This is a genomic window from Streptomyces sp. NPDC051822, assembly GCF_044452745.1.
In the GTDB taxonomy this organism is placed as follows: Bacteria; Actinomycetota; Actinomycetes; order Streptomycetales; family Streptomycetaceae; genus Streptomyces.
Genome location: NZ_JBITBZ010000010.1, coordinates 1 through 113,190, shown reverse-complemented (window position 1 = coordinate 113,190; position 113,190 = coordinate 1). Strand labels below are relative to the sequence as shown.

The following is a 113,190-nucleotide window of genomic DNA, read 5'->3' as shown; positions in this document are numbered from 1 at the left end:
ACAACGTCGAGGGCCTGAAGCGCCTGAGGCACAAACTCCAGGGCATGCTGGGCCACCTGGGCATGCACGAGCACCACCTGCTGTCCCACAGCATCTATCTGCACAAGGGCATGCCGATCGGGGCGACGGCACACCAGGCGGGGACCGTGCGCTTCGGCACCGATCCCGCCGACTCGGCGCTGGACGTGAACTGCAAGGCCCACGATCTCGACAACCTGTACGTCGTCGACACGAGCTTCTTCCCCAGCATCGGCGCGGTCAACCCGTCCCTGACGGCCATCGCCAACGCGCTCCGGGTCGGCGACCACCTCCTGGCCCGGCTGGGCTGAGGCCGGGGCCTGGGCCGAGGTCACTGGTCCGTCCGGGCGAAATGCCGGACACAACGGCCCAACAGCGATCCGGAGGGGATGCCGGGCGTCTCGTGTGGTGATTGCGTGACGCTGCCCGGCCGGGCGCCGGGCCGGCACCGGGGTCGGCGCGACCGCGCCGCGAGGAGGGCGGAACGACATGGATTCCACGGTGGGAGCACCGCAGGGTGTGATCCCGGCGAGCTTGCTGCACGGTCAGAAGGCGCTGGTGACCGGTGCCAACTCGGGCATCGGCAAGGCCACGGCGATCGCCTTGGGCCGGGCCGGCGCCGACGTGGTCGTGAACTACGTGGCGGATCGCGAGGCCGCCGAGGAGGTGGCCGCGGAGATCGCCTCCTTCGGGGTGCGCTCGGCGGCGTACGAGGCGGACGTGTCCCAGGAGGACCAGGTCGTCGCCATGACGGACCGTATGGTGAAGGAGTTCGGCACCGTCGACATCCTCGTGGCCAACGCGGGACTGCAGCGTGACTCCTCGTTCACGGAGATGACGCTCGCCCAGTGGCAGAAGGTCATCGACGTCAATCTGACCGGGCAGTTCCTCTGCGCGCGGGAGGCGACCAAGGAGTTCCGGCGCCGGGGCGTGGTCCCCGGGTGTCCCGCTCCGCGGGGAAGATCATCTGCATGAGTTCGGTGCACCAGGTCATCCCCTGGGCGGGTCACGTGAACTACGCGTCGTCCAAGGGCGGCGTGCAGATGATGATGCAGACCCTGGCCCAGGAGCTCGCGCCGGAGAAGATCCGCGTGAACGCGGTCGCCCCGGGGGCGATCAAGACGCCGATCAACCGCTCGGCCTGGGAGACGCCCGAGGCGCAGAAGGACCTTCTGCGGCTCATCCCGTACGACCGGGTCGGGGAACCCGACGACATCGCCCACGCCGTCGTCGCGCTCGCGTCCGACCTCATGGACTACGTGGTGGGAACCACCCTGTACGTCGACGGCGGCATGACCCTCTTTCCCGGCTTCGCCACGGGCGGATGACGCCTTTCCGGCCCTTCACCCACCCGCACGACGAAGGCGCGCATGTCCACCTCGTTCCACCTGCTGGCGGATGCGCCGGCCCAGCTCCTGCCCGCTCGGGAGCTCATGGCCTTCACGCTGGCCTCCCACATCATCCTGGTGCCCCTCGGTGTGGCGTTCCCCTTCGTCACCCTGGTGATGCACTACCGCGGGCTGCGCCTGAAGGACGCCACGGCACTGCTCCTGGCCCGGCGCTGGTCCGCCGTCATGGCGGTCCAGTTCGCCCTCGGAATCGTCACCGGCACGGTGCTGTCGTTCGAGTTCGGACTGCTGTGGCCCGGCCTGATGGGACGGTGGGGTGACGTCTTCGGCATCGGGTTCGGCGTCGAGGCCTGGGCGTTCTTCCTGGAGGCCGTGCTCATCGCCATCTACCTGTACGGGTGGCGGAGGCTGAAGCCGCGGACGCACTTCCTCCTCGGGCTGCCCCTGCCGTTCGCCGCCCTGCTGGGAGCGTTCGGCATCCTGGCCGCCAACTCGTGGATGAACACCCCTCAGGGCTTCTCCCTCGACTCCGAGGGCAACCCGGTCGACGTGGACGTCTGGAAGGCGATCTTCACGCCGATGTTCGGGCCGCAGTACTGGCACTTCGTCGTGGCGATGGTCATCACCGCGGGCTTCATGGTGGCCGGTGTCTACGCCACCGGCTGGCTGCGCGGCCGTCGGGACCGCTACCACCGGCTGGGCTTCACCGTGCCGTTCACCATCGCCGCCGTCGCCACACCGGTGCAGCTCGTCCTCGGCGATGCCATGGCCCGGTCGGTGTTCCACGAGCAGCCGGTGAAGTTCGCCGCGATGGAGATCGTCTGGAAGACCGACACCCGCGTACCGGAGTACCTCTTCGGAAGGCTGAACGAGGACGGCACCGTCTCGGGCGGCATCAAGATCCCGCTGCTCGACTCGGTCCTGGCCGGCTTCAGCCCGGACACCGAGGTGGTGGGTCTGACCTCCGTCCCGGCGGACCGGCGCCCCACGGCGACGCAGGCGACGATCGCCCACTGGGCCTTCGACATCATGGTCCTCATCGGGTCGGCGCTGGTCCTGCTCGCCCTCTGGTACGGATTCGTCTGGCTGCGGCACCGCCGCCTGCCCGTCTCGCCGTGGTTCTACCGATCCGCCGCCTGCGCCGGTGTGGGTTCCGTCGTGGCCGTCGAGTGCGGCTGGATCGCCACCGAGGTCGGCCGCCAGCCCTGGATCGTCTACCAGAACATGCGGGTCGCCGAGGCCGTGACCTCGACCCGTTCCACCACCCTGTGGATCATGCTCGGGGTGGTGATGGTGGTGTACGTGTTCCTCTTCGGCTCGTTCCTCGTCGTCCTGCTGAAGATGCGCACGCGCTGGCGGCTCGCCGACGAGCAGCAGGCCACGACGGCAGGTGGCCACGCCCCCGAGACCGAAATCCCCTACGGGCCCCGGACCTCGCTGACCGCTGGCGACGTGCCCGTCGCAGGACCCGGCTCCGGCCGGCCCGGGGGTGACGGCCCGTGACCGCCGCGGACCTCATCGCCGTGGTGCTGCTCCTGGCCGTGACGGCGTACGCCTGCGCGGGCGGCACGGACTACGGCGCCGGCTTCTGGGACCTGACGGCCGGAGGGACCGAGCGCGGCCGGAGGCCCCGGTGGCTCGTCGACCACGCCATGGGTCCCGTCTGGGAGGTCAACAACGTCTGGCTGGTCTTCGTCCTCGTCATCATGTGGACCGGCTTCCCCGTCCTGTTCCAGACCGTGTTCACCGCGATGTGGCTCCCTCTCGCCCTGGCCGCGGTGGGCATGGTCCTGCGGGGCGCGGGCTTCGCGCTGCGCAGACCCACCCGGCAGCTCGCAGGCCGGCGCCTGTACGGTGCCGTGTTCGCCTCGGCCTCGGTCGTCACACCGTTCCTCCTCGGCGCCTCCGTCGGCGCAGTCGCCTCGGAACGCGTGGCTCCCGGCACGGAGGCGTCGGCGGACGTCTGGACCAGCCCCACCTCCCTCGTCTTCGGACTGGTCGCCGTCGCGACCACGGCTTTTCTCGGAGCGGTGTTCCTCACCGGGGACGCCCGCAGGTTCGACGCGCCGGATCTGGTCGGCCACTTCAGACGGCGGGCGCTGGGCAGTCTCGGCGCCCTGACCGTCCTTGCGGTGGTCACCGGGTTCGTCACCCACGAGGACTCCCCCTACGTGTGGCGCGGGCTCACCCAGGGGCCGGGGCTGTTCTTCGTCGTCGTGGCCGGAGCGTCCGCCCTCGCGACCGCCTGGCTGCTCCTTCGGACGCCCGGGGCGTGGGTGCGCGTCACCGCGGTCGGAGTCGTCGCGTCCGCCGTCATCGCCTGGGGCATGGCGCAACGCCCCTACCTGCTCCCCACCTCGCTGACCGTGGCCGACGCCGCGGGCGCGTCTTCCACGCTGACGTGGCTGGCGATCGTGACCCTGGTGGCCCTGGTGGTCGTCGTACCGGCCGTCGTCCTCCTCTACTGGCTGGACGCCCACGGCGAGTTGGAGGAGCTCACCGACGCGGAGCTGCGGAGGGCAAGCGGCACCGCGGGTGAGGGATCGTTGCGCGACGACTGACCGTCCCCTCCTGTCCGCCCGACATCCATGCCCGCTGACCCCGGCACCCGACGGAGGAAGCCGCTGTGACCGACGACGAGATCCTTCTCGGCCTCGCCCTGACGGTGGTGCTCGCCACCGGCTCGCAGATCCTGGCGGCCAAACTGCGGGTGCCGGCGCTGATCATCCTGCTGCCGGTGGGGTTCGCCGCCGGCGCGGCGACGGACGTCATCCACCCGGACAAGCTGCTGGGGCCGGACTTCTCGGCCCTGGTGTCGCTGTCCGTCGCGGTGATCCTGTACGACGCAGGACTGGGACTCGACCTGCGCAAGCTCGCGCGTCACACCCGGGGAGTCGTGGGCAGGCTGCTCGTGTACGGAGTGGTGCTGACGTTCCTCGTCACCGGAGCGGTGGCACCGGTGATGTTCGACATGCCGCTGCGCGTGGCCGCGATGCTCGGCATGATCCTCGTCGTCTCGGGGCCCACGGTCGTGGGGCCGATCCTCGACTTCGTGCGGCCGAGCGACAAGGTGCGGCGGATCCTCATCTGGGAGGGGACGCTGGTCGACCCGATCGGCGCGATCCTCGGCGCGCTCACCTTCCACGCGGTGGCGTCCTCGCACCAGGTCGACATCGGCAGGGGGTACCAGCTGGGGCAGTTCGCCCTCAGCCTCGCCTTCGGTCTGGTGGGAGGGGCCGTGGCAACCGCGCTGCTGTGGTTCGCCCTGCGCACGCTGCGACTCGGCGAGACCCTGGGAACACTGGCGCAACTCGCCGTCGTGATCGGCGTGTCGGCGGGCTGCGACATCGTGCGGGACGACACGGGGCTCATCGCCGCGATCGTGGCGGGTCTGGCCGTCTCCAACATCCGCGGCTTCGACATGCCCGCGCGCCGGCCGTTCCTGGAGACCCTGGTCCAGCTGATCATCGGACTGCTGTTCATCTCCATCTCGTCCACCGTCACCCCGGCGTCATTGGTTCCGGTGCTCCTTCCCGCGCTCGGCCTGATCGCCATCCTCGTCCTGGTGGTCCGACCGGTCGTGGCCTTCGCCGCCGCGGCGCGCACGGACCTCTCACGCGGGGAACGCGCCTTTCTCGGGTGGATGGATCCCCGTGGCATCGTCGCGGCCGCGACGGCCTCGGCCTTCTCGGCCGGCCTGGTGGACCGGGGGGTGCCGGGGGCGGCGAAGGTCCTTCCCGTCACCTTCCTGGTGATCGTGGGAACCGTCCTGCTGTACGCGCTGACGGCGGCGCCGGTGGCCAGACGGCTGGGCGTCGTCAAGGCGGAGGGCACCCGCGTCCTGCTGGTGGGGGGCGAGCCGTGGGTGGTCGACCTGGGAAGGGCCCTGCGGTCCGCCGGCCTCGACGTGCTGATGTGGGCGGGAGGCGACGACCAGCGGGAGGAGATCCGGCGGGCGGGCCTGGAACTGGCCCAGGGCGATCTGCTGGCCACGGCGATCAACCCTGGCGCCCGCCTGGAGGGCGTGACGGCCGTCTTCCTGGCGACCGACGACGACTTCAACGCGCTCGCCTCGATCGTGATGGAGGACAACGTCGAGGGGCCGGTCTACCGGGTGGGGCCGCCGCACGACAGCCACGGTGTGGTCGCTCCGTACACCGGCGGCGACATCCTCTTCGGCCGGTCGCTCGTCCGTCACGCCCTGGCGGACCGCTACGAGCGCGGGGCCCGGTTCCTTGTCCGGCCGGCCGGTGCCCCCCTGCCGCCGGAGCACGACACCCTCTTCGTGGTGCGGGCCGACCACCGGCTGGACCCCGTGACGGAACGGCGCGGGGCCGTGCCCGCGGACGGCGACACCGTCGTCCTCCTCGGGCCCGTCCCGACCGCCGCGCCGCGCTGAGGACGACCGCGCGGGCTACACCTTGCCCCTCCACCCGTCCTGGAGCATCGAGTCCAGGGTGATCGCCGCGTCGATCAGGGCCAGGTGGGTGAACGCCTGCGGGAAGTTGCCCAGCTGGCGGCCGGTCAGGTCGATCTCCTCGGAGTACAGGCCCAGATGGTTGGCGTACGTGAGCATCTTCTCCAGCACGAGCCTGGCCGTGTCGACGCGTCCGGCCCTGGCCAGGGCGTCGACGTACATGAACGTGCACAGGGAGAAGGTCCCCTCCGAGCCGCGCAGCCCGTCGGGGGACGCCTCGGGGTTGTAGCGGTAGACGAGGCTGTCGCTGACCAGCTCGTCCTCCATCGCGTCGAGGGTGGACCGCCACATCGGGTCGTCCGGTGTGATGAAGCCGACCGTCGGCATGCGCAGCAGCGACGAGTCGAGCACGTCGTCACCGTAGTGCTGCACGAAGGCCTGCTTCTTGGCGTCCCAGCCCCGGTCGAGCACCTGCGCGTAGATCTTGTCCCGTGCGTCCGTCCAGCGTCCGCCGGCCGCCGGGCGGCCGTCGTCGTAGGCGATCCGCAGGGCCCTGTCGAAGGCCACCCAGGACATCACGCGGCCGTAGGTGAAGTCCTTGCGGCCTCCACGGGTCTCCCAGAGCCCTTCGCCGGGCTGGTCCCAGTGGTCGACCAGCCAGTCGAGCAGCGTGTGCAGGGCCTTCCAGCCGCCGTGGTCGAGATGCATGCCGTGCTCGTGCGCGAAGTAGATGCTGTCGAGCGCCTCGCCGTAGATGTCCAGCTGGAGCTGGCTCGCCGCCCCGTTGCCGATACGGACCGGCGCGGAGCCCCGGTACCCCTCCCAGTGGTCGAGGGTCTCCTCGACCAGGTCGGCGGAGCCGTCGACCCGGTACATGATGTTCAGCGGTCCGGAGCCGTCGTCCTGGCCGGCCTCCTGCTTCACCCGGTCGTGCAGCCAGCTGATGAACGCGGCCGCCTCCTCCTTGAACCCCATGCCGAGGAGCGCGTAGACGGAGAACGACGCGTCACGGATCCAGGTGAACCGGTAGTCCCAGTTTCGTTCTCCGCCCAGTTGCTCGGGAAGCCCCGCCGTGGGGGCGGCGACCAGGGCTCCGGTCGGCGCGTACGTCATGAGCTTCAGCGTCACGGCCGAACGCTCCACCGCCTCCCGCCAGCGGCCGGAGTAGGTGGACTGTCCGAGCCAGGAACGCCAGAAGTGGACCGTCTGGTCGAAGAGCCGCTCGAACTCCTCGACGCGGACCTCGTGCGGAGGCCCTCCGGGGGACGACTCCATGACCAGGCCGCGCTGCTCGCCCGCCCGCAGGCGCAGTGAGAAACGCAGGTCGTCGCTGTCGACCGAGAGGATGCTCAGCAGGCGCTCGTCATGCGGCTCACGGACGAGGTGGACGGCGAGATCCAGGTCCTCCGAGGCGAACACTGCCCCGTGCTCGGTGAGGCGCAGCTCGTGCGGCTTGCGGCCGTAGTCGAATCGCGGTGCGATCTCCCCCTCGAACGTCATGCTGCCGCGGACACAGCGCAGCATGCGGACGATACGGTGCCGGTCCGTCGCGCTCGTCCCGGTCACCGGCATGAAGTCGACGACCTCGCCCGCTCCGGACTCCGTCATGAAGCGCGTGACCAGAACGGCGGTGTCCGGGTGATAGAGCTGTTTGGTCGTGTACGAGTCCGCGGCCGGCCGTACGGTGAAGTGGCCGCCCTTGGTCCGGTCCAGCAACGCGCCGAAGACGCTGGGCGAGTCGAACCGGGGACAGCAGAACCAGTCGATCGTCGCATCGGTCGTCACCAGGGCCGCGGTCTGCAGGTCACCGATCAGCCCGTGGTCCTCGATCAGGGGGTAGTCGTCCATCGTGGCCCCTTTCAGCCCCGGTCGACCACACGGCGCCCCCGTCGCACGGCGGACCGGCGGCCCGATCAGCTTAGGCCGACGGGTCCTTTCCGTCCTGTCGGGACCGTCGCGGGACGGTCGCACGAGAGAGCCCCCCGGTTAGCCGCCGCTGCGCGGGTCCCGCGGCCCCCCTACCGTGGGATGACGGCCGTTCCGAGCCGTTCCGAGCCGTTCCGTGTGCCCGCAGAGCACCCGGCTCCTCCAGGCGAAGGGGGCCTGACATGGGTGTCCCGACGTCGTGGGCGGCCCGGTTCAAGCTGCGGCAGTACGTCAAGGCGAGCCTGTGGATCGTGCCGATGCTCGGTCTCGTCCTGGGGGCTCTTCTCGCCGAGCTGGCCCTGGCCGCCGACCGCGCGGACCGGCCGCCGAGCGGCTGGCACTACTCCGCGACGACGGCGAGCGACGTCCTCACCGCCATCGTGGGGGCGATGGTCGCCCTGCTCGGCTTCGTCGTCACCATCGGCGTCCTGGTCGTGCAGCAGGCCACGGGAACGCTCTCCCCCCGCTACATGCGCCTGTGGTACCGGGACCGGCTGCAGAAGGCGGTTCTGGCGACCTTCACCGGCACCTTCGCGTTCGCCTTCTCACTGCTGCGCAGCATCGAGTCCGACTCCGTGCCCGACCTCGGGGTCACCCTGGCCGGGATGGCGGTGGCCGTGAGCCTCGTGCTCCTGCTCATCTACCTCAACCGCTTCACCCACAGCCTCCGCCCCGTGGCCATCGCCGAGCTGGTCACACGCATGGGAGAGGGCGTCTTCACCTCCGGGGTTGAGATGATCCGGGGCGCCGCCCCCCGTGGCGACCGAGCCGTGCCGTCCGACGGTCCGGTGATGCGCATCCGTACCGAACATGGCGGGGCCGTCCAGGCCTTCGACGTGCCGGGTCTCCTCGCGGAGGCGGCCCGCCACGACTGCGTCCTCGTCCTGACCCGGCTGGTCGGTGACTTCCTGCCGCCCGGCGCGGTGCTGGTGGAGGTCCACGGGGGCACGTCGAGACCCGACCCGGAACGGGTGACCGGTCTCGTCGCCCTGGGGGCGGAGCGCACCATCGAGCAGGACCCCGCCTTCGCGCTGAGAGTCCTCGTGGACATCGCCATCAGGGCCCTGTCCCCCGCGGTGAACGACCCCACCACCGCGGTGCAGGTGATCAACTACATCGAACGGTTCTTGCACCTGGTCGGCAGCGTCCGCCTTCCCGGTCGCTACGTCCTGGCGGATCGGAGCGGGACCGCCCGGCTCGTACTTCCGGGGCGGGACTGGGACAACTACCTCCAGCTCGCCGTCTGCGAGATCCGCGACTACGGCAGTTCGTCCGTGCAGATCTGCCGAAGGCTCCACGCGATGCTGGACGGGCTGCTGGAGGCCCTGCCGGCCGGACAGCACCCGTCCGTACGTACGCAGCTGGCCCTGCTGCGGGAGTCGGTCGAGCGGGCGTTCCCCGACCCGGCCCGCCGAGGCATCGCGCAACAGGCCGACCACCAGGGCATCGGCGGGCAGTACACCCCCTAGGGGGTGTACTGCCCCACTCCGCCGAAGGAGGGACCGGGGCGTCGCTCCGGTCGCGGGAGCGGGGAGGAGCGCCTTAGCTGGACTGACGGCGGGTGCTCCGCCGCTCGACGTCACCCGAAGCGCCCCGCAGGAGACCCCTATGGCACGCGAGCCCGGCCGGCCGGAGGAACCGCTGCCCTCATGAGCGACACGCCACCGGAGGGTGGGACGCGGTGGCGGCGACGCCACCGGCGCCGTCTGCGTTTCCTCCTTCCGCTCCTGCGCTCCGCCGCCGTGGTGGCGGCGACCACCGCCCTGTACTTCCTGCTCCCCCTCGACCGTGATCTCGACCAGCACACCGCCTGGGTGCTCGCCCTGGGCCTGCTGGGGATCGGCGTGCTCCTCGCGCTGCAGACGGTCGCCGTCGTCGCTTCGCCCTACCCGCGGCTGCGGGCCGTCGAAGCGCTGACCACGGCCGTCCCGCTCTTTCTGCTGCTGTTCTCGGCGACGTACTTCCTGTACGCCCACGAGCAGGGGCCCCACACCTTCTCCGAACCGCTCAGCCGCGTCGATGCCCTGTACTTCTCGGTGACCGTGTTCGCGACCGTCGGTTTCGGCGACATCGTGCCCGTCTCGCAGACGGCGCGGGTGCTGACCACCGTTCAGATGGTGTTCGACCTCCTTCTCGTGGGCCTGATCGCCAAGGTCATGGTCGGAGCGGTACGGCTCGGGCTGTCACGACGCGGGTCGGCCGCGTCGCCCGAGCGGCCCGAACCGTGACGGAGCCCCCGGCGGGGGGAGCGGCCTCCGATCGATCCGGGCTCGCGTCGCTTCCGTGTCAGCGGGCGGCGAAGGAGTGCACGGTCGTCGAGCGGTAGGTCTGGCCGGGGCGGAGCACCGTCGACGGGAAGTTCGGCTGGTTGGGCGAGTCGGGGAAGTGCTGGGTCTCCAGGCAGAAGCCGTCACCCTGGCGGTAGACCTTCCCGGAGGTGCCCGCCAGCGTGGCGTCGAGGAAGTTGCCGCTGTAGAACTGCACGCCGGGTTCGGTGGTCGCGATCTTCATCACTCGGCCGTGGACGGGTTCCGTCACGGTCGCGACATGCTGCGGAACCTCGGTGAGTCCCTTGTCGAGCGCGAAGTTGTGGTCGTAGCCACGGCCGAAGAGGACCTGCGGGTGCGCGTCGCGGATGTCCCGGCCGATGGGCTTGCCGCTGCGGAAGTCGAAGGGGGTGTGGGCGACCTTGGCGAGTTCGCCGGTCGGGATGAGGGTGGCGTCGACGGGGGTGTAGCGCGACGCGGCGATCCTCAGGGTGTGGTCGAGGATGCTGCCGCCGCCCTCTCCCGCGAGGTTGAAGTACGTGTGGTTGGTGAGGTTCACGACGGTGGCTCTGTCGGTCGTGGCCTCGTAGTCGATGCGGAAGTCGCCGCGGGGCGTGAGGACGTAGTCGACCCGGATGCGCAGGGTGCCGGGGTAGCCCATCTCGCCGTCCGCGCTGACGTAGCGCAGGGTGAGGCCGGTGTCCGGTCCTTGCGCGTACGGCGTGACGTCCCACACCCGCTTGTCGAAGCCCTTGTCCCCGCCGTGGAGGCTGTTCGGGTCGTCGTTGACGGGGAGCTGGTACGTACTGCCGTCCAGGGTGAAGGCGCCGCGCGCGATGCGGTTGCCGTAGCGGCCGATGATCGCTCCGAAGTACGGGCTGTCCGCCACGTAGTCCTCGAGGTTGTCGAAGCCGAGCGACACGTTCGCGTACCGCCCGCGCCGGTCGGGGATTTCGAGGGTCTGGACGATGCCTCCGTACGACAGCACGCTCAGCCGGGTGCCTCCCGCGGCCACCGTCCAGCGGTGGACGCGTGTGCCGTCGGGCAGGGTTCCGAACAGTTCCTTCGCCGGCCTTCCGGCCGGTCGCTCCGTGCCGCCCGCGGCGAACGCCGGGGCCGTTCCCGCGGCCGCTGCCGCCACTCCGGCGGCGCCCGCCGCCATCACCGTACGCCTGTCGATGGTCATGTCGATGGGGCTCCTTGACGTAGAACGTTCGATATTTCGTCACACGTTCGAAATCGTGGCGTGACCGTAATGACGTCGCGAGGCGTGTGTCAACGGTCTGCGCAGTACGCCCTCCCCTCATCTCCCGTGCGCGCAGCGGGTGTTGACGGCAATGCGCTGAGGGCATGACGAGGGCGGGCTCGGCCTTTCGCCGAGCCCGCCCGCCGGCTCCCCTCCGGAGCCGGCCCGTTTCAGGTCGTCAGCGCTGCGACGTCAGCAGACCCGGCCTGTAGGGCCAGTGACCGTACTCGCCGCCGGAGTTGGGGTCGCGTCCCTGATAGAGGAACTGCAGGTTGCAGGGATCGACGGTGAAGGTCTGATCGGCGCTGGTGCGGATCAGTTCACCGTGGCTGATGTCGTTGGTCCAGGTGGCGCCGCTGTTGGCCTTGCCCGCGAAGGGGTTGCTCTCGGTGGCGGCCTGGGGCGTCCACGAGCCGTTCAGGCTGGTGGACGTGAACGAGCGGAAGTACCGGCCCTGCGACCCGATCGCCTCGACGATCATGAGGTAGCGGTCCTGGCCCTGGAGCTTGTAGACCTGCGGGGCTTCGAACAGGTTGTTCGTCGTGTCGCTCATGATCGTCGTGTAGGTCGAGCCGAAACTGCCGGGGAAGTTCCCGATCGGCATACTGGCCCGGTAGATCTTGCCGTTGTCACCGGCGAAGAACAGGTACATGTTCGTGCCGTCGGCGATGAGCGTCTGGTCGATGGGGCCCGTCGTGGAGCCGGTGATGCTTCCGGAGAAGAGCACCTGCTGTGCCGACCAGCCGTTGGGGTTGGTGGGGTCGCTCGACGTCCGGTAGGAGAAGGCGCTCCCGCCGCCCCACTGGTAGGCGAGCACCCAGATGTTCTTCGGCGCGAAGTAGAAGAGCGTGGGCGCGACGACGGAGTTCGACATGGTGTTCTGGCCGGCCGAGGCCATCTCCGACCAGTTGCCGAACAGGCTGAAGTTCATCGAGCCCCAGCCCGCTCCCGTTCCCGCGGCGCCGTGGGTCGTCGCGTAGACGAGGTGCTTGCCGTTGTACGGGGCGACGGTGAAGTCCTTGAGGGAGGCCCAGCCCGCCTTGGGCTGCGCCAGCGCCCCCGTGGAGGTCCAGCGGTACGTCGACGGGAGGGCGCACGTGCCGGGGGTGCCGGCGCCGACCTTGACGAGCTGCCACTGCTGGTTGGTGCCGCCCCAGTCGTCGTACTGGACGATGTTCGCGTTGTCGGCGGTGGAGCCGCCCTGGACTTCGAGGGCCTTGCCGCTGTGGCGCGCGATGAGCCTCACGTGACCGTCGGGGCTGTCGGCGAGGCGCCACTGCTGGTTGGTGCCGTTCGCGTCGGCCCACTGGACGATCGCGGCGCCGTTGGCGGTCGACCCGCCCTGAACGTCCAGCACCTTGCCGGAGTGGCGGGACTTGAGGCGGTAGTAGCCGCCGCCGGAGTCGACGAACTGCCACTGCTGCTGGTTCTGGTCGTTCCTGGACCACTGGGTGATGCGGGCGCCGTCGCCGGTCGCGAGGTTGTAGACGTCCAGGGCCTTGCCGCTGTTGCGGTTGACCAGGACGTACGAGGCGTTGGTGTCGATGACGGGCGCCGCGCCCGCGGGCTGGGCGGTGAAGAAGGTGGCCAGGAGCAGTAAGGGGGCGAGGACGGCGATCAGGCCTCTGAGGTGGTTCGAGAACGGATGGCGTGACGACATCAGAAGAGCTCCTTCGGGGGGTGGGGGTGGGGTGACCCCGGCGGGCCGGCTAGCGGACGCGCCGGCGGGTCGGGGAGGGGATAGGTGTGCAGGCGGCCGCACATGCCGAAGACCTGGTGCTCCGGACGTGCCAGGCGTGCCACTTCGCCGTGGTCGAGGTGCGAGAGGTCTCCGGCTTTCAGCCGTTCCAGTTGACGGCCGGTCGCGACGGCCGCGGCCAGCGGGCCGTCACGCCAGCGGATCCGCCAGGCGTCCAGGAGCTCGCTCTTCAGGCGGGCGGCCGCGGTGTGGAACTCCCGCAGCCCGCCTTCGCGCAGGGCGAGGAAACCTTTCAGCGCCAGGTCGCGGCGGCGGCGCGCCGCCGCGGAGTGGTCGCCGGTCAGGGCGGCCGCCTTCCGGTAGGCGGGCGGATCGGCGAGGACGGGGGCGGGGAAGGTGAAGACGGCGTCGCCCGCCTCGGGGAGTCCGCTGTTCTGCATGAGCACCACGAGACGCAGACCACCGGCGTTGACGAGGCGGTGGATGGTGCCGGGGGTGAACCAGACGACGTCGCCCGGGTGCAGCGGGGTGTCGGCGAAACCGGAGGTGGTGAGGGTCTGGACGCTCCCGGCGCCGCCGATGACGACGTAGGCCTCGGAGCAGACGAGGTGCATGTGGGGTGTGCCGCCACACAGTCCGTCGGCGGCCTCCCAGTCGTACACGGTCAGCCCGGAGATCCCGACGCCGCCGGGGAACGGGGTCACCACGGGTGCTCCGCGACGTGGCGGGACAGGCGCCCGGGGGTCCACGCGCCGTCGGCCACGACGATCCGGTAGCGGCGCGACAGGGTGTCGCCCGGTGCCAGCGGCAGTTCGGTGTCGAACGCCAGAGAGGGGTTGACGGCGGGGATGGGCTCGCTGCGGACGAACCAGTGGCAGGGGGCGTCCGGATCGTCCAGGAACAGGAGCGTGGAGGATCGGTCGACCTCGTCGTGCCTGCCGACGAACGCCAGCCAGTCGCCCTTCTCCCCCATCGCGGGGCCGATCACCTCGCCGCCGGTGAAGTCGCGCGGGCCGCGCCAGAACAGACCGGAGTATCCGGCGAGCTCTCTGCCCTGTGTCCCCGGGCTGCCGAACACGAGGCCGATGTCGCGGACGTTGGTCAGCGCGGTGGTGACCTCAAGGGTCCAGGAGTCGGTTTCGACGTCGCACGCGGTCAGCGTGCGGCGCTCGTCGATCCAGTGCTCCCCCGCCATCGTGTGCCAGGCCAGCTCCTCGGTGATCACGGCGCGGCCGTGGCCCGTCCCGGCGGACAGGGTGAGGCTGCGCATCGTGCCGAGGTTCGGCAGGTCGACGTAGCCCCGGCCGCGCAGGTAGGTGCCGCCGCCCCAGAAGTTCTGCCCCGACAGCCACGACGCCGTGATCTGGACGCCCTTGTGCCAGCGGTGGTCGTGCGGCCGGTATCCGGTGACGACGTCGCCGGCGAGCGTGCGCACCGGATGCAGGTAGGGCTTCGGCGCCTCGAAGGGGTCCATGACCGGCCGGTGGACGTACCGGAAGAGGTCGACGCCGCGGGTCCGGACGGTCAGCGCGTCCTCGTTGTCGAGGAGTTCGAACGTCATCGGAACACCTCCGGGCGTCCCCCGTTGAGTGAGCCGTAGAACGGGTCGGCCGCGTCGATCTCCCCGCGCCTGACCGGCAGGCCGGTGATCGCGGCCTTGTACAGGGCGGTGACCAGTTCCATGGTGGACCTGCCGAGGTCGGGCCGGATCCCCGCCTCGTAGCCGTCCAGGAAGTCCGCGAGCTGGGCGGTGTGCGAGCTGGGCAGGTCGTCCGGCGGCTCCCACGTCACGCCGGGCGACCTGGCTGTGACCGTCCAGTCCGCGTTGGAGTAGCCGTACAGGTGCCGCAGCTCGACCGTGGCGTCGGTGAGGTCGAACCGCAGGTAGCTCTCCTCGCGTGGGGAGAGGACGCTGTTGACGACCGTCGCGATGGCTCCGTTCTCGAACCGGACCAGAGCCGCGGACACGTCCTCGGTCCGGACGTCGCGCTCGAGGCGGCCGGCCATCGCGCGCACCTCGGCCCATTCGCCGAGCACGGCGAGCATCAGGTCCATCTGGTGGATGCCGTGACCCAGCGTCGGGCCGCCGCCCTCGCTCTCCCAGGTGCCGCGCCACGGCACGTCGTAGTAGGCGTCGTCGCGGTACCACGCGGTGACGCACTGCGCGACCAGTGGTCGGCCCAGCGTGCCGGCCGCGACCAGGCCGCGCAGGTACCGGGCCCCCGAGCCGTACCTGTGCTGGAACACCGCGCCCGCGACGGCGTGCCCCTCGGCGGCATGGATCCGGTCGAGTTCGGCCAGCGACAGGGCCACCGGCTTCTCGCACCACACCCACGCCCCCGACTCCAGGCAGGCGACGGCCTGTTCGGCGTGCAGGAACGGCGGTGTGCACAGGTGTACGAGGTCGGGCCTCTGCTCGTAGAGCATGGTGTGCAGGTCGGTGTAGACGGCGGGGACGCCGTGTTCGGTCGCGAAAGACTCGGCGCGCGCCGCGTCCACGTCGACGGCTGCCACGATCACGGCGCGGTGCGCCTGCGCCCGGAGAGCGGGAACGTGGCAGATGCCGGCGATCCCGCCCGTCCCTACGATCGCCGTGCGTATCATCCGCCCAGCACCTTCCTGATCGAGTGGTAGGCGGGCTTGGGCAGCAGGTTCTCGTCGAAGGGCAGCGCCGCGCCCTCACCGGGGAAGACGGAGGGGATCCACGAGTACTTGTCCGTGTAGTCCCAGATGGTGACGCCGACGCACTTCTCGACCGCCAGGCAGGCCTTGACGTAGTCGGCGTACCAGGTGGCCTGGGTGGCGAGCTTCTCGGGAGTCGCGGGGAGGTTCATCCGGATGTCGAGTTCGGTGACCGCGACCTCCACCCCGAGGTCGGCGAAGCGCTGCATGTTCTGCTGGACGTCGGCGGGGTAGCCGTACTGGAGTGCCAGATGGCCCTGGATGCCGAAGCCCTCCACCGGGACGCCGTCGGCCCTAAGTTGCTTGATCAGGGTGTAGTACGCGTCGCTCTTGGGACCGATCCAGTCGACGTTGTAGTCGTTGAGGTAGAGCTTGGCGTGCGGGTCCGCCTCGTGGGCCCAGCGCAGGGCGTCGGCGATGTAGCCGGGGCCGAGCGTCTTGTAGAAGAGCGACTCGCGGTAGGTGCCGTCCTCGTTGAAGGCCTCGTTGACGACGTCCCAGTGGATCACCTGGCCCTTGTAGTGCCGGGCCACGGTCTGGATGTGGTTCTTGAGGATGGCGCGCAGCTCGTCGGCGGTCCAGGTGCCCTCGGTGAGCCAGGCGGGGAGCTGGCTGTGCCAGACGAGGGTGTGGCCGCGGACCTTCTGGTGGTGGTCCTTCGCGAAGGCCATGACCTCGTCGGCGGCGGTGAAGTCGAAGACGCCGCGCTCGGGCTCGGTGGCGTACCACTTCATGGCGTTGCCGGGGGTGGTCTGTCCGAACTCGCTGCCGAGCAGCTTCAGGTAGGCGGCGTCGGTGAACTCGGGGTTGTCGGTGGCGGAGCCGAAGTACTTGTGGTGCTTCTTGGCCAGCTCGCCGAGCGTTCTGGGTCGGGGCTCGGCGGCCGCGGGCGCGGCGGCGAGGCCGGCCCCGAGACAGATGGCGGCGGACAGGGCGATCAGGTTCCGGGACAGGAACATGAGGGACTCCTCTGATGGTTGCCGGATGGGCTAGTCGAGGACGATCGTGGTCAGCGCGCGGGGGGCGAGTTCCGCCGTGAGGGTCGAGCCGCGCGTGGAGACGACGTCGGCCGGGGTGATCGAGCGGGTCTCGTCGGTGACGTAGCCGTCGGGGTGCCGGTCGTGACCGCCGCGGAGGGAGAAGTCGGCGGAGCGTTCGTTGGTCGCGGTGTTGAGGATCTGGATCACGCGGCTGCCGTCGGTGTTGCGGAAGGCCGTGATCTTCAGTGCGGGGTCGGCGTTCGTGACCGGTACACGGACGGCTTCGGGACGGATGAACCGGCTGAAGGCGGCCAGTGCCCAGTACCGCTTGGACACGCGGTAGTCGTCTCCGGGGTTGGCGAGCTGGATGAGCCCGCGGGTCGCGCCGAGGGACGCGCCGGTCCAGTAGACGTAGGCGTTGGCGTTGCCGACGGTCAGGGTGTTCTGGATGTCGGCAGCGACGGTGAAGCCGTCGTAGCCGCTGCCGTCGTCCCAGCTCTCGTTCCAGGTGGTGCCGTCCGGTGACCATTCCGACATCCACACGCGCTTGTCGGTCGGCTGCGTGACGTCGGTCGGACCGCTGTAGCGGTGTCCGGTGATGGTCCGGACGGCCCTGCCGGCCACGGGGTCCGCCTCGATGGCCTCGGTGTAGGTGACCTGCCGGTCCCAGCCCGCGGCGTCGCAGCAGACCAGGCCGGTCCTGAGCCCGGATGCGCGCACGGTCGGCGCGAGCACCTTGAGGAAGTCGACGGCCTGCCGCGGGGTGAACCGCATCGAGGCGTAGGTGGCCGTCCAGTCGGGTTCGTTGGTGAATCCCAGGTCGGTGATCCTGATGCCTTCGCGCTGGTAGAACTTCGCGTACTGGACGAGGTAGTTCGCGTAGGCCTGACGCCATGCGGGCAGCAGCTCGCCGCCGTCGTTCTCGCTGCCGTTGGTCTTCATGAAGGCGGGGGCGCTCCAGGCGTCGGCGAAGAATCGTTCGACGCCGTAGGCCTTGGCCTCCTTGGCGAGCCAGACCTGGCCGCCGTCCCAGCCGTCCCAGACGTACTTCGGCGGGGCGTCCGGCCCGCCGGGATCGACCGGCAGGATGGTCGGCATGTGGTCGTAGACCTTGTCGGTCGACGAGCCGATGCCCAGGCGCAGGATCGAGAGGCCCGCTCCCTTGTCCTTGCTGAGCAGCAGGTCGAGCACCTCGCGTCGTTTGGCCGGGCTGAGGCCGCGCGCGCCGTGGAGCAGGTCGGCCCGCTGGAAGGCCATCGAGAAGCCGAATCCGTCGATGGGCTGGAGTTCGGCGTGGAAGTCGATGCCGGATCGGGCGGGAGCGGACACGGCCTGGGCCGGTAATGCGAACATCAGTGCGAGTGTGAGCGCGGTCAGGCGTTTCACAAGGTCTCCTCGGGGGTGGAGTTCGCTCGGAAGGGGTCAGCCCTTGGTGGCGCCGGCGGTGAGGCCGCCGATCAACTGCCGTTCGGCGACGGCGTAGAAGGCGAGGGCGGGGACCATGGCGAGCACGATGTAGGCCAGGACGAGCGCGTAGTCGGTCGAGTACTGGCCCTGGAACTGCTGGACGCCGACCGGGATCGTCTGCCATTTGGGGTCGTTGAACACGAGCAGCGGCAGGAAGAAGTTGTTCCAGCTCGTGACGATCGCCAGGACCGAGACCGTGCCGAGCGCGGGACGCGCCATCGGCAGCAGGATCTTCCAGAAGAAGCGGAATTTGCCGCAGCCGTCCACGATGGCCGCCTCCTCGATCTCCGCCGGGATCGTCCGGAAGAAGCCGCGCAGGATGATGATCGTCATCGGGAGCCCGAAGGCCGCCTGCGGAAGGATCACCCCGAGAGGGTTGTCGAGCAGGTCGAAGTTGCGCAGCATGAGGAACAGCGGCAGGACGGCCACCGCGAACGGGAACATCAACCCGATGGTGAACAGGGTGTAGAACAACTCACGGCCACGGAAGGCGTATCGGGCCAGGACGAACGCCGCCATCGCGGCGACCGCCACCGTGCAGAAGGTCGTGCCGATCGCGATGCCCGCGCTGTTGGCGATCTGCCGCCAGAACATGCCGTCACCGAGGATGCCGGCGTAGTTGCCCGTCTGCCACCGCTTCGGCAGGCCGAACGGGTTGGTCGTCAGCTCGCCGGTGCTCTTGAACCCGGAGATCACCGCGTAGATCAGCGGCACGACGACGAACGCGCCGATCAGCCAGATCACGGCGTGCAGCGACAGGCCGCGCGCGGTCCCCCGGGCGCTCATCGGCCGCCTCCCGTGGTGACGGCCCCGCTCAGATCACGGCGGAGCACGTAACGCTGGTAGAAGAGGGAGAAGACCAGGCTGATCATGAACAGCACCACGCTGATCGCGCTGGCGTAGCCGACCTGGTACCGCTTGAACCCGAACTGGAACATCGAGATCGCCATCGTCTCCGAGGAGTGGTTGGGTCCGCCCGCGGTCATGACCCAGACGAGGTCGAAGAGCTGGATGGACCCGATGACCGAAAGGAAGACGCTGATCCGGATCGTCGGACCGAGCAGCGGCAGCGTCACGTGCCGGAAGCGCTGCCAGGCGCCGGCGCCGTCGATGGAGGCGGCCTCGAGGATCTCGCCCGGGATGCCCTGCAGCCCGGCGAGGAAGAGCATCATGTGGAAGCCGAAGTACTTCCAGACCATGACCACGAACAGGGTCGGCATGACCGTCGAGGGATCGGCGAACCACCTGCCCTGCAGCCCCTCGAGGCCGAGGAGGCCGACAAGATGGTCGGCCATGCCGTCGCCGGGCAGGAAGATCATCGTGAAGAGGACCGCCGTGACGACCTCGGACAGGATGTACGGCGCGAAGAACAGCATCCGGTAGACGGCCCGGCCGCGCAGTCGCTGGTTGAGCAGGACCGCGGTGAACAGCGCGAACGGCAGCTGCACCGTGACCGACAGGACGATCAGGTACAGCCCGCGCCCCAGATCGCCGAGGAAGACCTGGTCGTCGAAGAGCTTGGTGTAGTTCGCGAAGCCGACGAAGTCGTCCATGGGGCCGATCCCGCCCCACTTGAAGAAGCCGGTGTAGACGGCGACGACGATCGGGGCGAGGACGAAGACGAGGAAGAGGACCAGAGCCGGGACCAGGAACCAGGCGACCGACGCCCAGCTTCCCCACCTGCGCAGGAGCGACCGGGCCTGGACGGGCGGGTGCACCGGCACAGGCGCCGCGTCCTCCGTCCGCTCCTCGGTCCTGGTGGACACGGAGCTAGGCACCCTTCGCAGCCTCGGTGATCGACTCGGTGACCTGCTCGGGCGTCTTCTTGCCCGCGATGAGGTCGGCGACACTGTCGTTGACCTCCTGGCCGACGGCCGGCGGATAGGCCTGGTCGAGGAAGAGCTGGAAGCCCGTCGCCCTGACCAGGCTGTCGGCCACCACCTTCCTGTTGGCATCGGTGAGTTGACTCTCCGCGCCCTTGACCACCGGCAGGTAGCCGTTGGAGGCCAGCAGCTTGGACTCGTTCTCCAGGACGAGGAACTTCAGGAAGTCCAGCGCCTCCTTCGGGGCACCCTTGCGCAGGGCGAAGCCACCGCCGCCGCCGAACACCTCGGTGGCCCGGCCGACACCGCCGTCCACCGTCGGGAAGGGGAAGAAGCCCAGGTCCGCTCCGAGGTCGGCGCCCGCGTCCTTCTGCACCGAAGGGCCCCACTGCCCCATCAGCTCCATGGCCGCCTTGCCGTTGCCCATGGTCGCGGCCTGGCCGCCGGGGGTGGCGTAGCCGGCGCCGAGGAAGGCCGTCTGGAACGGCTGGAGGTCGACCAGCTCCTTGAGATGGACGCCCGCCTGGACGAAGCCGGCGCCGGTGAAGTCCTTGGTGGTAGCCGCCTGTTGCAGCGCGGGGAGACCCGCGACGCGCATCGCGAGGTAGGCCCAGTAGTAGTGGGCCGGCCATTTCTCCTTGCCCGCGAGGGCGATCGGGGTGACGCCGGCCGCCTTGAGCTTCCTGACGTCTTCGAGAAGCTCGGCCCAGGTGGCCGGCGGGGCCGTGATCCCGGCCTTGGCGAAGAGCTTCTTGTTGTACCAGAAGCCGACCATGCCGATGTCATACGGCACCCCGTACGTCCGGCCCCCGAACTGATAGGCCTGCAGCGAGACCGGGGTGAGGTCGGACGACCAGTCGAACACGTCGGTGAGGTCCTCGACGAGGCCCGCGTCGACCTGCTGCTGCAGCACGCCGCCGCCCCAGGTCTGGAAGACGTCCGGGAGTTTGCCCGAAGAGGTGGTGGCGGTCAGTTTGGACTTGAACGCCTCGTTCTCCAACGAGGTCGTTTTGATGGCGATGTTCGGGTGGTCGGACATGAACGCGGCCGAGATCTCGGGGAAGAGGGACTTGCCAGGCTCCGTCGTGGCGATGTTCCACCACGCGAACGTCACCTTGCCATCGGCCCCCGGCTTGCCGCCGGAATCGTCAACGCCGCAGGCCGCAGCCATGGAGACGGACAGTGCGGTCAAGCCCGAGAGCGCCAGGAAGCGTCGGCGGCTCGGGGGGTTGCTGGCCATGGGACCTCCGGGTTGGGGAATGCCGGTTCACGCCCGAAAACATTTCGAAATACTCTCGAATTCTGTGCTGCCACAAACTAGGAACGCGGGGCTTCTCGGTCAAGACCTGTCGCCGATTTAACTAAAACCAGCGGCTGTTCGCCGTCTTGACAAGCACTCATGCCGCCCAGAAACTCTTCGAAAGTTTGCGATACCTGTCGCCCGTCGGCGTCCGCACGGAGGAGTGAAGTTGAGCCAGCAGCGTCCGACCCTGGCCGTCATCGCCGCGGAGGCAGGGGTCTCGCAGGCCACCGTGTCCAAGGTGATCAACGGCCGCTCCGATGTCGCACCCTCGACACGCGAACGGATCGAGGGCCTGCTGCGGTCGCACAACTACCTCCAGCCGGGCCGGCAGGGCAGAGCGCGCAGGTCGGGCCTCGTCGATCTGATCATCGGCGGCCTGGACAGCGCGTGGGCGGTGGAGATCCTGCGCGGCGTCGAGGCCGAGTGCGCCCGGCGGAGCGTCGGCACCGTCGTGTCGCTCGTCCCGCCGGGCGAGGCCACACCGTCGAGCTGGGCCGCACTGCCGGTCCTGCACCACAGCGACGGCGTCATCCTCGTCACCACCTCGGTCACCCACGCCCAGCGCGCCCAGGTCGAACGGGCCGGGGTGGCGCTGGTCGTCATCGACCCGATCGACCTGCCGGGCAACGGCGTGCCGAGCATCGGCGCGACCAACTGGGCGGGCGGCCTCGCCGCCACCGAGCACCTGCTGGAGCTGGGGCACCGACGGATCGCCACGATCGGCGGGCGCAAGGAGATGCTCTGCAGTCAGGCCCGCATCGACGGATACCGGGCGGCCCTGGAGCGGGCCGGGATCGAGGTCGACCGGGACCTGATCCGGTACGGCGACTTCCAGCACGAGGGCGGGTTCCAGGGCGCCAGGGAGCTGCTCGCTCTGCCCGACCCGCCGACGGCCATCTTCGCCGGCAGCGACCAGCAGGCGATGGGCGTCTACGAAGCCGCCCGGCAGAAGGGGCTGAGAATCCCGCAGGACCTCAGCGTCGTCGGCTTCGACGACCTGCCGATGTGCGATTGGCTGTCACCGCCGTTGACGACGGTGCGCCAGCCGCTGGAGGAGATGGGCCGGCTGGCCGCCCGCACCCTGTTCCAGCTTCTGGAGGACCAGCCTCTGGTCAGCCCTCGGATGGAGCTCTCGACCGAACTCAAGGTCCGACACTCCACCGCCCCGCCCCGCTCCTAGCAGAAGCACACGCCGAAGAAATACGCGGTTTCGGCGCGCTCTCTTCCGAGCAGGCCCCGTTCGGAGCCAGGCCGTTTCGTCGGCACTGCCATGCGCACCCGACGCGCCTTTCTCTCCGTTTGTCCGCATGCGAATGGGGCCGACACCGAGGGACGTCACGCGCTCACTCCATCGAAAGACTTTCGATGGCTCCCCTGCTCCCTGGAGCTGCTACAGACCTGCCCAGAGGTTTCCGGCATCGAAATTCTTTCGAAACTCTTGACATGTTTCTGCCAGGTTTCCACACTGAGTCCCGAGGCGGCGTAGCCCCCTCTGCCCCGCAGTGCCGGGTGCGGTCCTCCGACCGTAACGACCCGGTAGTACGCGTCCTTTGACCAGGGACGCGGGCGTCGCTCACGCGAATTCATTCCGCCGCGCTCAATTCCTTCCGCGATTTCCGTCCTGGAGGCTCAATCATGCGCTCGAATTCCAGTCCCCCATCCATCGCAGGCCGCAAGATCGGCGGCCTGTTCGCGGCGCTGACCGTCGGCGTCCTCGGTTCGGCCGCCGTGCTGGTGGCGCCGCTGACCTCGCACGCCGCCGAGAGCACGCTCGGCAAGGCGGCGGCGCAGAGCGGCCGTTACTTCGGCACCGCCATCGCCTCGGGCCGGCTCAACGACTCGACGTACACGACGATCGCGAACCGCGAGTTCAACTCGGTCACCGCCGAGAACGAGATGAAGATCGACGCCACCGAACCCCAACAGGGCCAGTTCAACTTCACCGCCGCCGACCGCGTCTACAACTGGGCGGTGCAGAACGGCAAGCAGGTGCGTGGCCACACCCTGGCCTGGCACTCCCAGCAGCCCGGATGGATGCAGAACCTCAGCGGCAGCGCGCTGCGCCAGGCGATGAACAACCACATCACCGGCGTGATGACCCACTACAAGGGCAAGATCGCCCAGTGGGACGTCGTGAACGAGGCCTTCGCCGACGGCTCGTCGGGAGCCCGACGCGACTCCAACCTGCAGCGCAGCGGCAACGACTGGATCGAGGTCGCCTTCCGCACCGCACGCGCCGCCGACCCCGCCGCCAAGCTCTGCTACAACGACTACAACGTCGAGAACTGGACCTGGGCCAAGACCCAGGCCATGTACGCCATGGTCCGGGACTTCAAGCAGCGCGGCGTGCCCATCGACTGCGTCGGCTTCCAGTCGCACTTCAACAACGACAGCCCGTACAACAGCAACTTCCGCACCACCCTGCAGAGCTTCGCGGCCCTCGGCGTCGACGTGGCCATCACCGAACTCGACATCCAGGGCGCCTCGGGCACGACCTACGCCAACGTGACCAACGACTGCCTGGCCGTCCCGCGCTGCCTCGGCATCACGGTGTGGGGCGTGCGTGACACGGACTCCTGGCGAGCGGAGCACACGCCGCTGCTGTTCAACGGCGACGGAAGCAAGAAGCCCGCCTACACCTCCGTCCTCAACGCGCTCAACGCCGGCTCCACGACGCCCACCCCGACCCCGACCCCCACTCCCCCGGCCGGTTCCGGACAGATCAAGGGCGTCGCATCGGGCCGCTGCCTGGACGTGCCCAACTCCAGCACCACCGACGGCACCCAGCTCCAGCTCTGGGACTGCAACAGCCGCACCAACCAGCAGTGGACCTACACCGCCGCAGGTGAGCTCAGGGTCTACGGCGACAAGTGCCTGGACGCCGCCGGCACCGGCAACGGCGCCAAGGTCCAGATCTACAGCTGCTGGGGCGGCGACAACCAGAAGTGGCGCCTCAACTCCGACGGATCCATCGTCGGCGTCCAGTCGGGCCTCTGCCTCGACGCCGCCGCGAACGGCACCGCCAACGGCACCCTGATCCAGCTCTACTCCTGCTGGAACGGCAGCAACCAGCACTGGACCCGCACCTGACCCGCCACCAGCGAAAGGGTGCACCGATGAAGACCTACGCCGCGGCTTCCCTCTCCCCTCGGCAAGGACATCGCTGGTGGTCCCGGATCGCCGTCGTGGTGGCGGCGACTCTCACGATCGGCACGCTCGTCGTGGCGAAGCCGGCACCCGCCGAGGCGGCGACGGTGGACACCAGCGCCTCGTACGTCCTGGTCAACCGCAACAGCGGCAAGGCGCTGGACGTCTACGGCGCGTCCACCGCCGACGGCGCGCGGGTCAGCCAGTGGACGCGCAACGACGGAGCCAACCAGCAGTGGCAGTTCGTGGACTCCGGCGGCGGCTTCTATCGCCTCAAGGCCAGGCATTCGGGCAAGGTCCTCGACGTGGCCGGCGCCTCCACCGCCGACGGTGCCGCGATCGCGCAGTGGACCGACGTCAACGGCGCCCACCAGCAGTTCCGCCTGGCCGACTCCGACGCCGGCCACGTCCGGCTGGTCAACCGCAACAGCGGCAAGGCCGTGGAGACACAGGGCGGCTCCACCGCCGACGGCGGCGATGTCGTCCAGTACACCGACTGGGGCGGCGCCAACCAGCAATGGCAGATGATCAAACTGCCGGCCGGTGGCGGCGCGTGCGGCAGCGCCCCGACTCTGGCGAGTGGCACCCACACGATCCAGAGCGGCGGCAAGAGCCGCAGCTTCATCCTCAGGGTCCCCGCCGACTATGACAACGCCCGTCGCTACCGGCTGATCTTCGCGTTCCACTGGCGGGGCGGAACCGCCGGCGAAGTCGCCTCGGGCGGAACCAGCGGGAACGCACGGTCGTACTACGGCCAACAGGAACAGTCGAACAACAGCGCCATCCTCGTCGCGCCCCAAGGCCTCGGCAACGGCTGGGCCAATGCCGGCGGTGAGGACGTCACCTTCGTCGACGACATGATCCGGCGCATCGAGGGCGGACTCTGTGTCGACACGGCACAGCGTTTCGCCACGGGCTTCAGCTGGGGCGGCGGCATGAGCTACGCACTCGCCTGCAGCAGGGCGAACGTGTTCAGGGCTGTGGCGGTCATCTCCGGTGGCCAGATCAGCGGGTGCAGCGGCGGCACCCAGCCCATCGCCTACTTCGGAATCCACGGCATCGGCGACTCCGTCCTCACCATCGCGCAAGGACGGTCCCTGCGCGACCGATTCGCCGGCAACAACGGCTGCGCGGCCCAGAGCCCGCGCGAGCCCGCGCCGGGCAGCCGGACACACATCACCACCACGTACTCCGGCTGCCGTGCCGGGTACCCGGTCCAATGGGCGGCGTTCGACGGGGGCCACATACCCGGTCCGGTCGACGGCTCCCCCGCCGAGAGCGGCGTCGCCACCTGGACCAAGGGAGAGATCTGGAGGTTCTTCGCACAGTTCCAGTGACACACCCGCAAGCACGGAGTGGAGCCGGGTTGATCCCGGCTCCACTTCGGCGCCTCCTGCCCGGTGACCTCGTGTTCAGTGGTCCGCGCAGCACGGGGTCGGGTCCGGCATCTCGAAGGGCACCAGGACTCCGCCGGCGGCGGGCATGGCGGCGAGGACGAGTTCGCCTTCGACCGTCAGCTGAGGCCGTACGTGCCCGTTCGTCACCAGGCGCGTGCCCGGCGGCGGCGGATCCGGACTTCCGAGTACGGTCACGCGGTCGATCGCCGACCGCGAGAGGACGTCGGTGACCGTGAGCGTGCCCGTGAGGGCGGCCGCGCCGGGGTACAGCACCGCGCGGCCCATCGCGTCGGGGGTGCCAGGCGTCACCTGGTGGCCGCGTGCGGCGAGCCGCTCCCCGACGGTGCCGAGAAGCGGGGCGGAGGGCAGGCCCAGTGACACCACGACCCGCGGCCGCTCCCCGCGCACCAGGTGCGTGCAGCCCAACACGGCTTCTGGCAAGTCGATTTCGGCTGCCAGTGCGTGGAGCGGATGGTCGGCCGCGCGCAGCTCCCGGACTCCCGCGTCCACCGTCAGGACGTACCGTGTCATGACGGCAGCACCCATACCGGGTTCGAGTAGAACCACGGGTCGCGCCACGGGTCGGCGTCGCCGACCACGTCGATGGCCGGGCCCGCCGGGTCGACCGCGGCACCCATCGGACCGACGGCGGTGCGGTTGCCGTCGGTTGCCGCGCAGCCGGACGTAGACCGGGTGGTCGACGCGGCCGAGGGCGTAGGTGAGGCGGACCGTGCCGGACGTCTTGTTCACCTCGTACGACTTCACCCGGCCACGCGGACGTCGATACCGCTGATCAGCTGCCCGTGGTCCACCCGGATGCGGCCCGCACGGATGCCGTCCATGACGGCGGCGTAGCCGAAGCCGTCGGCGCAGACGTGGGTGCGGCTGTAGTAACCGGGCCAGTAGTCGCCCTCCGCAAGATCGGGCTTCCCGCGTAGACCGGGTCCGCGTGCCTGCCGTCGACGGCGAAATCGCCGCCGGGGCCGCGCACGGCGGTGTCCGCGTAGACGTTGTGGGAGTCGGAGTTGGCGGTGATCCACCAGGGCTTGCCCTCCGCGAGGAGGCTGTCCCAGAGGCCGGCGGCCCGCACGGCACCGCCTTCAACGACGCGGACGACCTGCCGGCCACGGTGTCCCCGCGCACGCTGACCCTGCGGGGCGGCTCCCGCCTGGACGCGGTGTCGCTGTCGCACGACGGCGGTACGACCTTGACGCACGGCGGCACGGGCGGCACGGCGACGTCCCTGACTCTCGCCTCCGGTGAGCACCTCACCTCGGTGCGACTGACGCAGGGCCAGAAGGACGGCCGCACGCGGGTCTTCTCCGCGGCCTTCACGACCGACCGGGGGCGCTCCCTCTCCGCCGGTACGGCGACCTCGGACACCCGGACCTTCACCGCACCCGCCGGCCTGCACATCGTCGGCTTCACCGGCAGGTCGGGCGCCGAGATCGACAAACTGGGCGTGCTGTACGCGCCCATCGGCTGAGAAGTCCGCGCGCCGGAAGGCTCGGACCCATACGCGCGCCGGAAGGCTCGGACGTACGCGCCAAGGGTGACGGTGATCGTTCCGGGCCTCCGGGCCGTCCCGGTGCTGCCAGGATCTCGGCAGGCGCAGCCCCGTCGGCATGGGCGGGGGCGGGGGGGCGGGGTGGGCGTGGCCGAGCGTGACGGGGCCGGTCGTGCGGCGGGTGGGTTCGGGTCGGGCGTGGCGGACCACGACGTCCTGCACGGGCGACGGGAGGACGGCGGGGCAGCGCGTGCGGTCCCCCGGCACGTGGCGTGCGTGATGGACGGCAACGGCCGCTGGGCGGAGCGGCGTTCCCTGCCGCGCACGGAGGGCCACAGGGCCGCCGAGACCACGGTCATCGACATCATCGAGGCGGCCCGGTCCGCCGGCGTGGAGTGGCTCAGCCTGTACGCGTTCTCGACCGAGAACTGGAACCGGCCCGGCGTCGAGGTCGACTACCTCATGCGTCTGGTCCGCCGGGTCGTACGGAAGCACGCCCCGCTGCTTCTCGCCCGCGGCATCCGCTGCCGCTTCCTCGGGGCCGCCGACCCCCGCATCCCCCGTGAACTGATCCAGGACTTCGACGACCTGACGACCCTGACCGACGACAACCGGAGGATGACGCTGACCATCGCGTTCGACCACGGCGGGCGCCGAGACATCGTCGAGGCCGCCCGGTCCCTGATCCGCAGCGGAACGTCCGCCGACGAGCTGACCGAGCGGGTGTTCGCCGAGCACCTGCCGTTCCCCGACACCCCCGACGTGGACCTCGTCATCCGCACCTCCGGTGAGCACCGCATCTCCAACTTCATGCTCTGGAAGGTCGCCTATGCCGAATGGGTCTTCCCCGAGGTGCTCTGGCCGGATTTCCGCGCCCCCGACTTCCTTGCCTGTCTGCACGCCTACCAGCGCCGGGACCGCCGTTTCGGCGGCCTGCCCGCGCAGCCGAACGGAGACCCACGATGACGACGGCACCGACCGCACCGAACGACGCGACCGGAGCGAGCGGCGCCCCTCGCCCGGACGCCACGGGACCGGGCGACGGGCACGCCCTGTTCGGGCCGGACACGCAGTTCCGGGCGCTCTTCGACGACCCGCGCTGGGCCCTCGCCATGATCCGCGCGACCGTGCTGGAGGCGGCCCACCCGCAGATCGGTGCCGCTCTCGTCGACAACTCCACCTTCGTCGCGCACCCCTGGCGCCGGCTCCGCAACACCTTCCTCAGCATGCGGCGCATGTTCGACGCCGACCCTGCGGTACGCGAACGGGAGGCGGCCCGGCTCAACCGGCTGCACACCCGGATGAGCGGCTCGGACGCCCGCGGCCGCGCGTACGACGCGAGGGACCGCGCGACCCGCGCCTGGGTGGTCGCCACCCTCTTCGAAAGCGGCGTCACCATGTGCCGGCTGAGCGGCCAGCCGCTCTCGCAGGACACGATGGAGCGCATGTACGCCGAGTACCGGGCGTTCCTGGCGGCCCTCGACGGTGACGCGGGCGCTCTCCCCGAAGAGCTCCACGACTTCTGGCGGTACTTCGACCGGGTCGTCGAGAACGAACTGGAGAACACCGAGGCGGCCCGGGTCATTCTCTTCCGCCTCTTCGACCACCTGCCCGCCCCGGCGCTGTTCGACGGCGCGCCCACACTGTGGGCGGTCGGCCGGGCCGTCGCCGGACCGCTCCTCGGCGCGATCACCGTCGCCTCGCTCCCCGAGCCGTACCGTCGCAGGGCCGGACTGCCGGAGATGCCCGGCACCCGGACGCTCATGCAGGGCGTCTACGTCGCCGCCGGGCTCGGACGCTTCCTGCCCGAGGGCTGGCTCAACGCCGAGAGCGTCATCGAGCTCCTCTCGCTCTCCCCCGGGAGCGACGACCCCCGCGCCCGGACCATGGCCGCCCTGCAGAGCCGTGTCAAGCGCGCGTCAGCCCTGCTGCGCCTCCTCGGCCCGCTGGGCGGCGACCCCGACCCCGGTCCGGTCCCCGCTACGGACGCGGAGCCCTCGGCGGCTGCCGGGCAGGTCCGGCGCTCGGCGGAGGAGTTCTTCCGGCAGGTGCTGGACCAGACCGGCGACGGCCATCTCGACTGGCCGGACCTCGCCGCCATGGCCCGGGAACTCTCCACCCGTCTCGACCTCGACGAACCCGAGGAGACCCGGCTCTACGACGCCTTCGCCGCCTGGTGGCGCGAACTCCAGGCCGCCCTCGACACGGACGGGGACGGCCGCGTCAGCGCCGCCGAGTACGCCGCCGCCGTCCCGTCCCTCGCCGGTCCTGCGCTCATCCGTGTCGCCGAGGTGCTCTTCGACGTGACCGACAAGGACGGCAACGGGACCATCGACGCGGACGAGCACCGGGCCCTCTTCCGCACCGCGTTCCACCGCGACCTCACCACCGTCGACGGAACCTACGGCCGGAGCGCCTTCGTGAGCGACTTCCTGTCCTTCATGTCCGCCCGTCGCACGAGCACCCTGTACGACCCGCTCCTCGCGGACGCCTGAGGCACACCACCGGAACGTCCACCGCGTACACGTCCGCACCCGCCGACGGTCCGCACATCAGCGAGGGGAACATCGTGGAACGCGCGGCGCAGGGTCGGACGAAGACGGGGGCGGGAGCGGGAGCGGGGGCCGTGAAGAACCTGATCGGCGCGCATCTGTTCCTGGAGCGCGACGGCCTCACCCTCCTCGGGCTGAGGCACCCGGACTCGGCGTTCGCGGGCGGTCACTGGCATGCCCTGGCCGGTCACGTGGAACGGGAGAGCGTGCGGTCGTGCCTGGTCAGGGAGGCGTACGAAGAGGCCGGCCTGGTCATCGCCCCGGCCGACCTCACGCTGGTCCACACCGTCCACGTGCTCCACCGCCCGGACGCCGATCCGAGGATCCAGTTGTTCTTCGCGGCGTCCCGCTGGTCGGGAGAACCGCGGATCCGCGAAGTCGACAAGTGCACGGCCTGGGGCTGGTGGCCGCTGGACGGTCTGCCGGAGCCGACGGTCGCGTACACCCGCGCCGCGATCGAGGGAATCGTCGCCGGAACCGCGTACTCGGAACTCGGCTGGGGACCTCCGTCGGCACCGTAGGCCACGGGTGAACCGGCTCGAACTCGGTCCTGCGGTCTTCGGGTTCTTCCCGACTCCGCCGCGGCCGGGCTGAGGCGACCGAGCGTGCCCACGACCGCGGGGTGCCGTCACTCCAGGTAATCGTCGGTGTCGTTCGGTCGACAGGTCGCGGCCCGATGCCTCCAGGGCGCTGTCGGGAGCCCGCATACCGGCGGGGTCATCGGGTACCGGCGCACCGACGACACATCACGACCCGAACCCGCATCGGAGAGGGAGTCACCATGACCAGCGGCACCAACGACACCGAGACCGGTGGCATCACCGGCACGAAGGACAAGGACTACAACCTCATCTGGTACGTCGAGAGCTGCCTGGCCAACGCCCTGCGGCTGGAGACGTACATCCAGGACGCCGAACGCGAGAACGACTCCGAGGTCGCCGAGCTCTTCCGCAAGGCCCAGGCCGACAGCCGCAAGGGCGCGGAACTGGGCAAGCGGCTGCTCGGTTCCCGCATGGGAGGCTGACCCGGGCATGAAAGCGGTTGTGTGGCACGGCATCGGCGACATACGTCTCGACGAGGTGCCGGAGCCGAAGATCCAGGACCGGTACGACGCGATCGTCCGCATCACCACCTCCGCGATATGCGGCACCGACATCCACTTCGTCCGCGGCACGATGCCCGGCCTGCGGGAGGGCCGGATCCTCGGTCACGAGGCGGTGGGGGTCGTCGAGGAGGTGGGGTCCGGCGTACGGAACCTCCAGGCGGGCGACCGCGTGGTCGTCCCGTCGACGGTGGCCTGCGGCACGTGCAGCTACTGCCGCGCCGGCTACTACGCGCAGTGCGACACGGCGAATCCCGGCGGCCCGCACGCCGGCACCGTGTTCTTCGGCGGCCCCGAGGCGGCGGGAGGCCTGGACGGGCTGCAGGCGGAATACGCCCGCGTGCCCTTCGCCCACGTGGGGCTCGTGCCGCTGCCCGACACCGTCGACGACGGCCAGGCCATCCTGCTGTCCGACATCTACCCGACGGCCTGGTTCGGCGCCGAGCTCGCCGAGGTCGGGGACGGGGACACCGTCGCGATCGTCGGCGCGGGACCCGTGGGCCAGGCGGCCGTCGCGTGCGCGCGGCTCCGGGGCGCCGGCCGGATCATCGTCGTCGACGGCGTCGCCGACCGGCTGGGTCTCGCCAGGCGCCAGCACGCGGAGACCGTCGACTTCAACGCCGAGGAGCCGGTCGAAGCGGTACGCGAACTCACCGGCGGCATCGGCGTGGACCGCGTCATCGACGCCGTCGGCGTGGACGCGCAGCGTCCGTCGCAGGGCCCTGCCGCCGAGGCGCTGCGCGACCAGGAACGGCAGTTCGACCACGAACGCGACGAGGCCGCGCCGGAACGGAATCCGGACGGTGACACCTGGGTGGCCGGCGACGCGCCGACCCTCGCGGCCCGCTGGTCGGTCCAGATGGCGGCCAAGGCTGGGACCGTCGGCACGGTCGGAGTCTATCCGCCGCAGGTGCAGCACTACCCGTTCGGCGAGGCGTTCATGAAGAACCTCACGCTGAAGACGGGCAACTGCAACCACCGGCGCTACCTGCCCCGTCTCGTCTCCCTGGTCGGCTCCGGCACGCTCGACCCCACGCCGCTGATCACCCGCTGGTCGGGAGCGGCGGACGCCATCGACGCGTACCGCGCCTTCGACCGCCGGGAGGCCGGCTGGACGAAGGTGGCGCTCGGTCTGGACGACCGCGGAGCCGTCGCCCCCGGCATGGGCGAGGAGGCCGGCACCGGGGCCGCCACCACCGCCGGCGCCCACGAGGTGACCGCGGAGGAACTCCGGAGCGGCTGAGGCCACGTCCGGCGGACACACGGAGAGGCCCGGTACGCCCTGCTGGGGCGTACCGGGCCTCTCCACGTCCGTGTGGCTGGTCCGGCGGCGGCTAGGACTTGCCTCCGTCGCCGAAGACGGCCTTCTGTACGTCATCCGGGCCGTCGTAGCGCTTGGACCCGGACGACTGCAGCTTCTCGACGACGCTGTCCTCGGCGCCGTTGCTCCTGGCCAGCTGGCTGGTGCCCGGGATGCGGTCGCCGATCCGGCCCGATTCCACGGCGTTCAGCCACCTGAGGCGAGTCGGTCCTCCAGCGCCCGGGGCAGCGGGTAGGGACGCTCCGCCGGGATCAGCCGCTGGGCTTTCGCGGCCTGGCCGGCCTGTATCAGGAAGGCGGCCTTGCGGACCTGTGGGGTGAGGTCCGTGAGGCCGACGACCCAGTCGTCGGTGAACGTGCGAACGAGATGGCGGCCGATCCCGACCTGGATGCTGTAGTGGTTGAGGGCCGCCCCGCGCGGCGAGCGTTCCGGGTCCCATTGGACGTGCACGGTCGCCCGGGCCACGGCCGCCGGGTCCGAGGTCGTGAGCTCGGCCTGTGTGAGGGCCTCCTCCCAGCCCTGGCGGGTCATACGCACGGCGAGCACCCGCTCCTGGCCGGCCTTGCGGGCCCAGTTGCTGCGGTGCATCAGCCACATGAACGACGGCTTGATCCACGTCATCCGGTGGAACGAGAACGGCTGGACGAAGCGGCCCGCCCGAAGCGCCGCGTCGGCGATGGCGGGCGCGTACGCCTGGTAGACGACGATCGTGTCGGCGTCGTAGTCGGCGCGGATCTGATAACGGGGTGCCATGCGCGGCACCTTGCCAGTCGTCCCGCCGGCCTCGCGAGCCCATTTCCCACAGGGGCGGCCCCCGTCTTCCTCCCCACCCTGGCCAAGTGCCCCCACGTGGCCTTGACTTGCCGTGACACGGCAGCGGTCATGCGAAGGGACACCGACGTGCGCGCACGGGGCATCAACTACGACACCGGGTTCCTCCCCGGCGATCAGCTCTCCCGCAAGGTCTTCACCTCTGAGACGGTCCGGCACGACATGGCGGTGATCTCCGGGGATCTCCACTGTGACGCCGTCCGCGTCTCCGGGCGGGAGCCCGAACGGCTGAGCACCGCCGCCCGGCACGCCGCGGACGCCGGTCTGGAGGTCTGGTTCGCGCCCTTTCCCGTCGAACTTCCCGCCGACCGGCTGCTCCCGTTCTTCGCCGACTGCGCCCGCCGGGCCGAGGCCGTGCGCGAGACAGGGGCCGATGTGGTGTTCGTCGCCGGCTGCGAGATCAGCGCGTTCTGCGGCGGCTTCCTCCCGGGCGATACGTACGCCGACCGGCTGCGGGCCATGGCCGACGCCGACATGGAGTGGTGGTCCTCGCTCGGTCCGGTGCAGGAGCGCCTGAACGGCTTCCTCGCCCAGGTCGCCGTGGAGGTCCGTACGCACTTCGGCGGGCAGGTCACGTACGCCTCCGCTCCCTGGGAGTCCGTCGACTGGGGCCCGTTCGACCTCGTGGGCGTCGACGCCTACCGGGCCGCCTACAACGCAGACAGCTACCGCGACGAGCTGCGCGGGCACCTCGCCCACGGAAAGCCCGTCGCGGTGACCGAGTTCGGAACCTGCGCCTACCGGGGTGCGGGAGAGCGGGGCGGCATGGCCTGGCAGGTGCCGGACGGTGCCGTACCGGACGAGGAGGAGCAGGTGCGCCACCTCACCGAGCTGCTGGACGTCTTCGAGGAGGAAGGCGTGGACACGGCGTTCTGGTTCACCTTCGCCGGCTACAGCAGACCCGGGGAGCGGGACCTCGGCTCCTACGGTGTCGTCCGGATGCTCGACGAGACCCGCTGGGAACCGAAGAAGGCGTTCCACACGATGGCGGCCAGGTACCGGCGTAGTTGAAGGTCATGGCCCCGTACTCGTGGCTACGGGGCGTGTCGTGCTGGCCCTCGGGGCCTTTGCCGCGCTGCTGTACACCGTCGGCGCTCCGTACGGTGGCGGAGTCTGATCGGACTCCGTCCGGGGTGCGGTAGCGGCGTCCGCCGGTGCCGCACCCCGGCCTCCGGCGAGGGTCAGCCGAGGGAGAGGGACCGCTGGGCGGTCATCGCGCGGGAGTCGCGGGCGGTGGCGAAGGTGTAGAGGCCGGGAACGAGGGTCCAGGTCCCGGAGTTCCAGACGGTCAGGTCGTCGGCCGGGATGGTGAAGGCGACCCTCCGGTTCGCGCCCGGGGCGAGGGTGAGCTTGTGGAAGGCCACGAGGCGGCGGGGTTCCGCGGACGCGGCGCCGGGGAGGGTGGCGTAGACCTGGACGACGTCCGTCCCCTGGCGGTTGCCGCTGTTGGTGACGGTCACGGAGAGGGTCACCGTCCTGGTGGTGGCGTCGTACGCGGCTTCCAGGGAGCCGTGGGCGAACGTGGTGTAGGACAGGCCGTGTCCGAAGGGGAACTGGGGCTGCCGGCCCTTGGCGTCGTAGTAGCGGTAGCCGATGGCGGTCCCCTCGTCGTAGGAGACGGTGCCGTTCTGCCCCGGGTAGGTCGCGGTGGTGGCGCCGGGGCCCTGGGAGGCCGCGGCGGGGAAGGTGACGGGCAGCCGGCCCGAGGGGTCGCTGTCGCCGAAGAGGACGGCGGCCAGTGCGGTGCCCGTGCCGCGGCCTCCGTACCAGGCCTGGATGACGGCCTCGACGTCGCCCAGCCAGGGCATCGCCACGGGGCCGTCGGTGTTCAGGACGACGATGGTGCGCGGGTTGACCGCCGCCACGGCGGTGATGAGCCGGTTCTGGTCCGCGGGGAGGGCGAACTGCTCGTGGTCCATGGCTTCGCCGGCGATGCGGTTGACGAAGACGACGGCGGCGTCGGCGGTACGGGCCGCCTGGACGGCGGCCGGGATGAGGGAGGCGGGCTGCCAGCCGAGGGTGAGGCCGCTGGTGCCCGGGTCGGCGGTGGCGTTGCTGTACGTGAGCTCGACGGTGACGGTCTTTCCCGCGGTGAGCTCGACGGTGCCCTGGACGGGGTAGTCGTAGGTGCCGAGGAAGAAGCGGCGGGTGCCGCGGGATCCTGAGACGACGGTGGCGCCGTCGATCCTCAGGGTCGCGGTGCCGGCGGGCAGGAGGGAGAAGCGGTGCAGTCCCGTGTGGGTCGGGGTCAGGGTGCCCGACCAGGTCGCGGACCAGACGGCGGGGAGGGTGGCGAGCGGGGCTCCGGTGAAGTCGACGACGGTGTCGGTGCGGGTCGCGACGGGGGTGCCGACCGGCTCGGCGGTGGCGTAGTAGCGGCCGGTGAGTCCGGCGGCTCCGCCGGTGGTGCGCAGCACGGTGGCGGGGACGGGTGCCAGCGGTACGTCGCCGGTGGTGCCCTGGGCGTGGGTGACCTTCACGCCGCTGCCGGCGCGGGTCCTGATGGCCTGCAGCGGGGTGGTCCAGGTGCCGGGGTCGACGTACGTGGAGCCGGCGACGCCGGTGAGGGTGTCGGTGCCGGCAGGTCCGATGACGGCGAGCGACGTGAGCGTCGACGGCAGGGGCAGGGCCGAGGAGCGGTTGGCGAGCAGGACGGTGGAGGCGAGGGCGGCTTCGTGGGCGAGGCTCTTGTGTTCGGCGGTGCTGACGTCCTGGGCCGGGGCGGGGACGGGGTTGTCGACGAGGCCGTTGGCGAACATGGTGAGGAGGATGCGGCGGGCGGCGTCGTGGAGGCGGGCCGCCGGGACGGCGCCGCCGGTGAGGGCGCCGGGTACGAGCTTGACGCCGGCGGGGCCGAGTCCTGCGAGGTCCATGCCGGCCCTGGCGGCGGCGACCTGGTCGTCGCCGGCCCAGAAGTCGGGGACGGTGTAGCCCTGGAGGCCGAGTCGGGTCTTGACGTCGTCGAAGAGGGTGGGGTTCTGGGTGGCGAAGGTTCCGTTGATCCTGGGGTAGGCCATCATGACCGAGGTGGTGGGCGCGGCGGCGATCACGCGGCGGAAGGGCGCCTGGTAGATCTCGTGCATCGCGCGGTCGGAGAGCCGGGTGTCGGTGAAGAAGCGGTTCACCTCCTGGGTGTAGGCGGCGAAGTGCTTGACGGTGGCGGTGACCCGGCGGCTCTGCATGCCGGTGGTGAGGGCGGCGCCGAGGCGGCCGGCGAGGAGCGGGTCCTCTCCGAGGCTCTCGGCCTGGCGGCCGAAGTGCCAGGTGCGGGTGAGGTCGATGGTCGGGCCGAGGAGGGTGTTGTAGCCCTTGGCGCGGCCTTCGGCGCCGATGGCGGCGCCTATGCGGCGGGCGAGGTCCTCGTCGAAGGTCGCGGCCTGCGCGAGGGGGACGGGGAAGGCGGTGACGTTCTGTTCGCCGCGCAGTCCTGCGGAGGCGTCGACCATGGTGAGGGCGGGGATGCCGAGGTGGCCGAGGGCGGCGAAGTCGCAGCGGACGAGGGCCTCCTTCTCCGCGGCCGTCATCCGGGCGAGGAGGGCGTCGGCGCGCTCGACGGCTCGGGGGTCGGTCGCGGCGATCGCCCGGCCGGTGCCCGCGGTCGCCCGGCCGGTGGCCGCGGTGGCGGCGGGGGCCATGCTGACGGCGAGGGCGGTGGCGATGGCGGAGGACAGGAAGGTACGTCGGTTCACAGCGGCTCTCCAAACGGTGGGGGCGGCCGGGGCCGCCGAAGTCGCGTGCTGGGGATGGAGCGGCGACTCGGATTCCCTTTCCGGGTCTTCGTCAGTCGCCTTCGGTGGCGGGGAAGGTGTGGGTGCCGGGGCCGAGTCCGACGGGGTCCCGACCCGGCAGCTCGGCGACGGCGGTGCAGTTCGGCGGCACGGTGATGCGGGCCTTCAGGCCGGAGGGCGTGGTCTCCCAGAACAGTGAGGCGGTCCCGTGGGGCGTCTCGTGGCGGGTGCGGGCCCAGGTGATGCCGCCGCCGGGGCGGGGTCGGAAGGTGAGGACGGCGCCTCCGGGGGCCGTGAGCTCGATGCCCCCGACGACTCGGTGGAGCCAGTCGGCGACGGCGCCGAGGGCGTAGTGGTTGAACGAGGTCATGCCGCCGGGGTTGAGGGTCCCGTCGGGGCGGAGGCTGTCCCAGCGCTCCCAGACGGTGGTGGCGCCCATGGTGACGGGGTAGAGCCACGAGGGGCAGTCGGTCTGGAGCAGCAGCCTGTAGGCGGTGTCCAGGTGGCCGGTGTCCGTGAGCGCGTCGCAGACGAGGGGGGTGCCGACGAAGCCGGTGGCGATGCGGGCGTCGTCGAGGAGGACCAGTTCGGCGAGGCGATCGCCCGCGGCCTGCCGCCGGGGGGCGTCCAGGAGGTCGAAGGCGAGGGCGAGGGCGTAGGCGGTGGGGCTGTCGCTGGACATGCGGCCGTCGGCGTGGACGTAGCGGCCCTGGAAGGCCGTGGTGATCTCGTCGGCGAGTGTGTCGTACCGGACGGCGTCGGCCGTGTGGCCCAGCGCGCGGGCGGCGTGGGCGAGGTGCCGGGCGGAGTGGGCGAAGTAGGCGGTGGCGACGAGGTGGCGGTCGGTGCGTCCTGCGGCGGGGTCCTCCGGCGGGGCGGCCGGGTCCAGCCAGTCCCCCAGCTGGAAGCCGGTGTCCCAGAGGCGGTCGGGGCCGGCGAGCCGCTCGACGAGGTCGACCCAGGCCTTGCCCGTGCGGTAGTGGCGCCGCAGGAGTTCGAGGTCGCCGAAGCGCCGGTAGAGGACCCAGGGGGTGAGGGTGGCGACGTCGCCCCAGGCGGCTCCCGGCTGGATGGGGGTCCACATCGGTTCGCCGGGGATGACGGGCACGTACCAGGGGATGGTGCCGTCGGGAAGCTGTTCGAGGCCCACGTCGGTGAGCCAGGAGTCGAGCATGCCGGCGCAGTCGTAGAGGAAGCTCGCGGTGGGGGCGAAGACCTGGATGTCGCCGGTCCAGCCGAGGCGCTCGTCGCGCTGCGGGCAGTCGGTGGGGATGTCGACGAAGTTGCCCCGCATGCTCCACAGGACGTTCTCGTGGAGGCGGTTGACCATGGGGTCGCTGCATTCGAACCAGCCGGTGCGGCGCATGTCCGTGTGGTGGACGCGCGCGGTCACGGCCTCGGGGGTGAGTTCGCCGGGCCAGCCGCTGATCTCGGCGTAGCGGAAGCCGTGGAGGGTGAAGCGGGGTTCCCAGGTGTACGGGCCGGTGCCCGGCAGGACGAGGGTGTCGGTGGAGTGCGCCTCGCGCAGGGGGCGGGTGGCGAGTTCGCCGTCCTGGAGGACTTCCGCGTGCCGGAGCGTGAGGGTGGTGCCGGCCGGTCCGTCGGCGGTGAGGCGCAGCCGGCCGACGAGGTTCTGGCCGAAGTCGAGCAGGTGACGGCCGTCGGCGGTGCGGGTGATGGTGGTCGGGGGGATGTCCTGGGTGCACCGGACCGGGGGTCCTTGGGGCGCGACGAGTGTCCTGGGGTCCCGCTTCCCGGTCCGTACGGGGGTCCAGCCGTCCTGGGGTGCGGACGGGGTGGCCCAGTGCGGGTCGTCGAGGCGGGCGTCGAAGGTCTCGCCCTCGTACAGGCCGCTGGTCAGGATCGGGCCGAAGGCGGCCTGCCAGGTGTGGTCGGTGGCGACCACGGTGGTGGTGCCGTCGGTGTGGGTGATCTCCAGTTGGGCGATGAGGGACTGGTCGGTGCCGTAGATGTTGCGGGTGCCGCCGTCGAAGCCGTACTTGCCGCGGTACCAGCCGTCGGCGAGCCAGGCGCCGATGGTGTTCGCGCCGTCGGTGAGGAGCGGGGTGACGTCGTGGGTGCGGTACCGCAGTCGGTGGGGGTAGACCGTCCAGCCGGGGGCCAGGGTCTCGTCGCCGACCCGGGTGCCGTTGATCTCCGCTTCGTACAGGCCGTGGGCGGTGATGTAGAGCCGGGCGTGGGCGATCGGCTTGCCGTCGGTCCTGAAGTGTCCGCGGACGCGGGCCGGGCGGCGTTCCGCCGCGGGGTCCTCGTCCCAGGCGGCTCCTACGGGTACGGCGGTCCAGTCCTCCGGTGCGAGCAGACCGGCCTCGACGGGGCTCGGCGCGCTCCAGGGCGAGGCTTCGGTGCCGGTGGCGGACCAGGTCCGTACGCGGACTGCGGCACGTTCCCGCGAGACGAGGGGTTCGGCGGGCCAGGGCACGAGGTGGTGGTCGGCGGTGGCGACGGGGCCCGTGCGGTGGGTCCGGCCGCCGCGGCGGATCTCGATCTCGTACGCCTGCTGGTCGCCGGCCTCGGGGGGCGTGGTCCAGGAGAGGCGGGGGGTGCCGGTTCCGACGCCGAGGCCGTCCGGCAGGTGCTCGAAGCGCACCGGGGAGGGCGGGAGGGACTGCAAGGAAGGGACCTTTCGTGTGCTCGGGCGGGCGGGGCGGGGGCGGTTCAGCCCTTGACCGCTCCCGAGGTGAGGCCCTTCATGACCTTCTGGTTGAGGAAGAGGTAGATCACGAGCGTTCCGAGGACGTTGATGCAGATCGCCGCGAACAGCGGGCCGTACTGGGTGGCTCCGAAGTCGCCGGTGAAGTTGAGCAGGCCGACCTGGATGGTGCGCAGGTCCTGGCTGTTGGTGAAGGTCAGGGCGATGAGGAGGTCGTTCCAGATGAAGAAGAACTGGACCAGGCCGACCGTGAGGAGGGCGTTGCGGACCATGGGCACGCTGATGGTCCAGAAGGCGCGCAGGATGCCGGCGCCGTCGAGGGTGGCCGCCTCGAAGAGTTCCCTGGGGACGGTCCTGTAGTAGGTGGCCATCATGAAGACGGTCAGGGGGAGGCCGGTGCCGGTGTAGGTGAGGACGAGCGGCCAGAGGGTGCCGGAGAGGCCGGCCTGGAAGTAGACGGTGAACAGCGGCAGCAGGATCATCTGCGGCGGGACCATCATCCCGGCGAGGAAGACGACGAGCGTCAGGCTGCGGCCCTTCCAGACCATGACCTGCAGGGCGAATCCGGCGGCGGTGCCCAGGAGCAGCACGAGGGCCAGGGCGGGGACGACGGCCAGGAGGCTGTTCTTGACGTAGAGGCCGATGTTCCCGGTGGTCCACGCCTCGACGTAGTTGCCCCATTCCCAGGTGGTGGGCAGGCTCCAGGTGGAGTTGTCGAGGTAGTCGCTGTTGGACTTCAGCGAGGTGAGGAACATCCAGATCAGGGGGTAGACCTCGACGACGAGCAGCAGGGCGACGGCGATCCTGGTCCACAGGCGGCCGCCGGTGCCGCGGAAGGGGCGGCGGGCCCGCTGTCCGGTGCGCCGGTGTGCGGGAGTCGCGGTCTTCAGGGGGGTGTCTACGGCCATGGTTCAGCCCTCCGTGATGTCGCGCCGCGAGACGCGGTAGACCGCCAGGCTCACCAGGAGGCAGACGACGGTGAGGAGCAGCGCGATGGTGCTTCCGTAGCCGTACTCGCTGTAGGTGAACGACGTCTGGAACATGTACAGGGTCAGCGGGGTGGTGTCGCTGCCCGGTCCGCCGTTGGTGAGGGCGACGACGGAGTCGAAGACCTTCAGGGTGCCGTTGATGCTGAAGATCAACGAGGACATGAGGACGGGCAGGGACAGCGGCAGGACGATGTGGCGGACGAGGCGGAGGCCGGAGGCTCCGTCGAGCCGGGCCGATTCGAGGACCTCGTCGGGGATGTCGACGAGTCCGGCGAACAGGAGGACGGCGTAGAAGCCCATGGAGCGCCAGATGTCCATGACGACCAGGACCCAGAAGGCGCTTCCCGCACTGCCGAAGAAGTCGACGGACTCCAGACCGAGGGCGTTGAGCAGGGAGTTGACGGGGCCGGTCTGGGGGGCGACCTGGAACAGCTTCTGGAAGAGCAGGCCGACGGCGACGGTGGGCAGGACGACCGGGAAGAAGACCAGGGTGCGGATGAGCGCGGAGGCCCGCTTGAGGAAGAAGACGTAGAGCAGGGCCAGGAGGTAGCCGGCGACGACCTGTCCCGCGGTGACGACGACCGCGTACTTCAGGGTGAACCAGAGGGCGTCGTGGACGGCCTGGTCGGACAGGAGCCTGCTGAAGTTGGCCAGGCCGTTGCCGGTGAAGCCGTCGATGGAGTTGCCCTGGGTGAAGGAGTACCCGAGCGACCACACGGTGGGGACGAGCATGATCAGTGTGTAGACGAGGAGTGCGGGACCGAGCAGGATCGCGATCGCCCTGCGGTCACCGAGTACGCGGTGCATGAGAGTGGTGTCCACTTCGGTGTCGGGTGAAGGGGCCGGCCGGGCGGGGCGGGCGGCTCGCCTGCTGGTGGCGGCGCCGCCCGCCTCACGGGTCCGAACGACAGGACCTAGCGGCCGGCGAGCGCGCCCTGGACGGTCTCCATGAACTGCTGGGGGCTCACGCTGCCGGTGACGAGGCCGGCGGCGTTGGTCTGGCTGACCGTGGTCGCCTTGGTGCTGAAGAGGGCCTCGAACCACAGGACGTTCTGCTGGGACGAGCTGATGGTCTTGCGGACGGTCGAGGTGACCTCGTTGGCGTCCTTGACCGGGGTGTTGACCTTGAAGCCGGAGATCGAGCCGTGGTCCTTCAGGGCGGTGGTGCCGTAGTTCCGGGCGACGCAGCTCACCCACGCGCCGGTCTTCTTGTCGAAGTTCTTCGAGCCGAGGGTGATGGCCAGGCCGACGTTGGAGGGGTACTGGTCGGCGGAGCCGGCGCCGCCGGTGACAGCGGGGAAGGGCATGAAGCCGACGTTCTCGGCACCGACCTTGTTCTGCTTCGGGTCGGAGATGTTGGCCAGGGCCCAGCTGCCCATGTAGAACATGGCGGACTTGCCGGTGAGGAACTGGTTCATCGCGGTGTCGTAGTCGATGGAGCCGACGCCCTTGCCGAAGTAGCCCTTCTTGCCCAGCGCGGCGATCTCCTCGGCAGCCTTGACGTACGGGGGGTCGGTAAGCTTGGCCGTACCGGAGTCGATCTTGTCGAGGGCGTCGGGACCGAGGCTGCGGTAGAGGTAGCCGCTGATGAGGCGGGTGAGCGGCCAGCCCTGCTGACCCGAGGCGGAGAACGGCTGGACGCCCTTGGCGTCGAGCTTGCCCGAGGCGGCGAGCAGTTCCGCCCAGGTGCCGGGGACCGCGATCCCGTTCTCCTCGAAGATCTTCTTGTTGTAGAAGATTCCCTCGATGTTGTACTCGTAGGGCAGCGCCTCCAGCTTGCCCCCGTACAGGGCCTTGATCGTGGAGACGGCGGCCGGTTCGAGCTGGTCGAGGACGCCGAGCCGCTGGAGTTCGAGCTCCAGGTCGGCGACCTTGCCGGACTTCGCGAGCTGCTTGGTGAGCGAGGGGGCGTTGCCCGCGGCGAACTGGGTGGGCAGGGCGTTCTGGCCGGCGAGCAGCTGGAGCTTCTGGTCCAGGCTCGCCTGGGGCACGGTCTCGACCTTCAGCGGCAGGGCCACGTTCTCGGTCTTGCAGGAGCCCTTGGAGAGGGTGGTCAGCGCCGTTCTCGTCGTCGTGTTCTCCGTGACGCTGAGGTACGTGAAGTCCTTGGGCGCCGCGGAGGTGCCGCCACCGTTGCCGCCGCAGGCGGTGGCGAACACGGCCAGGGACGTGACTCCGGCCGAGAGGAGGGTCAGACGCGTACGGCGGGCGCGGATCGTGCGGTGGGGCACTGGTGACTCCCAGGATCGTGAGAGAGGAGAGGGGCGCCGAGCGGGCGCCGGGGCGGCGGGAAAACCGGCCGCGTGGAACGGAGTCGTGTAGAACGTTCTCCATCCGAGTCGGCTACACCATGACGCCATTCCTCTGGCATCGTCAAGACACAGACGCGTAACATCAGCTCCGCCTGGTCGACTGAAGGGGCGGCCCCTGGAGTCGCCCCACGACGTGGCGCGTAGACCGTTGCACCAATCACGAGGAGATCAGGGTTCTCATGGCCGCGGACAGTACGCCGAGGAACACCAAGCGGGTGACGATCACCGACGTCGCCCGCCATGCCGGCGTGTCCACCGCCGCCGTGTCGAAGGTCATGCGCAACGCCTACGGCGTGAGCCCGGCCATGCAGGAGCGCGTCCGGGCGGCCATGGCCGAACTGGAGTACCGCCCCCACGCCGCGGCCCGCGGCATGCGCGGGCGCACGTACACCATCGGTGTCCTGCTCGACAACGTGCGCAACGCGTTCTTCGCCGACATCCTCGACGGCATCCGGGAGGAACTCGCGGACAGCGAGTACACGGTGCTGATCGGCGCGGCCGGGTTCGGCGCGGAGGAACAGGCCCGCACCACCCGGTCCATGGTGGACCGTCAGATGGACGGACTGATCCTCATCGCCCCCGCGACCCCGCGCTCCGAGGTCCTCGCCACGGCCGCGGAGACACCCACCGTGGTCATCGGACACCACGACGCGTCCGACGTGCACGACTCCGTCACCGACGCGGACGACCTCGGGGCGGGCCTGGTGGTGGACCACCTCGTCGGACTCGGACACCGGGACATCGCCCTGGTGTCGGCGGCCGGCAGCGGGACCGGGCGCTGGCAGCGGCCGCCCGAGATCGCCCTGGCCGACGGCTACCTCAAGGCGATGGAGCGTCACGGCCTCGCCGCGCGGGCGCGCGTGCACCACGCCGCCTACTCCGACGACGGCGGACACGCCGCCGGTCTCGCCCTGCTGACCGGCGACGAGCGGCCCACCGCGATCCTGACCGGAGCCGACATCGCGGCCCTCGGCATCTACCGGGCCGCCGCCGACCTGGGGCTCTCGATCCCCGGCGACGTCTCGCTCGTCGGCTACAACAACACCGCGATCGCCTCGCTCGCCCCGGTCCAGCTCACCAGCGTCGACCAGGCCGGGCACACCATGGGCGCGGCGGCGGCGAGGATGCTGATCGAGCGCGTCGAAGGGCGGCGCGACCGCGCCATGCAGACGACGATGATCCCGCGGCTGGTCGTGCGACTCAGCACCGCGGGGCCCAGCGCCCGGTAGGGACGGCCCCCACGGGTCCGTTGTCTCCGGACCCGGGGAGCGGCTCATTCCCATGTCACCGGTCGTCCATGGGCGGCCCCGCGGTCGCGGGAGTGCGGAGCACCGCGGAAAGGAGCGCGGCGGCGACGACGGCGGTGGCCGCTCCGAGGAGGGCGACGGCGGTGGCGAGGCTGCCCGCCGCGCCCTTGCCGGCCAGCAGGACCAGCGGACAGAGGAACTCCCCGAGGAAGAAGGCCGCGGTCCACAGGCCCATGCCGCGCCCACGGTCGGCGAAGCCGAGCCGGGCCATGGCGCGGGTCACCAGCGACGGCAACAGCATGCCGGTGCCGACGCAGTTGACGACGGCTCCGGCGATCAGGAGCGGGAGGCTGTCGGCGAGGCCCATGAGCAGGAAGCCCGCGGCGCACAGGGCGAACATCGCCGGCAGCCGGTGGCGTCCGCGCGGGGAGAGGCGGGTGAAGACGAGGGAGCCGAGGACGGTCGCGGCGCTGGCCACGGCGGTGACGGCGCCGATGGCGCCGGTGGACTCGACGCCCAGGTCGTCCAGGAGGTAGGCCATCTCGACCGGAACCGCGTAGAAGACCACGGCGCCGAAGACGGTGAGGAGGCAGATCCCGGCCATGCGGCGGACGGGGAAGGGCCGTCGGGCCGTCCGCGTGTCCGGCCGCTCTTCGTGCTCGGGCGGCCGGGGGGTCGGCAGGACGCGGGCCATGACCGGGGCGATGAGCAGGCCGACGGCGTACAGCCAGAAGGGGGCGCGCCAGTCGGCCGCGCCGAGTACGCCGCCGAGGACGAAGAAGACGGTGGCGGACGCCGAGGCGCACATGGTCTGCAGGGCGAGGTAGCGGTCGCGGAGTTCGCCGCTGTAGTAGTCGCCGATGAGGGTGGTGCAGGCGGTCATGATGGCCGCCTCGGTGACACCGACGAGGATGCGGCTGACAAGGATGGCGTGGAGGGAGTCCAGCCAGAGGGGTGCGGTCCCGAACAGCGCGTAGAGGAAGGTGGCGACCACGAGGAGCCGCTTGCGGCCGAGCCGGTCGACGATGACGCCGGCGAAGGGGGCGAGGAGGGCGAGGGCCAGGGCGGGGACGGTCAGGACGACGGGGACCAGGGCCGTACTGCCGGGGACGCCGTCGAAGTGGTCCTGCATGCGGGGCAGTACGGGGGCGAGGAGTACCGCCCCGAGGACGGGCAGGCAGCTGCCGGCCATGAGGACGACGGCGGGGAGGCGCCCGGCGGGGGCCGCGGCACGGTCGGGGGACGGCGGGGCGAGGGGTGCGGGCATGACGGCACTCCGGAGCGCGAGGGGGAGGGAGGTGGCGCCCGGTCTGCGACTTCCCGCCTGTGCGGGAGGAGGTCTGGACCGGGGGCGGAGGTGCCCTCGACTATGCGTGCCGGTGGACGTGCTGCCCACCCCTTGCGTCATCCGGGTTCGCGATGGGTCTGATCCACCGGGTGGATGGCGGAGGGAGCGGGTTCTCCCCGTCGTGCGGACGGTGGCCGGGGCGCGGGGAGGCGGCGGGATCAGATGTCGGTGTCGGCGATGCGTCGGCCGACCCTGGCCGCGGTCTCCCGGAGCCAGATGTGGGCGGCGTCGTGGGTGTGGACGGGGTGCCACCAGAGGGCCTCGCGCAGCGGGACGGCCTCGTAGGGCGGTTCGAGGACGCGTACGGCGGCGATGGGGGCGAGCAGGCGGGCGAGGCGGGCCTGGACGAGGGCGATGCGGCGGGTGCCGGCGACGAGGGCCGGCAGTGCGTGGAAGCTGTCGACGGAGACCTCGACGCGCGGTTCGATGCCGAGCATCCCGAGCTGGCGCACGGCGGGGGCGTCGTAGGTGCGCTGATAGGTGACCCAGGGCAGTCGGGCGAGGTCCTGGCGGGTCAGGCGGTCCTCGACGCTGGGGTGGTCGTCGGCGACGACGAAGACCCATCGGTCGTCGTACAGGTCGGTGGCGGGGAAGTCGCTGATGACGCCGTGCGGCATGAGCAGTCCGTCGGTGGCGCTGAGCAGGCTCGCCGTGTCGTCGACGACGGTGATGGGGGTGCGGGTGAAGCGCAGGCGGATGCCGGGGGCCTCTTCGTAGACGGTACGGGCGAGCTCGACGCCGAAGACGTCGACGGCGTAGTCGGAGGCGATGACGCGGAACTCGCGGGTCTCGGTGGCCGGGTCGAAGGCCGCCTGGCTGGCGAAGAGACGTTCGAGGACGTCGTAGGCGGTGGAGGTGCGGTCCAGGAGGACCTGGCCGAGCGCGGTGAGTTCGTACTGGCTGCCCACCCGGGAGAGGAGTTCGTCGCCGAAGTGCCGGCGCAGGCGGGCCAGGGCGGCGCTCATCGCGGGCTGGCTCAGCCCCACGCGCCGGCCGGCCTTGGTGACGTTGCGTTCCTCGAGGAGGGCGCGGAGCGCGACGACGAGGTTGAGGTCGAGGCGTGCCAGGTTCACGGGCGGATTCCCCTTCCGACGGCGCGCAGCCACGGCTTATTCGTACGGTGAATGAAAGTGATCCACACAATCGATTTCCCTGATTGCTCGGAGCGGGTCCAGATTAGTCCCACCGCAATCAGGAGGACATGTCGGTGAAACCTCAATCCGCTGCTGATCTCTTCGCCGGGCCCTTCGCTCTCGGCACTCTCTCGGCCGCTGACGGCCCCGCCTTCCCCGCTCTCGTCGACCGCGAGGGCCAGGTCCTCGACCTGCGGACGGCTCTGGCCGACCCGGCGCTGACGATGCGCGGTCTGCTGGAGCAGTGGCAGACCGTCCTCCCGCGCCTGCGGGAGCTCGCGGCCGAGGCAGGGCAGCCCCGCCGCCCGCTGTCGGACTTCCGCGTCCTCGCTCCCGTCGAGCCGCGGCAGATCTTCCAGTCGGGCGCCAACTACCGCCGGCACGTGATCGACCTGCACGTCGCGCACCGCGATCCGTCCGACGGGCGCTCCGAGGAGGAGGCGCGCGCCGAGGCGGCCGCGATCATGGACCGGCGGGCGGCCGACGACCTCCCGTACGTGTTCATCGGCCTGCCCAGCTCGATCACCGGTCCCTACGACGACGTCACGCTGCCCGCGTGGGCGGCGAAGCCGGACTGGGAACTGGAGCTCGCGGCCGTGATCGCCCGGCCCGCCTACCAGGTGTCCCCCACGGAGGCGCTGGAGTACGTGGCGGGCTACACGATCGCCAACGACCTCACCGACCGGGCCACCGTGTTCCGCAGGGACATGCCCCAGATCGGCACGGACTGGCTGCGCAGCAAGAACGCGCCCGGGTTCACCCCGCTGGGCCCCTGGATCGTGCCGGCCGAGTCCGTCGGCGACACCGGTGACCTGCGGCTGACCCTGAAGCTGAACGGCGAGGTCATGCAGGACGAGTCCACCGGGGACATGATCTTCGACGTGGCGCGCATGGTGTCGTACGCCTCGCAGAGCGCGCGGCTGCTGCCCGGCGACCTCGTGCTCACCGGTTCGCCCGCGGGCAACGGCATGCACTGGGGACGGCTGCTGCGCGACGGCGACGTCATGGACGCCTCGATCACCGGCCTCGGTGCGCAGCGCACGCCGTGCGTCGCGGAGGACGCGCGGCCCGCACCTCGTGGCGCGGAGGAAGCTCCGGACACCCCTCGTGGCGCGGAGGAAGCGCCGGACACCCCCCGTGGCGCGGAGGAAGCGCTCACCTCTCGTGGCGCGGAGGCGTCATGAACCGCAGCGATCCCGAGGGCGCCATCGCGCAGGCCGCGAAGGCCTGTTCCAACTGGGGGCGCTGGGGCGAGGACGACCGCCTCGGCACCGTGAACTTCCTCGACGAGGCCAAGCGCAGGGAAGGCGCCGCGCTCGTCCGCAGAGGCGTCAGCTTCTCGCTGTCGCAGCGTTTCGACATCGACGGACCGCAGAAGGGCTGGCGCCGCCGGACCAATCCGGTCCACACCATGCTCGACACCGGCACCGACGCGGCACTGGGCAACCAGGGGCTGCCGCACGGCATCGGCGGCGCCGACGACGTGATCGCGATGCCGCTCCAGTGCTCCACCCAGTGGGACGGCCTGGGCCACATCTTCGACCACGGCAAGGCGTGGAACGGACGGCCGGCCGAGCAGGTCGTCACCTCGGACGGCGACCAGGTCACCGGCATCGAGCACATGGCGCCCCACATCGCCGGCCGCGCCGTACTCCTCGACATCGGCCGGACGGCCGGCGAGGACGGTGAACTCCCCGACGGGTTCGCCATCACCGAAGAGCATCTGACGGCCGCCGCCGAGGCCCACGGGGTCACCGTCGGCCGCGGCGACATCGTCCTCGTACGGACCGGGCAGCTCGCCAGGGTCCGCCGGGAGGGCTGGGGCGACTACGCCGGCGGCGCCGCCCCCGGCCTCTCGTTCACCACGGCGTCCTGGCTGCACGCCGCCGAGATCACCGCGATCGCCACCGACACCTGGGGCTTCGAGGTGCGGCCCAACGAGTTCGACCACGCCTTCCAGCCCCTGCACCAGGTCGTCATCCCGCACATCGGTCTGCTGATCGGCGAGATGTGGGACTTCGAGGCCCTCGCGGACGACTGCGCCGCCGACGGCGTCCACGAGTTCTGGCTCACCGCCGCACCCCTGCCCATCACCGGCGCCGTCGGGTCTCCCGTCAACCCGATCGCCGTCAAGTAGTCCCGGGGCACACCGCCCGAGGAACAAGGGAGTTCCCCATGAGCACACCCCGCAAGGTCCTGGTCATCGGCGGCGGCGCGGCCGGCAACGCCGCCACGATCCTGCTGAGCCGCGCCGGGATCGCCGTCGACCTCGTCGAGGCGAAGGACGACTGGAACGCCACCGCCGGATCCGGCATCACCCTTCAGGGCAACGCCCTGCGCGTGCTGCGCGAACTCGGCGTCTGGGAGCAGGTCAAGGCCTCCGGCTTCGCCTTCGGCTCCGTCGGCATCACCTCGCCGGGCGGCGACGTCCTGCACGTCCAGCGCGACCTGCGCACCGGCGGCGACGACCTGCCGGCGACGGTGGGCATGCGGCGCCCGCGGCTCCAGCAGATCCTGATCGACGCCGTACGGGCCGTCGGCGCGACCGTCCGTCTGGGCACGACCGCCACCGTCGTGGACCAGGACGCGACGGGCGTCTCCGTCCGGCTGAGCGACGGCAGTGAGCACCGCTACGACCTGGTCATCGCCGCCGACGGTCTCGGCTCGGCCACGCGCGCGCAGATCGGGATCACCGACAAGCCGGAACCGACCGGCATGGCCATCTGGCGCGTGGCCGCCCCGCGGCCCGTGGGCGTCGAGCGCACCGACCTCGCCTACGGCGGCCCCGCGTTCATCGCCGGCTACTGCCCGACCAGCGACACCACGCTGTACGCGTACGTCGTCGAGGAGAACCGCGACCGCGCCTCCATACCCGCCGCGTCGTACGCGGAGGAGATGCGGCGCATCGCGTCCGCGTACGGAGGTGCCTGGCCGGCCATCACCGCCACGATCACCGACCCGTCCCAGGTCAACTACACGTGGTTCGACCGTCTCCTCGTCGAGGGTTCGTGGCACCGCGGCCGGGTCGTCCTGGTCGGCGACGCCGCCCACTGCTGCCCGCCCACCCTCGCGCAGGGCGCGGCGCTCTCGCTCGAGGACGCCTGGGTCCTGGCGCAGCTCCTGACCGGGACCGAGGTCTGGGACGAGGAACTGCTGCGGGGCTACTACGAGCGGCGCATCGCGCGGGTCCGCCCGGTCGTGGAGGCGTCCGTCCAGATCGGCCGGTGGCAGCTGGACCACGTCCGCGACGCCGACGTGCCCGGCCTGATGGCCCGCACCATGACGATGCTCAGGGAACTGCCGTGAAAGCACCCACACCCACCGCGGACGCCCACACCGTGACCGCACCCGCGGAGACCCCGTACCCCGTGACCACCCCCACCGTGGACGTGCACGCCCACGTCCTCCTCCCCCAGATCGATGCCCTCGTCGCCGACCAGGCCGGGTACGCGCGGGCCAAGGAGCTCGACGCCCGGCGCAACGGGCCCGCCGCGCTCGCGGTCAGCGGGCCGATGGTCCGCGACCGACTGCCCCGTCTCACCGACGTGACGGTCCGGCTGGCCGACATGGACGCCCAGGGCGTCGACGTCCAGCTGGTCAGCCCCTCCCCCTCGCACTACCACTACTGGGCGGACGCCCCGACCGCCGAGAAGGTCTACCGGCTCGCGAACGAGGCCACCGCGGCCCACTGCGCCCAGGCGCCGGACCGGCTGCGCGGCCTCGGACTTGTCCCCCTGCAGCACCCCGAGCAGACCGTCACGGCCCTTGACCACGCCCTCGAACAGGGCCTGGCCGGGGTGGAGATCTCCAGTCACGCCCCCGGCAGAGAACTGTCGGACCCGGCCTACGAGCCGTTGTGGTCCCGTGCCGAGGAGACGGGCGCGGTCCTCTTCCTCCACCCGTTCGGCTGCACGCTCGACGAGCGCCTCGACCGGTGGTACCTGTCCAACACCGTCGGCCAGCCCACCGAGAACGCCGTCGCCCTGTCCCACCTGATCTTCTCCGGCGTCCTCGACCGGCACCCCGGGCTGAAGATCGTCGCGGCTCACGGCGGTGGCTACCTGCCCACCCACATCGGGCGCAGCGACCACGCCTGGCGCGCCAGGACCGACGCGTCCGCCGGCTGCGCCCAGCCGCCGAGCAGCTACCTCCGGCGGCTGTACTTCGACTCGCTCGTGCACGACCCGCGCGTGCTGCGGGCGCTGGTGGAAGCGGCCGGCGCCGACCGGGTGCTGCTCGGTTCCGACTTCCCCTTCGACATGGGTTCGTCCGACCCCGTGGCCGACCTGCGGTCCGCGGGACTGGCCGAGGCCGACCTCGACGCCGTCCGCGGCCGGAACGCCGCCGCCCTGCTCAACCTCTCCCCCGCCTGAGGAGGCAACCGTCATGAGCGCACCCCGCCTGCTCACCCATCTGCGGCACGTGGACCTCGCCGTGCCCGACTACGACAAGCAGCTCGACTTCTACGCCGGCGTCTGGGGCCTCACCAAGGTCGCCGAGGACTCCGGTGTCTCCTTCCTCGCCGCCGAGGGCAGCCCGGAGCAGTACGTGGTCCGGCTGCGCAAGGCCGAGGAGAAGCGGCTCGACCTGGTCTCGTACGGCGCCGCCACCCCGGCCGACGTCGACACGCTCGCCGAACAGCTCCTGGCCGGGGGCGTGCGGCTGATCTCCCGGCCGGGCACGGTCGACACCCCCGGTGGCGGCTACGGCTTCCGCTTCTTCGACGTCGACGGACGCACGATCGAGGTCTCCGCCGACGTGGCGGCGCGCCGGCACCGCAAGATCGAGGAGAAGGAGTCGATCCCGGTCAAGCTGTCGCACGTCGTGCTCAACTCGCCGGACCTGGACCGCACCCGCGCCTGGTACGAGCGGCACCTCGGCTTCCGGCTCTCCGACACGCTCAGCTCGCCCCACATGGGCGAGGTCATGCACTTCATGCGGATCAGCAGCCGGCACCACTCCATGGCGCTGGCCAAGGGGCCGCACACCTCGCTCCACCACATCTCCTTCGAGATGCGCGGCATCGACGAGTACATGCGCGGCACGGGCCGGGTGCTCCGTGCGGGGCACACGAAGATCTGGGGTCCCGGCCGGCACATGGCCGGGGACAACACCTTCACCTACTTCCTCGACCCGCACGGCAACACCGTCGAGTACACCACCGAGCTGGAGGAGCTCGACGAGGACACCTGGCACCCCCACGTCTACGACTTCTCCCAGCCCGACGTCACCGACCAGTGGGGCACCGCGAACCCGATGAGCGAGCTGGTCGCCAAGGAGTCGTTCAACGACCCCGACCGCGGCTGCTTCGTCGCCCCGCCGGTCTGACGACGGCCCTGCGGGCCAAGTACCGGCCCCCGGGCCCGCCCGTTCCCCGGGGGCGTGGCGGCGGTTCACGCCCTGACTCCCGCCGCCGCGCCCCCGGTCACGGTCCACGAGGCCGGCTCCCGTCCTGAGAAACCGCCACCGTGCCGCTCCTCTTCGTCCAGGACGGCCCGGCCTCGTGTCCGACCTCTCTTCCGATCCTTCTTGGAGCCGCACCATGCGCTTCGCCGCTTTCGAGTACCGGCACCGGCCCCGTGTCGCCGTCGTGGAAGACGACGGCACGCTCTTCCCCCTGCCGGGTGTCACCTCGCTGACCGATCTGATCCGTGAGACCGGCGGCCTCGCCGGGCTGCTCGCCGCCGGCGCGGCGGCCCAGGACGTGCCACCCGGCCCGCACGTCTCCCAGGTGCGGCTTCTCCCGCCCCTTCGCCCGTCGTCCGTGCGGGACTTCGTCACCTTCGAGGAGCATGTCGAAGGCGTACGCCGGTCGGTGAGCGGCGAGGCGGGTGTACCCGAGCAGTGGTACGAGGCGCCCACCTTCTACTTCACCAACCCGCACGCCGTCTTCGGCCCCCAGGACGACGTCCCCATGCCTCCCGGATCGTCCGTCCTCGACTTCGAGCTGGAGGTCGCGGCCGTCATCGGGCGCGACGGCCGCGACCTGACCCCGGAACAGGCACGGGATCACATCGTCGGGTACACGATCTTCAACGACTGGTCCGCGCGCGACCTGCAGTCGGCGGAGATGCGGGTCGGCCTCGGCCCGTGCAAGGGCAAGGACACCGCCACCACCCTCGGCCCGTACCTGGTGACCGCCGACGAGCTGGAGCCCCACCGCGACGCCGAGGGCTTCCTGCGCCTCGCGCTGACCGCCGAGGTCAACGGGGAGCGGGTCGGCAGCGACCTGCTGTCCAACATGAGCTGGACCTTCGAGGAGATGGCCGCGTACGCCTCGCGCGGCACCCGGGTCGTCGCCGGCGACGTCCTGGGTTCGGGTACGTGCGGCAACGGCGGCTGTCTGGCCGAGCTGTGGGGCCGTTCCGGCCGGCGGAGTCCGCCGCCGCTGGGGCCGGGCGACACGGTCACCCTGACCGTCGAGGGTCTCGGCTCCCTCACGACCCGCGTCGTGCCCGGTACGGCGCCGGTGGAGTTGCCCCGGGGGCGGCGCCGCAGCCGGGAGCGGCCGTGAACGGCGGCCGGCTCGCCGGGCGGGTCGTCGTCGTCACGGGTGCGGCACGGGGCCAGGGCGCCGCCGGGGCCGCCGCGTTGGAACGCGAGGGCGCCACCGTCGTCGCCACCGACGTGCGCGGCGGCGGGAGCGTGCGGCGGCTCGACGTCACCGTGGCCGAGGACTGGGCCGCTCTCGCCGACGATCTGCGCGAGACGTACGGTGTGGTCCACGGACTGGTCAACAACGCCGGGATCACCTGGCGGGCCCGCCTTGACGAGGTCACCACCGAGGACATGAGCCGCGTCCACGCGGTCAACGTGCACGGACCGCTTCTGGGCATCCAGCATCTGGCTCCGCTGATGCCACCCGGCTCCTCGGTCGTGAACGTCGGCTCCTCCGCGGCCCTGACGGCCCACTATCCGGTGGCGTACACGACGAGCAAGTGGGCGCTGCGGGGCCTGTCGAGGGCCGCCGCCCTGGAGCTGGGGCCGCGCGGGATCCGGGTGAACACGATCCATCCCGGTTTCATCGAGACGGAGATGACGGCCTCGGCGGCACCGGCGTTCCGCGAGGCGAACGTCCGGGAGACGCCGCTGGGGCGGGTCGGGAGCGTCGGGGAGGTCACGCCGCTTGTCGTGTTCCTGCTGTCGGACGAGTCGGCGTTCATCACCGGCGCCGAGATACCGGTCGACGGCGGCCTCACCTCGCACGGCGGTGTGAAGTCCGTGTCCGACGCGCTGCTCGCCGGCGACGGCGGACGGTCGGCCGTGCCACCCGGCCGCCCACTCACCTGAAAGGAAACCGCACCCGTGGACAAGGTCATCCATCATGCCTCGGACGCCGTCGCCGGCATCCCCGACGGCGCGTCGCTCGCCGTCGGCGGCTTCGGCCTCAGCGGCATCCCCGAGACACTAATCCGGGCCCTGCACGCCCAGGGCGCCACCGGCCTCCGGGTCGTCTCGAACAACTGCGGCGTCGACGGGCGGGGGCTCGGGATCCTGCTGGCCGCCGGGCGCATCGCCCGGGTCACCGGCTCGTACGTCGGCGAGAACAAGGAGTTCGCCCGGCAGTACCTCGGCGGCGAACTCGAGGTCGAGCTCGTCCCGCAGGGGACCCTCGCCGAACGGCTGCGGGCCGGTGGCTGCGGCATCCCCGCCTTCTACACGCCGGCCGGTGTCGGCACCCAGGTCGCCGACGGCGGACTGCCCTGGCGGTACGGGCCCGACGGCGGCGTCGCCGTCGCCTCCCCGGCCAAGGAGATCCGCGAGTACGACGGTCGGCCGCATGTCCTCGAACAGGGCATCACCACCGACTTCGCGCTCGTACGGGCCTGGCGCGGCGACCGGCACGGCAACCTCGTCTTCCGCCGGGCCTCGGCCAACTTCAACCCCCTGGCAGCCATGGCAGGGCGGGTCACGATCGCCGAGGTCGAGGAGCTCGTCGGGCCCGGCGCCCTCGATCCGGACCAGGTGCACCTGCCGGGCGTCTTCGTCCGGCACGTCGTGCCGCTCACCGCCGCCCAGGCGGCGGACAAGCAGATCGAGAAGAGGACGGTGCGCGGCTGATGGCCTGGAACCGCAACCAGATGGCCGCGCGGGCCGCATCCGAGCTCGCGGACGGGTCGTACGTGAACCTCGGCATCGGCCTGCCGACGCTCGTCCCGGCGTTCGTTCCGGCCGGTGTCCATGTCGTGCTGCACTCGGAGAACGGCATCCTGGGGACGGGGCCGTATCCCGCGGAGCACGAGGTCGATCCCGATCTGATCAACGCCGGGAAAGAGACGGTCACCGTCCTTCCCGGTGCCTCCTTCTTCGACTCGGCCCTGTCGTTCGGGATGATCCGCGGCGGCCACATCGACACCGCCGTCCTGGGCGCCATGCAGGTCTCGCGGGAAGGCGACCTGGCGAACTGGATGATCCCCGGCAAGATGGTCAAGGGCATGGGCGGGGCGATGGACCTCGTCCACGGCGCACGCCGGGTCGTCGTGCTGATGGAGCACACCGCCAAGGACGGCACACCGAAGATCGTCGAGAGCTGCACCCTGCCCCTGACGGGCCGCCGCTGTGTCGACCGGATCATCACCGACCTCGGCGTCCTGGACGTCACCGGCCGCGGCCTGGCCCTCGTGGAGACCGCGCCCGGTGTCACCGTCGAGGACATCCGCGCCCGCACCGACGCTGTGGTGAGCGTCGACGGCGCCACCGCCGCCTGCTGATCCCCCGCTCTCCCGCGGGTCCGCGCGCGGGCCCGCGGCCGAACGTACCCCCCTTTTCCGTCTCGACGGTCCACACCGACGATCCCGCCGCGGACACCCGCGGTCGCCGGACGACGGACCGATTCCTCTCAAGGAGGTTCCTGGTGCCTGTGACGTCCCCGCCCCTCCACATCGCCGTCGTCGGCGGCGGCATCGGCGGTCTGGCCGCCGCCCTCGCGGTCGCCCGGGCCGGCCACCGGGTGACCCTGGTGGAACGGGCCGCCCGCTTCGGTGAGATCGGGGCCGGCCTGCAGCTGGCGCCGAACGCCTCGCTCGCCCTGGAGGAACTCGGCGTCCTCGACGCCGTCCAGGGCTCCGCCGTCGCGCCGCCGCGGCTCGTCATGATGGACGCCGTGAGCGGCGAGCAGATCACCGCCCTCGACCTGCGCGGCGCCGCCTACACCAATCGGTTCAGGTACCCGTACCTCGTCACCCACCGGACCGACCTGCACGGGGCCCTGCTGGCCGCCTGCCACCAGCACCCGTCGGTCGACCTGCGCACCGGGCGCACCGTCACGGACGCCGTGGAGACGGCGGGCGAGGTGCACCTCGGCTTCGCCGAGACGGCGGAACGACTCACGGCGGACGCGGTGGTGGCGGCGGACGGCCTGCACTCGCGGCTGCGGCAGATCCTCGTCGGCGACGGCGACCCCGTCTGCTCGCGGTACGTGGCCTTCCGGGGCGCCCTGCCCGTCAGCGGCATGACGGGCGCCATGTCGCGGCACGCGTCGTCGGAAGCGGTCATCGTGTGGGCCGGGCCGCGCATGCACCTCGTGCAGTACCCCGTCCGGCGCGGAGAGCTGTACAACCAGGTCGCCGTCTTCGAGAGCGACCGGTACACCCCCGACTCCGACGACTGGGGTACCGAGGCGGAGCTGGAGGAACGGTTCGCCGGCGCCTGCGGCACCGTCCGGGACGCGCTGCCCCTGATCGCGCGGGACCGGCGCTGGCCGCTGTTCGACCGTCTGCCCGTCGACGACTGGGTCCACGGCCGGATCGTGCTCCTGGGCGACGCCGCCCACCCGATGCTGCAGTACCTGGCTCAAGGCGCCTGCCAGGCGCTGGAGGACGCCGTGACGCTCGGCCGCGCCTTGCGCGAAGAGACCGACCCGGAGCGGGCCTTCGCGTCCTACGCGGGCCTGCGGCGCGAGCGGGCCGCCGGCGTCCAGACCAACGCCCGGCGGTTCGGCGAGATCTGCCATCTGGACGGCATGGGCGCCGTGCTGCGCAACCGGCTCCTCTCGACCCGCACGCCCGACGACTTCGACGACATCTCCTGGGTGTGGACCCCCACGACCGAACGCGTGCCCTCCACCACCCCGTGAACAGCCACCGCGAGGAGACACCATGACCGACGACCCCGCCTACCAGGCCCTCGACGCGCTGGGCGCCGCTCCGCTCTGGCGCTTCTACGGCAACCTGTTCGCCGCCGAGCCCCGCAGCCGGGCCGTGCCCTACCGGTGGAGCTGGCGAGAACTCCGGCCGCACCTGCTGCACTTCTCCGGGACCCTGTCCCTGGACGAGGCCGAGCGCCGGGTCCTGATGCTCGTCAACCCGGGCCTGACGGACCCGCCCGCGACCGTCAACACCCTCTACGCGGGGCTGCAGATCATCCTTCCCGGGGAGACCGCCCAGGCGCACCGGCACACCTCCAACGCCTTCCGCTTCATCCTGGAGGGCGAGGGCGCCTGGACCACCGTCGACGGAGAGCGTGTCTTCATGGCACCGGGCGACCTCCTGCTCACCCCCGGCTGGCACTGGCACGACCACACCCACGAGGGCGACGCGCCGATGATCTGGCTCGACGCGCTGGACTATCCCCTGGTCAACGCCCTGGAGGCGGGCTTCTACGAGAAGTACCCCCAGCGGCTCCAGCCCGTGACCCGGCCCGACGACGCCGGATCCCGCCAGTTCCTGCACGGCCGCCTGACCCCTGCGTGGATCACCCCCGCAGGGCCGAACTCCCCCGTCACCCGCTACACGTGGCGGGAGACCGGCCGGGCCCTGGAGGCCATCGCCGACACCGCCGACGGGAGTGACGTCGACGGCATCGTCCTGGAGTACACCAACCCCTGGACCGGCGGCCCCGTCATGCCCACCATCGGCTGCCGCGTCCAACGGCTGCGGCCGGGCTTCGAGGGTGCCGGACGCCGCCACACCGCGTCGACCGTCTTCAGCGTGGTCCGCGGCGAGGGCGCCACCATCGTCGACGGAAAGCGTCTCGACTGGGCCGAGAACGACACCGTCGCGATTCCCGGCTGGGCGTCCTACCGGCACCTGAACACCTCGGCGACCGACGACGCGGTCCTGTTCTCGTACAGCGACGAGCCCGTCATGCGCTCGCTGGGCCTGTACCGCACCGAGAGCGCCGATCCCGGCGCCTGACCACCCGCCTCTCCCCCACCTTCCTCTCCCACATCCCCAAGGAGGCCACGATGCGTCTGGCCATGTTCGACAAGGGACGGCTCGGCGTCGTCGACGGCGACACGATCACCGACGTGACCGACCAGGTCGACCTCACCGCCCCCGGCGCGGCCGGTCTGCTGCACCACTACATCGAGACGGTGTCCCTCGGCACCGGCCCGGTGCTGGACCCCGAACGCGGCCGCCGCGTTCCGCTGGCGGAGGTGACCCTGGAGGCGCCGCTGCCGCGGCCCGGCAAGATCGTCGGAGCGCCGGTCAACTACCTGGACCACAAGGCGGAGATGGACTACCCCACGTCCATCGCCGACCTCGGCGTCTTCCTGAAGGCGAACTCGTCGGTGATCGGCCCGGGCCAGGACGTCGTCCTGCCCTACTCCGACAAGCGCACCGACCAGGAAGGCGAACTGGGCGTCGTCATGGGCCGGACCGCGACACGGGTGAGCGCCGACGACGCGCTGGACCACGTCTTCGGCTACACCTGCCTGCTGGACATCACCGTGCGCTCCGGCGAGGACCGCTCCACCCGCAAATCCTTCGATACTTTCACCCCGATCGGCCCCTGGGTGGTGACCGCCGACGAGATCCCCGACCCCGACCGGCTCGACCTGCGCTGCGACGTGGCAGGCGAGACACGCCAGCGCACCAGCACCGCGGACCTCATCTTCGGCGTCCGTGAACTGGTCGCGTACGCCTCGTCGGTGATGACCCTGTACCCGGGCGACGTGATCGCGACGGGCACCCCGGCGGGTGTGGGTCCGCTCGGCCACGGCGATCGCGTGGTCGTGGAGATCGAGCGGGTCGGCCGGCTGGAGGTGGGCGTGGACGGTTCCAGGGCCGTGCCCTACACCACCCGCCCGGGCCACCGCCGCGCCTGAGGCTCGTCGTCCTCCGCGGGGCGGGGATGGAAGCGGGAACTCAGCCGCAGGACAGCGCGCCGCGGTGTGCTTCGTTGTCTGTTCGCCACAGCGTGCGCCAGAGCACGGACATGAGGGTGCCGGCGCCCAGGATGAGCACGGCTAGTGCTGTGACCGGGATGGTTCACCGTGGTCGGGAGACAGCTCACGGGAGGAGCGCGGTCCGAACGAGGCGAGTGGTATTACTGGTGCATGCAGGAAGAGACCGCGCGGTCCGCGATCGACACGTTCATCTCCGCGTTCAACGCCTCGGACGACAGCTATGTGACTGCGCTGCTCTCCCAGGCCCTCACCTCGGACGTGGTCTTCTGGGGACCGTTGGGCCGCAGTGAGGGGATCGAGGCGGTCGAGCGGCTCGTGCTGGACATCCGGCGCCACCCCGCGGGGACCGGCACGATGGTGCGCTGTTCGGCGGTGGACATGCCGGACGAGTGGGCCAGGTACCAGTGGGTCTTCACGACGCCGGATGGAGGCCCCCGCCTGGCGGGAACGGACGTCGTCCATCTGAGGCGGAGCCTCATCGACCAGGTCATCGTCTTCGCGGGCGAGATCGAGCCGTCCGCCTCCTGAGTCATTCTCCTCCGGCGCCGTCCTTCTCCTGAACCGGCACCGTTCGGGGCTCCGGGTCCGCCCAGCCGAGATCATCTTCACGACGCCTCGGTCGTCCGCGCTTGGCAACGGGCGGACCGATGACGAGCCGTGGCTGTGTAAGTTCGCGGTTGGTCAGGCTGCGGTGTTGAGGGGGCGTCCGACCCAACGGATGCCCTTCTCGCTTCGGATGCGGGCGCGTTCCTTGCGTTCGGCGGCCAGGACGTCGCGGTGGTCGGCGTCGGCGTTGCGCCGGCGTAGACAGGCGTGCAGGGCTCGTGTCTGCACGGTGTGGTTCGGGTGGTTGGAGTTGGCGATGGTGAACTGCCTCAGCGGTCCGAAGTGGGCCTCGATGGGGTTGGCCCAAGAGGCGTAGGTCAGGGTGAAGCACAGCTCGACCTTGTGCTTTGTAGCCCGGCGGCGGAGAAAGGTGCCGCGAACGCCGGCCGCACTCAAGTCGATCCGCGCCGCCCGGCCTTACGGCGCCCCCTCGTCGGCCGCCACCAGCTGGGCGATCACCGGCACCGATTCCCGCCGGCCGGGGCCGGCGGCATCATCGCGCGCCGATAGCGCACCGCGTTGGTGCTGCCCGGGCGCACGATCTGCTGCGGCCGCTGCCCCTTCTGGTCGGTCAGTCTGCGCACACGCACAGGCTCGGCCACCGCGCCTCCAGCGGTCGGATCGGACGTCACCACACATCCAACCGCCACGACGACCAACCCGGCGAACCTTTGCGGTCACAGCACTGGCGAGGTCAGGCAGCCACGCGTCATGACCCGGTCGCCCCGCTCCGCGACCGTGCTCACGGCGTCGCGCCGTCGCCGGGCCGCTCTCGCGGCCAGTCGGGTGCCGGGTCCTCCGCGAGCAGGGGGCGGAGGGCTCCGAGGACCGCGCCGACGCAGACGTCGCGCAGTTGGGTGCGAGTGCAGGTCTCGTGGGTGAGCCAGTCCACGCAGAGGACCTGGACGAAGACGAGCCAGCTCTTCAGGACGCCGGAGACGGCCTCGCGGGCGCCGTCGTCCGTGAGGGAAAGGCCGGCCAGCAGCCGGGCGCGGAGCGCGTCCAGTTCGTTCGTCATGATCGTCTGGATCACCGGGTCTCCCGCGAGGACCCGGTTCGCGGTGAGGACGGCGTTGCGGTTCGCCACGAAGTAGTCGAGATGGACATCCATGCCCTGGGTGAGCTGCTCCACCAGGGACTGCGTGGGGTCGAACCGCGTCTCGGCGAGCAGCCGGTCCGCCGCCTGCTGGTAGATGGCCGCGAAGAGGGCGTGCTTGGCGGGGAAGTGACGGTAGAGCAGGGCGCGGGAGACACCGGCCTGTTCGGCGACCTCCTCCATGAGCACATCGGCGTACGGGTGAGCGGCGAAGAGCCGTGCGCCGACGGCGAGGAGCTGGGCGCGGCGGTCGGCGGGAGTAAGTCGTCGGCGAGGAGGCACGAGCGCAGCTTAGTTGACATGTGTCCACTGGCGCGGGCACCTTAGTAGACACACGTCAACCAAGCTCCGCCACGACTGCTCGGAGGAACCATGGCCAAGACTCTGCGCGCACTCACACAAGTGATGGGCTGGGCCTGCGTGCTGATCGGCCTGCTCCACGTCGCACTCGGCAACGCGGCGACCCCCGGCGCCGGTTCCGCCGGCCCCACGATCGACAGTTGGGGCCGGTTCATGGGGGCCGCCTTCGCCGGCTACGGACTGGCCTGGCTGTGGGCCGCGCGGCAGCGCCCGATCCCGGCCCACGTGGTGCGGTGGCTGGCCGGCGTCTTCCTGCTGGGCGGCGTGGGCCGACTGCTCTCGCTCGCCGTACACGGCCGGCCACAGGGGTTCCAGATCGTACTGACGGTGATCGAGCTCGCCCTGCCGCCGGTCTTCTTCTGGCTGGCCGACGCCGAGGAGCGGGCTGCGGGGAGCAGCGCGGAGGCCGTGCCCGCCGGACGGTAGGAGCACCGGGCCCCGCCCGCCCGGTCGCACGCAGGGGCCAGATCTGGAGATCACGAAGACCCGGCAACTGCGCCCAGGGGCGGGACCGGGACCTGACGCTCGATGTGCCCAACGCCTCTCCGGACAGACGGTGACGCCACCGCACCATTGATCAGCACCCGCTGCCCCGTGGCCACCTTCCCGTGCTCGAACACCGCCTGCCACGCCGTCAGTCCGGCAACGGGAAGTGCCGCCGAGAGGGACGGAGTCCGGCGCCATGACCAGTGTGGCGGCGGACGCACGTACGTACTCCGCGGCCGCGCCGCCGCCGTCGAGCCGCCCGATGACCCGGTCGCCGACGGCGAACCCCTCAACCCCCGGGCCGATCTCGGCCACGGTGCCGGCGACGTCCCAGCCGAGCGTGTAGGGCAGGTCCACAGGGAGGAACGCCTGCAGCATGCCGACGCGCAACGCGGCCTCGGTGGGATTGAACGAGGTCGCGGCGACACGGACGAGCACTTCTCCGGAGGCGGGTCGAGGCCGGGGAACATCGTCGTGGCGGATCACCGACGCATCGCCGAATTCGTGGATGCGTACTGCCTTCATCATCGTCATGCCGCGAATCTAGGGCTGCGCAGGGAGACGATCCATGCGTCATGATCCCCCGTCCATACGCGTACGTCTCGCCCCCGTATTCTCCAGCGCATGGACGTACTCAGCGATGTGATCGCGGTGACGCGGACCGGACGGGCCCGGTCGGCGCACGTGCGGTGGCATGCCCCGTGGGGACAGGAGTTCACCTCCGTCCCGGGTTCGGCGGGCTTCCAGGTGGTCCTGCAGGGTTCCTGCCCGCTGCAGGCTTCCGACGCGGATCCCGTGCAACTGGGCCTCGGAGACGTGGTGTTCCTTCCGCACGGCAGCGGACACACCTTGGCCGACAGTCCCGAATCCCTGGTCACGGCTCCTGCCTGCGGCCCCGGCGACCATCAGCTGTCGGAGCCCTACGCCTCGGACCGTGTCGACCGGAGCGAAGGTGGCGGTCCGGTCACCACCGTGCGTGCGGGGCCTATCAACTCGACCCGTCCCGGGCCCACCCGCTGCTGCGGACCCTTCCGGATCTGATCCACCTGCCGGCCCACGCGGTTCACCGTCCCGAGTTGGGCTCAGCTGTACAGCTCCTGGCCGCCGAGGTGGAGAACCCGCGCCTGGGCACGGACGCGGCCGTCCCTGCACTGCTGGACACCCTGCTGCTGTTCATCCTGCGGATCTGGTTCAGCGAACAGCCCTCCCGTGGCGACGACACCGGCTGGGCCGCCGCGCTGAACGACCCGCCGGTCACCGCCGCCCTCCACGCCATCCACCGTGACCCCGCATCGCCGTGGACCGTCGCGAAACTCGCGGCGGAAGCCGGACTCTCCCGGGCACCGTTCGCCAGGCGGTTCGCCATGCTGACCGGCCAACCGCCCCTGGGCTACCTGACCTGGTGGCGGATGACCACGGCAGCGCGACTGCTGCGCACATCGGACGCACCGCTGAGGTCCATCGCCGCCCAGGTGGGCTACACATCGGAGTTCGCCTTCGCCAACGCGTTCAAGCGCACCCACGGGACGGCACCCGGCATGTACCGGCGAGGGAGCTGAACCCGAAGGCCGCGGACCAGTCAGACGGGAACGCGGCGATGCACCGCGCCGCCGCCCGCCAAGTACCGGAACTGTGGCCTCCGCCATAGCCCTTGAGGTCTCCCGCTGATGAGGTCGGCGGATGATGATCCTCGCGCTCCTCATCGCCGCGGCCCTCGTATGCTTCGGGCTCGCCGGATACGGTTTCGGCCGACTCGGGCAGATCGGGGTACGCCGGGCCGACCGGCAGACCCGGCTGAGGTGCGCGGCCGCGTTGACGGGCGCGGCTGCCGCGGCCGTGTACGCGTGGGGCCTCTTGAACCTCGGCGTGGCGATGTTCGATACGGACGACAGCGGCACCGACGCCTTCCCCATCCGGCCCTGCCGGACGGCGGGCGCCCCGGAGGCGGCAGCGGATGTCGTGGGCCACCGGATCGAGTACCTGCCGCCCCGGTACGTCTGCCTCCGGCGGAGCGGCGAGAGCTACGCGACCGACGACGTTCCCGGCTTCGTCGGCCCAGGCACGGTGGGCCTCGCAGCGATCGCCGCCCTCTGCGCCCTCCTCGCCGGCATGACGCCGTCGGCCTCGCCTCCGAAGTCCCCCGGGCAATGAACCAGGCCGTACGCGGGCCTCGCTACAGGCTCAGCGCGTCCTCGGCGTCGTTCATCCATGCGGTGACGGAGTTGGCGTCGGAGACGTGCAAGTCGGGTGTCGGGGCCTTGAGCGGGACCTGCTTCAGGTCGGACTCCGTGTTCATGGTCATCGCGATCGAGGAGACCGTCTTGCTCTTGGTGTCCTTGAGACCGCCCATGAGTCCCGCGTAGGCGGACTGGCCCGGCGCCAGCCGGATGGCCTCCTCGATGCCGGGGGCCGTGCCGCGCTCCGTCGCCCGCCCGTCCAGGTCACCGAAGGTCACGACCGGGTGCCCGAGCACCCGGCACGGCTTGCCCGACTTGTTGGTGATCTTCAGCAGGTAGCTGCTCGTCGTGGGCTCGGCCAGGCTCGCGGTGAACGTCACGTCGTACGTGCTGCAGGGAAAGACGTCGTAGTCCGGGTCGGTCGACGGCACCGTCGTCGTCGGCTTGGCGGGCGGGGTGGGCTTCGGCGGTCCGACCGGCGCGGAGGGCGAGGCGGATGTGGAGGCGGAGGTGGTGGGCGTCGCGGTCGGCACGTCGCTTCCACCCCCGGCGGTGTCGTCCGAGGGCCCGCAGGCGGTGAGGGCCAGTGTCGACATGGCGACGAGGGCGATGGCTCTGTGAACGGTACTCATGGTGGTCTCCCCCGATGGCAAGGAACGAACTGCGCTCTCTGGGCTCCAGGTTCGCGCGCGTGCTTCACGGTTTGGTGACGGTGCCTTGCCGAATTCACCACGGTTCACCCCGAGGCACGACGCCTCGCTTCAGTGGGTCTGCCGCCGGGCGCCGCGGTGCCCTTCGGTGCTCTTCGCGGGGACCGCCCCAGCGGATTCCCGTGCGGTGACTGAGCGGGCGGGCCCCAGAGACGCCCATGTGACGTGGACCACTCTCCGGGTGCTTCGGGGCGAACCTGCGCGATCATGATCGCAATGGATACTCGTTTCCTTGGCACCGCCGAGCTGACCGAAGCCCCGTCCGTTGCTGTCGTCATCGACGTCATGCGTGCGTTCACCGTGGCCGCCTGGGCCTTCGGCCAGGGAGCGGAGAAGATCGTTCTCGCCGAGTCGCTGGACGAAGCCCTCGCGCTCAAGGCCGCCCATCCGGACTGGGCAGCACTCAAGGACGGTCCGGCGGTACCCGGGTTCGACATGGTCAACTCGCCGGGCATGCTGCGGTCCATCGACCTCGGCGGCCGGACCGTCGTACAGAAGACCACCGCCGGCACGGTCGGCGCCCTCGCGGTCAAGGACGCCTCGCTGGTGCTGTGCGCCGGTTTCGTGGTGGCGGAGGCGACGGCCCAGGCCCTGCGGACACGCGAGTGCGACAGCGTGACGTTCGTGGTCACCGGCGAGGACGGGAAGGCCGACGAAGACCTGGCGTGCGCTCAGTACATCGCCCGGAGAGCCACCGAGCCCGGAACGAACGCCACCGAGTCCGGGACGGACGCCGCCGAGTACCTCCACCGCGCCGCCCGGTCGCGCGCCGCCGCCGAGCTGACGGAGGGAGTACGCCAAGGAGTCCATCCCGATGACGTCGCGCTGTGCCTTGAAGTAGACCGGTTCCCCTTCGCCATGATCGCGGCCCTGGAGGACTCACTCATGGTCCTCCGCCCGTGCGCCGCGCCTGCGCCGGGCGACATCAGTCCGGTCTGATCACCGGGCCGGGCCGGGCCGCCGGCGTCGTATCCGGGTCGTCCCGCCGGCACCACCGGGGTCCCACCGGCACCACCGGGGCCCCACCGGCTCATCGAGAACGCCCGAGCCGTCGCCACCCGACTCGATCCGTCAGCGGCTAGTCGGTGGAGTGCGGGCCCCTCCTGGCTGCCGCCCTCCCAGGGCGTGCCACAGAAGGGCGTGGGTTCGTCGCGGTCCGTGAAGCTCGGTGCCGTCACGTCCGAAGGGCCCGCAGCGGCTGCTCCTGCGGTCGGCCGGCCGCCTCGGGCCGCTGTGCATGAAAGGCCGGAGCCCGGGCAGCCGCTGTCCTGGCGGCCGGGGGCGGGCCAGCCGCTCAGCGGTGGCCGGGGCCGGTATCCGTACCGGTCCCGGGGTCTGTCGAGTGCCCGTGGAACCGAGCAGCGGCGTGGCGCCGGGGCGGGGCGCGCCGTGTGGGTCGTGGAGGCGGATGATGAGTTTCCCCCTGCCCGACAGTGTCGATGCCCTCAAGGCCACGATCGGCCGCGAGATCTCCGCACTGCGCGCCGCCGTACGGCGCAGTTCAGAGCAACCCCTCGATGGGCCGGTCGGCACGGATCTGGCCTCACCGCTGCAGTCGCTGTCGCTCACACCGCCCTCGGACACCGACGGAGCACCGCCCTGCCTGTGTCACAGCCACGAGCCCGGCAGTAGCGGAGCGTGCTCTCTGCTCGCCGCGATCCCCGCCTCGGCCGTCCTGCTCGAGCCGGTGCGTGACGACGCCGGCACCCTGCTGGACTTCCAGATCGTGGCCGGCAACCGGGTCCGGTCCGCGCACTGGCTGGAAGCCCCCCACCAGCAGGTCGGCCAGCGTTTCGTAGAAGCGCGGCCGGGCGCGGCGTCCTCGGGTCTGCTGGCCGCCCTGGCGGACGTCATGGACACAGGCATGCCCCTGGAACGACGGGTGGCGGACTACACCGAACAACGCCTGGGCCGGATCCATCGCGTTCCACTGCTGTACTCCGCGGCACGCTGCGCCGGACAGGTACTCGCCACGTGGCAGCCCGTACAGAGTCAGGCGGAACTCCTCACCATCGACGCCCAGTTCCTGGCATCGATGGGGTGGGGAAACTGGGACCTGCTGTCAGGAAAGATCACCTGGTCGGAAGGACTGTGCCGGATCTTCCACGCCGACATCCGCATGCCATGGACACTGGAGCAACTGTGCGACGCGCTGCTTCCCGACGACCTCACCGCACTCGCCGAGTTCCTCACCTCCGTACTCGCGGGCGAGGAACCCGCCTGGACGCGGATCCGGTTCGTCATCCTCGGTGAGCTTCGGACCCTCGACCTCCTGGGACGACCGGTCACCGGAACGGACGGCAGAGCGTGGGCCCTCAACCTCGTCGCCCGTGACCTCACGCCGCAGATCCGCAGCCGACGACGACTGGCGGAGACCGAACGGGAGACGGACCTCCTGCGACGCCGGACCGAAGCCGAACGAAAAGTCGCGGACGCCCTACGCGAAGCGCTTCTGCCCACGCACTCCGAAGCGCTCGCCGCGGTCGGACTGACCGTCGCGGCCTCCTACCGTCCCGCCGAACCCGACGCCGCGGTCGGCGGCGACTGGTACAAATGCCGACTCCTGCCCGACGGCCGCGTACTCATCGCCATCGGCGACGCCTCCGGACACGGGCTCGACGCCGTCGCCCGTATGGCCCAGCAGCGCCACGCCCTGGCGGGCCTCGCACAGACCGGTGCGTCCGCAGGCGAGATCACCACATGGCTCAACGAACTCGTCTGCAGTGACCCGGCGGGGCACACCGCCACCGTCGTCGCCGGCCACCTCGACCACGACAGAGTCCTGCGGTGGACCAACGCCGGGCACCCCCCGCCCCTTCTCCTGCGTCAGGGACAGACCCGACCGCTCCAGACCCCGCAGCCCGACCCCCTGCTCGGCGCACTCCCCGGCTACACCTACACGACCACCACCACCGCCCTCCAGCCGGACGATCTCCTGGTCCTCTACACCGACGGCATGGTCGAACGCCGCGACGAGGACATCACCCAGGGGATCAACCGACTCACCGACGCCATCACCACCTCCCCCACACACAAACCCGAACAACTCATCAACACCCTCCTCGCCGCACCTTCCACCTCACCCCGGCACGACACCGACGACCCCCATGCCGACGACACCTGCATCCTGGCCATTCACCTCCGATGACCAGCCGTCGGCGCGGTGGGAACGGGCATCCACGCATACCCGCATCCCCGCATCCCCGCATCCCCTGAATGAAAACGATTGTCATAATGCTAAGGTCGTTGCCTCGTCAACCTTCCCCCTTCCCTCACGAGGCCTTCCTTGTCCACGCCGTCCATGCCGCCCGCGCCGTCCATGCCCGAAAACACTCGCTCGCCCCGCCGCCCGCTGCGGCGGCTCCGGCTGCTCTCCCTTCTCGTCACCGGAGCAGCCGCCACCCTGATCACCGGATGCTTCTCCGGCGGTGGGACCTCCGCCCAGGGGGACGGCGGCGGGCGGTTGCGCCTGGCGATGATGCAGCCGCCACGGTCGGGGCTCTCACCCCTGTCGGACGACGCCTTCAAGCTGTCGCGCTGGTCCACCGCCGAGACGCTCGTCAAGCTCGACGAGGACGGCGACGCCCGGCCCGCGCTCGCCACCGGGTGGAAGCAGAGCGGGCGGACATGGACGTTCACCCTCCGGCAGGGCGTGACCTTCCACGACGGCACGGCCCTCACCGCACGCTCCGCCGTGACGTCGCTGACCACCGCCGCCCACGCCTCCCCCAAGCCCCGCATCCTCGACGGCGTCGACCTGACCGCACGGGCCACCGGGTCCCACACCCTCACCGTCACCACCGCCGGGCCCGACCCCCTCCTGCCGCACCGGCTCAGCTCGCCGCAGCTGTCGATCCTGGCCGCCAAGGCCTACCTCGGGAAGACCGTCAGCCCGGTCGGCGCCGGCACCGGCCCGTTCGAGATCGTCGCCGTCAACGGCGTCGCCTCGGCGCGGCTCGACCGTTACGACCGGTACTGGGGCGGCAAGGCCAAGGCCTCCGGCATCGACGTGAGATTCGTACCCGACGGCACCGCGCGAGCCGCCGCCCTGCGAAGCGGCGAGGCCGACATCGTCGAGGCCGTACCGGTCTCGCAGGCCGGTCTCATGGACCGGAGACTGATCACCGAAGTACCGATGCCGCGTACCAACACCCTGTATCTCAACACCCGTTCCGGCCCCTTCAGGGACGCGCGTCTGCGGGCCGCGGTTCGCGAGGCCGTCGACGCCCGGCAGATCGTCAGTGGCGTCTACGAGGGCAGGGCCGACGTCGCCCGAGGGCTGCTGGGCCCGGCACTGCCCTGGGCCCCCGCACTGCGCGGCACCCCCGAGCGCGCCGCGGCCACCGCTCCCCACGGAGCCCGGATCACCATCGGCACCTTCACCGACCGGGCCGAACTGCCGGAGGTGGCCCAGGTGCTGCAGCAGCAGCTGCAGGCCGCCGGCTTCCAGGTCACCCTCGACATCCGCGAGTACGCCCACATCGAGGCCGACGCCATGGCGGGCAAGTTCGACGCCTTCATCCTGTCGCGCGCCACGGTCCTGGACTCCGGGGATCCCGCCGCCTACCTCTTCAGCGACTTCGCCACCGGCGGCTCCTTCAACATCTCCCAGCTCGCCGACCCCGCCGTAGACCGCGCCCTGAACACCGCCGCCCGGACCCCGGCCGGCGACGCCCGCCGCCGCGGCATCATGAGCGCGGAGGCCGCCGTGCTCTCCACCGACGCCGCCATACCCCTGCTCCACGAACGCGTCATCCAGGGCGACGCCGCGAACGTCACCGGCGCCGCGCACGACCCCCGCGAACGCGAACTCATCACGCTCGACACCTTCGCCAGGTGAGGGCGACCGCCGCGCGGGCCGCCGCGCTCACCGCCGTACTCGCGCTCACCGGTCTGCTGCCATGGCTGTCCGGCACGGATCCCGCCCTGAGCCTCCTGCGGGCACGATCCGCCGAACAGGAACCCACCCCCGAAGCGCTGGCCGCCATCCGCACCGACCTCGGTCTCGACACCGGCCCCGTCGCCCTCCTCGGCCGATGGGCCGCCGGACTGCTCCACGGCGACCTGGGCGTCTCGTGGGTGTCGGGCACCGAGGTCCTGCCCGCCGTCCTCGCCGGTCTGCAGGTATCCCTCACTCTGATGGGCGCCGCCGCCGCGGTGGCACTCCTGACCGGCGCGGCCCTGGCCGCACCGGCAGCCCTGCGAGGCCGGGTGGGCACCGGAACAGCGGCCGCCGCACTCGCCGCCCTTCCCGAGTTCCTGCTCGCTCTCCTCCTGCTGATCACGGTCGGCGTGTGGCTCGGCCGTCTCCCCACCTCCGGCTGGACCGGCCCCGCGCACCTCGTCCTCCCCGCCCTCGCCCTCGGTGTCCCCGCCGGCGCGCTCCTCGGCCGGCTCGTCGCAGAAGCGCTGCCCGCCGTACTCGAGGAACGCTGGGTGGAACTCTGGCGCGGCGCCGGCACCAGCCGTCGGTACGTCACCACGGCAGCCCTCCGGCGTGCCCTGCCCCCGCTCATACCGCAGTTCGCCATGGTCGCCGTCGGCCTCACAGGCGGCGCCGTCGCCGTCGAGACGGTGTTCGCGGTCCCCGGACTCGGCCGTACCGCGCTCGGAGCGGCCAGATCCCAGGACCTGCCCCTGCTCCAAGGCTCCGTCCTCGCCCTGCTCACGGTCGGGCTGCTCGCCGGCGCCGTCGGAGCCGCCGTACGCCGCCGTCTCCTCGGCCCCGCGCTGCGCGACGCGGGCCTGACCCTGCCCACCGCCCGCCCAGCGCCCGTGCCCACGGCCGTACCCGTCGCGCTCGGCGCCGTGCTCCTCACCACCATCGGCTGGGGACTGCTGCGCGAGCCCTACGCCATCCACACCACCGCCCGGCTCGCCGCACCCTCCGCCGCGCACCCGCTCGGCACCGACGCGCTCGGCCGCGACGTACTCGCCCGGCTCGGGCACGGCGCGGTTCCCACGATCGGCACCGCCGCCGCTGTGTGCCTCCTCGCGTGCCTGATCGGACTCCTCCTCGGCTTCCTGCCCGACACCGCCACCGGATTCGCCGACGTCACCAACGCCCTGCCCCCCGTCGTCGCGGGAATCGTGGTCTCCGCCGTCACCGGGCCCGGCACCGGCGCCGCCGCCCTCGCCGTCACCCTCACCGCCTGGCCGCCCCTCGCCTCCCACGCCGCCGCGCTCACCCAGGAGATACGGGCCTCCGCCTTCCTCACGGCCCAGCGCGCCATGGGCGCGAGTCCCCTGTGGATCCTCAGCCGCCACGTACTGCCCGCGGTCGCGGGCCCCCTCGCCCGCCACGCCGTCCTGCGACTGCCCGGAACCGCCCTCGCCCTGGCCTCCCTCGGATTCCTCGGCCTCGGCGCCCAACCACCGACCCCCGAGTGGGGCCTCCTCCTCAACGAGTCCGCGGACTACGCGGAACGCGCTCCCGTAGCCGCCCTCGCACCAGCGGTCGCGCTCGCCCTCCTCGCCGCACTCGCCGCACTCGCCGTCACCCTCGCCGGCATGACGACACGCCGCCACACGACGACCTCTCAGCGAAAGACCCTCTCCCTTGCCCGCTGACAGCCGCAGCCCCGCCCCCTCCTGTGCCACCCGCGGCGCGAAGACCCGCAACCCGGCCGACCAGGAGACTCATCCCTCGGTCCCCGGGCATGCCCTTCCCTCGGTTGGTCTCAATTCTCTTCCCTCGGTGACCCCGGCCGCTCTTCCCTCTGTCCGCGGGGAGGCTCTTCTCCCGGTTGGCGGGGAGGCTCTTCTCTCGGTCCGCGGGCTGCGCGTCCGCCTCGGCGGCGTCGACGTGGTCCGCGGCGTCTCCTTCGACGTCCACACCGGCGAAGTCCTCGCCCTGACCGGCGAGTCGGGAGCCGGCAAGTCCCTGACGGCCCGCGCCCTGCTCGGCATGCTCCCGCGGGAGGCCACCACCGACGGCACCGTGCTCCTGCACGGCACCGCCGTGACACCGGCCGACCGGGGTAGCCGCATCGCGATCGTTCCCCAGGACGCGCTCTCCGCCCTCTCCCCCGTCCACCCCGTGGGCGAACAGATCGCGCTGGCCCTCCGTTCGGTCCAGGGCCTGACCCGAAAGGACGCCCGCAGTCGCGCACAGCAGGCACTGGCGGAAGTCGGCGTCCCCGCCACCGCGTCCCGCGCCCACCCTCACGAGCTCTCAGGCGGAATGCGCCAACGAGCCGTGATCGCGCTCGCGACCGTGAACGCCCCCGACCTCCTCGTCGCCGACGAACCGACCACCTCACTGGACCCGACCACGCGGGACGCGGTCCTCACCCTGCTGCGCGAACGATGCACAGCCACGGGCGCCTCCCTGCTGCTGGTCACCCACGCCCTCGACACCGTACGCAGCCACGCCGACCAGATCGCAGTGATGTACGCCGGAACCATCACCGAATACGGGCAGACGGACCACGTCCTCAACCGCCCTCTGTCCCCCTACACCACGGCGCTCCTCGCCTCGCTCCCGACAGCCGACACGCCTCCACGGACCCGGCTGCCCACCCTCCCCGGCAGGGCACCGGCCCCGGGCGAAACGACGGCGGGCTGCGCGTTCGCCCCCCGCTGCCCGCACGCCACCGACCGCTGCCACACACAGCGCCCCGAGGCCCGCAGCCTCGACAACCGGATCATCACCTGCCACAACGCCGCTCTGGAGACCAGATGAACCCGCCGGTCCCGGCCACACCGCTGATCGTCGCGGACTCCCCTGGTCCCGACACCGGCTCCCCCGCGCAACCGGCGCCCTCTGCAGAGCCCCTGGCTCGCCCACACGCGGGGCCGGCCGCGCAGCCACTGCTCAGCGTCCGTGACCTGGTCGTGCGTTATGGCACCACCATCGTGGTCGACGGCGTGTCGTTCGACATCCACGCCGGCGAAACCGTCGGACTCGTAGGGCCGTCGGGCTGCGGGAAATCCTCCACCGCCGCCGCCATCCTCCAACTGCGCCGTCCCCACGGCGGAGAGGTCCGGTTCGACGACGTCGACCTCACCGCACTCGACGAACGCCGACTGCGCCCCGTCCGACGGCGATTGCAGCCCGTCTTCCAGGACCCCTACGGCTCCCTCAGCCCCCGCCAGCGCATCCAGGACCAGATCGCCGAACCGCTACACCTGAACGGCCGCTGGTCCCGCTCCGCAGGCCCCCGGCGAGTCGCCGAACTCCTCGACATGACCGGCCTGAGTCCAGCCCTCGGCAGTCGATTCCCGTACGAACTGTCCGGAGGTCAGTGCCAGCGCGCGGGTATCGCCCGGGCGCTGGCGAACACACCTCGACTACTCGTCCTCGACGAACCGATATCGGCCCTGGACGCCTCCCTGCGCGCGGGCATCCTCAACCTCCTCCTGGACCTCCAGGACAGCCTCGGTCTCAGCTACCTCTTCATCTCCCACGACATCACCGCAGTCCGGCACCTCAGCCACCGCGTACTCACCATGCACGACGGGCGACTCGCCGAATAACTGCACGGAGCATCCACCGGGATGTCCACCGTGGCCGGGCCGGCAGCAGGGCGACCTGCGGCGGAGCCGCCGGGTGGCGTGTGCTGGCCAACGCGGGAACTCACCGCAGTTGGCTGTCGGGATGCTCCGGCAGGGCGAGCCAGTCCGACCAGGAGATCTCACGGCCGAGGAAGCGCGGCTGCTCGAACGGCCAGTCGGCGGCGATCCACCGCGGCACCAGCGCGTCGAGGGCCTGCTCGACCTCGCTGCCCACCAGCTCGTCCACCACCCACCAGGAGATCTCGCCGTCCGCGCCGGCCCTCGCCGGTGGGTCGACGTAGACACAGCCGAGCAGAGCTGTCTCCGCCGCGTCGAACAGCGCGTAGTTGAAGGACTGGTGTGCGGCGATCTCCTTCTCGTGCCGCAACAGGTCGGCCTCGTCGGCCTCGTAGGTCATGGTGGCCGCGGGCCAGCCCCAGGCCGGGCCGAAGATGGTCCACAGCCGCTCGCGCGAACCCATCACAGCCGGATAGTCGAGCGGGGTGTCCGCCTCCCGGATCGGCCGCAGGTGATGGCCACCGCCCGGCAGCGGTACCAGGACGGGGTGGACGAAGTCATCGGGAAGCCAGCTCATGGCGCCGACCGTAGCAGCGCGCGGCCGGTCCGCTCCCCTGGATTCTCCCCGCATACCGCCAGGCCCGCTCTCATGCCGGGCAGGCCCCCGATCACCCCATCGAGACTCCCGTTCGATCGACAGACTCACGACGATGAAGTCGTCAGCCCTCGTCGAAGCCACGGAAGGTCCCTGACCCGTCGGCAGCGTCGGCGTATTCCGCGAAGTCCATGTTGGCGATGCTGAGGTTGGCCGAGATGTCAGGGAACCACCGGGCCGGGACCCTGAACGCCCGCCCGGGTTCGTGCGACAGGTCCACGGCCAGGAGCGGGTGATCCGGGTCGTTCATCGTGGTTGCGTCCGCCAGAAACACGTCGCCGATCTGGTCGTCCTCGTCGGCGGCGGTCTCCTCGTCCAGCAGCGCCTGGACCTCCACGCCGGCAAAGCGAAGCTCGCTGACGTACGTGGCATGGGGGTACTCTCCGGCGGCGTCCAGTGCAGCTCGAACCGCGTCCCAGGCTCTGTCGTCACCGAAGTCGGTACGCAGGACCAGCGATGTCAGGTCATCAGGCTGAGGAAGAGGCATCTTGTGATCCTCTCACTCGACACCGACCGCTACCGAAGGTGGAACGTCGGCCGGGGCCCGAGCCGGCTCGGGTCTGGGCACGCAACGCTGGGTCTTGGAGCAAGCGATCCCCCCACGGCCGGCGTTGACGGCCCGGTCGCCGACCTCAGGTCGGCTTGCGCCACACGGAGATGTGCTTCGCGGAGTCCTGGGTGAACGGAGACCCGTCCCAGTCCGCGACGCGACGCTCCAGCTCGAGCCCGGCGATCCGCGCCATCAGGTCGAGCTCCGCCGGCCAGGCGTACCGGTGCCGGGAGTTCTCGCGGCGGTAGCGGCCGTCGTCGCCGTCGCGGGTGAAGTGGTGCGAGACGAGCATCTGCTCGACCAGGTCGAAGGTGTCGAAGCCGAGGTGCTGCTGGGAGACGTCGAACGGCACCGCGACCTGGCCGGGTGGCAGGAGCCGCAGTGGCGGCACACCCAGCTCGATGACGAAGCGGCCACCCGGCTCCAGATGCCGTGCGGCGTTGCGGAAGCACTCGACCTGCTCGTCCTGCGTGAGCAGGTTCGTGATGGTGTTGTAGACGAGGTAGACCACGGTGAACTCGCCGGGAACGACGGTGGTGGCCATGTCCCCGATGACTACCGGGAGAGAGCCCTCGTCGATCTTGCGCCGCAGCACCGCTGCCATGTGCTCGGACAGTTCGATGCCCGCTACCGGCACGCCGCGTTCCCGGAGCGGGACGCCCACTCGTCCGGTTCAGATGGCGAACTCCAGTGCCCGGCCGTCTCCGGCGAGCTCGGCGAGGAAGGTGAGAGTCGGTCCGAGAACGGCATCCGAGGACGCTTCGGCTTCCTCGGCGTCGTAGCGGTCGGCGGTCGCGCGGGTCCACAGTTCACTGCTCGTCACGGGTGGCCACTGTGCCGGGTACCGAGGGGCGCTGTCGACGCATTTACGTTCTCCGCGGCTCAGCGGGCACCGCCCACAACTCGTCTCGGGACCGGATTCTCCCGGTCCCAGAAGGGCTCACCGGTGCCTCCTGGGCGGGAACGGCGCGCGGCGTACCCGTACGGGCGCGGTCCCTGCACCTTCTCGGGCAGATGCCGGCCGAAGTGGCGCACGTCAGGGGTGGTCTGACCTGAGGTGTTCGGTCGGTGCGGGTGGTGCGGTGCGGGGGTGGGCCTTCATGTGGAGGTCTCGGAGTTCGAGGGTTACCGCCGCTGCCAGCCGGCCTCGGTGGGTCGGCATGTGTTCCAGGCGCCATCGTGCGGCGATGGTCGCGAGGGCGAGGGTGGCCTCGGTCATGCTGAAGGAGTCGCCGATGCATTTGCGGGCGCCCGCGGCGAAGGGGAGGAAGGCGTGGCGGGGCGGTTGGGGGTGCGGGGCGGCCCAGCGATCGGGGGCGAACGTTTCGGGATCGGGGTAGAGGTCGGGCCGGTGGTGGATGAGGTAGGGGCTGTAGGCGATGTTCGTCCCCGCCGGCAGCGCGTACCCTCCGAGGTGCGTGTCGGCGGTGACCACACGGGTGAAGAACCAGCCCGGCGGGCGCAGTCGGAGGGTTTCGGTGATGACGCGCTCGGTCAGTCGCAGGCGCGGCAGGTCGGCGTGGGTGGCCGGGGCGCCTGCAAGGACGGTGTCGACCTCGGCGTGCACGCCCCGCTCGACTTCCGGGTGGCGGGCCAGCAGGTCCAGGGCAGAGGACAGCGTGGCGGCGGTGCTCTCGATGCCGGCCAGGACGAAGGAGACGACCGTGTCGCTGATCTCGGCGCCGGTCATGCCGGGCCGGTCGTCCTCGGGGTCGTGGGCCGCCACCAGGGCCGAGAGCAGATCGCCGTAGTCGGCGCCGTCGGCGCGGCGCTGGGCGATGATGCGCCCGACGGTGTCGTGGAGGCGGGCGCGGGCGGCGAGGTGGGCGCGGTTGCCCGGGGTGGGCAGACGGTCCAGCGGCGGGATCAGGAACATGCGCTGATAGAGGCTCTTGACCACGGTGGTGACATCGTCGACCAGCCGGCCGTGCGCGGTCGAGGGCAGGGTGTCGGAGAACAGCGTCGCCGTGATGATTCTGGAGCTCGTCGTCATCATCTCGGCGGGGACATCGAGGATCTGGCCGGGGCTCCAGGAATCGGTCGTCTCCTGCACGCAGCCGGTCATGGCCCGTGCGTAGTCCGGAAGCCGGGACTGGTGGAAGGCCGGCTGGGACAGCCGCCGGAGTCGGCGGTGCGCCTGGTGCCGGCAGGAGACCACTCCGTCGCCGATCACCTCTCGTAGGCGGTCGTAGAGCGGGCCGCCCTTGTCGAAGACCCGGTCGTCCAGCAGAGCACGCCGGGTCAGTTCCGGATCGCAGATCACGATGACGGCGAGGGGGCCGAGCCGGATGCGGACCAGCTCGCCGAGGTCGGGCAGCGAGTTCAGGAACGCCAAGGGATCGCGCAGCAGCGGAACGACGTGCCCGATCAGGGGCAGCGCGCGGGGTGCGGTGGCGATCGAACCGACGTCCTTCAGGGCACACCGCGGTTCCCCTCGGCCGGTCCCCTCGCCGGGCGACGCTGGGCAAGGACGTCGTCCGTCCGTCGGCACGGCATCCGGCTGCGGCGCTCGGTGGTCATCTCGCTCATCCACTCGTCGTATCTAACGCAGCCTTCGCCGTCCCGTGCGTCCCGGCCGGGAAGCGGCAGGTCAGCGTCCGTCACCCGGATCGTTGCCGGGTTGACGAGCCGTGGCTCGGCTCCGCCGGGCGGGCGCTTCAAAGGGGTTGGCACTTCTGATCGATTGTCAGTGGTGGGTGAGACGGTAGGAACATCGATCCGGAAAGAGGGGGAGTCGCCTTGTCCGTGACCCAGAACTACATCAACCACGTCGCTCTCGTGCTGGACGCCAGCTCGTCCATGTCGCGGCTGAGCAGCAAGGTCGTCGAAGTCGCCGACCAGCAGATCGCCTACCTCGCCCGCCGGTCCAGGGAGCTGGACCAGGAGACCCGCGTCACTGTGTACGTGTTCGCGGACAAGGTTCAGTGCGTCATCTACGACAAGGACGTGCTGCGGATGCCGTCCCTGAAGCAGCTGTACCGGGTCGGTGGAATGACGGCCCTGCTGGCGGCCGCCCTGAAGTCGCAGGGGGAGCTGGCGCAGACGGCCCAGCTGTACGGGGACCACAGCTTCCTGACGTTCGTGCTCACCGACGGGCAGGAGAACGCGAGCCACCGCTGCCCGGGTGCCCCCTCCAAGGAGCCCGGCGAACTGGTCCGGGCCGTGGCCGAGATGATCGAGACGCAGAAGGACAACTGGACGCTGGCCGTCCTCGTTCCGGACCAGATGGGCAAGCGCGAGGCCATGCAGTACGGCTTCCCGAAGGACAACATCGCCATCTGGGACGCCACGAGCACCCAGGGCCTCGAAGAGGCCGGCCAGGTCATCCAGGAGGCCACCGAGAAGTTCATGGTGGGCCGCACCAAGGGCATCCGGGGGTCCCGGGCCGTGTTCTCCGCGGGTGCGGAGGCGGTCAACAAGGACACCATCAAGGCGGCCGGCCTCACCCCGGTGAAGGCGTCGGACTACCAGCTGATTCCGGTGGCCCGTGACGCGGGCATCCGGGACTGGGTCGTCGAATCCGGTCACACGTACCGCACCGGTGGTGCCTTCTACCAGCTGAGCAAGCCGGAGAAGATCCAGGCCCGGAAGCAGATCGCGGTCCTGGAGAAGCAGACCGACCGGGTGTACACCGGGCCCGAGGCCCGGGCCCTTCTCGGTCTGCCGGACGTGGAGGTACGCGTCAAGCCGGACCACAACGACGAGTTCACGATCTTCGTGCAGAGCACCAGCGTCAACCGGAAGCTCGTGTCGAACACACGGCTTCTGCTCATGAACTGACCTGACCTCAGCTGATGTGCGGGTCAGTGTTCCCGCTCGGGGAGCCGGTCAAGGCCGGTGTCGCGCATGATGCGTTCGACCGTCTCGTGCACGGTGCTTTCGGCGCCGATGACGGTTTCGACGGCGCCGGGCAGCATGTCCCGCTCCCGGTACCAGGCGCGTAGTTCCGGCTCGCCGAACTCGCTCGCGATCGGCTTGGTGGCGTGCCGCGCGAGGGTCTCCTCGAACGGGACGTCGAGGTAGTAGCCGTGGGTCGGGCCGTTGTGGTCGGCGCGCAGCCGGGCCAGCATCTCGCCGTAGTGGTCGGCGTACAGGATCCCTTCGACGACGACGTGGTATCCGGCGTCCAGGGCGTAGCGGGCGGTCAGGTCGATCAGGCCGATGTTCGCCGCGCCCGGCCGGTCCCGTTCACGCAGGACGATCCGGCGGAGGTTGTCCTGGCCGACGAGAGCCAGGCCGCGGCCGAACCCGTCGCGTATGCCGGCCGCGACGGACGACTTGCCCGAGGCGCTGTTGCCTCGCAGCACGATCAGCCTCGTGTCCTGGGTACCCACCGTCATCCTCGCGAGGCTACCGGCGCGCGGCCGGGACCACCACGTCCTCACTCACGTTAAGGAGTCGTGACACTACTCTTCGCTCATGGGCAGGTGGCATCGTGCCGAGGTCGGCCCATCGACTCGTCTTGCACACGTTTCCCCCTGGAGTCCCCTTGAGTCCCCTGGTGAGAACTCCTCTCCTGCCGGCCGTCCTGGCCCTTCTCTCGGCTCTTGCGCCGGCGGGCTCGGGCGCCGCCCCTGCCGAGCCGGCCGTGGCCGCACCCGCGGCCGCGCCGGCCCTCGCGTCAGCCATCCCGGCCGGCGGGTCGCATCCCGCGCGGGCCGCTCTCGCGCGGCTGCTTCCCCGGCACCACGGGCAGTTCCGGCTGGTCCAGGTGCCCCGTCCGCCTTCGGGCGACCACTTCACCGTGAGCGGCGGCGCGGGTGCCGTCCGGGTGACGGGAACCAGCCCCGCCGTCATCCTCAGGGGCGTCGACCACTACCTCAAGCACACCGCCCGGGTGGACATCGGCTGGCCCGGCCGGAGCACCTCGCGGCTGCCCGACGTGTTGCCGTCCCCTCGCGCCACCGTGCGCGAGGACGCGTCGGTGGCTCACCGGTTCGCCCTCAACGACACGGACGCCGGGTACTCGGGCCCGTACCGGACCTGGGAGGACTTCGAGCGGCAGATCGACCTGCTCGCCCTGCACGGCGTGAACGAGGTCTTCGTGCAGACGGGCGCGGAGGCGGTCTACTTCGACGCGTTCCAGGAGTTCGGCTACTCCGAGGCCGAGATCGAGGCGTGGATCCCCGGCCCGGCCCATCAGCCGTGGTGGCTGATGCAGAACATGTCCGCCTTCGCGGGGCCGGTGAACGAGGAGCTGATCGACAGGCGTGCCGCTCTGGGCCGCCGGATCGTCGACCGGCTGAAGGAGCTGGGCATGCGGGCCGTCCTGCCCGGCTATTTCGGAACCGTCCCACCGGGCTTCAGCACCAGGAACCCTTCGGCGCGGATCGTGCCGCAGGGCACCTGGGTCGGATTCGCCCGTCCCGACTGGCTCGACCCGCGCAACGACATGTTCCCGAGGGTCGCCGAGGCCTTCTACCGGCACCAGGAGGCACGCTTCGGCAGCGCGACCATGTTCAAGATGGATCTGCTGCACGAGGGCGGCAAGGCCGCCGACGTACCGCTCGCCGACGCGGCCGGCGCCGTGATGCGGCAGCTCCAGACCGCTCACCCCGGGGCCACCTGGGTCCTGCTGGGCTGGCAGGACAACCCGTCGGCCGCCACGCTGAGCGCGGTCGACAAGAGCCGGGTCCTCGTCGTGGACGGCCTGTCCGACCGCTATGACACGGGACCCAGCCTCGACCGTGACGCCTCCTGGAGCGGCACGCCGTACGCGTTCGGCGCCATCAGCAACTTCGGCGGGCACACGACGATCGGCGCCAACACCTCCGTGTGGCTCGATCGCTTCGAGCGGGCACGCACCAAGCCGGGCAGCATGCTCCAGGGCATCGCGTACCTGCCTGAGGGCACCGGCACCGACCCCGCCGCCTTCGAGCTCTTCACCGAACTCGGCTGGTCCCGGACGCCGATCGACCAGCGGCAGTGGTTCGCCGAGTACGCCGCCCAGCGTTACGGCGGCCACGACCCCCATGCCGCCGCGGCGTGGGAGCAGCTGCGCATCGGCCCGTACAGCACGCCGGCCGGGCGCTGGAGCGAACCCCAGGACAGTCTGTTCACCGCCCGGCCCAGCCTGACGGCCACCGCTGCCGCCGCCTGGAGCCCCCGGGCGATGCGCTACGACGCCGCGACCGTCCACCGGGCCCTGGCCGAGCTGCTCCAGGTCGCCCCTGCCCTGCGTACCAGTGACGCCTACCGCTTCGACCTGGTCGACGTGGCCCGGCAGGCGCTGGCGAACCGCAGCCGGACGCTGCTTCCCGAGATCAAGTCCGCCTACGACACAAGGGACCTGGCCGAGTTCCGCTCGCGCGCCCAGGAGTGGCGGGACGACATGGCGCTCCTGGACCGGCTGCTCGCCACCGACGAGCGCTTCCTCCTCGGACCGTGGCTGGCGGACGCCAGGAGCTGGGGCTCCACGGACGCGGAGCAGGCACTGCTCGAGTACGACGCCCGGTCGATCCTCACCACGTGGGGGCATCGCTCCGGAAGCGAGGCCGGCCGGCTGCACGACTACGCCAACCGTGAGTGGGCCGGACTCGTCTCCGGGTTCTACGCGCCGCGCTGGGAGAGGTACCTGGACAGCCTGGATGCCGCGCTCGTCTCCGGCGACGCCCCCGCACCCGTCGACTGGTTCCTCCACGATGACGCCTGGAACCGCCGACGCGACACCTACGCCACCACGGCGACCGGCGACCCGCAGGTCCAGGCCGCCGCTGCGCTGGCCGCGCTGCCGCCTCTGCCGGACGGCGGTCCGGGCGCAGGTCCGGCCGCCGATGTCGACGCCCGGTGAGTCGGCACGGCAGGAACTCATTACCTATTTTGACATACCTATCTCGCCATACTTAGACTGGCCGCATGCCCGACACCCCCGCGTCCCGCCCTCAGGACATCGACCACGTGGCCGCCGGCCTCGTGGCGTGCCTGCCGGCGCTGGCGCGGGCCGTGGAACGGCACATCGACCAGGACCCTCCGCTCCCCAAGCCTCCCGAGGCCCAGCTCGCGCTGCTGCGGCACGTCCAGGCCCACGACGGCGTCACCGTGCGCGAGAGCGCCGAGGCCCTGCTGATGAAGCCGAACAACGTCAGCGCGCTGGTCAGGCAGCTGACGGAACAGGGGCTCCTGGAGCGCCGGCAGGACTCCTCCGACAAGCGCGTGGCGCACCTCCACCTGACCGCGACCGCCCGCCGGGAGGTCGCCGAGGTCAACCGCCTCATGGGAGCCCACTTCGCGCGGGCCCTGCGCACCATGACCGAGGGCGAACTCGACGCCCTCGGCTCCGCTCTGGGCGCGCTCCAGTCGCTCAACCGGAACCTGCACCGCCCCGCCCACTGAGCACGCGCGCCGGATCCCTGGGGTCCGGCACACGGGCTCCCTCGGGTCCGGTCCACGGGCCTCCCTCGGGGCTCCCTCTCTCGCGCTCCGGTCGTCTGCGTACCGGACGCAGGTTCCGTCGTCTCCGCGGACAGGGCACGCCCCGTCCGCGCCCTTCGTCATGACGTACAAAAGGACAGGCGCACCATCATGCCCTCCGGCACCATCAAGTCCCCTTCTCCCGCGGCATCTTCGCCATCCGTCGACAAGCCCGGCGGCCCGCGCGCCAACCCGTGGCTCACCCTGATCGCCGTCTCCTTCGGCCTCTTCATGGTCGGCCTCGACGGCTCGGTCGTCGCCATAGCCAACCCCGCGATCGGCCAGGACCTGGGCGCGTCCACGGCGGACCTGCAGTGGGTCACCAACTCCTACCTGCTGGCCCTGGCGGCGACGCTGATCCTCGGCGGCAAGCTCGGCGACCGGTTCGGACGCCGCACCTTCTACCTGATCGGCGTCGTCGGCTTCACCGCCGCGTCCGTCGCCATCGGGCTCGCCGGATCCATCGAGGGGGTCATCGCCTTCCGGGCGGTACAGGGCCTCTTCGGGGCCCTGCTGATGCCCAACACCCTGGGTCTGCTGCGTGCGGTCTTCCCGCCGAAGAAGTTCGGCATGGCGGTCGGCATCTGGGCCATGGTCTCCTCCGTGTCCACCGCGCTCGGGCCCATCGTCGGCGGCCTGCTCGTCGAGCACGTCACCTGGGAGTCCGTCTTCTACATCAACCTCCCCATCGGCGTCGCCGCGCTCGTGTTCAGCGCCCTCGTCCTGCCCCAGAGCAAGAACAGCGCCGACGCGAACGGGAAGTTCGACGTCCCCGGAGTCGTACTGCTCGCGCTCGGCCTGCTCGCCGTCGTGTTCGGCGTGGTCAAGGGCGAGACGTGGGGCTGGACATCGGCCGGCACGCTCGGCGTGATCGCGGTGGGCGTGGCGGTCCTGCTGGTCTTCGGCTACGTGGAGACCCGTGTCGCGTCACCGCTGCTGCCCATGCGCCTGTTCCGCAGCCCGGCTCTCACCATCGGCACGATCATCACCGCGCTGAACTTCTTCGTCCTGCTCGGCGTGATCTTCTTCGTCATGCTCTACCTGCAGAACGTCCGTGGCTTCACTCCCGTCGAAGCGGGTGTGCGCACCCTGCCGCTGAGTCTGGCCTCTGTCGTGGCCTCCCCGCTGGGGGCGGCGCTCACCGACCGGTTCGGCCCGCGGCTCACCATGCCGCTCGGCATGGCACTCCAGGGCATCGCCTGTTTCCTCATGCTCGGCTGGAGCCCGGACTCCTCGTACGCCGCCATGTGGCCGCCGTTCATCGCCCTCGGCCTCGGCGTGGGCATGGTGATGGCGTCCTCCTCCGACGCCATCGTCGGCAACGCCCCGGTCAGGGACGGCGGCGTGGCGGGTGGCCTGCAGGCGACCGCCCTGCAGATCGGCGGCGCGCTCGGCACGTCCGTGCTCGTGTCCCTCATCAGCAGCCGGGTCGGCTCCACCCTGACCGGTGAGCTGACCTCCGCGGGGGTTCCCGCCTCCGCGGCGGCCGGTCTGCAGGAGGCGAAGGACGCGGTGGCCATGGGGGTCGCTCCCCTCTCCGCCGAGATGCCCGGCCGGCTCAGGGCCGCCGTCGCCGAGGGAAGCCACCTGGCGTTCATGAACGGCGTCCACACCGCCGTGCTGGTGGCCGGGGCGCTGTGTGTCGCCGGTGCGGCGCTCGCCGCGCTCGGGGTACGGCGTACCCCTGAGGCGGCCCGCCACGACGGCTGACGGCCGCGACGGCCGGCGGCCACGCTGCCGAACAGGCCACGCGGTTCCGGTCCCGGCCGCCGGTCCTGCCCGTACACCCCGAGGGCGTTCAGGTCACGGCGTCGGAAACGAGTCGGGAACAAGGGGGATCGCGGCGGTCAGTACGGTTCCCTCGCCGGGCGTCGATTCGACGGTGAGGGCGCCGCCGAGCTGCCGGACGCGCGCCTGCATCGCGGGCAGTCCGTGGCCGCGTACCCCGCCGGGCTTCTCGACCGGATCGAAGCCGCGGCCGTCGTCGGCGACGTCCAGGACGACCTGGTCGTCCAGATGACTGAGGGTCAGGGCCGCCGTGGTGGCGTCGGCGTGTTCACGGACGTTGGCGAGCGCCCCCTGCGCGATCCGCAGCAACGCCGCCTGTACGCGTTCGGGCAGCGCCGTCGCGGGCGTGCCGTCCTGGTGGAAGCGCACCCGGAGGGTGCCGGAGGTCTCGCGGTCGGCGAGGGTGCGCAGCGCCTCGTCGAGGCCGCCGCCGGCCGCCAGGTCGGCGGGAGCGAGGTCGTGGACGAAGCGCCGCGCCTCGGCCAGGTTGTGTTCGGCGATGGACTCGGCGGTGCGGACGTGGCGACGGGCCGCCGCCGGGTCGCTGTCCCACAGTCGCTCGGCGGCCTGGAGCAGCATCTGCTGGCTCGAAAGGCCCTGGGCGAGGGCGTCGTGGATCTCCATGGAGAGCCGCTGGCGCTCGGCGAGCGTGCCCTCGCGGCGTTCGGTCGCGGCCAGCTCCCTGCGGGTGCGCACAAGGTCGGTGATCACGGTGTGCAGCCGCTCGGCCTGGCGCTGGGAGTAGATGAAGACGGCGGTGGCCACGGCGGCGCCGGCCGGTGGCGCGAACAGCAGGTTCGGGTCGAATCCGAAGCGCAGCCGCAGTTTGGCCTGGGCGCCCACGACGATGGCGGTCATCAGGGCGATGAGGATGATCGAGTACCGGGGGCGCAGGGAGCGCAGGCCGGTGTAGTAGAGCGGGACCGCGCACCAGCCGAAGCTCGGCGCGAGGATCACCAGGGTGAACCAGACTCCGATGACGGCCGCGAGCCAGAGTCCGGCGGCCGTGCCGGGAGCCGTGCCGCGCGCGCCGGCGTGCTGGGGGCCGAGGATCGGGCCGAGCACGTACAGCAGGGCGAGCGCGACGGCGAGGACGATCACCCAGGGGGTGGAGGGCGCCCCCGGGTGGACGATCAGGTAGCGGGTCAGCGACGAGCACAGGAGGACGAAGAACGCCACGTGCATCACGGTCGAGAGCCAGCCGGCGTCGGGGTCGGCCGCCTCCGTGTCGATCGGCGACCGCCTGTCCGTCCGCACCGTTCGCTCCTCGCTGCCGCCCGCTGTTCCGGATCCAGGCTATCCGGAGTGCCTCATTCCGCATCGATCGATCGACTGACCCCCGTGTCGTCCGCAGGCCGGCGTCGGGGCGCGTGAGTGCCGTGGGTCCGATCTCGTACGAACGTCCCCCTCCGGATTCGGCAGACCTTCGCCCGTTCGGCCGTCTACCGTACGGACATACCGCGCCGCCTTCCGCGGTCGCCGTCGCCTGAGGAGGAAGCCCGTGACATCGTCCTGCGACCCCCGGTTCGCTCCCGCCGGCGATGTGGGCGGGGCCCTCATGGTCATCGACTCCCGGCTCAAGGCCATCTACGACGGCAAGACCGGGGCCGACGCCGAACAGCGGGAGCTGATCGAGCAGTTCACCGCGTCCTTGAGCCCCGAGGAAGCCGACGATCTGCTGGACGGCGCGTGCACGCTCATCTTCATGTTCATGAAGTGGCTGCGGATGGCCCACGAAGAGCATGACAAGGACGTCATCGAGTACGTGGTGCCCACCCTCGTGGCCTCGATGCGCATGATGCCCAGGAGCATCCGCCCCGAGGCCATCCCCACCATGGCCGGCCTGGTCGTCGCGGCGGGCACCGGTCTGAGCCCCAGCCTGTGGCGACGGCAGTACGGCGACTGGACCAGCGAGGAGATGAATCCCCTGGAGGCCACCGCCTTCCTGCTCGCGGAGCACATCAACCGGATCACCGACGACCGCGACTTCGCCACCCGCCTGATCACCGAGGCACTGTCGGGCGCGGAAGGGGACTGACCTCAGACTCCCCCCTTCCGCCGGGAACCGGCCGTGGCGAGAATCTGTCCCTGTCAGGGGAAGTGACGGGCACGGCGTCGAGGGGGCGGGGATGGACGCATGGGTGGTCCCGGGGTACACCGAGGTCCGGGAGCTGGGGGCCGGCGGCAGTGGGCGTGTCGTGCTCGCCACGCACGACGGCAGCGGCCTGCCCGTCGCCGTGAAGTACCTGAGTGAGCGGTTCCGTTCGGACGACGCGTTCGTGCACGGGTTCCGGGCCGAGGCCCGGTTGCTCGGGGAGCTGGACACCCCGCACGTCGTGGGGTTCTACGAGTACGTGGAGGCTCCCCGCGGCGCGGCCATCGTGATGGAGCTGGTCGACGGCGTCGCGCTGCGCGCCCTCCTCGCGCGGGAGGGCTCCACCGGCCCCGAGGCCGCTCTCGTCGTGCTGAAGGGCTCCCTGCTCGGCCTCGCCGCCGCTCACCGGGCCGGCGTCGTCCACCGCGACTACAAGCCCGAGAACGTCCTCGTCTCCGCCGACGGGTCGTCGAAGCTCGTCGACTTCGGCATCGCGACCGGCCGTGGCGCCACACCGGGAGTCGCGGGGACGCCCGCCTACATGGCGCCCGAGCAGTGGAACGGCGCTCCCGCCTCCCCCGCGGCCGACGTCTACGCGGCCACCGCCACCTTCTTCGAATGCCTGACCGGGCACAAGCCGTTCTCCGGCGAGAACTTCGCCGAACTCGCCCTCCACCACCTGGACACGCCCGTTCCCGACGGGCAGGCACCGGAGCCGCTGCGCCCGCTCATCCGGCGCGGCCTCGCCAAGTCGCCGTACGAACGGCCCGAGAACGCCGCCGCGTTCGTGAGCGAGCTGGAGTCGGTCGCCACGGCCGCGTACGGACCGGACTGGGAAGAGCGGGGCCGGGGGCGGCTGGCCGCGCTTGCCGCGCTCCTGCCCCTGCTGTTCCCCTCCTCCGGCGGTGCGTCGGAGGGCGTGACCTCGCTCGCCACCACGACCCTGACCGCCCCGCCGCCCCGCTTCCGGTGGCGACTGCCCCGCGGACTTCCCGCGGGTGCGGCCGCGCTCGTCCTGGCACTGCTGCTCGCCCTCGCCGCTCGGGCCGGAGGCGAGGAGTCCGCCGGCGACCAGGCCTCCCAGGCCTTCGCCACGACGAGCACCGTGCCGACCACGCTCCCGCCGGACCCCGGCGCCACACCGTCGACGGCTCCCCCGTCGACGTCTCCCACGCCGACGCCGACGACTCCTGAGCCCTCCTCCTCGTCGGAGAGCCCCGGGCCGAGCGACACCCCGGACGGGTCCCCCACCGACGGCACGACCACCACGCCGACCGACACCGCGACGCCGACCGTCCCTGCTAGCTCGACGTCTCCCCCGACGCCAACGCCGACCGACACCCCGCCGACGACCCCGACGACCGCTCCCCCCACCCCGCCGGTCACCGTGACGGCGGTCTCCGTCACCGGCCTGCGCCAGACCGGGCCGACCACCGCCACGGCCACCGTCGACGTCAGCACGGACGGGACGGGACCCGTGACGATCCTCGTCGAGTGGTTCACCGGCGACGAGAAGGGATCGCCCGGCTCGCCCGACGGCTCCGAGACCTTCCGCCGCGAAGGCGCCACCCGCTACACCCTCACGCTCGCCCATGACGTCCGCGGCACCGGGTGCTACTGGGGAGCGCGCGCCACCACCGACCCCGCCGCCGCGAACGGCGGCTCCCTGCAGCAGATCTTCATCCGGCGGTGCACGATCTCATGAACGACGACGACTACAGCGCCACCGAACTCGGCAGCCACTGGTTCGAGCGCCCGACGCCCGAAGAGGCACCCGTCCGGGCCGCCGAGGGCGAGGTCCTGCGGTTCGGCCCCGGCGTGACCGCGGCCGCCGTGCGGCGCGCGGGGAACACCCCCACCGCCGTCGAGATCTGGCACGGCACCCTCCCCGGCGCCCCCGCACCACGACCCGCGCGCGCCCGGTGGCCGCGCCGGTACGCACTCGCCGCCGTCGTGCTGGCCGCCGTCCTCGCCCTCCTCGCCTGGCAGCGCTACGGGCCCCGCGTCGCGGTACGGGACGTCACGGTCACCGCCGCGGAGCAGCGCCTCGGCTGTGACGGGACGGCCGACGTCGTGGGGGTCGTACGGACGGACGGGCGCCCCGGCACCCTCACGTACCGCTGGGAACGCAGCGACGGAACCCGGTCGGCCCCCCTGCGCGAACGACTGGCACGCGGGCAGGAGGAGGCCACGCTCCATCTCCTGTGGACGTTCCACGGACCCGGTACGCACCAGGCCGTGGCGCGCCTCGTCGTCACCTCGCCCACCGCCCGCTCGTCGGCCGCCTCGTTCACGTACCACTGCGACTGACGAGCGGGGGCAGGGCGGGGCGGTCCGCGGCCGTCCAACCATGGCGTCAGCGGGCGCCGAACACCTGCGTCCAGTAGGGGCCGCCTTCGGTGTGGACGCCTATCCCTATCTCCTTGAAGTCGCAGTTGAGGATGTTCGCGCGGTGGCCCGGGCTGTTCATCCAGGCCTCCATGACCTGCTCCGGAGTGCTCTGTCCCTTCGCGATGTTCTCCCCGTACGTCGACCACGGGTAGCCGGCCTCGGTGACGCGCTCGCCCGGTCCTTCGCCGTCGGGGTTGGTGTGGTCGAAGAAGTCGCGCGCGGCCATGTCGTCGGAGTGACCCTGAGCCGCGCCGGCCAGGGTCGCGTTCGCCGCGAGAGGGCCGCAGCCGGCCTTCGCGCGCTCCGCGTTGACGAGGCTGATCACCTGGTCGGCGACCGAGCCGTCGCCGGACCCGCCCTGCGCGCCCGCCCCCGTTCCTCCTCCTGTTCCTGTTCCCGTGTCCGAGCCGCCGCCTGTGCCGGTGCGGGTGGGCGCGGGTTCGGGCGCCGAGGTGCGGGGAGCGGTCGTCCTCACCGGTGCGGGTGTGGCGGTGGGGGCCGGGCGGGCGGACGTGGCGGCGGCCTTGGTCCGGGCGGCGAGCGAGGGCGTGGCCGGGGTGGCGGGCGAGGCGGAGGCGGTCGCGGAGGCCGGACCCGACGATGTCGAGGGGGCGGGGGTGAGGCCCGCCGGCTCGTGGGCTCCGGAGGGCAGGTCCGGAGCCGGGGCCGCCGCGCGGTTCAGACCGTCCCCGCCTCCCCCGCGCCCGGGGCTCAGGTAGAACGATCCGCCGGCCAGGGCCATGACCGCGAGCCCCGTGGTCACGATCACCCTGCGGCGACCGCGTTCCCGCTCCTGACGTCGGCGACGACGGGTGCTGCGGGAGCTCCGCGGCCCCTGCGCCGTCCGGGCGGGGGTGACGGCGGGGCCGGTGGCGGCGGGGGTGGCGGGCGCGGTCCGCGGCTCTACGGGCTCCTGTCGTCCGGCCGGATCGTACGCTCGCGGCCCCCGGACGTCCGCGAGCAGGTGCGTCGGCGGAGGTACCAGTGGCAGGCCCGCCACCAGAGCCTCGATCGGTATGAGGCCGTCGCAGCACGCGGCGCACCGCACGCAGCCGCGTATGTGCCATGCGAGGTGCTCGCGCCACGGGGCGGAGGGGTGTCCGTCCCAGGTCCCCGCCTCGTACCTCAGCCCCTGGCACGGCGGATCCGCCGCCAGCACCGCGACGACGACCCGGGCGGCCTCGGCCCTGAGCCGTATCCCCTCCCACCGGGCCGCGGTGTGCTCGACGGACCACCGCAGCGCCGTCGCGACCTCGTGCCGACCGATCTCGCCTCCGCACTCCAGCCACCACAGGGCCAGCAGTGCGCTGTCCTCGGGCTCGATCCAGCGGGCCGCCTCGACGGCCTCGCGGCTCCGGCCCGACAGACGCAGCCGCTCCACGGTCATGTCCGCGAAGTCCGGGCCGTGCGCGGCGGGCACGCCGCCGGCGCCGGGGAGGGAGGACCGCTGCGCGTGCTCGCGGACGGCGTGCAGAGCGAGGGCCAGCAGCCACGGGCGGAATCCGCCCGGATCCCTCGGACCTCCCGGGCCTCCCGGGCCTCCCGGGCCGTCACGTCCGTCGAGTCCGTCGAGAGCCCTCAGCATCGTCTGCCGTGCGAGTTCGTCGAGCGCCCGGTGACCGTTCAGGGCGCGGCCCAACAGGTTGTAGACCAGGGGCAGATGGGTGGCGATCACCCGGTCCCTCGCCCACGGGTCGCCGCTCTGCGCCGCCCTGATCAGTTCCACGACTTCCGTGCTCGCGCCCATGCCCTGGTTCACCTGTACGTCCCATCCGTTCGATGCCGGCCCATGGGAGACCCCTGGACCGGAACCGGATAACGGAAAGTTCGCCGGGATTCCCGATGAGTTCTCGCCGTCCCCGGTGTCCTCACTGGTGAACGCCGTGTTCGACGAAGGAGGAGCCGTGACGGATGACGTCGACGTCTGGTCGATGGTGCACACGGAGCGAGCCGCGCTCATCGAGGACCTCGTGCGCCTCGACGACGAGCGGTGGGAGACGCCGTCGCTCTGTGCCGGGTGGACCGTTCACGACGTGGTCGCCCATCTGGTCGACACCGCGCGGACGACGCGTCTCGGATTCGTCGTCGGCCTCGCACGGGCCCGTTTCGACTTCGACCGGCAGAACGCCGTCGGCGTGGCGCGCGAGCGCGGGGGCACGCCCCAGGAGACCTTGGAGCGGCTTCGCCGCGTCGCGTCACGGACGTCGACCCCTCCGGCGCCCCTCGACAGCCGGCTCGTCGAGGAGGTCGTCCACGGTGAGGACATTCGTCGGCCCCTGGGGCTCACCCGCCGCTATCCGACGCAGGCCGTCGTCAGGGCGCTCCGTCTGCAGGGGCGTACCCCTGCGGCGTTCGGCGGGGCCAAGGAGTTGCTGGCGCGGGTCCGGCTCGTCGCCACGGACGCCGACCTGGCGCTCGGGGCCGGCCCGCAGGTGAACGGCCCCGTTCTGCCGTTGTTGCTTGCCGTGGCCGGGCGCCCGGTGGCGCGGGGCGAGCTCGGCGGGCCGGGTGTCGCCCTGCTGACCCCGAGCGCCTGACCGCCGGGCCTCAGCCGAGTCGGTCCTGGAGCCGCGCGCACGCCTGCGCGCAGCTGCGGCAGGCCTCGGCGCAGAGCCTGCAGTGCTCGTGGGCGTCGGCGTGCCGCTCGCACTCGTCCGCGCACGCCTGGCAGGCGATCTGGCAGGCGGCGACGATCGCACGGGTGATGTTGGCGTCGTAGCCGGTGTGGCGGGACAGGACGGCGGCCGTGGCCGTACAGATGTCCGCGCAGTCCATGTCGGTGCGGATGCACTTGGTGAGGTCTCCGACCATGCCCTCGGACAGGCACGCGTCCGCGCACGCCGTACACGCCTGCGCGCAGGCGATGCACTCCTCGATGCACCGGGCCATGGCGTCGGCATCGACACCTCCGAGGTCGGCCGGGTAGGTGTTCAGCATGCCCCGTACAGCCGTCTCCATGACGGACTCCTTCCCTGGGCGCCCCTCACGTCCACGACCGCTTGCACGGCTTCCCCTCGGACGCGTGGCGCGCCTACGGGAAGCCCTGCCGGACTTCCAGGCTAGGCGGACCCCGGTCGTGATCGCACACGCGCGCGTACGAAGGTGCGGTGCGCGCGCAGAAGGAGCTGCGGCGGGCGCATGAAGTGCCCGCGAAGGGTCAGACGCCGTGGCATGGAAAGGCGTGGCACGGACCGGATACGTGACCGGGTCGTCGTGGTCACCGGCGCGTCCAGCGGAATCGGACGCGCCGTGGCCTTGGCCTTCGCCCGGCGCGGTGCCCGACTCGTGCTCGCCGCACGGAGCGGGGCCGTCCTCGACGAGGTGGCGCGGCTGTGCGCGGCGGCACACGGCGCGGCCGACGCACTGGCCGTTCCCACCGACGTCACCGACGCCCGTGCCGTGGACGCACTGGCGGCCACGGCCCTCGCCCGGCACGGCCGGATCGACGTCTGGGTGAACGTGGCGGGTGTCGGCATCCTCGGCCACGCCGACCGGACGCCCAGTGAGGACGTACGCCGCCTCCTGGACGTCAACGTGATGGGGGTGGTGCACGGGGCCCGCGCCGCCGTCCCCGTCATGCGGCGTCAGGGCAGCGGCGTGCTCATCGACGTCTCCTCGGTGCTCGGCGGGGTCGTCCGGGCGCCGTACATGTCGGCGTACGCGATGTCCAAGGCCGCGATGGTCACCTTCGACGACGTACTCCGCCAGGAACTCGCGCTCGCCGGCGCCCGCGGGGTCTCCGTCTGCACCGTCCTGCCGGGCGGGGTCGACACCCCGTTCTTCCGGCACGCCGCCAACCACACCGGGCGCAGCGTGCGGGCCCTGCCGCCGGTCGTCCGGCCCGAGCGGGTCGCACGGGCCGTCGTCCGCGCGGCGAGGCACCGGCCGAGGCGCGTGGTCGTCGGGCTGTTCGCGCGCTTCCTCGTCCGTGCGTACGCCGTGGCCCCGGGCGTCGTCCGCGCCGCCATCGGCCGGCGTACGGACCGGCACTACCTGTCGCGCTTCGGCGAGGCCCCCGCCGAACCCGTCACCACCGGCGTCCTCTACGTCCCGTCGGGCGACACGGCGGCGCGGGACGGTGGCAGTGGCGGGTGAGAACGGACAGACAGCTCACAGCTCACGGCACACAAGGAGGCCTCTGATGGCCGTGCGACACCAGCTCATCCGCAAGCCGCCGGCCGCGGTCTGGTCGGTCCTGCGCGACGGTTCGCTCTACACCCGCTGGGTGATCGGCACCGACGACTCCTGGAACCGGGACGGGCGGTGGCCCGCCGAGGGTTCCGAGATCGGATACGTGGTGAGGTTCGGGCCCCTGGAATACCGCGGCCGTACCGTCTCGCGCGTCTTCGAGCCCGGGGACCGTCTCGAACTCGAGTCGATGGGCGGCAGATCGGGCAGTGTCCGCATCGCCATCACGGTGCAGCCCTGGGGCGAGGACACCCTCGTCGTCGTCGACGAACACCCGTTGAGCGGGCCGGCGGCACGCTTGCACAACTCCGTCCTCGACGCCGCCCTCCAACTGCGCCATCGCGCCATGCTGTCCAGGCTGGCCCGTCTCGTGGAGTCGGGGCAGCACGCGGGCTCGCACGCCGGTGAGGACGGCCCTCGTGCCGGCGCCTGACGCGGTGGTCGTCGGGGCCGGTCCCAACGGTCTCGTGGCGGCGAACGTCCTCGCGGACGCCGGATGGCGGGTCGTCGTCCTGGAGGCCCAGGACGAGCCCGGCGGGGCGGTCCGCAGTGACCGCGGCGTCCACCCCGACTACGTGCACGACCTGTTCAGCGCGTTCTATCCGCTGGCCGCCGCCTCCCCCGTGGTCCGGGCCATGCGTCTGGAGGAGTACGGGCTGCGCTGGACGCACGCCCCGACCGTGCTCGCCCACCCGCTGGCCGACGGCCGGTGCCCGGTGCTCTCCCGCGACGTCCGGCGGACGGCCGCGTCCGTCGCGGGTTTCGCCGCCGGCGACGCCGGTGCCTGGGAACGCCTCCACCGTCTCTGGCAGCGGGTGGGCGACGACCTGCTGGGGTGTCTCTTCACCCCCTTCCCGCCGCTCCTCTCCGGGCTGCGGCTCGCTGCCCGCACCGGCCCCTCGGACGGCCTCCGCCTCGCTCGTACGATGCTGCTGCCCGCCCGGCGGTTCGGCGAGGAGTACTTCGCCGGCGAAGGCGGAAGGCTCCTGATCGCGGGAAACGCCCTGCACGCCGACCTGGGGCCCGAGTCGGCGCTCGGGGGCGGCTTCGGCTGGCTCATGTGCATGCTGGGCCAGGCGTACGGCTTCCCGGTGCCCACGGGCGGGGCGGCAGACCTCACCGGGGCTCTCGTGCGGCGTCTGCGGGCGCGTGGCGGGGTCCTGCACTGCGGGCGCGCGGTGACGCGTGTCGTGGTGAGGGGCGGCCGGGCCGTCGCCGTCCGCACGGAGGACGGCGCCGAGGTACCGGCGCGGCGCGCCGTCCTGGCCGACCTGCCGGCTCCCCTTCTCTACGGGCGGCTGCTCGCGGAGGACGACGTGCCGGCCCGGCTCCGCGCGGATCTGCGCCACTTCCACTGGGACTTCGCCACGGTGAAGGTCGACTGGGCCCTCGCGCGTCCGATTCCCTGGACCGCCGAGGGGGCGCACGGCGCCGGGACCGTCCATGTGGCGGATGGAGTGGACGACCTCACCCGTTTCGCGGCGCAGCTCGCCATGGGGCGCGTTCCGGACGTTCCGTTCACCGTTCTCGGCCAGATGACCACGGCCGACGCGACGCGCTCCCCCGCCGGCACGGAGTCCGCCTGGGGTTACACGCACGTGCCTCAGGAGATCCGGGGCGATGCCGGCGACGACGGGCTGCGCGGGCGGTGGGACGAGCGGGAGAAGGACGTCGTCGCCGCGCGTGTGGAGGCGGGCATCGAGCGTCTCGCGCCCGGATTCCGCGCGTCGATCCTCGCCCGGCGCGTCCTCGCGCCGCCCGACCTGGAGGAGAGGAACGCCGCGCTTGTCGGAGGCGCCGTCAACCAGGGCACCACCAGCCTGCACCAGCAGCTGGTCTTCCGTCCCGTCCCGGGGACGGGACGCCCGCGGACCCCGATCCGGGGGCTGTACCTCGCCTCGGCCACCGCCCACCCGGGCGGCGGTGTCCATGGCGCGCCGGGCGCCAACGCGGCCCGTGCCGCCCTGCACGCGCCCCGATCGGCCCGGTCGCCGCGACGGCTCCGCGCCCGGCCCTTCCTCGGCTGACAGCCCCGCGTCCGCCCAGCCCACCCGAGTCGCCCGTATTCGGGTGATCTCGTATGTTCGGGACATTCGCGACAGGGAAGACGTGGGAGAGCGTGATCCCGACCCGAACAGGAGCGTTCCGATGACAGCGAACCCGAACCCGGACCCGACCGCCGAGTCCGGTGTCCCCGGTCGGCCCGGCGCCAAGCCCTCGTCCCTCGAGGAGCCCACGCAGCCGCACGGCCCGCTGCCTCCCAAGCCGGACCAGAGCGGTCCGGAGACCGTCAGCCCCACGGGTCAGGCCACCGGGGAGGACCCCGCCCGGTCGGCGCAGAGCGGCGCGTACCTGACCACCGCTCAGGGCGTCCGGCTGTACGAGAGCGACCACTCGCTCAAGGCGGGCAGCCGCGGACCCGTGCTGCTCCAGGACCACCACCTGCGGGAGAAGATCACCCACTTCGACCACGAGCGCATTCCCGAGCGGGTGGTCCACGCGCGCGGAGCGGCGGCCCACGGCGTGTTCCGCAGCTACGGGACCGCGAGCCGGCTGACGAAGGCCGCGTTCCTCGCGGACGACGTCGAGACACCCGTGTTCGTCCGCTTCTCCACCGTCCTCGGCTCCCGCGGCTCGGCCGACACCGTCCGCGACACCCGGGGCTTCGCGACGAAGTTCTACACCGAGGAGGGCACGTTCGACCTCGTCGGCAACAACATCCCGGTCTTCTTCATCCAGGACGCGGTGAAGTTCCCCGACATCATCCACGCCGGCAAGCCGCATCCCGACCGGGAGATCCCGCAGGCGCAGAGCGCCCACGACACCTTCTGGGACTTCGTGTCGCTGCACACCGAGGCGACGCACCACACGCTGTGGAACATGTCCGACCGGGGCATCCCCCGTTCCCTCCGGATGATGGAGGGCTTCGGCGTCCACACCTTCCGCCTCGTGGCCCCGGACGGCGGGACGACGCTGGTCAAGTTCCACTGGAAGCCCCGGCTCGGCGTGCACTCGCTCGTGTGGGAGGAGGCGCAGCTCGTCGCGGGCATGGATCCCGACTTCCACCGGCGGGACCTCTTCGACGCCATCGAGGCGGGCGCCTTCCCCGAATGGGAGCTGGGCGTCCAGACCTTCCCCGACACCCCGGAGCAGACCTTCGAGGGCATCGACCTGCTCGACCCCACGAAGATCGTGCCGGAGGAACTCGCTCCCGTACAGCCGATCGGCCTGCTCACCCTCAACGCCAACACCAAGAACTTCTTCGCCGAGACCGAGCAGGTCGCGTTCCACCCCGGCCACCTCGTGCCCGGCATCGACATCACCGACGACCCGCTGCTCGCCGGGCGCCTCTTCTCGTACCTGGACACCCAGATCAGCAGGCTCGGCGGCCCCAACTTCGCCCAGCTGCCGATCAACCGTCCGCACGCCCCGGTCAACGACATGCTGCGCGACGGCATGCACCAGACGGCCGTCCACACCGGCGTCGCCCCCTACCGGCCCAACTCCCTGGACGGCGGTTGCCCCTTCCTCGCCGGGGCGGATACCGGTGCGTACATCGAGACGCCGGTCCAGGTGCCGACGGCGAACAAGGTCCGTGAGGCGCCGCAGTCGTTCGCGGACCACTTCGGGCAGCCGAGGCTGTTCTGGCTGAGCATGACGCCGACGGAGCGCGAGCACATCATCGCCGCCTACACCTTCGAGCTGAGCAAGTGCTTCGAGCAGGCCGTGAAGGAGCGTGCCCTGACGGTCCTCGCCAACATCGACCCCGTCCTCTGCGAAGGCGTCGCCGCGGGCCTCGGCCTCCCCGTGCCACCGGCCACGGTGCCGTTCGCCGACGTACAGCCCAGTCCCGCGCTCTCGCAGCTCGGCGCCACGTGGCCGCTCGACGGGCGGGTCATCGGCATCGTCGCCGACGAGACCGACGCCGCGGGCATGGAGTCCGTACGGGCGTTCCGCGAGGCGGCCCTGAGCGCGGGAACGGTCCCGCTGGTGATCGCCGCGTCCGGCGGTGTCCTCGACGCGGAGGGGGACGCGGTCGCCGTGCAGCGTACGTTCGCGGCCGCACGGTCCACCGAGTTCGACGCCCTGTACGTCGCCGCCTGCCCCGCTCCCGGCCTCGACGCGCAGGGCGCGCGGGACGCGAAGGCCGGCCACATCGCGACGGACGCCGCGTCCCTCGACCCGCGGGTCGCGCTGCTCCTGACCGAGGCCTACCGCCACGGCAAGGCCGTCGGCTGTACGGGCGAGGGGACGACGGCCCTGGAGGCGGCGCGGCTGCCGGTGGACGCGCCGGGGGTCGTCGTGGGCGACGACGCCGGGCAGGTCCTGGCGGAACTCGCCGGACTGCTCGGCGGCCACCGGGTGTGGCAGCGGTTCCCCGCGGCGGTGTGACGGCCGGGCTTGCGGCAAGGCCCGTGGCGTAGCGCAGAATCGTCGGCCTAGGGGTGTCTTGCACAGGGGAGCCACGAAGTGCGTGTGTTGTTGTCGACGTACGGGTCGCGCGGGAGCGTCGAGCCGATGGTGGGACTCGCGGTGCGGCTGCGGGAACTCGGCGCCGAGGCGCGGGTGTGCGCGCCGCCGGACGAGGAGTTCGGCGAGCTGCTGGCCGGTGCAGGCGTGCCGATGGTGCCGGTGGGGCAGCCGGTGCGCCCCCTCGTGACCTCGGTGAAGCCCGGTTCCGCCGTCGGACTGGCGCAGCGCGCGGCCGATCTGATCGCCGCTCAGTTCGGCCCGGTCGCGGCGGCGGCCGAGGGGTGCGACGCGCTGGTGGCGACCGGGCCGCTGCCGGTCACGGCCGGGGCGCGGTCGGTGGCCGACGCACTGGGCATCCGCTATGTGCACGCGAGCCATCAGCCGGTGGTCCTGCCGTCGCCGTACCAGCTCCCGCCCGGGCGGCGGGGGCGGCGGCTGCCCGACGACGTGGACGACAACCGGAAGCTGTGGGAGGTGGACGCGCGGAACGCGAACGAGATGTTCGGCGCGGTCGTCAACGCCCACCGGGCGTCCATCGGTCTGCCCGCCGTGGACAACGTCCGCGACTACGCGTTCACCGAGCGGCCCTGGCTGGCCACGGACCCGTTCCTGAGCCCGTGGCGGCCGACGGATCTGGCCGTGGTGCAGACGGGGGCGTGGATACGGCCGGACGAACGTCCGCTGCCGTCCGACCTCGTGACGTTCCTGGACGCCGGCGAACCGCCGGTCTACGTCGGGTTCGGCAGCATGCCCCTGGGCGGTTCGAAGGAGCTCGCCCGGGTGGCCGTCGAGGCGCTCAGGGCGCGGGGCCTGCGGGCGATCGTCTCGCGCGGCTGGGCCGGCCTGGACGTGGTCGACGACGGGGACGACTGCCTGGCCGTCGGAGAGGTGAACCATCAGGCGCTGTTCGCCCGGGTGGCCGCCGTCGTGCACCACGGCAGTGCGGGCACCACGACGACGGCGGCCCGGGCGGGTGTTCCTCAGGTGGTGGTGCCGCAGGGTGCCGACCAGCCGTACTGGGCCGGCAGGGTGTCCGCGCTGGGTGTCGGGGTGGCACACGACGGACCCCTGCCGACCGTCGCGTCCCTGTCGGCCCTGCTTGACGCGGCCCTGCTCCCGGGGACCAGGGCGCGGGCGGCCGCTGCGGCCGGGACGGTACGGCCGGACGGGACGACGGTGGCCGCGCGCCTGCTGCTCGACGCCCGCGATCCGAACGAGAGGCCCTAAGCGTCGGCGCGGGCCGCCCGGCGGGCCCAGAGGATCAGCGGGATCTGGAGGGGAAGCCGGGCGTACGCGAGGGTCCTGGCGGGTGCCGGGCGGTGCCGCCAGTCGTAGGCCATCTTCACGTTGGCGGGGAAGACGCCCGCGAAGAAGAGGGCGGTGGCGTGGGCGCTCGCCCTTCGGGTCGCCGGATGGGCGAGACCGGCCGCCAGGGCGAGCTCCACCGCCCCGCTCGCCGCCGTCCAGGTCCGCGGGCTGCCCGGCAGGGCACGCGGCACCGTGGCGTCGAACCGCTTCGGGGCGACGAAGTGGGCCACGCCCGCGGAAGCGAGCAGTCCGGCGAGCAGCAGGGCGGAGCGTGCGGGCGTGGGCATCGGATTCCTTCGCGACGAGGAACGGTGGTTACTGGACGGTAAGTATGCCGGACCGGGGGGCGGGACACCATGGGTCCGGCGGCCGGCGGTCCGCCCCCTCGACGGCTACTCGGTGCGGAGGCCGGCGAAGGGGCCGTCCAGGGCGGCCCATTGCAGGAGGAGGATGGTCTTGCCGTCCGTCACGCGGCCGTCGCGGACCATGGCGAGGGCCTCCGTGAAGTCGAGTTCGAGGACTTCGATGTCCTCGCCCTCCTCCTCGAGGCCGCCACCACTTCCCGTGCGGTCGGCCGGGGTGTAGGGGGCGGCGTAGAAGTGGAGGCGCTCGGTGACGGAGCCGGGGCTCATGTAGGCGTCGAGGACGTGGGTGAGCGGGCCGAGCGTGACCCCCAGCTCCTCGGCGCTCTCGCGCCGGACGGCGTCGAGCGGGTCGTCGCCGTCGAGCAGGCCCGCGGCCGCTTCGACGAGCATGCCGTCCGGGTGGTCGTTGACGTAGGCGGGGTAGCGGAACTGGCGGGTGAGCAGCACGCGGCGGCGTTCGAGGTCGTACGGCAGGACGACGGCCCCGTCGCCTCGGTCGTAGGTCTCGCGCTGCTCGGTGACCCAGCGCCCGTCGCGGCGCCGGTAGTCGTACGTGGTGCGACGCAGGACGTGCCAGCCCCGGGAGGTGAGCTCCACGTCCCGGACCACCACGTCGGGGTTGCGGTTCAGATCGCGGCCGGCCCGGTCGAGGCCGGTGCGGCCGCGGTGGTCGGGGACGTCGACGCCGGGGCGGCTCGTCACACGGTCTCCCGCGCGGTGCGGCGGGGGATCTCGGCCACGTCGTGGTAGACGGGCAGGCCGCGGCGGCGGGCGGTGGCGACGTCCTGGTCGGCTCCCGCGGAGTCGCCGGGCAGGCGCAGTACGGCGTCGCAGTGGGCGAGCAGGCGGTCGGCGGTCGGGTAGAGCACCTGGTCGGCGAGGGGGTCGGCGGGGCCCGCACCGGCCGACCGGAGGACGGGCAGCGCGATCCATTCCCCGATGACGGGGAGGTGGCCGGTGGCGAAGACGGGCCAGGCGGCGGCTTCGAGGCGCGCCAGGTTGGCGGCCATGGCCTGCGGATCGCCGTCCGTGCCGGAGCGATAGGGGCCGGCGATCAGGATGAGCATGGGCTTGTCGGTCATGCCGCGCTACGATACATGCAAAAACGTGCAATAACAGGAGAGAATGCGGAATGCTGGCTGCTGAACGGCGCGACCACCTGCTCGAACTGCTCGCCCGCGAGGGCAAGATCGTCGCGAAGGACGTCGCCGCCCGACTGGGGATCTCCGAGGACAGCGTGCGGCGCGACCTGCGCGACCTCGCGACCGAGGGACTGTGCCAGCGGGTCTACGGCGGGGCGCTGCCCGTATCGCCCGCGGTGGTCGACTACGCGGCCAGGCAGAGCGTGGCGACCGACGGCAAGCGCAAGGTCGCCACGGCGGCGGCCGCGCTGGTCCGGCCGGGCAGCGCCCTGATCCTCGACGGCGGTACCACCGCCCTGGCCGTCGCCCGTGCCCTCCCGCAGGACCTGGAGTGCACCGTGATCACCCACAGCCCGACAATCGTGGCCGCGCTGCTCGAACACCCCCGGGCCGAGCTCTTCCTGCTCGGGGGCCGCGTCTTCAAGCACTCGGCGGTCGCCTGCGGGGCCGCCGCCGTCGAGGCCGCGCAGAACGTCTCGGCCGACCTCTGCCTGCTCGGTGTCACCGGCGTGCACCCCGAGGCGGGGCTGACGACCGGAGACGCCGACGAGGCGGCGATGAAGCGCGCGCTGGCCGCACGGGCGGCCGACACCCACATCCTCGCGTCCTCCGAGAAGATCGGCACGGCGTCACGGTTCCGCGTGCTGCCCTGGGAGGAGATCACCGGGCTCATCACCGACGCGGACCCCGGCCATCCGGTCATCGAGCAGCTCACCGCTCGGGGCGTGGAGGTCCTGACGGCCGGCTGACGGCCTCATCCCTGCGGCCAGGTCGCTTCCGTCGCGGAGGGGCGCGCCCCGCTCCGCGTTCCCGCGCGGGGCACCGGCACGAACGGCTTGTCGTGGCGCACTGCGGCGTCGGCGGCGCCGTCGGCGGAAGGCTCCAGGTGGTCCAGCAGGCGGCGCAGCGCCGCGCGGGCCTGGGGAGCGGTGTCCGGGCCGGTCGCGAGGTGCGTCAGGGCGCGCTGGGCCCGGCGCCGTGCGCGGCCGGTGCGGCCGGCGCTGTGGTCGGCGAACGCGCGGGCGTGCTGGGCCAGTGCCGTGGCCCAGGCGTCGTCGCGGTTGCGCGACTGCGCGAGGGCGCGACGAGCGGTGCCGGCGGCGGCCTCGGGGTCGGTGTGGGCCTGCACGACGGCGAGCGCGGCCAGGCTGACGCTCGGTGGGGGGCCGCCGGGCGCCGACTCGGGGACGGCGTCGGCCGCCTGGCGGTAGTACCGGACGGCCGCCTCCGGGTCGCGCCGGTGCCAGGCCAGCGTGCCGTGGACGTGGGAGATCCGCCCGATGAGGGCGTCGTCGCCTGCCATGACGGCGGCCGGCCAGGCGACGTCCAGGAGCCGCCGGGCGGTGCGCGGGTCGTGGGCGGCGGTCAGCCAGGCCGCCAGCCACTGTCCGCGGGGGGCGAGCGGGCTCCCGGCCGGGAGGTGGGGCAGGAGGCCGAGGAGGAGGGCGCTGCCCTCGCGGCCCTGTTCGTGGACCGTCCACCAGAACCAGAGACTCAGCACGACCTCAAGGGCTTCCTCGATGTGCTCGGCGTCGGGCGGGCGGCCTTCGGCACCGGCCAGCGCCCGGGGGGCGAGCGCCATGAGGTCGTCGTACTCGTCAAGGACGGTCTGCAGCGCCTGGTGCTGCAGACCCATGTGCCACAGGGTCTCGGCGACCGCCGCCACGCCGCGGTAGTGGACGGCGTGCCGGGCCAGGGCGCCCGGCAGCTCCCCCGCGCCGCGGAGCCGTTCCGTGCCGAAGTCCCGTGCGGCGCGTGCCATGCGGTAGCGGGGCCGGCGCACCCCTCCCGGTTCTCCGAGCGCGCGGAGCACCCCGGTGGCGCTCAGCAGGGCCAGGCAGGAGGGCACGAGGTCCGGTTCGACGCCGGCTCCGGAGCACAGGAGTACGGCGGCGGCCTCGGTGAACGCGCCCTCGAAGACGCTCGCCCGGTGCCACACCGTCCGTACGAGCGGATCGCAGAGCGTGTGCACCGCGCCGATGGACGCGTACAGGGAGCGGTGCCGCCGGAGCGCGGGGCCGGGGCCGGTCAGCCAGCACTGGTCCGCCTCCAGGCGGGCGGCGAGTTCCCGGAGCGTCAGGTCGCCCAGCTGGCCCGCGGCGAGTTCGATCGCCAGGGGGACGCCTTCGAGGAGGCGGCAGACCCTGCGGACCGTGGGCAGCTCGGAGGCCCGCACCGGTCGGCCGCCGTGGGCGCGGGAGGGCGTGCGGGACAGGAAGAGCGCGACGGCGGGGGACGGCTCCGGCCCGCCCGGAGGGGCGTCGACCTCCAGCGGCGCGACGCGGATCACGTGCTCGTCGCCGAGCCCGAGCGCGCGGCGGGCCGTGACGAGGACGCGCAGACCCGGCACGTCCATGAGGAGACGTTGGACCAGGCCCGCGCACTCGGTGTGTACGGGGTCGATGTCGTCCAGGACGACCAGAAGCGCCTCGGTGGGTACGGCGCGCGCCGCTTCGGCGATGTCCACGCCCTCGCGCACGACGGCAGGGGTACGGCGGAGGGACGGGACGCCCTGGCCGGGCGGCGCCCCCGCGGCGGCGCTGAGGGCGCGGAGCAGCCTGGCCGTCAGCGCGCGTGGTCCGACGGGCACACCGTCGTGCCAGCGCACCCGGACCGCGGCCTGCCCCGTCTCCCCGGCCGGGGAGACGGCCAGGGCCCGGGCGAGCCGGCTCTTGCCGATGCCGGCGGCTCCCGTCACGGTCACCAGCCGGTGCAGGGCCAGGGCGGACCGCAGTTCCGCCAGTTCGCCCTCGCGGCCGACAAGCCCGCGCGTTCCGCGCGACCGGTCCCCGGGGTCGGGACCGTAGCCGTCGACTCGCGTCCATACGTCGGGATGCTCCACAGCCTGTCGCCACCGCTTCCGTCGGGGACGCCGCACGCGGGCCGGAACCCGCAGGCCACGGGTGCAGAACCGTCACTGCAAGCGGCGTCACGGCTACCCCAACGCGCGACCGGCGCGCCGAGTGGCGCCCGGGGCCGCCGGACCACCCTCCGTGACGAACGACAGAACGCGTGACGCAATACATGCGCGCCATACGAAGGACCCGCCCCAGACGGCCATTTCCGGGCCTGAACGGGGTACTCGCCCGACAGTTCGGGCCGCCGGGGGCACTGGGCCGTTCCTCGGCGGCGTACGGCGGTACCAGCGGGAAGGGTGATATCCGATGCGGTTCCACGACCATCGGCAGGCGGGACAGGAACTGGCCGCCAGGCTCGTCGAGTGGGCGGCCGCCCACAGCCTCGTCGAGCCCGTCGTGCTCGCCCTTCCACGCGGCGGCGTGCCCGTCGCGGCGGAGGTCGCCCGTGCGCTCGGAACACCGATGGACGTCCTGGTGGCGCGCAAGATCGGCCTGCCGGACCGGCCCGAGATCGGCGTCGGGGCCATCGTGGGCGAGGACGCGCCCGTGTTCGACGAGGAGAGCCTGGCGATGCTCGGGATGGCAGAGGACGAGTTCGCCCCCGAGGTCGGACGGCAGAGGGCCGAACTGCACCGCCGTGAGGATCTGTACCGGCAGGGCAGGCCGGAGCCGGAGACCGCCGGGCGGACCGTGGTCCTCGTCGACGACGGGCTCGCCACGGGCGTGACGGCGCGCGCCGCCCTGCGCCATCTGCGGGGCACGGATCCGGGCCGGCTGATTCTCGCCGTGCCGGTCGGCTCACCGGAGGCCGCCGAGGCCATGCGCCGCGAGGCCGACGACGTGATCTGCCTGTACCGGCCGGACTCCTTCCGGTCCGTCGGCGAGTGGTACGAGGAGTTCCCCCACGTCACCGACAACGAGGTGATCTCCACGCTGCGCACCCCCGCGATCAGCCCCGCCGGTGGGCCCGGGGGCCGGGACGGAGCTTCACCCCGAGACTGAGCCCGCCCGTCGGCTCACGGTGAACCCCGGATGCACCGGGAACGTGCACGGTGAACCTCGGGTGCACGGTGAGCCCGGGGGCTCACGGTCAACCGAGGTTCGTGTTCTGCGGTCAGCCGGCCTTCCTCTTCCGGCCGGACTTCCGGCCGGGCGCGGATCCGGGCTCGGTCTCCGGCGCCGGCTCGTCGACCATGGGCTCCGGGTCGTGCCACTCCTCGACCCGCGTGGGCCGTCCGGACCTGACGAGGCCCTCGGCCTCCTTCTTCCGTTCGTCGTCCAGCTTCGGGCCGGACTTGGAGCTTCCTCGATCCGGTCGGTTCATCCTGCGCCTCCCGTCCCGCGCGGACGTGGGTCCGCGCGTACTCGCATCGGCTCGGGCTGCCCGTAAGGCCTGCGGCGTGCGGCGTGCGCTCCGCCGTGCCGGTCGGCGCCTGCCCGACGGGGCAGGCCGTAAACGACCTCCGGGTGAGGCCGTGACGACCCGCCGGGTGAGGCCCTCCTCCGGCCCCGCCGAGCCTGGTCGCCCGCCGGTTCGCGGCACCGACCCCGTTTGCGGCGCGGTCCCGGGGGCACCGCTGGGTGGGACCGCGACGAGGCGGCCGGGCGGAGGGTGCCCGCCGCCCGGTCCCGGAGCGTCGTACGACGTCCCCGCACATGACTGGAGGTGACCATGCCAGGACGAGAGGAGCTTCCCTCGACCCTGGAGCGCTCCCCGAAGGCGGCGCAGCGCACCTGGATCAAGGCGCACGACTCGGCCGTGGAGCAGTACGGGGAGGGCGAGCGAGCCCATCGGGTCGCCTTCAGCGCGCTCAAGCACACGTACGAGAAGGTCGGCGACCACTGGGAGCGCAAGGAGCACGGCCGCAAGGGCCCGTCCGACCCGCGGGCCGGCACCGCCCGGGAGCGGCCCGCCCGCAGCGGTGAAGGCGTCGACGAGAAGGCCACCAAGCAGCACCTGTACGAACTGGCACGGCGGCTGGACATCGACGGCCGCTCACGGATGAGCAGGAGCGAACTGCTGGAGGCGATACGCAAGGAGAACCGTACGAAGACGCGCGAAGCCCGCTCCGGATAGACCCGCGGACCCGCTCCGGACGGACGGGGGACCGCCTGGACCCCCTCGTCCGTCTCCCCGCGTGAAAGGACCTGCGCCATGACCGCACCCCCCACCACCGCCCTCGGCCCCGCTAGCGATCTCGACCAGGTCTTCGAGCTCGCCCAGCAGCTGCGGGTCGACTCCGTGCGGGCGAGCACCGCCGCCGGGTCGGGGCACCCCACCTCCAGCCTGTCCGCCGCCGACCTCATGGCGGTCCTGATGACCCGCCACCTGCGCTACGACTGGGACGCTCCCGACGATCCGGCGGCCGACCACCTGGTCTTCTCCAAGGGGCACGCCTCGCCGCTCCTGTACGCCATGTTCAAGGCGGCCGGTGCGATCGGCGACGACGAGCTGATGACGACCTACCGCCGCTCCGGCCACCGCCTCCAGGGGCACCCCACGCCTGTGCTGCCGTGGGTGGACGTGGCCACGGGCTCGCTCGGCCAGGGCATCGCGTACGGCGTCGGGATGGCGCTGGCGGGCCGGGAGCTGGAGGGCCGGTCATACCGGGTGTGGGTGCTGTGCGGTGACAGCGAGATGACCGAAGGCTCCGTGTGGGAGGCCCTGGACAAGGCCGGGCACCACCGGCTGGCCAACTTCACCGTCCTGATCGACGTGAACCGTCTCGGGCAGAGCGGGGCCACCGAGCTGGAATGGGACACGTCGGCCTATGCCCGCAGGGCCGAGGCCTTCGGGTGCCGGGCGATCGTGGTCGACGGCCACGACCTCGCGGCCGTCGACCGGGCCCTGACCACGGCCGCCGACGGACAGGCGCCCACCGTGGTCGTCGCCAGGACGGTCAAGGGGCGCGGTGTGACGGAGGTGGCCGACAAGAACGGCTGGCACGGCAAACCGCTGCCCGGGGACATGGCGGACCGTGCCGTCGCCGAACTCGGCGGCGTACGCGACCTGCGGGTGCGCGGCCCCCGGCCGCCCGACGCGCCGCCGTCCGGCGCGTCGGCGACCGGCGGGGCGGCGGCGGGCGTGACGGCGTCCGGCGTGACGGCGGCGGGCCGGACGGGCGAACCGCCCTCGCCGCCTCGTTACGACGTCGGCGACGAGGTCGCCACCCGGGTCGCCTTCGGCAGCGCCCTCGCCGCTCTCGGCGCGGCGCGGCCCGATGTCGTCGCGCTCGATGCCGAGGTCGGCAACTCCACCCATGCCGAGGACTTCCGCACGGCCCATCCGGAGCGGTACTTCCAGACGTACATCGCCGAGCAGCAGATGATCGCCGATGCCGTCGGCATGGCGGTGCGCGGCTTCCGCCCGTACGCCACGACCTTCGCGGCCTTCCTGACGCGCGCGCACGACTTCATCCGCATGGCCGCCGTGTCGCAGATCGACATGGCCCTGTGCGGCACCCACTGCGGTGTCGAGATCGGCGCGGACGGTCCTTCGCAGATGGGCCTGGAGGACCTCGCCATGATGCGGGCGGTGCGCGGTTCGACCGTTCTCTACCCCAGTGACGCCACCTCGGCGGTCGCCCTGACCCTCACCATGGCCGATCTCGACGGCATCTCCTACCTGCGCACGACCCGTGGGGCGTACCCCGTCCTCTACGCCGACGGCGAGGCCTTCCCGGTGGGCGGTTCCAAGACCATCCGCCACGGTGACCACGACGAGGTCACCCTCGTCGGCGCGGGTGTCACCGTCCACGAGTGCCTCGCCGCCGCCGAGCGGCTCGCGGCCGACGGCGTCCGTGCCCGCGTCGTCGACCTGTACTCGGTGAAGCCGATCGACTCCGAGGTCATCGCCCGCGCGGCCCGGGACACCGGCGCGCTCGTCGTCGTCGAGGACCATCATCCGGAGGGCGGGATCGGCGAGGCCGTCCTGTCGGCTCTCGCCACGGACGCGCGGACCGGCTCCTCCGCCTTTCCCGCCTTCGCCCACCTCGCCGTCACCGGCCTTCCGGGCTCCGGCACGACCGGGGAACTCCTCGACGCGGCCGGCATCTCGCGCTCCCACATCGTCCGCACCGCCCGCGCACTGGCCGAGCGCTGAAGCCCGTTCCGGGCCGGGGCAGCTCTCTGTGACCACGGTCATCCGGCCGCCGTCGCCGCTTCGCGTACCACCACTGCCCGGACGGGAGGGGAAAGGTCCGGGCAGCGGCAACGGGCCCCTGCCCGGACGGTGCCGGTCCATGCACCGCTCTTGCGGAAGCTCCGCACCTGATCGGGAATGTCCGTATCCGAGGAGTAGCGCTGCTCGGCACGGGTAGCCGCCCGGCCGGGTTCCAGGTGGACGCTCCGGGACACCCGGACCGGCCCGAGACCCTCCGGACCGACTGCGGTCTTCCGGACCGGCCGTGGTCCGCCGGACCGGCCGAGGTCCGCCGGACCGGCCGAGGTCCGCCGAACCGGCCGAGAGGCTCCGGCGCGCGTCCCGATCCGCCCCGACCCGCCCCCCGCTCCCCTTCCGTTCAGCGTTCTGGGGGCGAGCTCCCCCGCCGACACCGGAAAGGCCCCCCATGCGTGTACTCGGCGTCAACGCCCTCTTCCACGACCCCGCCGCGGCCCTGGTCGTCGACGGCATCACCGTCGCCGCGGCCGAGGAGGAACGCTTCTCGCGCCGCAAGCACGGCAAACGGCCCGTCCCCTTCTCCGCCTGGGAACTGCCCGAGCAGGCCGCGCGGTGGTGCCTGGAGGTGGCCGGGATGCGGCCCGCCGACCTGGATCTGGTCGCCTACTCGTACGATCCGGAGCTGGCCCGCACCGCCGAGGAGCTGGGCCTGGACGACCCGTGGGACAGTCTGCGCCAGGCGTACGCCCGGTGTGCCCCCGGCTTTCTGTCGACCGCCCTGCCGGGCCTCGACCCGGCGTCCGTGCGGTTCGTCGGGCACCACATGGCGCATGCCGCGTCCGGCGCGTTCGGCGCGGAGGCGGCCGAGAGCTCGTCGGTCCTGGTCCTCGACGGACGCGGGGAATCGGCCTCCCACCTGGCCGCACGACGGCTCGGCAACCGGCTGGAACCCCTGCGCGCGCAGGGACTCCCGCATTCCCTGGGGCTCGTCTACGAGGAGCTGACCGAGCACCTCGGGTTCCTGCGCTCCTCCGACGAGTTCAAGGTGATGGCCCTCGCCTCGCACGGGACGCCCAGGATGCTCGGGGAGCTGCGGCGGTACGTCCGTCCGACGGGCGACGGCGGCTTCCTCGCCCACGGCGTGCCCTGGGCGGAGCTGTGTCCGCCCAGGGCCGCCGACGAGCCGTGGACCCAGGCGCACGCGGACGTGGCGGCCAGTACCCAGGCGGTGCTGGAGGAGACGCTGCTCGATCTGGTGCGCTGGCTGCACGGCCGGACCCACGACGGTGTGCTCACCCTGGCCGGCGGCGTCGCCCTGAACTGTGTGGCGAACTCGCGGATCGCCCGGGAAGGCCCGTTCTCCCGTGTCTGGGTGCAGCCCGCCGCCGGTGACGCGGGGACCGCCCTGGGCGGGGCGCTGCTGCTGTCGGCGGAGGCCGGGGAGGACCCGGCGCCGATGCCGGGGGCCGCCCTCGGCAGGGAGTGGTCGGACGCGGAGCTCGCCGGGCGGCTCAAGACGGCGGCCGTGCCGTTCGAGCGCCCTCCCGACATCGCCGCGACCGTGGCGGAGGCGCTGGCCGCCAACGGGGTCGTGGCCTGGTTCCAGGGGCGTTCCGAGTACGGCCCGAGGGCGCTCGGACACCGTTCGCTGCTCGCGCACCCGGGGCACGCCGGGAACCTGGAGCGGCTCAACGACATCAAGGGGCGCGAGCAGTTCCGGCCGGTCGCGCCCATGGTGCTGACGGAACGGTCCGCCGAGATCTTCGACGGGCCGTTGCCCAGCCCGTACATGCTGTTCGTGCACGACGTGGCGCCGGACTGGCGTGAGCGGATACCCGCCGTCGTGCACGTCGACGGCACGGCGCGGATCCAGACGGTGGACCGGCTGCAGGAGCCGCTGGTGGCCCGGATGCTGGAGGAGTTCGAGCGGCTGACGGGCCTGCCCGTCGTCGTCAACACCAGCCTGAACACGGCGGGCCGGCCCATGGTCGACGATCCCCGGGACGCGCTGGAGTGCTTCGGCTCGACGCCGGTCGACCTGCTCGCGATCGGCCCGTTCGCGGTCCGCAGGGCCGACATGTTCCACTCCGGCCGCCAGAGCTGGAACGCCGGGACCGGCGAGGGCGGTGCCCGGTGAACGGCCGCCACACTCCGGCGCGTTACGCCGTGGTCGTACCGACCCTGGGTCGGCCGAGCCTGACCACGTGCCTCGACGCCCTGGCGGCGTCCACGGGCCCGCCGCCGTCCCGGGTCGTCCTCGTGCACGACCGGCCCGGCAACGGCGGGAGCGTCCCCGAGCTGCCGGTTCCCGAGGCGCTCCGCGCGATGACCGTGGTCGTCCCCGGGCCGGCCCGGGGCCCCGCCGCGGCACGGAACACCGGTGTCACCGCGCGCCTGCCGCGAGCTGATCGACGCGCTGGCCGCTCGCCGCTTCGACCGGGCGCTCGTCCTCGTCTCGTACCACCCGAGTCCGCTGCCCGCCGCGCTGCTGCTCCGGCTCGCGGAGGTGCCCTGGATCGGCGCCGACAGCGAGGACTCGCCGCCCGCGCGCCGATGGTCGCGACGCCGTGAACCGCCCTGCGCGGCGCGGCGAGAAGGGAAGGAGGTGGCCGTGATGAAGGCCGTCACATGGCAGGGCAGGCGGCGGGTCTCGGTGGAGACGGTGCCGGATCCCGCCATCCAGGAGCCCACCGACGTGATCGTGCGGATCACGACGTCCGGGCTGTGCGGATCCGACCTCCATCTGTACGAGGTGCTGGGGCCGTTCCTCGATGCGGGGGACGTGCTGGGGCACGAGCCGATGGGCGTGGTCGAGGAGGTGGGCTCCGAGGTACGGCGGATCAGGCCGGGCAGCCGGGTCGTGGTCCCGTTCAACGTCTCCTGCGGCACGTGCGCGATGTGCGCGCGCGGACTGCACTCCCAGTGCGAGACGACGCAGGTGCACGCGTACGGCACGGGGGCGGCCCTGTTCGGCTACACCAAGCTGTACGGGCAGGTGCCGGGTGGTCAGGCCGAGTACCTGCGGGTGCCGTTCGGGAACAGCCTGCCGATCCCGGTGCCGGAGGGCCCGCCGGACGACCGCTTCGTCTACCTCTCGGACGTGCTGCCGACTGCGTGGCAGGCCGTCGAGTACGCGGAGGTGCCGCCCGGCGGCTCGGTGGCGGTGCTCGGGCTCGGCCCCATCGGCGACATGGCCTCCCGGATCGCCCTGCTGAGGGGAGCCGGCCTGGTCATCGGGATCGATCCCGTACGGGAGAGGCTCGACCGCGCGGCGGCCCGGGGCGTGCACACCCTGGATCCGTCCGAGGACGACGGACTGGTCGACCGGGTGCGCGACCTGACGGACGGCCGGGGGCCCGACGCGGTCGTCGACGCCGTCGGCATGGAGGCCCACGGCGCGCCGCTCGCCCGCGGTCTGCAGTCGCTGGTCGGCCATCTGCCCGACGCCCTCGCCGGGCGCCTGATGCGCCGTTACGGCGTCGACCGGCTCTCCGCGCTGCACCTGGCGGTCGAGTTGGTACGCCGAGGGGGCACCGTGTCGCTGGCCGGGGTGTACGGGGGTGCGGCCGATCCGATGCCGCTCCTCGTGATGTTCGACAAGCAGATCCGGCTCCACATGGGCCAGGCGAACGTCCTGCGCTGGGTGGACAGGCTGCGGCCCTTCCTCGGGGACGACGATCCGCTGGGACTCGACGGCTTCGCCACGCACCGCCTTCCGCTCGCGGAGGCACCGGACGCCTACGAGATGTTCCAGACCAAGCGGGACGGCGCGGTCAAGATCCTCTTCAAGCCGTGAGGCCTTCGGCGTACGGGCCGACGAGGGAACCTCTGCCCCGGCGTGTGCGGGACACGGCAGCGGGTAGCCGCCGCGGCGAGACATCCGCGCACGAGGAGTGCGTACCGAGGAGGTGGTGCGTGATGTCCCCCAGCACCGTAGGAGGGTCCGCCGGCCGCCGCGGGCGCCGGACGGTCCCGGGCGTCCTGGCGGCGGCGGGCGCGGCGTTCGTACTCGCCCTGACCGGATGCTCCGACGACGACGGGTCCGGCGGCGCCGCGGACGAGCGCGCGGAGGCCACGACGGCCGTGTGCGAGGAGTTGACGGGTCTCCAGGGCCACAGCACCGAGATGCGGAACCTGGACCCGTCGGAGACGGTTCAGGGCATCCAGGACATCAGGGCCGACATGTCCGACGACATGGGGCAGATCCAGGACGCCGCCGAGGAGGCCGGCGTGAACACCGACGCCCTGCAGGCCGCCTTCCGGGAGCTGGACGTCACGATGGACCACCTGGACAGGAACATGACCGGGCCGGCGGCGGTCGACCAGGTCACCCCGTATCTGGACAAGCTGGACAAGGAGATCACGAACACGGAGAACCTCGCCGGATGCGTCCCTGAATGAGGCGCGCGGCCGATGCCGTATGAGGCACGCGAAGCCCCTGACGCTCCTTGCCGTCAGGGGCTCCGCCATGGTCGGACGCCGCTATGGCGTCCGCGTGGTGTCGCCGTTCGCCCCTCCTGATCGGCCGCGGCGCAGCGCCCTGCGCCGCAGGCGGTAGGGAAGGACGTACCAGCAGAGCCTTCTTGAGGCGCAGTCCCGAGAGGCAGCGGTGGATGGAGACCGGGGCGATCAGCGCGGCGGTCGAGGAGACGGCCAGGACGACGGTGCCGACGTGCAGTCCCCGGTCGAATCCGCCCAGTTCACCGAAGCGGGGCGTGAAGGCGAGGCTCAGCAGGAAACCGAACAGGATCTGCACACCGGTCTGGGCGACCCGCGTCTCCTGAAGGATCTCCTGCCATCGTCTGTTCACCCGCTCACGGTCGGCCTCCGGTGCGCGGGGAAGGTGCGGCAGGGGCGCCGTCTCCTCTTCCACGATGCGCCGTCCGGCCTCCGTCAGGCGTCTCGTCGTGGCCATGACGTCCTCCTCGGTGGGCGGGCCCCGTCCTGCGACAGGCGGTGCCCGGCGGAGAAACGGGCAAACGGGCGGCGCCGGCTTCGTCGGTCCCACCTGTGCGCCGCACTGCTCGACAGCGGAGGACGCGTGGCGATCATCGCCGGCTTCCTCCCCCACCCGGGCTTCCGTCTGCACGAGGCGAACGTCTCGGAGCCGTTCCGGGTCGACCCGCCGCCCGATCTCGTCCTCCACTTCGCATCCCCGGCCTCCCCCGCCGATTATCTGAGGCTTCCGCTGCACACCCTGGAGGCCGGCAGTCTGGGCACGCGCAACGCCCTGGCGCTCGCCCGCGCCGCACGTGCCCGCTTCGTCCTGGCCTCGACCTCCGAGGTGTACGGCGATCTGCGGGAGCACCCGCAGAACGAGCGGTACTGGGGCAACGTCAACCCGGTGGGGCCGCGCAGCGTGTACGGCGAAGCGCTTCGGCGGGGCGCTGACCACGGCGGAGTCCTCGGAGCACGGCACCGACGCCTGTGCCGTGCGGCTCTTCAACACGTACGGGCCGCGGCTACGACGGCCGTGCCGTGCCGACCTTCGTCCGCCAGGCCCTCGCCGGTGAACCGCCGACGGTCACGGGTGACGGGCTGCAGACCCGCTCGCTGTGCTACGTCGACGACACCGTGCGGGGCGTGCTCACGGCGGCGGCGCACGGGATGAACGGCCCCGTGAACCTGGGCAACCCGACCGAGATCACCATGCTGGACCTGTCGCGTCAGCCCTCCACCCCGGTCGCCGTGTGGGGGGCGCCCACCGGCTTGGACTCCGGGGAGCCGCGCTGCCTCAGGTAGACGGAGAGGATCACCATGGAGGCGACGGCGAGCAGCTCGGACTGCCAGTTCTGCAGCGTGCGGTTCCAGAACTCGGCGGAGAGGACGTACGTGCTCCAGCCGACCGGATCCTGGAGCTCGCGCAGCTCTCCCTCGTTGTAGGTGACGACGCCGGTGACGGACTGGGCCAGCCAGGACATCAGGAAGATCAGGCACATCACGATGCCGAGGGAGTTCGAGTAGAGGCTCTGGCGCAGTCCGCCGGCGGAGGCGGCGCGGGGCGACCCGGCGGTCGCGTACGCGCCGGTCTTCTGCCGCTCGTCCGACTCCCGGCCGATGCTGTCGAGCTGCTTCGACTCCGGCGAACCGCGCTGGACCAGCCAGACGGTGCCGTAGGCGAAGAGGAAGAACTGGAGGAACTCCGACTGCCAGTTCTCGGTGACGTCGACGAGGAAGTCGGAGGTCAGCACGTACTCGCCGCATCCGACGGGGTCCAGGGCGTACGAGCGCAGCACCGTGTTGAGTTCCGCGCAGCCGGCGAAGGCCTGGGCCACGAGGGTGAGCAGGAACGCCGTGCCGAAGGCGAGGGTCAGGCCGTTGTCGCGGAGGAAGCGCACGGGGCCGCTCATCGCTGCATCAGCCCCACCGTCAGCGCGAGGGCGAGGCCCGCGGTGACGGTCGCCAGACAGAGCACGAACACGGTACGCACCTCAGTCCCCCTTCACTTCGCACCGGGCCGGGCGTCCTGGCCTCGGCGTACAGCCGGCCGCGGTGACCTTCCAGCCCTCCGGGAAGGAGGCGAGGAAGACGCTGTCCCGTGCGAACACGACCCTGGCCTGCTCTCCGTAGACGTCGGTGGAGAGCGGTTCCCCGGCGACGGTGTCGAGCCGCAGCGCGGCCAGGGCGGTGGGGCAGGGCCCGTCCTGCTCCAGCTCCTCGCGGGTGGCCGGCGCCAGCGCCTCGCAGGCCCGTGCCTCGTCGGAGGCGCGCAGCGCCGCCCCGAAGCCGAGGGCGGCCGACCGCGCCGCGGACGCGCGTTCCTCGACGCTCCCGCATCCGGCGAGCCCGAGGCACAGGGTGCTCATCAGGAGACAGGCGGTGATCGGACGCATGGAGCGAGGATGGACCGCCGTACGGCAGCCGCTCCGGTCGTATGGTCTGACACGCGCAGGGTTGACCCGTGCGGCGTACCGGCCGGGGAGAGCCGCGACGGATAAGCGGCGTGTCAAGCGGGGTGGAACGGGTAGTCGCAGGTGGCAGTTGACCCGACCACCAGAGGGCCGGATCTGTCGACCTCAGGAGGTGTCGGCCGTGGAGGACGTCAGCAGCACCATCCGCTCCGCTCGGACCGGGGAGGCGGGCGCGGGCCGGATCAGGACCTGTCGGCCCGCCTTCCGGGAACTCGATGTCGAGCAGTCCCCCGAGACGGGGGGTCAGGAACGTGACCCGGAGCCGCAGATCGTGCGCGGCGAGGACTGAAGCGCCGAGCTTGCGATCGAAACCCCCGGTCGCGGGGGGGGCCCCCCCCCCCCCGCGGGGGGGGGGGGGGGGCGGCGGGGGGGGGGGGGGGGGGGGGGGGCGC

At 71.7% G+C, this 113,190-nt stretch carries 96 protein-coding genes and 9 pseudogenes (1 of these 105 only partly in view); 63 read left to right on the top strand and 42 right to left on the bottom strand.

Features of this window, described 5'->3' with window-relative positions; all coding sequences use genetic code 11:
* From ACIA8N_RS27240 to ACIA8N_RS27220, 5 genes and pseudogenes are all read left to right on the top strand, one after another.
* Positions 1–329 carry the 3' portion of a GMC family oxidoreductase gene (locus ACIA8N_RS27240; protein ID WP_365784023.1) on the top strand. Its footprint begins 1,276 nt before the window's first position, so the window shows 329 of its 1,605 coding nt (coding positions 1,277–1,605); its start codon lies off the left edge, out of view; it ends in the stop codon at positions 327–329.
* 178 nt (positions 330–507) lie between these two features.
* Positions 508–1,346, top strand: a pseudogene (locus tag ACIA8N_RS27235) (SDR family oxidoreductase).
* A gap of 42 nt (positions 1,347–1,388) precedes the next feature.
* Positions 1,389–2,870 carry a cytochrome ubiquinol oxidase subunit I gene (locus ACIA8N_RS27230; RefSeq protein ID WP_365784025.1) on the top strand — a complete coding sequence of 494 codons (1,482 nt, stop codon included), beginning with the start codon at positions 1,389–1,391 and terminating at the stop codon, positions 2,868–2,870.
* The gene (locus ACIA8N_RS27225; protein WP_365784027.1) at positions 2,867–3,928 is read left to right on the top strand and encodes a cytochrome d ubiquinol oxidase subunit II; all 1,062 of its coding nucleotides are present in this window, start codon (positions 2,867–2,869) and stop codon (positions 3,926–3,928) included. Before ACIA8N_RS27230 ends, ACIA8N_RS27225 begins: the two co-directional genes overlap by 4 nt.
* Positions 3,929–3,993: 65 nt before the next feature.
* Positions 3,994–5,766 carry a cation:proton antiporter gene (locus tag ACIA8N_RS27220; protein ID WP_365784029.1) on the top strand — a complete coding sequence of 591 codons (1,773 nt, stop codon included), beginning with the start codon at positions 3,994–3,996 and terminating at the stop codon, positions 5,764–5,766.
* 15 nt (positions 5,767–5,781) lie between these two features.
* Here ACIA8N_RS27220 and ACIA8N_RS27215 read toward each other — a convergent pair whose 3' ends face one another.
* Positions 5,782–7,632: a glycoside hydrolase family 15 protein gene (locus ACIA8N_RS27215; protein ID WP_365784031.1), complete on the bottom strand. Its 1,851-nt coding sequence runs from the start codon at positions 7,630–7,632 to the stop codon at positions 5,782–5,784.
* A gap of 260 nt (positions 7,633–7,892) precedes the next feature.
* Here ACIA8N_RS27215 and ACIA8N_RS27210 point away from each other — a divergent pair, with 260 nt between their 5' ends.
* Both ACIA8N_RS27210 and ACIA8N_RS27205 read left to right on the top strand, forming a co-directional pair.
* Complete coding sequence (locus ACIA8N_RS27210) at positions 7,893–9,179, top strand: DUF2254 domain-containing protein (protein WP_365784033.1); 1,287 nt, start codon at positions 7,893–7,895, stop codon at positions 9,177–9,179.
* Between the two features lie 180 nt (positions 9,180–9,359).
* On the top strand, positions 9,360–9,938 hold the full coding sequence (locus tag ACIA8N_RS27205) for a potassium channel family protein (protein WP_365786791.1): 579 nt from the start codon (positions 9,360–9,362) through the stop codon (positions 9,936–9,938).
* Positions 9,939–9,996: 58 nt separating this feature from the next.
* Here the strand turns inward: ACIA8N_RS27205 and ACIA8N_RS27200 are convergent, their stop codons facing one another.
* From ACIA8N_RS27200 to ACIA8N_RS27155, 10 genes are all read right to left on the bottom strand, one after another.
* Positions 9,997–11,163, bottom strand: coding sequence for an aldose epimerase family protein (locus ACIA8N_RS27200; protein WP_365786789.1), 1,167 nt, complete (start codon positions 11,161–11,163; stop codon positions 9,997–9,999).
* A gap of 238 nt (positions 11,164–11,401) precedes the next feature.
* Positions 11,402–12,883, bottom strand: a complete 1,482-nt coding sequence (locus ACIA8N_RS27195) for a non-reducing end alpha-L-arabinofuranosidase family hydrolase (protein ID WP_365786787.1) — start codon at positions 12,881–12,883, stop codon at positions 11,402–11,404.
* Positions 12,883–13,626, bottom strand: coding sequence for a cupin domain-containing protein (locus tag ACIA8N_RS27190; protein WP_365786798.1), 744 nt, complete (start codon positions 13,624–13,626; stop codon positions 12,883–12,885). Before ACIA8N_RS27190 ends, ACIA8N_RS27195 begins: the two co-directional genes overlap by 1 nt.
* Positions 13,623–14,483: a PmoA family protein gene (locus tag ACIA8N_RS27185; RefSeq protein WP_365786785.1), complete on the bottom strand. Its 861-nt coding sequence runs from the start codon at positions 14,481–14,483 to the stop codon at positions 13,623–13,625. Before ACIA8N_RS27185 ends, ACIA8N_RS27190 begins: the two co-directional genes overlap by 4 nt.
* The gene (locus tag ACIA8N_RS27180; RefSeq protein ID WP_365786783.1) at positions 14,480–15,526 is read right to left on the bottom strand and encodes a Gfo/Idh/MocA family oxidoreductase; all 1,047 of its coding nucleotides are present in this window, start codon (positions 15,524–15,526) and stop codon (positions 14,480–14,482) included. The genes ACIA8N_RS27185 and ACIA8N_RS27180 overlap by 4 nt, the downstream gene beginning before the upstream one ends.
* A complete protein-coding gene (locus ACIA8N_RS27175) occupies positions 15,523–16,563 on the bottom strand; it encodes an endo-1,4-beta-xylanase (protein ID WP_365786781.1) in 1,041 nt (346 codons plus the stop codon). Before ACIA8N_RS27175 ends, ACIA8N_RS27180 begins: the two co-directional genes overlap by 4 nt.
* 30 nt (positions 16,564–16,593) lie before the next feature.
* Positions 16,594–17,937: a glycoside hydrolase gene (locus tag ACIA8N_RS27170; protein ID WP_365786779.1), complete on the bottom strand. Its 1,344-nt coding sequence runs from the start codon at positions 17,935–17,937 to the stop codon at positions 16,594–16,596.
* A 69-nt stretch (positions 17,938–18,006) separates the two neighbouring features.
* A complete protein-coding gene (locus ACIA8N_RS27165) occupies positions 18,007–18,837 on the bottom strand; it encodes a carbohydrate ABC transporter permease (RefSeq protein WP_365786776.1) in 831 nt (276 codons plus the stop codon).
* Positions 18,834–19,829, bottom strand: a complete 996-nt coding sequence (locus ACIA8N_RS27160; RefSeq protein ID WP_399416804.1) for a carbohydrate ABC transporter permease — start codon at positions 19,827–19,829, stop codon at positions 18,834–18,836. Before ACIA8N_RS27160 ends, ACIA8N_RS27165 begins: the two co-directional genes overlap by 4 nt.
* Positions 19,822–21,114, bottom strand: coding sequence for an extracellular solute-binding protein (locus ACIA8N_RS27155; RefSeq protein ID WP_365786773.1), 1,293 nt, complete (start codon positions 21,112–21,114; stop codon positions 19,822–19,824). The genes ACIA8N_RS27160 and ACIA8N_RS27155 overlap by 8 nt, the downstream gene beginning before the upstream one ends.
* A gap of 229 nt (positions 21,115–21,343) precedes the next feature.
* On the opposite strand from ACIA8N_RS27155, the gene ACIA8N_RS27150 reads away from it, so the two are divergent.
* The 3 genes from ACIA8N_RS27150 to ACIA8N_RS27140 all read left to right on the top strand — a co-directional run bounded on the left by ACIA8N_RS27150 (position 21,344) and on the right by ACIA8N_RS27140 (position 25,661).
* Positions 21,344–22,357: a LacI family DNA-binding transcriptional regulator gene (locus tag ACIA8N_RS27150; protein WP_365786771.1), complete on the top strand. Its 1,014-nt coding sequence runs from the start codon at positions 21,344–21,346 to the stop codon at positions 22,355–22,357.
* A gap of 455 nt (positions 22,358–22,812) precedes the next feature.
* Entirely contained in the window at positions 22,813–24,267 is a 1,455-nt protein-coding gene (locus ACIA8N_RS27145; RefSeq protein ID WP_365786769.1) for an endo-1,4-beta-xylanase, read from the top strand.
* A gap of 26 nt (positions 24,268–24,293) precedes the next feature.
* Positions 24,294–25,661: an RICIN domain-containing protein gene (locus ACIA8N_RS27140; RefSeq protein WP_365786767.1), complete on the top strand. Its 1,368-nt coding sequence runs from the start codon at positions 24,294–24,296 to the stop codon at positions 25,659–25,661.
* Positions 25,662–25,736: 75 nt separating this feature from the next.
* Here the strand turns inward: ACIA8N_RS27140 and ACIA8N_RS27135 are convergent, their stop codons facing one another.
* Both ACIA8N_RS27135 and ACIA8N_RS27130 read right to left on the bottom strand, forming a co-directional pair.
* Complete coding sequence (locus tag ACIA8N_RS27135) at positions 25,737–26,252, bottom strand: hypothetical protein (RefSeq protein WP_365786765.1); 516 nt, start codon at positions 26,250–26,252, stop codon at positions 25,737–25,739.
* Positions 26,249–26,799 (bottom strand): annotated as a pseudogene (locus ACIA8N_RS27130) (histidinol-phosphatase); the annotation flags it as partial. The pseudogene ACIA8N_RS27130 and the gene ACIA8N_RS27135, both read right to left, overlap by 4 nt.
* Here ACIA8N_RS27130 and ACIA8N_RS27125 point away from each other — a divergent pair.
* From ACIA8N_RS27125 to ACIA8N_RS27100, 6 genes and pseudogenes are all read left to right on the top strand, one after another.
* Positions 26,800–27,207: pseudogene (locus tag ACIA8N_RS27125) on the top strand (jacalin-like lectin); the annotation flags it as partial.
* A 219-nt stretch (positions 27,208–27,426) separates the two neighbouring features.
* Positions 27,427–28,194 (top strand): polyprenyl diphosphate synthase, encoded by a 768-nt coding sequence (gene uppS, locus ACIA8N_RS27120; RefSeq protein WP_365786763.1) that lies wholly within the window; start codon positions 27,427–27,429, stop codon positions 28,192–28,194.
* Positions 28,191–29,723, top strand: a complete 1,533-nt coding sequence (locus ACIA8N_RS27115) for an oxygenase MpaB family protein (protein WP_365786761.1) — start codon at positions 28,191–28,193, stop codon at positions 29,721–29,723. The genes uppS and ACIA8N_RS27115 overlap by 4 nt, the downstream gene beginning before the upstream one ends.
* A gap of 131 nt (positions 29,724–29,854) precedes the next feature.
* Positions 29,855–30,301 carry an NUDIX domain-containing protein gene (locus tag ACIA8N_RS27110; protein ID WP_365786759.1) on the top strand — a complete coding sequence of 149 codons (447 nt, stop codon included), beginning with the start codon at positions 29,855–29,857 and terminating at the stop codon, positions 30,299–30,301.
* Between the two features lie 260 nt (positions 30,302–30,561).
* Positions 30,562–30,804 (top strand): hypothetical protein, encoded by a 243-nt coding sequence (locus ACIA8N_RS27105; RefSeq protein WP_365786757.1) that lies wholly within the window; start codon positions 30,562–30,564, stop codon positions 30,802–30,804.
* A gap of 7 nt (positions 30,805–30,811) precedes the next feature.
* Complete coding sequence (locus ACIA8N_RS27100) at positions 30,812–32,125, top strand: zinc-dependent alcohol dehydrogenase (RefSeq protein ID WP_365786754.1); 1,314 nt, start codon at positions 30,812–30,814, stop codon at positions 32,123–32,125.
* Between the two features lie 91 nt (positions 32,126–32,216).
* On the opposite strand, the gene ACIA8N_RS27095 is transcribed toward ACIA8N_RS27100, so the two are convergent.
* Positions 32,217–32,384: a hypothetical protein gene (locus ACIA8N_RS27095; RefSeq protein ID WP_365786752.1), complete on the bottom strand. Its 168-nt coding sequence runs from the start codon at positions 32,382–32,384 to the stop codon at positions 32,217–32,219.
* Positions 32,385–32,389: 5 nt separating this feature from the next.
* Complete coding sequence (locus ACIA8N_RS27090) at positions 32,390–32,956, bottom strand: DUF4291 domain-containing protein (protein WP_365786750.1); 567 nt, start codon at positions 32,954–32,956, stop codon at positions 32,390–32,392.
* Positions 32,957–33,103: 147 nt separating this feature from the next.
* Here ACIA8N_RS27090 and ACIA8N_RS27085 point away from each other — a divergent pair, with 147 nt between their 5' ends.
* Positions 33,104–34,045, top strand: coding sequence for a hypothetical protein (locus ACIA8N_RS27085; protein ID WP_365786795.1), 942 nt, complete (start codon positions 33,104–33,106; stop codon positions 34,043–34,045).
* A gap of 170 nt (positions 34,046–34,215) precedes the next feature.
* On the opposite strand, the gene ACIA8N_RS27080 is transcribed toward ACIA8N_RS27085, so the two are convergent.
* The 5 genes from ACIA8N_RS27080 to ACIA8N_RS27060 all read right to left on the bottom strand — a co-directional run bounded on the left by ACIA8N_RS27080 (position 34,216) and on the right by ACIA8N_RS27060 (position 42,656).
* Complete coding sequence (locus ACIA8N_RS27080) at positions 34,216–36,723, bottom strand: glycoside hydrolase family 3 C-terminal domain-containing protein (protein WP_365786748.1); 2,508 nt, start codon at positions 36,721–36,723, stop codon at positions 34,216–34,218.
* A gap of 91 nt (positions 36,724–36,814) precedes the next feature.
* Positions 36,815–39,397 carry a family 78 glycoside hydrolase catalytic domain gene (locus ACIA8N_RS27075; protein WP_365786746.1) on the bottom strand — a complete coding sequence of 861 codons (2,583 nt, stop codon included), beginning with the start codon at positions 39,395–39,397 and terminating at the stop codon, positions 36,815–36,817.
* A 44-nt stretch (positions 39,398–39,441) separates the two neighbouring features.
* Positions 39,442–40,344, bottom strand: a complete 903-nt coding sequence (locus ACIA8N_RS27070; protein WP_365786744.1) for a carbohydrate ABC transporter permease — start codon at positions 40,342–40,344, stop codon at positions 39,442–39,444.
* Positions 40,345–40,347: 3 nt separating this feature from the next.
* Positions 40,348–41,232: a sugar ABC transporter permease gene (locus ACIA8N_RS27065; RefSeq protein WP_365786741.1), complete on the bottom strand. Its 885-nt coding sequence runs from the start codon at positions 41,230–41,232 to the stop codon at positions 40,348–40,350.
* A 107-nt stretch (positions 41,233–41,339) separates the two neighbouring features.
* Complete coding sequence (locus tag ACIA8N_RS27060) at positions 41,340–42,656, bottom strand: extracellular solute-binding protein (protein ID WP_365786739.1); 1,317 nt, start codon at positions 42,654–42,656, stop codon at positions 41,340–41,342.
* Between the two features lie 260 nt (positions 42,657–42,916).
* On the opposite strand from ACIA8N_RS27060, the gene ACIA8N_RS27055 reads away from it, so the two are divergent.
* Positions 42,917–43,966: a LacI family DNA-binding transcriptional regulator gene (locus ACIA8N_RS27055; protein ID WP_365786737.1), complete on the top strand. Its 1,050-nt coding sequence runs from the start codon at positions 42,917–42,919 to the stop codon at positions 43,964–43,966.
* A gap of 55 nt (positions 43,967–44,021) precedes the next feature.
* On the opposite strand, the gene ACIA8N_RS27050 is transcribed toward ACIA8N_RS27055, so the two are convergent.
* Both ACIA8N_RS27050 and ACIA8N_RS27045 read right to left on the bottom strand, forming a co-directional pair.
* Complete coding sequence (locus tag ACIA8N_RS27050) at positions 44,022–45,251, bottom strand: MFS transporter (RefSeq protein WP_365786735.1); 1,230 nt, start codon at positions 45,249–45,251, stop codon at positions 44,022–44,024.
* 239 nt (positions 45,252–45,490) lie between these two features.
* Positions 45,491–46,405 carry a LysR family transcriptional regulator gene (locus tag ACIA8N_RS27045; RefSeq protein ID WP_365786733.1) on the bottom strand — a complete coding sequence of 305 codons (915 nt, stop codon included), beginning with the start codon at positions 46,403–46,405 and terminating at the stop codon, positions 45,491–45,493.
* Between the two features lie 128 nt (positions 46,406–46,533).
* Here ACIA8N_RS27045 and ACIA8N_RS27040 point away from each other — a divergent pair, with 128 nt between their 5' ends.
* From ACIA8N_RS27040 to ACIA8N_RS26980, 13 genes are all read left to right on the top strand, one after another.
* Positions 46,534–47,649 (top strand): fumarylacetoacetate hydrolase family protein, encoded by a 1,116-nt coding sequence (locus ACIA8N_RS27040; RefSeq protein WP_365786731.1) that lies wholly within the window; start codon positions 46,534–46,536, stop codon positions 47,647–47,649.
* Positions 47,646–48,602 carry a cyclase family protein gene (locus ACIA8N_RS27035; RefSeq protein ID WP_365786729.1) on the top strand — a complete coding sequence of 319 codons (957 nt, stop codon included), beginning with the start codon at positions 47,646–47,648 and terminating at the stop codon, positions 48,600–48,602. Before ACIA8N_RS27040 ends, ACIA8N_RS27035 begins: the two co-directional genes overlap by 4 nt.
* A gap of 38 nt (positions 48,603–48,640) precedes the next feature.
* Entirely contained in the window at positions 48,641–49,771 is a 1,131-nt protein-coding gene (locus ACIA8N_RS27030) for an FAD-dependent oxidoreductase (RefSeq protein WP_365786726.1), read from the top strand.
* 62 nt (positions 49,772–49,833) lie between these two features.
* The gene (locus tag ACIA8N_RS27025; RefSeq protein WP_365786793.1) at positions 49,834–50,838 is read left to right on the top strand and encodes an amidohydrolase family protein; all 1,005 of its coding nucleotides are present in this window, start codon (positions 49,834–49,836) and stop codon (positions 50,836–50,838) included.
* Between the two features lie 13 nt (positions 50,839–50,851).
* The gene (locus ACIA8N_RS27020; protein WP_365786724.1) at positions 50,852–51,793 is read left to right on the top strand and encodes a VOC family protein; all 942 of its coding nucleotides are present in this window, start codon (positions 50,852–50,854) and stop codon (positions 51,791–51,793) included.
* Between the two features lie 214 nt (positions 51,794–52,007).
* Positions 52,008–52,979 (top strand): fumarylacetoacetate hydrolase family protein, encoded by a 972-nt coding sequence (locus ACIA8N_RS27015; RefSeq protein ID WP_399416803.1) that lies wholly within the window; start codon positions 52,008–52,010, stop codon positions 52,977–52,979.
* Positions 52,976–53,755: an SDR family oxidoreductase gene (locus ACIA8N_RS27010; protein WP_365785716.1), complete on the top strand. Its 780-nt coding sequence runs from the start codon at positions 52,976–52,978 to the stop codon at positions 53,753–53,755. The genes ACIA8N_RS27015 and ACIA8N_RS27010 overlap by 4 nt, the downstream gene beginning before the upstream one ends.
* 15 nt (positions 53,756–53,770) lie before the next feature.
* Positions 53,771–54,526 carry a CoA transferase subunit A gene (locus ACIA8N_RS27005; RefSeq protein WP_365785713.1) on the top strand — a complete coding sequence of 252 codons (756 nt, stop codon included), beginning with the start codon at positions 53,771–53,773 and terminating at the stop codon, positions 54,524–54,526.
* Entirely contained in the window at positions 54,526–55,176 is a 651-nt protein-coding gene (locus tag ACIA8N_RS27000; protein WP_365785711.1) for a CoA transferase subunit B, read from the top strand. Before ACIA8N_RS27005 ends, ACIA8N_RS27000 begins: the two co-directional genes overlap by 1 nt.
* A gap of 143 nt (positions 55,177–55,319) precedes the next feature.
* Positions 55,320–56,540 (top strand): FAD-dependent monooxygenase, encoded by a 1,221-nt coding sequence (locus ACIA8N_RS26995; RefSeq protein ID WP_365785709.1) that lies wholly within the window; start codon positions 55,320–55,322, stop codon positions 56,538–56,540.
* Between the two features lie 22 nt (positions 56,541–56,562).
* Positions 56,563–57,600, top strand: coding sequence for a cupin domain-containing protein (locus ACIA8N_RS26990; protein WP_365785707.1), 1,038 nt, complete (start codon positions 56,563–56,565; stop codon positions 57,598–57,600).
* Positions 57,601–57,650: 50 nt separating this feature from the next.
* Complete coding sequence (locus tag ACIA8N_RS26985) at positions 57,651–58,514, top strand: fumarylacetoacetate hydrolase family protein (RefSeq protein ID WP_365785705.1); 864 nt, start codon at positions 57,651–57,653, stop codon at positions 58,512–58,514.
* Positions 58,515–58,745: 231 nt separating this feature from the next.
* The gene (locus tag ACIA8N_RS26980; protein ID WP_365785703.1) at positions 58,746–59,123 is read left to right on the top strand and encodes a nuclear transport factor 2 family protein; all 378 of its coding nucleotides are present in this window, start codon (positions 58,746–58,748) and stop codon (positions 59,121–59,123) included.
* Positions 59,124–59,276: 153 nt separating this feature from the next.
* On the opposite strand, the pseudogene ACIA8N_RS26975 reads toward ACIA8N_RS26980, so the two are convergent.
* Positions 59,277–59,576: pseudogene (locus ACIA8N_RS26975) on the bottom strand (IS630 family transposase); the annotation flags it as partial.
* A gap of 367 nt (positions 59,577–59,943) precedes the next feature.
* Positions 59,944–60,579 (bottom strand): TetR/AcrR family transcriptional regulator, encoded by a 636-nt coding sequence (locus ACIA8N_RS26970; protein WP_365785701.1) that lies wholly within the window; start codon positions 60,577–60,579, stop codon positions 59,944–59,946.
* A 90-nt stretch (positions 60,580–60,669) separates the two neighbouring features.
* On the opposite strand from ACIA8N_RS26970, the gene ACIA8N_RS26965 reads away from it, so the two are divergent.
* Complete coding sequence (locus ACIA8N_RS26965; protein WP_365785699.1) at positions 60,670–61,083, top strand: DUF4345 domain-containing protein; 414 nt, start codon at positions 60,670–60,672, stop codon at positions 61,081–61,083.
* A gap of 306 nt (positions 61,084–61,389) precedes the next feature.
* Here ACIA8N_RS26965 and ACIA8N_RS26960 read toward each other — a convergent pair.
* Positions 61,390–61,668: pseudogene (locus ACIA8N_RS26960) on the bottom strand (alcohol dehydrogenase catalytic domain-containing protein); the annotation flags it as partial.
* Between the two features lie 99 nt (positions 61,669–61,767).
* Between ACIA8N_RS26960 and ACIA8N_RS26955 the strand changes: the two are divergent.
* The 3 genes and pseudogenes from ACIA8N_RS26955 to ACIA8N_RS26945 form a co-directional block, all read left to right on the top strand.
* Positions 61,768–62,276 (top strand): annotated as a pseudogene (locus tag ACIA8N_RS26955) (cupin domain-containing protein); the annotation flags it as partial.
* 231 nt (positions 62,277–62,507) lie between these two features.
* Entirely contained in the window at positions 62,508–62,702 is a 195-nt protein-coding gene (locus ACIA8N_RS26950) for a helix-turn-helix transcriptional regulator (protein ID WP_399416810.1), read from the top strand.
* Between the two features lie 121 nt (positions 62,703–62,823).
* On the top strand, positions 62,824–63,294 hold the full coding sequence (locus tag ACIA8N_RS26945) for a hypothetical protein (protein WP_365785697.1): 471 nt from the start codon (positions 62,824–62,826) through the stop codon (positions 63,292–63,294).
* Positions 63,295–63,316: 22 nt separating this feature from the next.
* Here the strand turns inward: ACIA8N_RS26945 and ACIA8N_RS26940 are convergent, their stop codons facing one another.
* Positions 63,317–63,952, bottom strand: a complete 636-nt coding sequence (locus ACIA8N_RS26940; protein ID WP_365785695.1) for a DUF4232 domain-containing protein — start codon at positions 63,950–63,952, stop codon at positions 63,317–63,319.
* Positions 63,953–64,246: 294 nt separating this feature from the next.
* Here ACIA8N_RS26940 and ACIA8N_RS26935 point away from each other — a divergent pair, with 294 nt between their 5' ends.
* The 6 genes from ACIA8N_RS26935 to ACIA8N_RS26910 all read left to right on the top strand — a co-directional run bounded on the left by ACIA8N_RS26935 (position 64,247) and on the right by ACIA8N_RS26910 (position 72,508).
* The gene (locus tag ACIA8N_RS26935; protein WP_365785693.1) at positions 64,247–64,969 is read left to right on the top strand and encodes a 2-phosphosulfolactate phosphatase; all 723 of its coding nucleotides are present in this window, start codon (positions 64,247–64,249) and stop codon (positions 64,967–64,969) included.
* A 472-nt stretch (positions 64,970–65,441) separates the two neighbouring features.
* Complete coding sequence (locus ACIA8N_RS26930; protein ID WP_365785691.1) at positions 65,442–67,178, top strand: PP2C family protein-serine/threonine phosphatase; 1,737 nt, start codon at positions 65,442–65,444, stop codon at positions 67,176–67,178.
* A 171-nt stretch (positions 67,179–67,349) separates the two neighbouring features.
* Positions 67,350–68,870, top strand: a complete 1,521-nt coding sequence (locus ACIA8N_RS26925; protein WP_365785688.1) for an ABC transporter substrate-binding protein — start codon at positions 67,350–67,352, stop codon at positions 68,868–68,870.
* Positions 68,867–70,600 carry an ABC transporter permease subunit gene (locus ACIA8N_RS26920; RefSeq protein WP_365785686.1) on the top strand — a complete coding sequence of 578 codons (1,734 nt, stop codon included), beginning with the start codon at positions 68,867–68,869 and terminating at the stop codon, positions 70,598–70,600. Before ACIA8N_RS26925 ends, ACIA8N_RS26920 begins: the two co-directional genes overlap by 4 nt.
* Positions 70,601–70,727: 127 nt before the next feature.
* Positions 70,728–71,714, top strand: a complete 987-nt coding sequence (locus ACIA8N_RS26915; protein ID WP_365785684.1) for an ABC transporter ATP-binding protein — start codon at positions 70,728–70,730, stop codon at positions 71,712–71,714.
* A gap of 152 nt (positions 71,715–71,866) precedes the next feature.
* Positions 71,867–72,508 (top strand): dipeptide/oligopeptide/nickel ABC transporter ATP-binding protein, encoded by a 642-nt coding sequence (locus ACIA8N_RS26910; protein WP_365785682.1) that lies wholly within the window; start codon positions 71,867–71,869, stop codon positions 72,506–72,508.
* A 100-nt stretch (positions 72,509–72,608) separates the two neighbouring features.
* On the opposite strand, the gene ACIA8N_RS26905 is transcribed toward ACIA8N_RS26910, so the two are convergent.
* From ACIA8N_RS26905 to ACIA8N_RS26890, 4 genes and pseudogenes are all read right to left on the bottom strand, one after another.
* The gene (locus ACIA8N_RS26905; RefSeq protein ID WP_365785680.1) at positions 72,609–73,121 is read right to left on the bottom strand and encodes an N-acetyltransferase; all 513 of its coding nucleotides are present in this window, start codon (positions 73,119–73,121) and stop codon (positions 72,609–72,611) included.
* A gap of 142 nt (positions 73,122–73,263) precedes the next feature.
* On the bottom strand, positions 73,264–73,686 hold the full coding sequence (locus tag ACIA8N_RS26900; protein ID WP_365785678.1) for a DUF6924 domain-containing protein: 423 nt from the start codon (positions 73,684–73,686) through the stop codon (positions 73,264–73,266).
* Between the two features lie 145 nt (positions 73,687–73,831).
* Positions 73,832–74,572, bottom strand: a pseudogene (locus tag ACIA8N_RS26895) (methyltransferase domain-containing protein).
* 213 nt (positions 74,573–74,785) lie between these two features.
* A complete protein-coding gene (locus ACIA8N_RS26890; protein ID WP_365785726.1) occupies positions 74,786–76,126 on the bottom strand; it encodes a cytochrome P450 in 1,341 nt (446 codons plus the stop codon).
* Between the two features lie 362 nt (positions 76,127–76,488).
* On the opposite strand from ACIA8N_RS26890, the gene ACIA8N_RS26885 reads away from it, so the two are divergent.
* Positions 76,489–77,529 carry a VWA domain-containing protein gene (locus ACIA8N_RS26885; RefSeq protein WP_365785676.1) on the top strand — a complete coding sequence of 347 codons (1,041 nt, stop codon included), beginning with the start codon at positions 76,489–76,491 and terminating at the stop codon, positions 77,527–77,529.
* A gap of 23 nt (positions 77,530–77,552) precedes the next feature.
* Here the strand turns inward: ACIA8N_RS26885 and ACIA8N_RS26880 are convergent, their stop codons facing one another.
* Entirely contained in the window at positions 77,553–78,089 is a 537-nt protein-coding gene (locus ACIA8N_RS26880; RefSeq protein WP_365785675.1) for a kinase, read from the bottom strand.
* A 161-nt stretch (positions 78,090–78,250) separates the two neighbouring features.
* On the opposite strand from ACIA8N_RS26880, the gene ACIA8N_RS26875 reads away from it, so the two are divergent.
* From ACIA8N_RS26875 to ACIA8N_RS26865, 3 genes are all read left to right on the top strand, one after another.
* Positions 78,251–80,539, top strand: coding sequence for an alpha-N-acetylglucosaminidase (locus ACIA8N_RS26875; RefSeq protein ID WP_365785673.1), 2,289 nt, complete (start codon positions 78,251–78,253; stop codon positions 80,537–80,539).
* 65 nt (positions 80,540–80,604) lie between these two features.
* Positions 80,605–81,081, top strand: a complete 477-nt coding sequence (locus tag ACIA8N_RS26870; protein WP_365785671.1) for a MarR family winged helix-turn-helix transcriptional regulator — start codon at positions 80,605–80,607, stop codon at positions 81,079–81,081.
* Positions 81,082–81,270: 189 nt separating this feature from the next.
* Positions 81,271–82,869, top strand: a complete 1,599-nt coding sequence (locus ACIA8N_RS26865; protein WP_365785669.1) for an MFS transporter — start codon at positions 81,271–81,273, stop codon at positions 82,867–82,869.
* A gap of 93 nt (positions 82,870–82,962) precedes the next feature.
* Here the strand turns inward: ACIA8N_RS26865 and ACIA8N_RS26860 are convergent, their stop codons facing one another.
* Positions 82,963–84,132, bottom strand: coding sequence for a sensor histidine kinase (locus tag ACIA8N_RS26860; protein ID WP_365785724.1), 1,170 nt, complete (start codon positions 84,130–84,132; stop codon positions 82,963–82,965).
* A 316-nt stretch (positions 84,133–84,448) separates the two neighbouring features.
* Here ACIA8N_RS26860 and ACIA8N_RS26855 point away from each other — a divergent pair, with 316 nt between their 5' ends.
* The 3 genes from ACIA8N_RS26855 to ACIA8N_RS26845 all read left to right on the top strand — a co-directional run bounded on the left by ACIA8N_RS26855 (position 84,449) and on the right by ACIA8N_RS26845 (position 87,352).
* Positions 84,449–84,985 (top strand): hypothetical protein, encoded by a 537-nt coding sequence (locus tag ACIA8N_RS26855; RefSeq protein ID WP_365785667.1) that lies wholly within the window; start codon positions 84,449–84,451, stop codon positions 84,983–84,985.
* A 91-nt stretch (positions 84,986–85,076) separates the two neighbouring features.
* Positions 85,077–86,747, top strand: coding sequence for a serine/threonine-protein kinase (locus ACIA8N_RS26850; protein WP_365785665.1), 1,671 nt, complete (start codon positions 85,077–85,079; stop codon positions 86,745–86,747).
* Positions 86,744–87,352, top strand: coding sequence for a hypothetical protein (locus ACIA8N_RS26845; protein ID WP_365785663.1), 609 nt, complete (start codon positions 86,744–86,746; stop codon positions 87,350–87,352). The genes ACIA8N_RS26850 and ACIA8N_RS26845 overlap by 4 nt, the downstream gene beginning before the upstream one ends.
* Before the next feature lie 46 nt (positions 87,353–87,398).
* Here ACIA8N_RS26845 and ACIA8N_RS26840 read toward each other — a convergent pair whose 3' ends face one another.
* The gene (locus tag ACIA8N_RS26840) at positions 87,399–89,180 is read right to left on the bottom strand and encodes a CAP domain-containing protein (RefSeq protein ID WP_365785661.1); all 1,782 of its coding nucleotides are present in this window, start codon (positions 89,178–89,180) and stop codon (positions 87,399–87,401) included.
* 184 nt (positions 89,181–89,364) lie between these two features.
* Here ACIA8N_RS26840 and ACIA8N_RS26835 point away from each other — a divergent pair, with 184 nt between their 5' ends.
* Positions 89,365–89,970 carry a maleylpyruvate isomerase family mycothiol-dependent enzyme gene (locus tag ACIA8N_RS26835; protein ID WP_365785722.1) on the top strand — a complete coding sequence of 202 codons (606 nt, stop codon included), beginning with the start codon at positions 89,365–89,367 and terminating at the stop codon, positions 89,968–89,970.
* A 10-nt stretch (positions 89,971–89,980) separates the two neighbouring features.
* Here the strand turns inward: ACIA8N_RS26835 and ACIA8N_RS26830 are convergent, their stop codons facing one another.
* The gene (locus tag ACIA8N_RS26830) at positions 89,981–90,391 is read right to left on the bottom strand and encodes a four-helix bundle copper-binding protein (RefSeq protein ID WP_365785659.1); all 411 of its coding nucleotides are present in this window, start codon (positions 90,389–90,391) and stop codon (positions 89,981–89,983) included.
* 213 nt (positions 90,392–90,604) lie between these two features.
* Between ACIA8N_RS26830 and ACIA8N_RS26825 the strand changes: the two genes are divergently transcribed.
* From ACIA8N_RS26825 to ACIA8N_RS26805, 5 genes are all read left to right on the top strand, one after another.
* A complete protein-coding gene (locus ACIA8N_RS26825) occupies positions 90,605–91,528 on the top strand; it encodes an SDR family NAD(P)-dependent oxidoreductase (protein ID WP_365785657.1) in 924 nt (307 codons plus the stop codon).
* Between the two features lie 46 nt (positions 91,529–91,574).
* Entirely contained in the window at positions 91,575–92,054 is a 480-nt protein-coding gene (locus ACIA8N_RS26820; protein WP_365785655.1) for an SRPBCC family protein, read from the top strand.
* The gene (locus ACIA8N_RS26815) at positions 92,041–93,648 is read left to right on the top strand and encodes an NAD(P)/FAD-dependent oxidoreductase (RefSeq protein ID WP_365785653.1); all 1,608 of its coding nucleotides are present in this window, start codon (positions 92,041–92,043) and stop codon (positions 93,646–93,648) included. Before ACIA8N_RS26820 ends, ACIA8N_RS26815 begins: the two co-directional genes overlap by 14 nt.
* A 121-nt stretch (positions 93,649–93,769) precedes the next feature.
* Entirely contained in the window at positions 93,770–96,013 is a 2,244-nt protein-coding gene (locus ACIA8N_RS26810) for a catalase (protein ID WP_365785651.1), read from the top strand.
* Positions 96,014–96,139: 126 nt separating this feature from the next.
* A complete protein-coding gene (locus ACIA8N_RS26805) occupies positions 96,140–97,321 on the top strand; it encodes a glycosyltransferase (protein ID WP_365785649.1) in 1,182 nt (393 codons plus the stop codon).
* On the opposite strand, the gene ACIA8N_RS26800 is transcribed toward ACIA8N_RS26805, so the two are convergent.
* From ACIA8N_RS26800 to ACIA8N_RS26790, 3 genes are all read right to left on the bottom strand, one after another.
* The gene (locus ACIA8N_RS26800; RefSeq protein ID WP_365785647.1) at positions 97,318–97,689 is read right to left on the bottom strand and encodes a hypothetical protein; all 372 of its coding nucleotides are present in this window, start codon (positions 97,687–97,689) and stop codon (positions 97,318–97,320) included. The genes ACIA8N_RS26805 and ACIA8N_RS26800 overlap by 4 nt on opposite strands.
* Positions 97,690–97,794: 105 nt before the next feature.
* Positions 97,795–98,469, bottom strand: coding sequence for an NUDIX domain-containing protein (locus tag ACIA8N_RS26795; protein ID WP_365785645.1), 675 nt, complete (start codon positions 98,467–98,469; stop codon positions 97,795–97,797).
* The gene (locus ACIA8N_RS26790) at positions 98,466–98,849 is read right to left on the bottom strand and encodes a DUF4406 domain-containing protein (RefSeq protein ID WP_365785643.1); all 384 of its coding nucleotides are present in this window, start codon (positions 98,847–98,849) and stop codon (positions 98,466–98,468) included. The genes ACIA8N_RS26795 and ACIA8N_RS26790 overlap by 4 nt, the downstream gene beginning before the upstream one ends.
* Positions 98,850–98,899: 50 nt before the next feature.
* Here ACIA8N_RS26790 and ACIA8N_RS26785 point away from each other — a divergent pair, with 50 nt between their 5' ends.
* Complete coding sequence (locus ACIA8N_RS26785) at positions 98,900–99,658, top strand: DeoR/GlpR family DNA-binding transcription regulator (protein ID WP_365785641.1); 759 nt, start codon at positions 98,900–98,902, stop codon at positions 99,656–99,658.
* 5 nt (positions 99,659–99,663) lie between these two features.
* Here ACIA8N_RS26785 and ACIA8N_RS26780 read toward each other — a convergent pair whose 3' ends face one another.
* A complete protein-coding gene (locus tag ACIA8N_RS26780; protein ID WP_365785639.1) occupies positions 99,664–101,751 on the bottom strand; it encodes an AAA family ATPase in 2,088 nt (695 codons plus the stop codon).
* A 322-nt stretch (positions 101,752–102,073) separates the two neighbouring features.
* Here ACIA8N_RS26780 and ACIA8N_RS26775 point away from each other — a divergent pair, with 322 nt between their 5' ends.
* Entirely contained in the window at positions 102,074–102,769 is a 696-nt protein-coding gene (locus tag ACIA8N_RS26775; protein WP_365785637.1) for a phosphoribosyltransferase family protein, read from the top strand.
* 112 nt (positions 102,770–102,881) lie between these two features.
* Here the strand turns inward: ACIA8N_RS26775 and ACIA8N_RS26770 are convergent, their stop codons facing one another.
* Positions 102,882–103,091 (bottom strand): hypothetical protein, encoded by a 210-nt coding sequence (locus ACIA8N_RS26770; protein ID WP_365785728.1) that lies wholly within the window; start codon positions 103,089–103,091, stop codon positions 102,882–102,884.
* 348 nt (positions 103,092–103,439) lie between these two features.
* Here ACIA8N_RS26770 and ACIA8N_RS26765 point away from each other — a divergent pair, with 348 nt between their 5' ends.
* The 5 genes from ACIA8N_RS26765 (at position 103,440) to ACIA8N_RS26745 (ending at position 110,288) form a co-directional block, all read left to right on the top strand.
* Positions 103,440–103,844, top strand: a complete 405-nt coding sequence (locus ACIA8N_RS26765) for a ChaB family protein (protein WP_365785635.1) — start codon at positions 103,440–103,442, stop codon at positions 103,842–103,844.
* A gap of 78 nt (positions 103,845–103,922) precedes the next feature.
* Positions 103,923–105,869, top strand: a complete 1,947-nt coding sequence (locus ACIA8N_RS26760) for a transketolase (protein ID WP_365785633.1) — start codon at positions 103,923–103,925, stop codon at positions 105,867–105,869.
* Between the two features lie 466 nt (positions 105,870–106,335).
* Positions 106,336–108,024, top strand: a complete 1,689-nt coding sequence (locus ACIA8N_RS26755; protein WP_365785631.1) for a carbamoyltransferase C-terminal domain-containing protein — start codon at positions 106,336–106,338, stop codon at positions 108,022–108,024.
* A 477-nt stretch (positions 108,025–108,501) separates the two neighbouring features.
* Complete coding sequence (locus ACIA8N_RS26750; RefSeq protein ID WP_365785720.1) at positions 108,502–109,683, top strand: alcohol dehydrogenase catalytic domain-containing protein; 1,182 nt, start codon at positions 108,502–108,504, stop codon at positions 109,681–109,683.
* A gap of 122 nt (positions 109,684–109,805) precedes the next feature.
* A complete protein-coding gene (locus ACIA8N_RS26745; RefSeq protein WP_365785629.1) occupies positions 109,806–110,288 on the top strand; it encodes a hypothetical protein in 483 nt (160 codons plus the stop codon).
* A 169-nt stretch (positions 110,289–110,457) separates the two neighbouring features.
* On the opposite strand, the pseudogene ACIA8N_RS26740 reads toward ACIA8N_RS26745, so the two are convergent.
* Positions 110,458–110,802: pseudogene (locus ACIA8N_RS26740) on the bottom strand (DUF6328 family protein); the annotation flags it as partial.
* On the opposite strand from ACIA8N_RS26740, the pseudogene ACIA8N_RS26735 reads away from it, so the two are divergent.
* Positions 110,801–111,554: pseudogene (locus tag ACIA8N_RS26735) on the top strand (NAD-dependent epimerase/dehydratase family protein); the annotation flags it as partial. The pseudogenes ACIA8N_RS26740 and ACIA8N_RS26735 sit on opposite strands and share 2 nt — an antisense overlap.
* On the opposite strand, the gene ACIA8N_RS26730 reads toward ACIA8N_RS26735, so the two are convergent.
* Positions 111,554–112,237: a DUF6766 family protein gene (locus tag ACIA8N_RS26730; protein ID WP_365785627.1), complete on the bottom strand. Its 684-nt coding sequence runs from the start codon at positions 112,235–112,237 to the stop codon at positions 111,554–111,556. The pseudogene ACIA8N_RS26735 and the gene ACIA8N_RS26730 sit on opposite strands and share 1 nt — an antisense overlap.
* Positions 112,238–112,318: 81 nt before the next feature.
* Positions 112,319–112,720 carry a hypothetical protein gene (locus tag ACIA8N_RS26725; protein ID WP_365785625.1) on the bottom strand — a complete coding sequence of 134 codons (402 nt, stop codon included), beginning with the start codon at positions 112,718–112,720 and terminating at the stop codon, positions 112,319–112,321.
* A 199-nt stretch (positions 112,721–112,919) separates the two neighbouring features.
* Here ACIA8N_RS26725 and ACIA8N_RS26720 point away from each other — a divergent pair, with 199 nt between their 5' ends.
* Positions 112,920–113,087 (top strand): hypothetical protein, encoded by a 168-nt coding sequence (locus tag ACIA8N_RS26720; protein WP_365785623.1) that lies wholly within the window; start codon positions 112,920–112,922, stop codon positions 113,085–113,087.
* The last annotated feature ends 103 nt before the right edge of the window (positions 113,088–113,190 follow it).

Excerpts from the sequence above, each read along its gene's own strand:
- ACIA8N_RS27230 (WP_365784025.1), top strand. The coding sequence starts at position 1,389 with ATGTCCACCTCGTTCCACCTGCTGGCGGATGCGCCGGCCCAGCTCCTG.
- ACIA8N_RS27215 (WP_365784031.1), bottom strand. The coding sequence starts at position 7,632 with ATGGACGACTACCCCCTGATCGAGGACCACGGGCTGATCGGTGACCTG.
- ACIA8N_RS27210 (WP_365784033.1), top strand. The coding sequence starts at position 7,893 with ATGGGTGTCCCGACGTCGTGGGCGGCCCGGTTCAAGCTGCGGCAGTAC.
- ACIA8N_RS27205 (WP_365786791.1), top strand. The coding sequence starts at position 9,360 with ATGAGCGACACGCCACCGGAGGGTGGGACGCGGTGGCGGCGACGCCAC.
- ACIA8N_RS27200 (WP_365786789.1), bottom strand. The coding sequence starts at position 11,163 with ATGACCATCGACAGGCGTACGGTGATGGCGGCGGGCGCCGCCGGAGTG.
- ACIA8N_RS27195 (WP_365786787.1), bottom strand. The coding sequence starts at position 12,883 with ATGTCGTCACGCCATCCGTTCTCGAACCACCTCAGAGGCCTGATCGCC.
- ACIA8N_RS27185 (WP_365786785.1), bottom strand. The coding sequence starts at position 14,483 with ATGACGTTCGAACTCCTCGACAACGAGGACGCGCTGACCGTCCGGACC.
- ACIA8N_RS27180 (WP_365786783.1), bottom strand. The coding sequence starts at position 15,526 with ATGATACGCACGGCGATCGTAGGGACGGGCGGGATCGCCGGCATCTGC.
- ACIA8N_RS27175 (WP_365786781.1), bottom strand. The coding sequence starts at position 16,563 with ATGTTCCTGTCCCGGAACCTGATCGCCCTGTCCGCCGCCATCTGTCTC.
- ACIA8N_RS27170 (WP_365786779.1), bottom strand. The coding sequence starts at position 17,937 with ATGTTCGCATTACCGGCCCAGGCCGTGTCCGCTCCCGCCCGATCCGGC.
- ACIA8N_RS27165 (WP_365786776.1), bottom strand. The coding sequence starts at position 18,837 with ATGAGCGCCCGGGGGACCGCGCGCGGCCTGTCGCTGCACGCCGTGATC.
- ACIA8N_RS27155 (WP_365786773.1), bottom strand. The coding sequence starts at position 21,114 with ATGGCCAGCAACCCCCCGAGCCGCCGACGCTTCCTGGCGCTCTCGGGC.
- ACIA8N_RS27145 (WP_365786769.1), top strand. The coding sequence starts at position 22,813 with ATGCGCTCGAATTCCAGTCCCCCATCCATCGCAGGCCGCAAGATCGGC.
- ACIA8N_RS27140 (WP_365786767.1), top strand. The coding sequence starts at position 24,294 with ATGAAGACCTACGCCGCGGCTTCCCTCTCCCCTCGGCAAGGACATCGC.
- ACIA8N_RS27135 (WP_365786765.1), bottom strand. The coding sequence starts at position 26,252 with ATGACACGGTACGTCCTGACGGTGGACGCGGGAGTCCGGGAGCTGCGC.
- ACIA8N_RS27115 (WP_365786761.1), top strand. The coding sequence starts at position 28,191 with ATGACGACGGCACCGACCGCACCGAACGACGCGACCGGAGCGAGCGGC.
- ACIA8N_RS27105 (WP_365786757.1), top strand. The coding sequence starts at position 30,562 with ATGACCAGCGGCACCAACGACACCGAGACCGGTGGCATCACCGGCACG.
- ACIA8N_RS27100 (WP_365786754.1), top strand. The coding sequence starts at position 30,812 with ATGAAAGCGGTTGTGTGGCACGGCATCGGCGACATACGTCTCGACGAG.
- ACIA8N_RS27090 (WP_365786750.1), bottom strand. The coding sequence starts at position 32,956 with ATGGCACCCCGTTATCAGATCCGCGCCGACTACGACGCCGACACGATC.
- ACIA8N_RS27070 (WP_365786744.1), bottom strand. The coding sequence starts at position 40,344 with ATGGCCGTAGACACCCCCCTGAAGACCGCGACTCCCGCACACCGGCGC.
- ACIA8N_RS27065 (WP_365786741.1), bottom strand. The coding sequence starts at position 41,232 with ATGCACCGCGTACTCGGTGACCGCAGGGCGATCGCGATCCTGCTCGGT.
- ACIA8N_RS27055 (WP_365786737.1), top strand. The coding sequence starts at position 42,917 with ATGGCCGCGGACAGTACGCCGAGGAACACCAAGCGGGTGACGATCACC.
- ACIA8N_RS27050 (WP_365786735.1), bottom strand. The coding sequence starts at position 45,251 with ATGCCCGCACCCCTCGCCCCGCCGTCCCCCGACCGTGCCGCGGCCCCC.
- ACIA8N_RS27040 (WP_365786731.1), top strand. The coding sequence starts at position 46,534 with ATGTCGGTGAAACCTCAATCCGCTGCTGATCTCTTCGCCGGGCCCTTC.
- ACIA8N_RS27035 (WP_365786729.1), top strand. The coding sequence starts at position 47,646 with ATGAACCGCAGCGATCCCGAGGGCGCCATCGCGCAGGCCGCGAAGGCC.
- ACIA8N_RS27030 (WP_365786726.1), top strand. The coding sequence starts at position 48,641 with ATGAGCACACCCCGCAAGGTCCTGGTCATCGGCGGCGGCGCGGCCGGC.
- ACIA8N_RS27020 (WP_365786724.1), top strand. The coding sequence starts at position 50,852 with ATGAGCGCACCCCGCCTGCTCACCCATCTGCGGCACGTGGACCTCGCC.
- ACIA8N_RS27015 (WP_399416803.1), top strand. The coding sequence starts at position 52,008 with ATGCGCTTCGCCGCTTTCGAGTACCGGCACCGGCCCCGTGTCGCCGTC.
- ACIA8N_RS27000 (WP_365785711.1), top strand. The coding sequence starts at position 54,526 with ATGGCCTGGAACCGCAACCAGATGGCCGCGCGGGCCGCATCCGAGCTC.
- ACIA8N_RS26990 (WP_365785707.1), top strand. The coding sequence starts at position 56,563 with ATGACCGACGACCCCGCCTACCAGGCCCTCGACGCGCTGGGCGCCGCT.
- ACIA8N_RS26985 (WP_365785705.1), top strand. The coding sequence starts at position 57,651 with ATGCGTCTGGCCATGTTCGACAAGGGACGGCTCGGCGTCGTCGACGGC.
- ACIA8N_RS26980 (WP_365785703.1), top strand. The coding sequence starts at position 58,746 with ATGCAGGAAGAGACCGCGCGGTCCGCGATCGACACGTTCATCTCCGCG.
- ACIA8N_RS26965 (WP_365785699.1), top strand. The coding sequence starts at position 60,670 with ATGGCCAAGACTCTGCGCGCACTCACACAAGTGATGGGCTGGGCCTGC.
- ACIA8N_RS26950 (WP_399416810.1), top strand. The coding sequence starts at position 62,508 with ATGCTGACCGGCCAACCGCCCCTGGGCTACCTGACCTGGTGGCGGATG.
- ACIA8N_RS26945 (WP_365785697.1), top strand. The coding sequence starts at position 62,824 with ATGATGATCCTCGCGCTCCTCATCGCCGCGGCCCTCGTATGCTTCGGG.
- ACIA8N_RS26940 (WP_365785695.1), bottom strand. The coding sequence starts at position 63,952 with ATGAGTACCGTTCACAGAGCCATCGCCCTCGTCGCCATGTCGACACTG.
- ACIA8N_RS26935 (WP_365785693.1), top strand. The coding sequence starts at position 64,247 with ATGGATACTCGTTTCCTTGGCACCGCCGAGCTGACCGAAGCCCCGTCC.
- ACIA8N_RS26930 (WP_365785691.1), top strand. The coding sequence starts at position 65,442 with ATGAGTTTCCCCCTGCCCGACAGTGTCGATGCCCTCAAGGCCACGATC.
- ACIA8N_RS26925 (WP_365785688.1), top strand. The coding sequence starts at position 67,350 with ATGCCCGAAAACACTCGCTCGCCCCGCCGCCCGCTGCGGCGGCTCCGG.
- ACIA8N_RS26905 (WP_365785680.1), bottom strand. The coding sequence starts at position 73,121 with ATGAGCTGGCTTCCCGATGACTTCGTCCACCCCGTCCTGGTACCGCTG.
- ACIA8N_RS26900 (WP_365785678.1), bottom strand. The coding sequence starts at position 73,686 with ATGCCTCTTCCTCAGCCTGATGACCTGACATCGCTGGTCCTGCGTACC.
- ACIA8N_RS26880 (WP_365785675.1), bottom strand. The coding sequence starts at position 78,089 with ATGACGGTGGGTACCCAGGACACGAGGCTGATCGTGCTGCGAGGCAAC.
- ACIA8N_RS26870 (WP_365785671.1), top strand. The coding sequence starts at position 80,605 with ATGCCCGACACCCCCGCGTCCCGCCCTCAGGACATCGACCACGTGGCC.
- ACIA8N_RS26865 (WP_365785669.1), top strand. The coding sequence starts at position 81,271 with ATGCCCTCCGGCACCATCAAGTCCCCTTCTCCCGCGGCATCTTCGCCA.
- ACIA8N_RS26860 (WP_365785724.1), bottom strand. The coding sequence starts at position 84,132 with ATGCACGTGGCGTTCTTCGTCCTCCTGTGCTCGTCGCTGACCCGCTAC.
- ACIA8N_RS26850 (WP_365785665.1), top strand. The coding sequence starts at position 85,077 with ATGGACGCATGGGTGGTCCCGGGGTACACCGAGGTCCGGGAGCTGGGG.
- ACIA8N_RS26845 (WP_365785663.1), top strand. The coding sequence starts at position 86,744 with ATGAACGACGACGACTACAGCGCCACCGAACTCGGCAGCCACTGGTTC.
- ACIA8N_RS26840 (WP_365785661.1), bottom strand. The coding sequence starts at position 89,180 with ATGGGCGCGAGCACGGAAGTCGTGGAACTGATCAGGGCGGCGCAGAGC.
- ACIA8N_RS26835 (WP_365785722.1), top strand. The coding sequence starts at position 89,365 with ATGGTGCACACGGAGCGAGCCGCGCTCATCGAGGACCTCGTGCGCCTC.
- ACIA8N_RS26830 (WP_365785659.1), bottom strand. The coding sequence starts at position 90,391 with ATGGAGACGGCTGTACGGGGCATGCTGAACACCTACCCGGCCGACCTC.
- ACIA8N_RS26825 (WP_365785657.1), top strand. The coding sequence starts at position 90,605 with ATGGAAAGGCGTGGCACGGACCGGATACGTGACCGGGTCGTCGTGGTC.
- ACIA8N_RS26820 (WP_365785655.1), top strand. The coding sequence starts at position 91,575 with ATGGCCGTGCGACACCAGCTCATCCGCAAGCCGCCGGCCGCGGTCTGG.
- ACIA8N_RS26810 (WP_365785651.1), top strand. The coding sequence starts at position 93,770 with ATGACAGCGAACCCGAACCCGGACCCGACCGCCGAGTCCGGTGTCCCC.
- ACIA8N_RS26805 (WP_365785649.1), top strand. The coding sequence starts at position 96,140 with ATGGTGGGACTCGCGGTGCGGCTGCGGGAACTCGGCGCCGAGGCGCGG.
- ACIA8N_RS26800 (WP_365785647.1), bottom strand. The coding sequence starts at position 97,689 with ATGCCCACGCCCGCACGCTCCGCCCTGCTGCTCGCCGGACTGCTCGCT.
- ACIA8N_RS26790 (WP_365785643.1), bottom strand. The coding sequence starts at position 98,849 with ATGACCGACAAGCCCATGCTCATCCTGATCGCCGGCCCCTATCGCTCC.
- ACIA8N_RS26785 (WP_365785641.1), top strand. The coding sequence starts at position 98,900 with ATGCTGGCTGCTGAACGGCGCGACCACCTGCTCGAACTGCTCGCCCGC.
- ACIA8N_RS26775 (WP_365785637.1), top strand. The coding sequence starts at position 102,074 with ATGCGGTTCCACGACCATCGGCAGGCGGGACAGGAACTGGCCGCCAGG.
- ACIA8N_RS26770 (WP_365785728.1), bottom strand. The coding sequence starts at position 103,091 with ATGAACCGACCGGATCGAGGAAGCTCCAAGTCCGGCCCGAAGCTGGAC.
- ACIA8N_RS26765 (WP_365785635.1), top strand. The coding sequence starts at position 103,440 with ATGCCAGGACGAGAGGAGCTTCCCTCGACCCTGGAGCGCTCCCCGAAG.
- ACIA8N_RS26760 (WP_365785633.1), top strand. The coding sequence starts at position 103,923 with ATGACCGCACCCCCCACCACCGCCCTCGGCCCCGCTAGCGATCTCGAC.
- ACIA8N_RS26755 (WP_365785631.1), top strand. The coding sequence starts at position 106,336 with ATGCGTGTACTCGGCGTCAACGCCCTCTTCCACGACCCCGCCGCGGCC.
- ACIA8N_RS26750 (WP_365785720.1), top strand. The coding sequence starts at position 108,502 with ATGAAGGCCGTCACATGGCAGGGCAGGCGGCGGGTCTCGGTGGAGACG.
- ACIA8N_RS26745 (WP_365785629.1), top strand. The coding sequence starts at position 109,806 with ATGTCCCCCAGCACCGTAGGAGGGTCCGCCGGCCGCCGCGGGCGCCGG.
- ACIA8N_RS26730 (WP_365785627.1), bottom strand. The coding sequence starts at position 112,237 with ATGAGCGGCCCCGTGCGCTTCCTCCGCGACAACGGCCTGACCCTCGCC.
- ACIA8N_RS26725 (WP_365785625.1), bottom strand. The coding sequence starts at position 112,720 with ATGCGTCCGATCACCGCCTGTCTCCTGATGAGCACCCTGTGCCTCGGG.